Source organism: bacterium 336/3, from assembly GCA_001281695.1.
Classification (GTDB): Bacteria; Bacteroidota; Bacteroidia; order Cytophagales; family Thermonemataceae; genus Raineya.
The window spans coordinates 1,217,207-1,332,549 of record LJIE01000001.1 but is presented as its reverse complement, the minus strand read 5'-3'; the positions used below and the strand labels follow the sequence as shown (position 1 = coordinate 1,332,549).

Genomic DNA, 115,343 nt, shown 5'->3' with positions numbered 1-115,343 from the left:
TTACCATTGCCATAATTTTGGTAGAAGGTTTGAGCTGATTACGATAAAAATTCAGGTTGTGAACCAAAGCATCCAAATTGATTTCTAAAACAGTTCGATGAGCTTTGTATTCAAGTTTTTGTATAATTTTTTCAAACTGAAATTTTCTAGCTCCTTTTACAAGAACAACACAATTTTTTAATTGCTCAAAAAAACCTTTTTCTAAGAATTCTTCTGTATTTTTATAAAAAGCTTTTAGAGGAATATTTTTAAATGCATCTTTATGAGAAGATATTTTCTCTCCAATACCTATAAAAAAACCTATATTTTTGCCTAAAAGCAGATTAGCAACCTGTGCATAGAGCTTTTTACCACCCAAATCGCTTTCCAAAATATCTGAAAGAATAACCACTTTAGCCTGTTTTTGTTGCTGATTGGCTAAAAAGTCAAGTGCTATTTGCAAACCAGCCAAATCGTTGTTGTACGAATCATCAATTAAGTATGTTTGATGTAAGCCTTGTTTTAGCTCCAAACGCATCGAAATGGGTTTGAGTTGGGCTATTCGTTGCGTAATTTGAGGTACTGATACTTTGAATTGATGTTGCAAAAGTGCACAACAAACTGCCAAATTTTGTAAATAAGCTTCATCCTGAAATGTAAGTAAACTTGCATTTAATCTGATTTCAATATGATTCTCTCTTTTTAGAAAAGAAACAGCTTTTTTAGTATCTGAAAGCTTGTATGCCCATGTAATAATTTCTGTATCAGGGTTTTTCTTTTGAAATTTTTCTATAATTTTTGGATAAGTTATTCCTATACCTTCATACAAATAAAGAATAGGACAATTTTTAAATAATAGTAGTTTTTCTTCTAACTTTTCTTCTCGATTATCAAAACCCTCATCATGTGAGGTACCTAAATTTATAAAAACCCCTATTGTTGGCTGTATTATTTCCTGTAAATTTTTCATCTCGCCAACCTGCGAAATACCTGCTTCAAAAATAGCGAGTTCATGTTCTTTTCTCATTTGCCACACCGAAAGCGGAACACCAATTTGGGAGTTATAGCTTTTAGGACTTTTGACTATATTTAAATCATCATGTAAAAGTTGTGTGAGCCATTCTTTTACGATTGTTTTTCCATTACTGCCTGTAATAGCCATCACAGGCATATCAAATTGATTTCGATGGTAAGTTGCAATCTTTTGAAGTGCTTTGGTTGCGTTTTTAACAACTATATAATTGATAGCCTTCTGAAATGGCTCAACTGCTTTTTCATTTTCAACAATAAAATTTCTAACACCTTTTTCGTAAAGTTCTGCTATAAAGCCATGCCCATCATGGTTTTTGCCCTTGATGGCTATAAAAAGAGAAGTTTCAGGCAAAAAAAGCTTACGACTATCTACAACAAGTTGTTCTATTTCATTTTGTGAAGCAGTTTGCCACGAAGTAGAAGATAAAATGGTTTGTAAATCTGAGAATAGCATGGAGAAGAATAGTTTTGAAGCGTAGCAAAATTAAAAAACATACTCAATATACCATGAAAAAAGTCTAAAACTTTGTGCTTTTTATACACTTGCTTTTCGTTATATTTGAGTCAAATGTTTTACTCATGAAACTCATTCTTTATTTTAGTATAGTATTGGGCTTATTTGCCTGCCAAGAACTTTCTAAACCCAAACAAAAAATGATAACCGAAAAAGATATTCATTCCTTTGCCAATCCAGAAAAAACCTTGATGAATCACCTTAATTTAGATTTAAAAATTGATTTTGAGAAAAAAATTCTATCAGGTAAAGCAACTATTCATTTTGAACAACATCAAAATACCAATGAATTAGTTTTAGATACAGATAAATTAGTAATTAAACAAGTTTGGTTAGATGGAAATGAAGAAACGACATTTAAACTAGAAAAACCCGTTGTACATTTGGGGCAATCTTTACATATTAAAATAAAACCTACTACAAAATCCGTTGTTATAGAGTACGAAACTTCTCCTAATGCCCCTGCTCTGCAATGGTTAGACCCAGAACAAACAGCAGGTAAAAAATATCCCTTCCTTTTTAGTCAATCACAATGTATTTTGGCTCGTAGCTGGATACCTTGCCAAGATAGCCCAGGTATTCGTTTTTCATATAATGCTCGCATACAAGTACCCAGCGACAGTCTGATGGCTCTCATGTCAGCCAAGAATCCTACCAAGTTTTCACCAAATAATACTTATGAATTTGAGATGCAACAGAAAATACCTGCATATTTGGTGGCTTTGGCTGTTGGCAATGTAGAGTTTTCTGAAATAGATACCAGAACAGGCGTTTATGCCGAACCCTCGATGCTCGAAAAGTCCAAGAAAGAATTTGAAGAATTGGGCAAAATGGTGGATATAGCCGAAAAAATCTATGGCAAATACGAATGGGAACGTTACGATTTACTTGTATTACCTCCTAGCTTCCCGTTTGGAGGTATGGAAAACCCAAGACTTACATTTGCAACACCTACTATCATTGCTGGTGATAAATCCCTAACAAGTCTTGTAGCTCACGAATTGGCTCATTCTTGGTCTGGAAACTTAGTAACCAATGCCACATGGAACGATTTTTGGCTCAATGAAGGCTTTACAGTCTATTTTGAACGCCGAATTATGGAAGAATTGTATGGGAAAGATTATGCTGAAATGCTCGCATTGTTAGGTTATCAAGATTTATTGGCTGATGTTGAAGAAATTGGAGCCAATAGCAAAGATACCAAACTCCATTTGGATTTACGTCAACGCAACCCTGATGAAGGAGTAACAGAAATTGCTTATGAAAAAGGATATTTCTTTTTGAGAAGAATTGAGGAAGTAATTGGACGAGAAGCATTTGATAAGTTTGTGAAGAACTATTTTGCTACCTTTTCTTTTCAATCTATGGATACAGACAATTTTGTTAAATATTTTGAAAAAGAAGTTATTAAAGATAATGAATATGTAGCCAAACAAATCAGGATGCAAGATTGGATTTTTGAAGTAGGTATCCCAGATAATTGCCCTAAAGTCCGTTCAGTATTATTTGAGAAAGTAGATTCAGCTCTTGTAGATTGGAAAAAATATAAAAAACCTGACTCTTTAGAAACGAAGAATTGGAGTAGCCACGAATGGCTCCATTTCTTACGTCATTTACCCAAAGAAATGACCATTGAAGATATGAAAATTCTTGATAAAGCTTTTGGTTTTACTGAGTCTGGTAACTCGGAGCTACAGGCAGCATGGTATGTACATTGCATCCACAAACACTATGAACCTGCATACAAAGCATTAGAAAATTTTTTAATGAATGTAGGGAGAAGGAAGTTTTTGACTCCACTCTACACTGCTATGTCCAAATACCCTGATATGAAAAAAATAGCCATAGAGATTTATGGCAAAGCAAAAAAAGGTTATCACAGTCTTGCTGTCATGAAAACCAACGAGATATTAGGATTAAAATAAAGAAGAGGCTTTACATCCTCTTCTTTATCATGTATAATTTTTATACATTAATTTTAGGTATAAAAAAAGGAGCTTTTCAGCTCCTTTTAGTTATTTTTTCTTTGCTTTTCCTGCGTCTTTCTTAGCAGCAGGTTTTTTAGCAGCAGGCTTCTTAGTAGCAGCCTTATTTTTCATGTCTTGAACTTCTTTACGAATTTCTTGAGCAAGTACTTTTAAATCTTGCATGCCTTTGCGTACACGAGTACCAGCAGCTTGATTGTTTTTGTCATAGAATTTCTCGAAGTCTGCTTCAAGACCCATTACTAGATCTCTTACTTTTGCGAATTTAGACATAATGGTAATGAGGTTAAGTGAATAATGACGATTAACTTTTCAAAACTAATTATTTATTTGAAAATTCCTATAAAAAAAAACACTTTTTTTTCAAAAATTTTACACTTTAAAAATTAAAGTTTTAATAATCAACACTTTAATAATACTCTGAAATTTAAAAGTTTACGCATTTTTTCAAAAAAAAACTACTTTTATACCTTGTAAAAGATACTTTATAAATCAAAGCAAAGCTTATTGAATACAAAACTTTATTTCAAAAATAAAGGTGCTTTATAAAAAAACAGGTGCCACTTTTAAAAACAAAGTATCTTAATCTTTTTATATTCTATACTTTTTTAAAGAAATATGCCTTAAAAAAAAGTATAGGCATATAACTTTTTCGGCAGAGTTTTTGAATAAAATATCCTTAAAAAAGTGTAGCTTTACAACCTAAAAATCAGGCTATCCAAATTTCTCTTTGGGCACATTATTGTATTTGTATGAAAATTTTAGATTTATATATTTTTAAAAAATTTATCAAGGCATTTTTTTTTATTGTACTCATTTTCATTCTTATCATTTTGGTCATTGATATGGTTGAAAAGATTGATACGTTCAGAAAAATGAAACCTACATGGAAAGAAATCATCACTCAATTTTATTTTAATTATATTCCTTATCTCATCAATTTGGTGAGTCCTTTACTGGTGTTTATTGCTGCTGTATTTGTTACAGCTCAACTATCTGCTCGTACCGAAATTGTAGCAATGCTTAGTTCAGGTATTACTTTTATGCGTTTTTTACGCCCTTACCTGATTGGTTCTATTTTCCTAGGAATCATAACATTTTACTTAACAGGTTGGGTTATTCCTGATGCTAATAAAGTAAGGGTCAATTTTGATATTATGCACATCAAAGGACAAGAACATCGTTTACATAGAAATTTACACATAGGTATTTCTCCTAATGTATACGCATATATGCAAGATTATCAGAGTTATACTCGTGTGGGCTACCGTTTTACGATGGAAAGGTTTGAAAATAATAAATTGGTAGAAAAACTTGAAGCTCCCGCTATTTTTTGGGATAGTACAAGAAGGAAATGGAAAATGGATCAGTATGTACTTCGTAAAATAAAAGGTACACAAGAAGAGTTAATTTTTAAGAAAACAAGAACGGATACTTCTATCAATATCAAACCTGAAGATTTTGAAGATAAACACCAATTTCAAGAGAAGCTAACATTTCCAGAATTGGATAATTACATTGCTTTGTTACGCCAAAGAGGTGCCGAAGGCGTGAATATTTATATTACAGAAAAGTATGCTCGTTATACTTATCCATTTGCGATGATTATTCTTACATTTTTTGGTGTGATTGTTGCTTCAAAAAAGAACAGAAGAGGAATTGGAGGGCAAATTGCTTTGGGATTTGTTCTTGCTTTTGTATATTTGCTTTTTTACATTATCGCTACAAAAGCAATTGCCAATAGTGGCAAAATGCCTATTCTGATAGCTGTTTGGATGCCTAATGTGGTTTTCACACTCATTGGAATAGCTATGTACAGAATTATGGTATTACAAGATGATAAACTCAAGAGAATTATATTTTTTGAATTTTTAAAAGATTTTACACTTAGAAAAAAAACACCCAAGGCAGTGGCACATGCCTAAGACTATGCAAAAACCTACATTAAAAGATTTTTTCCTCTTACATTTTATAGTACTGATTTGGGGATTTACAGCAATACTTGGCGATAAAAGATTGATTTCTCTTAATCCTTTGGTTCTTGTTTTTTATAGAACTCTCATTACATCCATTGCACTAGGAGTTTGGTTTATTTGGATAAAAAAATCTTTTAAAGTTCCAACCAAAGATTTACTAAAAATACTTGGAACTGGAGGCATTATCGCCATACATTGGCTTTTATTTTTTGGAGCTTCAAGGGTTTCAAATATTTCTGTATGCTTAGTAGGTTTAGCGACCACTACACTTTGGACAAGTCTGCTTGAACCTTTGTTTTATAAAAGAAAATTTAGAACGTTCCAGATTGTCTTGGGACTTATCACATTTGCAGGTATTTTTCAGGTTTTTAGCTCTGAGTTTCATTATGCCAATGGTTTTTTGTTGGGTATGCTTTCAGCATTGGCAGGAGCATTATTTAGCGTTTTTAATTCTAAATTTGTAAAAAAATACGACCAATTCACCATTACTTTTTATGAAATGGTAGGTGCATTTACCTCAGTAGCTATCTTTTTAGGTTTTTATCAACTTGCAGCCCCAGAACCGTTTGACGTTGTACCTATGGGTATGGAGTGGCTTTGGATTAGTATCTTATCTTTGATTTGTACTGTTTATGCTTATCCAATGGGTGTGAAACTGATGAAGAAATTTTCTGTATTTGCTGTCAATCTTACAGTCAACTTAGAGCCTGTATATGGCATTTTACTTGCTTTTCTTATTTTTGGAGAAAAGGAACAAATGTCTCCTAATTTTTATATAGGTGCTGGTATTATTTTGCTGGCTGTATTTTCGTATCCTATACTCATTTCTCTTTCTGCAAGTAGAAAGAGAAAAATAGAGCCCAAAACTCAAGAAAAAGAATCTGAGCCTTTTATCAAGATTTCAGAGCCTACCATTGCAGAACAATAAAAATTTAATCTAAGTCACCAAACTCCAAATAAAGTGTTTGGTGGCTTAGGAATGCAATAGTTGCTAGATAATTTTTAACAGCTATTTTTCCTTCAGAATTAACCCAAGAAAATGGTTTTCGTTCATTTTTTTCTGTAAATCGAACGATTAGATATTTATCTTTTTTGAGCTGTTTTAACCATTTTTCATCTTTTATTTGAACTGCCAAGTTTTCATCAAAATCTGGTTTAGAAGCTATTTGATGTGCTAAAAATTGTTCTTTTTCATTGCCAAACAAAATATACATCAGTATATCAGGCTTTCGGGTATTTGTATCAAATTTTTGAAAATAAATCACCTTTGAAATAACTACCTCTACATTTTCTAAAAATTTCACGCCTCCCCTTTCAAAATGTCCTCTGTACAAATTTGCTTTAAATTTCTTGGTTTTGTGTACCATTGTAGGCAACACAAACACTTCAGGTTCTAAGGTATAAAGAACTTCTTGTGGATTATTTTTCTTTTCTGTAAGGTATTTGGCTTGAGTTTCTTTAGAAAATTGTAGTTCTAAAATAATCTGATAGTCATGTGGACTATGAAACATAGGCAAATGAGAAGCATAAATGGTTTCTGTTCCCATAAGTGTCATACCATGTACAGATGGCTTATCTGTTGAGTGATGATTTTGAGCTTTCAAAAACATTCCATAGAATAATATGAACAAACAAGATAATAAAACTTTAAACATAAAAATTTTAAGTTGATTGATTTTGTAATACATTAACTTGCTTTACAACTTCATAAACAGTATTATCCAAATTGTTGGAAGCTTCTTCTAATAATGTAAAAAGTTGTTGTTGATCTTCTGTTAAAGGTATATTTTGTTCTTTAATCAGGCTAACAGCCCCCATAATATTAACCAAATGCCTTCGTACATGATGCGATTGAGTGAAAGCAATATTCCCCAATGTCCTATTTTGTTCTGTAATTGTTTGTATTGCAGGGCGTATAACAAAAAATACCACTGCAAAAATGATTATTAGAGAAATTATAGCCAAAGCTATTTCTAAAAAAATCAATGTTTGTTGTTTTCTTTTGGATTCTTCCTCAAAAGCCCAAATAATTTTATCCATAGAATACATGAAAGCGTTATCCATTTCTCGTAGTACAGCTTTATTTTCAAATGTATCTTTAGGGATAGGTGAACGTTTTACAGCCCAGTAAATTTTGGTTTGAATAGGGTTGAGCTCTTCAAACATATTTTTTATACTCTGATTTTGAAGTTTTGGAACCCCCAATATAGAACATCCTTGTTGCAATCCAATATGAATATTATTCCACTCTTCTAAAAATGGCAATACTTCTTCATAATGCTTCTGCCAAGCTAATTTGACTATTTTCTGACTTAGCATTCGTTGCTTTCCTGCTAAACTGATAATACGTGATTCGTATGTTCGTTGCTGGAGTACATACTGTATAATAAGCTGATTAATAAGTGTAAGAACTACGACTAATGCTATAAATTGTATGTAAAGCCGTGTACCTACTTTTTTGAAAGTATTGAATGTCATAGTTTGATATGGGTATCATGTTCTTTTAAGTTTTTATAGTAATCAATATGAATAAAGTTTAAGCAATAAGCATTAAAATGTAGAAATTTTCTCATGAATATACTCTAATATTTCTGAATATTCTGAAGGGTGAAACCACTTTATTTCTGTATCTTTTTTGAACCATGTCATTTGGCGTTTGGCATAATGTCTAGAGTTTTGTTTTAGTAAACGGAGAGTTTCATTCCAATCTTGTTTATTTTCCATAAAATCAAAAATTTCTCGATATCCTACAGTTTGTAACGCATTATGATGTTTAAAATTATATACTGCCTTTGCTTCTTCCAAAAGTCCTGCCTCCAACATCAAATCCATTCTTTGATTGATTCTTTCATACAATTCTTCTCTGGGTCTTTCCAAACCTATCTTGATATTATGAAAATTTCTTTTTCCTTTTTTTCCTTTTCTAAAATTAGAAAAAGGTTGTCCTGTTGTGATACACATTTCCAAAGCTCGCATCAACCTTTGAGGGTTTTTGATATCTACCTCTAAAAAATATACTGGATCTAAACGTTTCACTTCTTCTTGAAGAAAATTCAAACCTTTTTCTTGATACTCTTCTTGAATTTGTTTTCTAAGCTCTAAGTCAATATCTGGCATATCATCTATTCCTTCCCAAAGAGCTTTACAGTATAACCCTGACCCACCTACCAAAATAGCTTTGTTATTTTTTCTGTAAATATTTTTGAGAGCATGTAGAGCATCTTTTTCAAAATCACCAATATTATAATTTTCTTTAATAGATAAATTATTGATTAAATAGTGTTTCACACCTTTCATCTCAAGTTTAGAAGGCTTTGCTGTTCCAATGCTCAACTCTTTAAAAAACTGTCGAGAATCAGCAGATATAATTTTCGTATCAAGTTCTTTAGCTAGGGTAATGGTAAGGTCTGTTTTGCCTACAGCTGTTGCTCCAACCACAGAAATTAAATATTTTTTTTTAGCTTTCATGTCGTTCTATTTCTTATTCATAAAGGTGTAAAATTACTCTAATTTTTTTTTGGTATCAAAGTAAGAAGTTTGTATTTTTGATTCAAACGCAATCGAGAAATGGTTACCCAAATTACTGACGGTGTAAAGGTAAGTGTTCAAACAGAATACCACCCCGACTACTCTAGCCCAAAGCAGTCGCACTATGCTTTTACTTATAAAGTTCGTATCGAAAATGGTAGTACTTACACTGTACAACTACTTTCGAGGCATTGGTTTATTTATGACTCATGTGGTATCATTACTGAAGTAAAAGGAGATGGTGTAATAGGAAAACAGCCTATTCTTGAACCTGGTGATATACATGAATATGTTTCAGGCTGTAATATTAAATCGGATATTGGAAAAATGAAAGGCACTTATACGATGGAGCGTGTGATGGATGGGAAAAAGTTTAGTGTAATTATTCCTGAATTCAAATTGATTGTTCCATATCGTTTAAATTAACTATTTTTCAATATTTTATATTTTCTTTTTTCTTCTCCTAAAATTTCTATTTCAATACATACACTTTCAGGTGGTAATAAATTACTGACTTTAGAAGCCCATTCTAAAAAACAATACGCTTTTTCATCATAAAAATATTCTTCATAACCTATATCGTAGGCTTCTTGCTCTGAACGCAATCTGTAGAAATCGAAATGATAGATACGTTGATGAGCATTGGTATGATATTCGTTGACAATGGAAAACGTAGGGCTTTGTACTTCATCTATCACTCCTAAAACTTTGCAAATCTGTTTGATAAGTGTTGTTTTACCTGCTCCCATCTGTCCTTCAAAAATCCAAACATTATAGCTTTTGCAAATTTCTACAATTTGAGAAGCCATTTGTGGTAATTCTTGAAGAGATTGGCAATATAATTCTTTCAATAACAGCATATTATAAAAAAACTTGTCTATATGGGCTAAAATTACTATTTTTGCATTTTCAAACAATAAAATAAGTATGAGAATTTTATTGATTCTGCTTTTTTGCTCTTGGGGATTTGCTTATGGACAAGCTAAATTTACCCAAAAAGGCATGGCTTCTTATTATGGTGGCAAATTTCATGGTAGAAAAACTGCCAGTGGCGAAACGTTTGATACTTATAAACTTACAGCAGCCCACAGAACTCTCAAATTTGGTACAAAAGTAAAGGTTACTAACCTGAAAAACAATAAATCTGTCATTGTTCGTATCAATGATAGAGGTCCTTTTGCCCATGCCCGCATCATAGATGTTTCACAAGCAGCAGCTCAAGAGCTTGGTATGATGCTCTCAGGAACAGCCAAAGTACAGATAGAAGTTGTTACAGATGAGGAAATTATAAAGCCTAATAACAATGAGCCTAAAAAGGATTCTGTTACTACTCAGAATAATACCAATACAAATGTTACTATCAAACCTGATGAACCAAAGAAAAATTCTACAGATACGTCCTTTGTAACAGGCAATACATATAGCATGTGGGGAACGAAAAGAACCCCTAAAGGCTATGGAATACAAGTAGGCTCTTATGGAGATATAGACAATGCAAAAGAATTATGCAAAACATTACAACAAGCTGGTATTCAAGAGTCTTATATACAAGTAGGTTGGAGCGAAAAACGTATTTATAGGGTGCTTGTGGGTTCTTATGAAGATGAACAAGCTGCTGAAAAACAACTACCAACTGTTAAAAAAGCTGGCTTTGATGGCTACATCAAAAAGCATTTTGATTGATTGAAATAATTTATTTTTGATGGAGAAGGGAAATAGAATATAAAAATTCATAGACTTTCTTTTTTGCCAAATTCTTAAAATTGTACAATTAAACTTATCATTTATTTTCTTAAGATTATGGATTTTCTACAATTCCCACACATTGTAAAACTATTTTTAGCAACTTTTTTGGCAATTTTATTCTTGCAGTCTGGCTTAGATAAAATTTTTGATTGGAAAGGCAATCTTTCATGGCTTGTAGGACATTTTTCTAAGACATTTTTAAACAAACAAGTGCCTTTGCTACTAGCTACCATCACACTTGTCGAGCTTTCGGCTGGAGCTTTATCAATAGCAGGTGTTTTTCAAATTATTTTTACTCTAAAAAGTTCATTGGCTTATTATGGGGCATTGGCTTCAGCATTAAGTTTGGTGATGTTATTTTTTGGACAACGTATTGCCAAAGACTATGCAGGGGCAGCCACATTAGTTCCTTACTTTATATTGTCCATTGTGGCAATGGTGATGTTGAAATAATTCTAAAGTACCATTACCTTGAAAACACCTTATCCAAGCGTTGCAGTTGTTATTTTAAATTATAATGGAAAGCATTGGTTAGAAAATTTTCTACCCTCAGTAGTAGCTCATAGCCCCAATGCTCAAATTGTAGTGGCTGATAATGCCTCTACAGATGATTCTATTATCTTTTTAGAAAGTAATTTTCCACAGGTACATCTTATTAATTTAGATAAAAATTATGGTTTTTGTTTGGGCTATAACAAAGCATTGGCTCAAATAGAGGCTAAATATTATATTTTACTCAATTCGGATGTAGAAGTAACACCCAATTGGGCAGATTCGTTGGTCTTGTTGATGGAAACAGATAGTAATCTTGTAATCTGCCAGCCAAAAATAAAGGCTTTTCATCAGAAAACACATTTTGAATATGCAGGAGCGGCAGGTGGCTTCATGGATAAATGGGGTTATGCTTTTTGTAGAGGTAGAATTTTTGATACTTTGGAAGAAGACAAAGGACAATACAACCAAAATATGCCTATCCATTGGGCAACGGGAGCTTGTATGTGTGTAAGAGCTGACTGGTGGCATAAATTGGTTGGTTTTGATGAAAACTTCTTTGCTCATTTTGAAGAAATTGATTTTGGATGGCGAGTTTTGAATGAAGGTGGTAAAATCATGTATTGTTCATCATCAGAAGTGTTTCATGTAGGTGGTGGTACACTTCATAAATCAAACCCTAGAAAGACTTTTTTGAATTACCGAAATAACTTGGCTACCCTTTATAAAAATGCTCCTCTCTTTACACTCATTTGGCTTATTCCTTTAAGACTTATTTTAGATGGGGCTTCGGGAGTATTATTCCTAAAAAAAGGAGAATTGAGTAATATTTGGGCAATAATTAAGGCTCATTTCAATTTTTATGGATGGGTTTTGAGTGGAAAACTCAAAAGAAGTAAAAAACCAAAAACACATTTTTTCAAAAAATCGGTAGTATGGCAATATTATGCCAAAGGGAAAAAGATTTTTAGTGAACTCGAAAAATAAAGATGATTTTTTGTTTTCAAGATGAATACATCTTACATTTGTCTATCCCTATTCTTACTCTATTATATGCATAAACAAGGAAAATTGCTTATCTTTTCTGCTCCTTCTGGCTCAGGAAAGACTACTATCGTAAAACACTTGGCTAGTACAATCCCTTCTTTAGGATACTCTATTTCTGCTTGTACACGCCCTCGTAGAGGAAGAACTGAAGAACATGGAAAGGATTATTATTTCATGGATAAGGAAGAGTTTGAACAAAAAATTAGAAATGAGGAATTTGTAGAATGGGAACAGGTCTATTCAGGGGCTTATTATGGAACACTCAAATCGGAAATACAACGCATTTGGGATTCAGGCAAGCATGTGATTTTTGATGTAGATGTAGTGGGTGGCTTGAGAATCAAAGAGTTTTATGGAGACAATGCTCTGGCTATTTTTGTAAAAGTAAGCTCAGTGGACGAATTGCGTAAAAGATTGCTCAAACGCCAGACAGAAACAGATGCAAGCATAGAAACAAGAATTGCCAAAGCTGAATATGAAATGTCTTTTGAAAACCGTTTTGATATTGTGCTATTAAACGAAGATTTAGAGGCTACTCTTGAGAAAGCAACCCAAATTGTCAAAGATTTTATTAACAAATAATGTTTTCTATACCATCATTAGAAACACTCATTGAAAAACTCGAAAACCCTCTTTTTGTAGAAAAGGGGGTTTCTTTGTATGTATTGCGTTTAGATAGAATAGATACACATATTTCTGGTAATAAATGGTTTAAACTCAAATACAATCTTTTAGATGCCAAAGAAAAAGGCTTTCAGAAAATTTTAACTTTTGGAGGAGCATTTTCAAATCATATAGTAGCTACTGCAAGTGCAGGAAAATTATTTGGTTTTGAAACAATTGGAATCATCAGAGGAGAAGAAATTCTGCCTTTAAATCCTCGATTACAATTTGCTCAAGATTCAGGCATGGCTTTGCATTATATTGATAGAGAGCAATATCGGGATAAAGAAAATCCTTTATTTATTGAAAGTCTTAAAGAAAAATTTGGTGATTTTTATCTAATTCCTGAAGGTGGTAGCAATGCCTTATCCATTCGTGGAACAGCAGAAATTTTGTCTTTTTTGCCTCAATATCCTATTCATTTTGATGCTGTTTGTACTTGTGTTGGAACAGCAGGAACACTTTCAGGTTTGGCTGTAAGCTTGTTTAATACTCAAACACAATTAGTGGGTATTGCAACCCTCAAAAATGCTTCTTTTTTATATGATGATGCTTATAAACTTTTAGAATCAGGACAATATATTCAATATCAAAATTTTGAAGTTTTATTGGATTATCATTTTGGAGGGTATGCCAAATCAAAGCCTGAATTGCTTCAATTTATAGAGAAATTTCAAGAGCAACACAACATACCCATTGAGCCTGTTTATACAGGAAAATTATTCTATGGAGTTTTTGATTCCATAAAAAAAGGCTTTTTCAAGCCTTCAAGTAATATTTTAGTTATTCATTGTGGAGGAATATTCTAAGGCATTAGCTCTTTTAGCTTGTCTTCTAAAGCCTTGCCTCTCAAGTTTTTAGCAATAATTTTACCTTGTTTGTCAAGCAAAAAGCTCATTGGAATAGCTGATACAGAATAGGTTTTAGCTGCAATACTCTGCCAGCCCTTCAAATCTGAAACATTAATCCATGTGAGTTTATCTTTTTCAATAGCTTTTAACCATGCTTGTTTGCTATCATCCAACGATACTCCATAAATTTCCAAACCCTTACTTTTATATTCGCCATACATGCGAACTACATTGGGGTTTTCGGCTCTACAAGGTCCACACCATGCAGCCCAAAAGTCAATAAGTACATATTTTCCTTTGAAAGAAGACAATTTAATATTTTTACCATCCACATCTGCCAAATCTATTTCTGGAGCTATTGCCCCCATAACTATTTGACTAAGAGATTTATATCTTTGATTTACAAACTCTGCAAAGGTTGTTTTAGGATGTTTTTTTTGCACTCTTTTATTGATTTCCTCCATCAAAGCCAAATCAGTGTTACCATCCCACTTTAAAGCTACATAATGCAAAGCAATGGAGCTTTCAAACTTGTCCAAAACCATCTGATTCAATTCTTTGTCTTTATCTTTCAAGGCTTTTTCATAGGTTTTTATCAACTCTGCTTCTTTAACTTCATCACCTTGTATTTTTATATAAGCCTCATTAATAGGATTTAAATATTTTTGTGTAAGGCTTACTTCAAAATCTGCATATTCTTTGATAAGCAGTGAGCCTTTGGATGTTCCTCCAATTTTTGTATTCTCTTCAGTTACCTCAATTTCCACACTTTCTTTATTTTCAAGAGCCATCACAATGCCTGCTCGTTTTATTCTAAACACATACAAACCGTGTTCAGGGAGTTTACAAAGTTTTTCAAATTGCCCATTGACTACAGCAAGTGTATCAACAGCAATCGAACTTCTACCATTAATGGAAGCTTTTTGCAATACCAACGACTTTTCATCAAAATCTTGTATTTTACCACTAATTTTGACCTGAATAGACTGAGCTGACAATTCTTGTGAAAAAAGTACACCAAGAATAAGTAATAATTTTCGCATATTTGCAGAGTTTTCTGAAATGACTCCAAAAGTTAAGCCAATTTTGGATATTAGAGAAACAATATTCTATTAAAAAATGTTCTGCTACTAAAAAACAGGTTTATGACAATTCAAGAAATACAAGATGAGATTATCAGCAACTTTGAATTATTTGATGACTGGGATGATAAATATGGGTATATCATAGAATTGGGTAAAAAACTCCCTATTTTAGCACCTGAATACAAAACAGAAGATAATTTGGTAAGGGGTTGCCAGTCGCAAGTTTGGTTACATGCTTACACTAAAGATGGTAAAATTTTTTTTGAGGGAGATAGTGATGCCATTATTGTAAAAGGACTTGTAAGTCTTCTCATTAAAGTGCTTTCTGAACATACTCCAGAAGAAATTTCTCAAGCAGATTTACATTTTCTTTCAAAAGTAGGTTTGCAACAACATTTATCTATGACAAGAGCCAATGGGCTTGCTTCTATGATTAAACAGATGAAAGCATATAGTTTAGCTTTCCAAAATGTTTAAAAGAAAAAGAGCTTGAAGTGATTTTTTCAAGCTCTTTTTTTGTGTTATCTTTCTTGTACTCGCCCTCCTATTTCAGTATTTATTTTTTTTCCGTTTTTGTGAGTTTCTTCAATAGATTCGATAATTAAATCTCTAAATTTTGCATTCAAAAAAGTCATGCTTTTTCTTTCTTTCAAGAAATTCAAATTATCACCTCCATTTGCCAAATAATCGGAAGTAGCTATATAATAAGTTTTTGTATCTTCAATGGGTTCATCATCTATCAAAACCTCTTTAATTTTTCCACCTTCAATAAATATTCTAGAATTAGAAATAGCCATATTTTTCACATTTGCCATGTGTTCAAACAATTTTCTAATCACTTTTCCATCTACCTCTAAAATAACCAGTTCATTTTCAAAAGGCATTAGTTCAAATATATCTCCTCTTTTGATAGCTCCAGCAGGAATACTTGAACGCAAACCACCAAAAGTAACAAAAGCAAAATCTACTTTTTTAGTAGCATTTTTACGAGCTTTTGCTATAATCATATCTACGACTAAATTTCCTAACAAAGTTTCATTGGCTCTTCTGTTAGTCGAAATTTCTTTTTCAGCATACCCAATTACTTGATTCATTTGGGCATCTAACTGCTTTTTATAAGGTTCTATGATTTGTGTTACTTCTTTGTCATCTGTCAGGTTTTCTTTCGTTTCAACAAAAGATACTTTTGAAGATTGTAATTGATATACAGAAGGTGTACATGCTACAACAAAAATAAGTAGTAAGCTAAAAAGGCTAATGAAATATTTCATGAATAGTAGTGTATTTGAATGAACAAGAAACAAGAAGGTTTAAAGTACTAATACTCTAAACCTTATAATATTATGGAAGACTATTTTTAAATTTCTGATATTCTGTTTTGCTATCAGGCTTATCTGTAGGGCAATTGATTGTTTTTGCTTTTGTGTTAATGGCTTCTACTCTGTTGCCAGGGTTGGGGTGTGTACTCATAAACTCTGGGGGTTGCTGTCCGCCAGATTGCCCAATTTTCACAAAGAAATCAGCAGCACCATTACAACGATATTGTGTACCAGCAAGATAATTTACTGAATAAGCATCCGCTTCATATTCATGATCTCTACTAAATTTCAAACCTATTAATCCATTAGCTACTTGTTTGAGTTGTTCACTTTTTGCTTTTCCCAAAGCAATTTCCACCATCAAAGCCACACCATATTGTTTTTCCATGGCTCTGGCAGAGTGTTGTCTGTCTGCATGAGCTATTTCATGCCCCATCACGCCTGCCAATTGGTCTTCGGTATCCAAGTATTTAATCAAACCTGTATAGACAAAAATATAGCCCCCAGGAGTACAAAATGCATTCAATGTTTTATCATCTTTGATGATGCGTACTTCCCAAGTAAACTGACTTTTCATCTCAACTTTTCCAGAATTCAAAATATTATTTGTAATTCTACGGATATGTTGATAGGCTTGGGGATATTGTTTTTCATCTAAAATTGGATATGTTTGGGGGTCAGCGAGGATTTGGTCTCGTACCTGTAAGCCTAAAGCTTTTTGTTGTTCAAGTCCAAATAATAAAGGTTTTTGGCAAGCATGCAAGCCTATGATAGATAATAACACGCCTGCAAAAAATAAATTTTTGATTTTCATAATAAAGGTTTAGGATAAAATAAAAGTTTCTAACAAAGCTAAGCATTTTGCCAGCAAAGTTAGAAACTTTTGATAAAAAAACTATTTTTCAGATTATAGTTTGGCTTTTGCCGCTTCAATCAGTTTAGGCAATATTTGGAAAGCATCTCCAACAATACCATAGTCAGCAGCTTGGAAGAAAGGAGCCTCAGGGTCAGAGTTGATTACTACAATACATTTAGAAGAGTTTACACCCGCCAAATGTTGAATAGCACCCGAAATACCAACAGCTATGTACAAATTAGGGCTTACTTTTACCCCTGTTTGTCCTACGTGCTCATGGTGAGGTCTCCAATGTAAGTCAGAGACAGGTTTAGAGCAACCTGTTGCTGCTCCAAGAGCTTTCGCTAAGTCTTCAATTACTCCCCAATTTTCAGGACCTTTCAAACCTCTACCACCAGAAACGACTAAGTTTGCTTCGGGTAATGATACTGTTCCTGTTGCTTTTTCAGTGCTTGTAATACTTACACCAAAATCTGCATCATTTAAACTTGCACTAAAGCTCTCTACTGAAGCTTTTGCATCTGAAGCTGTTGCAGTATAAATATTTTTCTTGATAGCCAAGATTTTCTTATCAGAAGTAATAACTGTATTAGCAAATGCTTTACCTGTATAAATGCTTCTTCTTACAACAAATCCATTGCTCAAATCGGGTAATGCAACCACATTAGAAGCTAAACCAGCTTTAAGTTTACCAGCAACACGAGCAGCTACTGTATCAGCTAAAGCAGATTTTGCAACAACTAAAACTTGTGCATTTTCTTTTTCAACAGCCTGAGCAATTACATTACCATAAGCCTGAATGACTCCTACATTTAAACGAGAGTCCGCTACATGAAGCACTTTAGTTGCTCCATATCCACCCAAGCTTTCCAAATCTTGAGCATCTCCAAGTACCAAAGCTGTTGCACTTGTGCCTAACATTTCGGCAACTTTTGCACCATAAGCTACTGCTTCAAGAGATGAAGATTTTGCTTTACCTTCTGCTGTTTCTACAAATATAAGTACTGACATAATGAGTTGAGTTATAAATAATAAATACAAGAATGATTGAATGTGTGAATAAGGAAATCAAATGGTAAATATTTTTTTCTCCTTTCTCTTTTTCTATTCTCTTGTCTAATGTATAAATAAATTAAAGAACTTTTGCCTCGTTTTTAAGCAAGTCAATAAGAGTTTCTGCTTGGTCAGCAGGAATCATTTTACAAGCACCTTTTGCTGGAGGAAGTTCAAACTTTACACTTTTGGTAAGTTCCTGAGGGTTTGCAGGTGTAATTACTTGCAAAGGCTTTGTACGAGCTGACATGATACCACGCATATTAGGGATTTTCCACTCTGCAATAGGCTCTTGGCAACCCAATACTAGTGGTAATTGAGCTTCTAAATATTCCTTTCCACCTTCTATTTCACGGGCCATTTTTGCTAAACTACCCTCTAAATCTAATTTCATAATAGGAGAAAGTGAAGGCATACCCAACATTTCACCTACAATACCATGAACTTGTCCACCATTGAAATCGATAGACTCTCTACCCATCAAAATCAGATCATAGTTGTTTTGCTTACAGATATGTGCAATTTGTTCTGCTACAAAATATGCATCTGTAGGTTCGGCATCTATACGAATAGCATCATCTGCTCCAAGTGCCAAAGCTTTACGAATAGTTGGCTCTGTTTCGGCTGTACCTACATTAAGTACAGTAAGTGTTGCTCCAAATTGTTCTTTAAGTTCTACGGCACGAGAGAGAGCGTAATCGTCATAAGGGCCAGCTATAAATTGAACTCCATTGGCATCCAATTGAGTATCACCATTAGTGAATTTGATTTTAGTTGTGGTGTCAGGGACGTGGGTAATACAAACTAAAATTTTCATTGTGTTTGAATTTATGTGAACGAAATTAATAAGTCGCAATTTAAGTATTTTGTTTTGGAATTTTAAAATTTTTCCAAAAAAAGTTATGCAAGCATACTATTTTTAAATTTTTTACATCCCAATTTTACAGAATTGATTTTGGTTTTATCTAATTTTTTCGATTTTTAATTTCTCATTTCATTTGTTTGCTTATATTTGCGGGTATTTTTGGAAACAAGGTTACTGGTAGCCTTGTTTTTGTATGTTATTCAATTCTTAAACCATTTAAACAAAATACAAAGCTTATGAATTTTCTACTCTATCTAGTCCCCATTTTGGGAGTTGTAGGACTACTTTTTACCTATATAAAGTCGGCTTGGGTAACCAAGCAAGACGCAGGTGATGAAAAAATGCGAGAAATCTCTGATAACATTGCCAATGGAGCGATGGCTTTTTTAAGGGCAGAATATAAAGTTCTCGGATATTTTGTAGTACTTACAAGTATCTTATTATTTTTATTGTCTCAGACCAATCATAAATCGCATTTCTTGATAGCTGTAGCATTTATTATTGGTGCAGTTTTCTCTGCTTTGGCTGGTTATATCGGAATGAAAATCGCAACCAAAGCAAACGTTCGTACTACACAAGCTGCTCGTACAAGTTTGGCTCAAGCTCTAAAAGTTTCTTTTACAGGTGGTTCTGTAATGGGTACTGGTGTGGCTGGTTTGGCTGTATTGGGTTTAGGTTCTTTGTTTATCATTTTCATGGCATTTTTTGTAAAAGATGGTAATGTAAATGGTGAGTCTATGGAATTAGCTTTAGAGGTACTGACTGGTTTCTCTTTGGGTGCTGAATCTATCGCATTGTTTGCTCGTGTAGGTGGTGGTATCTATACAAAAGCTGCTGACGTAGGTGCTGACTTAGTAGGTAAAGTTGAAGCTGGTATCCCCGAGGATGATCCTCGTAACCCTGCTACTATTGCTGATAACGTAGGTGATAACGTAGGTGATGTAGCTGGTATGGGTGCTGACTTGTTTGGTTCTTATGTGGCTACTATTTTAGCAACTATGGTCTTGGGTAGAGAAATTAAATCTGCTGACCAAGTTGGTGGTATTGCTCCTATTTTGCTTCCAATGCTCATTGCTGGTTTAGGAATTATTTTCTCAATTATTGGGATGTTGTTTGTACGTATCAGCAAAGAAGATGGAAATGTACAAGGTGCATTGAACTTAGGAAATTGGGTTTCTATTATCTTAACAGCTATTGCTTCTTATTTTATCATAACTTTCTTGATGCCTGATATGCTAACACTTCGTGGCGAGACATTTACAAAAATGGGAATTTTTTGGGCTGTGGTGATAGGTTTGTTAGTAGGAGCTTTAATGAGCTGGATTACAGAATATTATACTGCAATGGGTAAAAGACCTGTACTTTCTATCATCAAGAAATCGGGAACAGGACACGCAACCAACGTAATTGGTGGTTTGGCTATTGGTATGGAATCAACGATGCTTCCTATCCTCATTTTGGCTGCTGGTATTGTAGGTTCTTATCATTTTGCAGGTTTGTATGGTGTAGCGATTGCTGCTGCTGGTATGATGGCAACAACTGCTATGCAATTGGCTGTGGATGCTTTTGGTCCTATTGCTGATAACGCTGGTGGTATTGCTGAAATGGCTGGATTGGATGAGTCTGTTCGTAAGAAAACTGACGTTTTGGATGCTGTAGGTAATACAACTGCTGCTATTGGTAAAGGTTTTGCGATTGCTTCAGCTGCTCTTACTTCATTGGCTTTATTTGCTGCCTTCATGGGTACAGCAGGTATTGATGTTATTGATATTTCTAACTCCAAAGTGCTTGCAGGTTTATTTGTAGGTGGTATGATTCCTTTCATTTTCTCTTCATTAGCAATTAGTGCTGTAGGTAAAGCTGCTATGGATATGGTAAATGAAGTAAGAAGACAATTCAGAGAGATTAAAGGTATTATGGAAGGAACAGCAAGACCTGAATACGAAAAATGTGTGGCTATTTCTACAAAAGCTGCTATTCGTGAAATGGTATTGCCTGGTGCTATTGCCTTGATTGTTCCTGTGGTAGTTGGTTTTGCTGCTGGTCCTGAAGTATTGGGTGGTTTACTTGCAGGTGTAACTGTATCTGGTGTATTGATGGCTATGTTCCAGTCTAATGCTGGTGGTGCTTGGGATAATGCTAAGAAATCGTTTGAGAAAGGTGTGGTAATTGATGGACAAACTTATTACAAAAAATCTGAGCCTCATAAAGCATCAGTAACTGGTGATACAGTTGGTGACCCTTTCAAAGATACGTCTGGACCTTCTATGAATATCTTGATTAAATTGATGTCAATTGTGGCTCTTGTGATTGCTCCTTATATTTCAAAGCCTAAAACATTCATCAAAACTTCTCAAAATATCGAAACGAAAGAAATCAAAATGAATAACGCTACAAACCAAGTAGCTCAGAAATAAAAAAAAGGCTTCCAGATTTTGGAAGCCTTTTTTATTTAGTCTTTTTTTCTATCAAACACAAATAATAATACCAACCCAATAAAAGCTAAAAAAGCAGCAAGCCAATAGCTTAGATGTATTCTCTCTTTAACTCCTTGATAGATTTCACCAGCACAATAAGCTCCTAAACCAATTCCAACTTCGAGTGCTATATACATGGTTGCAATGGCTCGTCCTCTATAGTTTGGGTCTGATAAGTCCACTGTCCAAGCTGTCAGTGTAGGCGTATTGAATCCCCACGAAAAACCAAATAAAATAGCTGCAATGGTAAAACCCCAAATATCATTGGAAACAGCTATGGTTAACATAGAAAGTACAAGCATAATTACAGATACTTTCATCACGGGCATTCTACCTTTTTTATCTGAAACTTTTGAGAAAAATAGCCTTACTAACACAGATGCAATGGTATAAATTGTAAAAAACAGGCCTTTATTCTTGATACCCATCATTTTAGTTTGATCTGGTACTAGCGTCAATAATACCCCAGATGAAAAAGAAACGAGTAACATCATCCAAAATACTTTCATTACTCGTGGCTCAAATACATCTACCCACTTAATTTTAAATAGTTTGAAACTAAAAGGCTTCCTCTGTTCTTTGGGAAGTGTTTCTTTCATATTCAGAAGTATCAGAATAGAAAGCAAAGCCACTATGGAAGAAGAGTAAAATAGTACATAAATATCAAACCAGTCTGTAATTAAACTTCCAATACTTGGACCAATAGACATTCCTGTAGCTGTGAAAATCCCTAAAACGCCTTGAGCTTCTCCTCTCCTATTTTCGGGGATAATATCAGCCACATAAGCTGCTGTGGCTGTGGGTTTTGTACCTGTTGAAAATCCATGTAAAAATCGTAAAAACAAGAAAAAACCAATAGACCCCAAAAAAGGATATAGTCCACCACATATAAAGCATACCAGCGAACCAAAAATCATCACAGGCATTCTGCCAATTGTATCAGAGAGCTTACCAGAAAATGGACGTGAAGCCCCTGCTGCCAGTGTAAAAAGGAAAATAATATATCCAATATATTCTTTTCCACCCATCCCAGCCAGATAATCTGGTAATTCAGGGATAATCATTTGAAAGCTTGCTGAAAAAAGAAAGTTACTTAAACAAAGAAGCCAAAATTGGGTGGTATAGATAGAGTTAGATTTTTTTATTAGAAAAGGCATGAATAGTTATTATAAAATATTTGCAAAAGTAAGGGATTGTATACAAATAACAAGTATGTAACTAAAAACACATTTTTATCAAGATTATTTTGCAAATCAGAATACAGTTTTTACCTTTGCATATCCATGTATCATTTACTTGCCTGTACATAGTACATTCTTGTAATTGATTTATAGAGAAAGGGGGAGAGAAAAGGCTCTAAGAACCCTTAGCAACCTGCCAAGCAAGGTGCTAATTCCTTACCTAAATAGAGTTTTAGGAGATATAAATTATTTACGAACATGAATCTTTATTCTACCATTTTTTCTTTTCTACCATTTTTTTCTTTCAATTCAAAAGTTTCTACTTTTGAATCGTGTTGCTGTTGTTAATACAACGTAACATCCTCATATCGAATTATTTCTTTATTTTATCAACAGCTATATTCCTGAGGATTTCATAATTCATTCAGGCATAACAATTTACTAATTTCTATGGATCAAGATTTTCTAAATAATCTCATTGCCCAAAAAGGCTTAGAAGAAAGTTTACTATCCCTTTCTAAAAATATTTCAGAAAGAATAGTTTTTTCTACCAGTTTTAGTGTTGAAGACCAAATCATTACACATGCTATTCTCAGTCAGAATATCAAAAACATTGATATTTTCACTTTGGATACAGGACGTTTTTTTGCAGAAACGTATCAAGTTTGGGATAGAACTGTCAAAAAGTACAATTATAACATAAAGCCCTATTATCCAAATAATCAAAGTATTGAGCAATATGTTCAAACCAAAGGCATCAATGCATTTTATGAATCAGTAGATTTGCGTAAAGAATGTTGTTTTATCCGAAAAGTAGAACCTCTGAAAAGAGCATTACAGGGGGCAAAACTCTGGATTACAGGTATTAGGGCAGAGCATTCTACCAATAGAAGCCAAACTGATTTTATTGAATGGGATGAAGCAAATCAATTGCATAAATACAACCCTTTGTTGCATTGGAGTACACAAGAAGTAGAATCTTATGTTAAAAAGTACAATATTCCATACAATGTATTGCAAGACAAAGGCTTTGTAAGCATTGGTTGTCAGCCGTGTACAAGGGCTATTCAAGAGGGCGAAGATTTACGAGCTGGTCGTTGGTGGTGGGAAGATAACTCTAAAAAAGAATGTGGATTACATAGATAGATTAAAGATTTTAGACATCAGATATTAGCAAACATTTAGAATTTTACCATTATATGAATAATTATTTAGAACAATTAGAAGACGAAGCTATTTATATTTTGAGGGAAACTGCTGCTCAATTTGAACGCCCAGCTTTGCTTTTTTCAGGAGGAAAAGACTCTATTGTACTCATTCATTTGGCACTCAAGGCTTTTCGCCCTGCTAAATTCCCTTTTCCATTGGTTCATATTGATACTGGTCATAATTTCCCTGAAGCCCTTGCATTCAGAGATAAATTAGTTTCAGAAATTGATGAAAAACTCATAGTGGGTTATGTAGAGGACAGTATGAAAAAATACAGCTTAAAAGAAACTCAAGGTAGATTTCCTTCAAGAAATGCTTTACAAACCTATACTCTTTTAGACGTGATACAAGCCAACGAATTTGATGCTTGTATTGCTGGAGCAAGACGTGACGAGGAAAAAGCAAGAGCCAAAGAACGTATTTTTTCTGTTCGTGATGATTTTGGACAGTGGGAGCCTAAACTTCAACGCCCTGAACTCTGGAATATTTTGAATGGTAAAATTCATAAAGGACATAATGTGAGAGTTTTTCCTATCAGTAACTGGACAGAACTTGATGTTTGGAATTATATTAAAAAGCATAAAATAGAACTTCCCAACCTTTATTTCTCTCATGAAAGAGATTGTATTGTTCACCAAGATAAATTAGTTGCCATTTCAGATTTCATTCAACCTCTTCCTACTGATATAGTAGTGAAAGAAAAAGTTCGTTATAGAACTGTAGGTGACATGACTTGTACGGCTGCCGTACCCTCTACGGCTTTGACAATAGACGAAATTATAGCAGAAATTATAGAAACCAGCATCAGCGAAAGAGGTCAAACACGTCTTGATGATCAACTTTCTGAAGCTGCTATGGAAGACCGTAAAAAACAAGGATATTTCTAAGAGATTTTAGAAATAAGAAAAAACAAAACTTATCATTTACCATTAAAAATTTAGCATTAACCCATGAATACACTCAAATTTATAACAGCAGGGAATGTAGATGATGGAAAAAGCACACTCATTGGGCGTTTACTTTACGATTCAAATAGCATTCATACAGATCAACTAGGTATTTTACAAAAACAAACCAAGGCTTCTCAAAGTGGCGAAATAGATTTATCTTTAATTACAGATGGATTGAGAGCTGAAAGAGAACAAGGCATCACGATTGATGTAGCTTATAAATATTTTTCTACGGATAAACGTAAATTTATTATTGCTGATGCTCCAGGACATGAGCAGTACACTCGCAACATGATTACTGGTGCTTCCAATGCCGATTTAATTATTTTGCTTGTAGATGCTCGTAAAGGCATTACAGAACAAACCAAACGCCATGCAAGCATTGGCTCACTTATGGGTATCAGAAAAGCTGTAGTAGCCATCAATAAAATGGATTTGGTGAATTTTTCTGAAAATGTGTTTGAGGATATCAAGCAGGATTTTGAAGAAAAAAGAACAGAACTCAATTATGATGAAATCATTTACATTCCTGTAAGTGCTTTACAGGGTGATAATATCGTTGAAAAATCAGAAAATACACCTTGGTACACAGGAGAAGCAATATTACCTTATCTAGAAAAAGTAGAAATTTCAGCGAACACACAATCTTTAGCCAGATTTCAGGTACAATGGGTAATACGTCCCAAAGATGATGCCTACCATGACTACAGAGGCTATGCAGGATTGGTATTGAGTGGCTCTTATCAAGTAGGTGACAAAGTAAAAATACTACCCGCAGGCATTGAAAGTGAAATCATAAAAATAGAACGTCATCAAAAAGAAGTAGAAAAAGCTCAGGCAGGCGAGAATATTGTATTACATCTTAAAGATAATATTGATATCAGCAGAGGTGATAGTATTGTGAAAGTCTCTGAAGCTCCACAAGAAGCCAACCAGCTCAAAACATGGCTTTGCTGGTTTGATAACACACCTCTCAATCTGGCTAAAACCTATCTCTTACAACATCGTTTCAAAACTGTACGGGTAAAAATACAATCCATTGAGCAAAAATGGAATATCAATGAATGGCAATTTAGTTCTACTGACGAAGTACGCCTCAATGATATTACTCAGGTGAATATTAAAACTAATCAGAATTTATTTTTTGATGCATTCAAAGAAATTCCCCAAAACGGTAGTGCTATTTTAATTGATGAAACCACATTCAATACTGTAGGGGCTTGTATGTTTTTATGAGATACTGGTTATCCATATTGCTTTTAGGGTTGATAAATATTGCTGTTTTTAGTCAGAATACGAAACAAGTGACTCGCCAACAACTAATTTGGTATGGCTATTATAATACTCTTCAGTTTAATCAGAAGTATTTTTTAACTACCGAAATTCAGGAAAGGCATTTTATCAACCCTTTTGCTCAACATCAACTTGTTCTCAGAAATCATATTCATAGAAATGTGGGTTCTGGTTGGGATGTAGCTCTTGGGATGTGTTTATTTCTCCAAAGTCCACAAGACCCAACAGATGAAAGCAATTTGGTTGTTCCAGAGTTACGCCCACACATAGCCCTTGCAAATCAAACTAAGTTTAATCATTTTTCCATCAATCAAAGATATAGAGCAGAAGCACGTTTTTTTCATGAAGTAGAAAATAATGAATTAGTGAATGGTTATCAGTTTGGGAATTTTCGTTTTCGTTATCAGATAGGAGTAGAAATCCCCGTTTATAAAAAGTGGTTATCTATCAAATTAAGTGATGAAATCATGCTTAATGCAGGTCGAAACATCACATACAATATTTTTGACCAAAATAGAATTTATATAGCTTTCAATTACAATATTACCTCAAATCTACGATTAGAAACAGGCTATTTGAACTGGTATCAGCAAAGAGCCTCTGGCAATAGCTTTTATAATCGAGATATTTTAAGATTTACAATCTTTCATAAAATTAATCTTCAAAAATAATTTCTTATGAATACTTCACTATTACCCATTTACATACAGAATCAGAACTATCCAATTCTTATTGTTGGGGGTGGGAATAGTGCCTGTCAGAAAGTGATGAATCTCCTTGAATACAATGAATATACCAATATTCATATTGTTTCACCTACTCTATCTGATGAGTTGTTTGATTTAGTTGAAAAACATCCACATCTCACATGGGAAGAAAAACTTTTTGAGCCTCAGGATTTAGAAGAAGTATCTTTAGTTGTCATCGCCGTTAAAAATCTAGACCTCAATGAAAGTATCAAAGCTATAGCTAAAGAAAAAAGAATTTTGGTACATTCTATTCATTTTCAAGAGTTCTCAGATTTCTTTTTTGATGTAAGCATCAAAGAGAAAACTATTAATCATTCTTTTTCTGCAGTTCAAAATTCAAAAGTATGGGAAACAGAATTAGAAAAAGAAGATATTCAAACTCATCTATTAAAGGAAAAAATTACTCATCACAAACTCAAAATAAAAAATGATGGTGGAGCTAAATACAGAAAATTAGCATTCCAGCTTTCTTTGTTATTTTTAGCAACATTTTTGGGTTATGGATTTTCCACGATTATCTCTTTCGAGGAATTTAAAGGAATGCTTACACAAATGCCAAAAGAATTTTATGGAATGCTTTTGGTTGGTTTTTTGGCTCAATTGGTAGATGGAGCAGTTGGACTTGGTTATGGTGTTACTTGTGCAACCAGCATGATGCTTTTGGGTATTAAATCTACTGCTATTAGTGGTAGTATCCATACTGCCGAAATGTTCTCCAGTGGCATTACAGGCTACTCTCATTATAAATTTGGCAATGTAAACAAGCGATTACTTATTTGGCTTGCAGGTTTTGGAGTGATAGGAGCAGTTTGTGGAGCTTTGTTCCTAAGTTATTTAGGCAATCAGTTTGAAAATATAACGTATAGTATTTTAGCTGTGTATAGCATGATTTTAGGGGCAAGACTCATCATCATTGCCTTTCAGAAAAAAATTATCAAAAGGCGAGTTAAAAATATTGGTCTTTTAGGCTTTTTAGGTGGATTTTTAGATGCCTTCAGTGGTGGTGGCTGGGGACCCATTGTTACCTCTACCCTGCTTTCAAGAGGTAGAAAATCGAAATTTGTAGTAGGAACTGTAAGTTTATCAGAGTTTTTTGTAACCCTTTCTGCTTCTATTGTATTCTTTTCTGTTTTAGGGGTAAGCCATTGGTATATTGTCTTGGGGCTGATTGTAGGTGGAGCTATTGCAGCACCTTTGGCAGCAAGACTTGCAGGCAAATTACCTCAGAAAATAGCGTTATTGCTTGTAGCTACACTTGTAATTGTGTTCAGTGTCAGAATGCTTATGAAAGTTTTGTAAGACTGAAAATTATTGTTCTAAATCTCTTTTACAGATACCCAAGTGATGCTCTACATGATAAATCGTAAAATACAACATTTCTCTGATAGTTACTTTACCTAATAATGGATGTGGTAAAATAAATGTATCTAGTTCTTGTTCTGTGTAGTTTTTTATCTTCTGATTCAGTGTATCAACAGTTTTTGAAAGTTTTTTACACAAAAGTTCTTTTTGTTCTACTTTGATAATTGGAGGCACAAATCTGCCTGTTGCCCTTGCTCCATTTTGTAATTTATCTTGATATTTTTTTACGAGCTCATCATAACTTTTAGAAGGTCTGTTAGCTTTTCCAAAAAGCATTTTCAATACAAAATTAGGCAACGAAAAAGCTAAGTTTAAAGGGCTTACAGCTCTACAAATATGCTCTAATTGTTGCCCAGCAGACCATTTTTCTTCTTTTCTGAAAATAAAGCTATCATCAGATAAACCAGTAATATAATGGATAAAAATCTGATGTTTTTGTTCTAATTGGCTGATAATCTCTTGTTGGTTCATGGTAGTTTTATTAAAATATACAAAAGCCTTGCAGAATGATTCTACAAGGCTTTAAATTTCAAATTAATCTCTATCTTTAAGCCAATTTACAATCGTTGGGCTCAGTTCGTTTTGCGAACGTGCACCCACAAACACTCCTATATGCCCGCCAGGGAATTTATAAGTTTGTACATCTTTAGAGCCTATATGTTTTTCTAAAGGAATTGAACAAGGAGGAGGGACTAAATGATCTGCTTCTGCATAAATATTGAGAACTGGCATGGTTAGGTTTTTCAAATCTACTTTATGTTTTCCAACTACCAATTCCCCTTTGATAAGTTTGTTACCTTGATATAAATCTTTGATAAACTGCTTAAAACACTCACCAGCTTGATCAGGGCTATTAGCAACCCATTTCTCCATTCTCAAGAAATTCATGAGTTTCGCTTCATCATCCATCATATCCACTACAGAAGTATATTTTCTGAATTTACTCATGGGTTTAAGCATATCAAAACCAATGTTAAGCATTTCGCCAGGCATGATACCTCCATTGTTTTCAATCATTTTATCTACATCCATATAAGTTGACCACTGAAAAAGTAAGCCTTCTTTATTGGAAAAGTCTATTGGTGCAACCATCACCACCAAATTCTTAATTTTATCAGGATTAATAGATGAATAAATTGTGCTAAACGTTCCACCTTGACAAACACCTAATAAATTTACTTTGTCTATTTTGTGTTCTTTTCGGATATAATCTACACAGCCACCAATATAACCATTGATGTAATCATCCATAGAAGTATATCTATCTGCTCTTGTTACATAGCCCCAATCAATGATATAAACATCCAATCCCAAATCTAAAAATTTACGGATAACACTTCTATCAGGTTGCAAATCCATCATATCCTGCTTATTTACAAGAGCATACGAAATAAGCAAAGGTGTTTTAACAGTAGCTTTCGTTTTACGTTTGTAACGATATAAGTTGATTTTACCATCATTCCAAACCAAATCTTTGGGGGCTGTGGCAATATCTATTTCTTCTACATCATATAAAATTTGATAGCTTTGAGCCAATTTTTCTGTTCTTTCTTTATATTTTTCTGAAAGTGAAAGCAATTGTTCTGGTAACATGGTTTAGTCAGTTTAGTCAAAATACAAGAATTACTTTGTTTTTCCACGTTTGGTGGCAGTAGAAGTCGTTTCAGAGCTTTTTTGTTCTTCTGGACTATCTACTATTTTCTCAAGATTTCTGATTTTACCTCTCAATTCGTGAATAATTGCATTGAGTTCATCTATTTCGGAACGTGGAGCAATCGGAAGAGGCTCTAAAAGTATTTCAAGTTGTTTTTCAAAACGATTTTTAATAGATGTACTCACAGACATGGACTCTGCTTGTAACTTACTAAATTCTACACTTCTATAAAGTTCTATCATCATGGGTTCTGTGGTATCCATCCATGTATTGAAGAAATCTTCGTAAGTGATTATCTTGCTGGGGTCTTTGCTTACTTTTTCAAGTACGGTTTTCAATGTTTTTTCCATTGATTTTTGAGCTGCATTCTGAACAAGTTTTTGCATTTCATTTGATTTTACATAATAATGTGTATAATCATCTTGCATCTCAATACTCAACTCTAAGAGCTCTTTTTCTTTGCTATCTGGTAACATTTTCATAAAAGGAGCTACTCCTTTTTTCATTTTACCCAATGCCTGATACTGTGTTTCTTGCATTTGGCTAATCATTTCAGGAAATTTCTGAGATAATTTTTCCAAACCTCCACCAGTCTGCTGATTGATGCTATCTAACAATTTCTTGGTAAAACCTGAAACTTCTTCTAAAAAATTGGATGATTGTTTGGGTGTAATGCTTCCAAAAACATTACTGACAATTTCGTTATAATGATCTAAACTAAAATTATTCATAAATTCTTGAAAAGCAGTCTTTTTAGGCTTTTTACCCACATTGATTTGCTCCAAGATAGGTTGCCACAACTCATACATTTTCATGTAGTTTTGAGAAAAAGTCATGATATTGCTAAACGTTTCTGCTACATCATTTCTTTGTGGGGCTTGTCCTGCAAAGGGTTTTCCAAACTGATTGTTCCACGAACCATACATTTTGCTCCATTGCTCAAAAAGATTCGCTTCTTTGCGTTTGGGGGCAAGTTGCTCAAAAAGAGATTGTACGTTTTCCATCCACATTTTGCCCATTTCCATCTGCGACTGCAACATTTGTCCAAAAAACTCTGGCGTACCTGGTTCAACTTTTTTGGTCTGTTCGGGTTGTGTCCATTGCTTGAAAAAATCTTGATAAGCCTGCATGGGCGTTGTATTTTGCTCTTTGAGATCTTTTGTCCAATACTCAAAGAAGTTGTAAGGTTTGTTCATGGATACTAAAAGTTTTTCCGAAATATACAAAGTTATGTGGATAAGTACAGAAAATAATATGATTTTTTCGTGAATACATAATACTTTATTAAGATTACAAGCCCAATAAAATTTGGAAAAATTTCTATAAACTGTTTTTTGTATGGCTTATCAAATTTTTTTCTAAAAATTATTGTTACATAAGTACAATTTACCATTTTCCAAAACGTTTTAACTTTTTTAAAATACTGATAATGAAAACATTTATTGTAAGTATATTTTTCTCAATGATAGCTTTTGGTTTACAGGCACAAGATGTAGAGGTGATTAAAAAACCTCAAATGATGCAAATGCTCACACCACAAGATAACAGTATTTACGTAATTAATTTTTGGGCTACTTGGTGTGCTCCTTGTGTTAAAGAACTGCCTGCTTTTAAGCAATTTGCTGAAAATCATAAAGATGTAAAAGTTCTGATGATTAGTTTAGATTTTGCAGAAGACATTGAAAAAACAAAAAAACTGCTGAATAAAAAACAAATTGGTTTCAAAACTTATTTATTAGATGAAACCAAATACGATACTTGGATAAACGATGTAGAACCCTCGTGGCAAGGTGCTATCCCTGTAACTATTATTTTAAAAGGCAAAAAACGTATTTTCATCAATGAAGAAACTACTCTTGAAACCTTAGAAAGGAAAATCAAATCTATTCAATAAATTTCTTATCAAACTTAAACTCAAAAAAATATGAAAAAGCTATTTGCATCCATGAGTGTTTTGGCAATGGCATTACTTTTATTTGTAAATGCTACAAATAAAGGTGGTTACAAACCTGGTGACAAAGTCAAAGACTTTAATTTAAAGAATATTGATGGCAACATGGTTTCTTTAAAAAGTATGAAAGATGTAAAAGGTGCTATTGTGGTTTTTACTTGTAATCATTGCCCTTTCTCAAAAATGTATGAAGACAGAATCATTGCTTTAGACGCTCAATTCAAATCAAAAGGTTATCCAGTTGTAGCAATTAACCCCAATGATGTAAAAGCTGAACCAGACGATTCTTTTGAAAATATGATTGTAAGAGCCAAAGAAAAAGGTTTTACTTTCCCTTATTTGGTAGATGAAACACAAGAAGTTGCTACTACTTTTGGAGCAACCAATACTCCTCATACATTTGTTTTAGAGAAAGATAAAAAAGGAAACTTTGTAGTTCGTTACATTGGTTCTATTGATGATAGCCCTAAAGATGCCAGCAAAACAACTGTAAAATATGTGGAAGATGCTGTAAACAGCCTTTTAGGTGGCAAGAAAGTAGAAAAAAATCAGGCAAAAGCCATTGGTTGTACCATTAAATGGAAAAAAGCTTAATTCATTAACATCCTGAAACTTTTTAATCCCTAAATCTTGAAGGTTTAGGGATTTTTTTTAGCTTTAAAGCCACAGCAATCAAAACTTGGATTACATACGATGAAAATACTTTGGCTTACAGAAAATTACCCCCCCAACAGAGGTGGAATGGCTCAATCTTGTGATAGAATTGTTTTCAATTTACGAAAAACAGGTGTAGAGATAGATTTGATTCACTTTACCCAACATACACCCGAAATCAAGATAAATCAAACCCAACTAGGCAAAGATATTTTATTTCCTACTGATGAGGATCTAGCCCATACGTTTAACTATCTTTTTAATTTTTTAGAAAATTATATAGCCAAAGAAAAACATACACATTTAGCAGTTTTTGGTGGATACGCTACCATGTTTTTTGCTCCTTTTCTAAGTAAAATATTTAACTTAACACTGATAACCTTACTTCGTGGAAATGATTTTGATGCAGGCTTATTTTCTCCAAGACGCAAACAAATAGTGGAAGATTGTTTGCTTCAATCTTCTCTTATTTGTTCTGTCAGCAAGGATAAAATATTTAAAATAAACTATTTATACAAAACACTAAACACTGTTTATACTCCAAACGGTATTGATTTAGAGCATTGGCAAGTGCTTCCTTTAGATTTGCAACATGCTGAAAATTGGAGAAAAACACATATAGATTACTCACATAAGGTTATAGGCTTATTTGGACATTTGAAAGAAAAAAAAGGTGGTCTATTTTTCTTACAAGAAATTTTAAAAGCAGATATTACAAGTAAAATTCATTTACTGATTGTAGGTGAAATGCAATCTGAAATGAGAGATTTTTTAATTGCTGAACCTGAGTTGCGTTATACACATTATGAGTTCATTGATCGTTATGCTTTGCTTGGCTACTATCCTGCCTGTGATGCAGTAGCTATTCCTTCATTTTATGATGGTATGCCCAATGTACTTCTAGAATCTATGGCTTTGGGTATTCCTATTATTGGGTCAAACGTGGCAGGTATGGCAGATGTGTTATCTGATGAAACAGCCTTTCTATTTGAAGCAGGAAATGGAGAAAGCTGTCGGGAAGCTTTATACAAGTTTGTCAATACAGACGTGAAATCTTTAAAAAATATGGGGAATTTATGTTTACATTTGGTAAAAGAGCGTTATACACATATACATGAAACACAAAACTATAAGAAAGCCTTTGAAAGTATTTAAACCTTATAGGTTTGATATTTTTAATAGTTGATAATCAGCTTATACACTCACTATCACACTTAAAACCTATAAGGTTTTTATTATTAAGCACTTAATTTAAATATATGCAAACACATCTGGCAGAATGTACCACATCGTTGAAAAATTTGAAAGAAGAAGCTTCTTTAGCTTTTCAAAAACTTTCTGAAAAACAATTGAATTGGAAACCCGTACCCAAAGCGTGGTCAGTGGCAGAGTGCATGCACCATTTACTCATTGTATTTGATAAGTATGAGCATTCTGTAGAAAGTGGTTTGGCTAAAGCTGAAAAAATAACCAGTCCAAAAAGCTATAGAACCAGTTTTCTTGGGAAAATATTTTTAAATTTTGTAAAACCTAATTACAAAATTAAAACTCCTTCTCCTTCAGCTTTGCATCCAACTCAAAGCACTTATTCTAAAGATATTGTTTTTGAGTACATTACTTATTTAGAGCGTGTAATTTATTTTGCTCAAAAAGCACAAGATTTGTCTGTGGATATTAACAAAGTCAAAGTACCTTCTTCTGTGAGTAAACTTATTAAATTTAATTTGGGAGATTACTTTAAGATTGAGTTATGGCACAATTTAAGACATTTTAATCAAATGCTTCGAGTTTGTAACGAACCCGATTTCCCAAGAGGGTAAAAGTCTATTTCAATCTTTCTGAATATTCCAATCAGGGATATAAATTTCGTAGATTTCAGGGGTATTTTTATATCTTTCTTGGAAGGCTTTTAATTCTGCATCATTAGGGAACAAAATATGATATTTTTCGCCTGTTTTCGAGAAATACACTTTGCCTTTACTACTATCCATGCCTTCCCAATAAGGATATTTTGTTGCTTCCATGATGGTTTTGGCAACGTTTTTTGCTATTCCTTTCTTAAAAACTACTACCAAACTGGGTGTTTTTTCGAGTTTGGGCAATTGGCTGTCTGTTAAAAAATTATAATCTTTGGTGGTCTGTTCTTTGGCTTTTACAAGCCCTTTATCTCTATCTATACGAGCTGTAGGTTCAGAAATTGCTTTTTTTTCAATAAAACCAGATACTCCTACTCTTTTACCCAGAAATCTATAATCCCATTCTTTTAAACCATCTATATAAAATATTTCTCCTTTTTCTGTCATAATGCAAGCTATATCATCTTCTTTTCTCGAAACACCTACTATTTTACCAATATTAGCATTTTGGGCTATCCCTATTATTTCAGATTGAACCTTTATATTGGTTTTAGAAACATTTAATAAGTACTTTTTTCGCCCTCCTTCCGAACCTGCTTTGTATTCGCCTTTTTCATTTACAAGAGGCTCTTTTTGAGTTATTCTAACGATTTCAACACCTTCTAAAACAACCATTTTACCAACCAAGTCATCAGTCCATGTAGCCCAATTCCCTTTTCTGTCATCTATAAAATATGTTTTGCCTTCGTTTATCAACACAGCCCCTAACTTAGCATTTTGAGCTATCCCTTTGAATGTTTTAGGGGTTAGTAATTCTCTGATTTGTGTATAAACTTGCAGAGGTGTTGTTTCTACATTTTTGGGTGGATAGATTTGTTCCAATTGCCCTCCTATGCCTTCTAAGGTTACAACCTTCAAACCAAAATATTGAGCATTGGCATAATAATATTGCCAGTTACTTTCATTGTATGCTACATTTTTAAGCTCTATTTCTCGCCAAGGCTGATGTAAAGCAAACTGAATAAGAGGTGTAACTTCTTTTCCATTCTTTTTGATAAATTCCTCTTCTGTAGATTTTTGAATGACCTCTTTTGATGCATTGATTAAATTCAGATTTGTTTTCCAGACTTTGTATCTGGCTCGAATTGTAAATTTTTGAGGAAAAGATTTTTTATCATCTTCTGTTTGTACAATTTCCCAGTCTTTGGGTAATTTTTGCTCAATATCTGTAATAATCCAGTCTGTACGGATATCGGAAGGTGATATGCCATTTTCTCGCATACTTGGTACATTATCAACTCTTTCTTTATTATCTTTGAAGTATGCCATCATTACTCGATTCATTTCGGCATAAGCATAAGCATCTTCTTGGGTATCAAATATCTTTTCTACCCTTACAATTTCTCGATGATGGGTTGTTTTTCCTAATTTTACTGTAATTACCTGCCTTTGTACTTCTATTTCATTAGGTTCTTTACATGTATAAAGCAATGCATATTTCCAAACAGGTTCTCCGTTTTTATCAGGTCTTTTGGATTTGATAGCCACATTGATTTCGTAGATAAAACGGCAAGGCAATAATTCATCCATATTATTTTTGGTTTGGGCAAAGCTCATAGAGGTATGCAAGTAGAAAATCATTCCCAAAATAAACCTACCTATCCATTTTTGAAGTATCATAATTTTATGGTTTTTGAGCATTGAGCCATGTTTCAACGGCTTTTTTCTCTTCTGCATTCATTTGTAAGATTTTGCTTGCTACCATTACTGTAGGCGTAACACCCTCTTCTATCACTCCTGTTCCTTTATTTCTGCTTTCTGCATGAATAGCAGTATTTTGTAAGCCTTTTTTTAGTAATACTTGTATTTCTTTGTATTGAGCTTCTGTTATCTCCTTTTTGAAAGGCTTTCCACCATCATACATTCCCGAAGAACTCATTTCTTTGGTTACAGGCTTGTATTCTATGGTTTTATCTGAAATGAGCCATATATTTGCAGAGCCATCTGCATAGATGTAAGAATAATTTTTAGGTAGATTCTTAAATTTTGCAATTTCTACTAATTTACAGAATTTCTCTTCATATTTTTTCAAATCGTTAGCAGACTTTGTAAGAGGTGTTATTCCTTTTGGGTTGCTTACAAAAAAATAACTGTAATTTTTCTTGGAAAAAACGATTTTGGGCGTTCCATCTTGTTCCAAAGCCTCCAATTCATAACCATCTTCCAAAAGAACTTTATTATTTTCACTTAGTTTTTTAGCTGTTTGTTTCTTCCATTGCACATAATGATATGCCATTTCAAAAGTGTCTTCTGTGTAACAACTACTCATATTTTGCCCTTTACAAATACTACTGATACCTAATAATGCTAAAATAAAATATTTTTTCATAAAATTATTGGTTTTTGATTTGAATTTACCACAAAAATATAGCCAAAACTTATTAAGTTTTGGCTATCAGAAAACGTAGTGTATATTTAAGTTCTGTATATCACTTTCACAAATAAAATATTTATAAAAGCTTCTATTTTTTTGTACTTGGCTCAGGATTAATATTTTCATAATCCATAGAAAAAATCACACTTGTTATTTTCCATTGTTCATTAATTTTGACAAGCCCCCAGCTTTCTTTACCCCAATTTAGTTTTTGTTTGTTTCCCCAAAAACTATAATCAAAAGTTACAGAAGCAATTCTCCCATCTTCAATAATTTCTACATTATAGAATTTTTCTTCACAAGATGTAAAGCGAAGAATTCCACGAAAAAACTCTTTGTAAGTACTTATAAAATGAGTTGGAGTCTTACTATTCTGTTTTAGTATGGCTTGTTGTGTTTTTTCTTTAAAAATACCAACCCAAGTTACAGGTTCATTATAAAATAAAGAATAAAATTTAGTACTGTCTTTTTTTGTGAGACACTCCATAAAGATGTTTAATACATTTTGTATTTCCTGTTTATCATTTGTTGTTTGTTTTTGACCAAACAATGATTGAGAGAACAACAAAATTGCGAAAATGAAAGTAAATCGTATCATGTTTTTATATTTTTAAGTCTTTTTATGCTTGCTAAATATGGTGCTTTAGTTGGCTAACAGATACACATACTTTTTACCTTTGGAGGTAGTTGTTACCATCTTATCTTTTGTGATTTCTTCTATCATTTCATAATCTTCTTGCCCTGCTGTATTGGTTGTCAATTTTTTATTATTTTCTGAAAGTTTCCAAGAGCCTGTTTGAGCTGGACTACTAGGTATCGTTACAACAAGAGAACCATCAGCTTTGTATTCCAAATTCACTTGTGAAAAAACCTGTACAAGCATTGCTTTTTGTCCTTCTACTTGTTTTGCTTGTTCTGCATTTTGTTTTTTGAGTTCATTGATATAGTCTTCCACCATTAAATTTGCTGTTTGGGTATCAGGCTTCCATTTTTTTAGAAGTAACTGAGTAACATTATTGGTGGTTGTAGTTCTTGGGCTTCCTATCAGTATTTCTATTGTTTTTTTAGGATTGATAAGTCTTAAAGATGGATTTTCAGGAAGATTATCAGAACCTTTTTCAATCAAGTCTATCACTTCTTTAGGGCTTAGAGAAGGTTTTAAGGCTAATATTTTTGCTGCAAGATTTGCCACATTGGGCGAAGCCATAGATGTTCCTGAGAACTTTACTTTATCGCCACCAGGCACAAAACTTTCCACTTCAAAACCATTGGCATAGAATCTAACGCTTTTTCCTTCTGTAGTAAAAGATGTCTTTTTACCTTCATTATCCACAGCTCCTATGGTTATCAGGTTAGGAAGCCCTTGAAATGAAGCAGGAATGTATTCTTCAAAGCCTGCATCGTTGTTTTCGTTACCAGAGCCACAAATAAATAAGATTTCGGGAGCTGATTTAAATGCTTCGTACAAAGCTTTTTTCTCTATTTCAAACATTTCTCTTGCCATTTTCTTACGTTCTTCATCATTCTTTCCTACTCCATTCAAAGAAAGAATTCCTTCATAAGCAGATACTCCATATCTCCAACTCATATTCACCACTTTTACATTATTTTCTTTGAAGTATTTGATGACCTCTTTATACATATTTGCTTGAAATTTCGCATGAGCCAAGGTATGTGGAGGAGGCAAAGTTTTATAGTCCCAACCCATACGAGCAGTCAGCAAACGAGCAAAAGGATTGTCTTTGATGGTTATACCTGCCACATGCGTTCCATGTGCATAGTTTCCATAAAAACCCAATTCTTCTTGAAAATCTTTCACTTGATCAGGTTTTAAATTAGCCATGGTTTTACGAACTTCTGTTACCTCAGGACTTTCTATACCTGCTTGTAAGTCCATGAAGCCTTTTGTAAGCAGTTGTAAACGTTTAATATCTGTTTTGATTTTTCCTTGTGGGTTTTCAAGCAACAAACCATCATTTTTATATTCTATCAAGCTATATCCTACACCATTTTTACCTTTTTTATCTTGATAAACAACGTTTTTTGGAAAAATATTGACATCTACGCCACTATCCCAAACAGCTACTACTACCGATGTACCTTTTTCTGATGTGCTTAAAGTCACATCACGTTCTGACCAAATGTCTTTTTTAACTTCATTTACTTTATTCTTTTCATAAATTTCATTCAAAACCTTGAGCATTTCAGGAACAAGAGCAGCTCTTTCGTCCAAGACAAAACGAATTCCTGTAAAACTTGATACAACGCTTTCAGGTACTACATTTTTATTATTGTCTAAAAAAGGCTGAATTTGACTTTCTAAACTGGAAGTAATTAAATTTGGATTAAAAATACTCAAGCTTCCTCTTGCAGATTCCAACTCATTTTTGATTTCGTTGTAAGGCAAGTTTTTCCAAAGAGTTGCGTATTCTTTAGAAAACGTTTGTTTAAATGCTTCAGATTTTTTGTCTGAATTTTGTTTTAATGTTTTTGCATAAGCCTGTAAAAACAACCCTGTTGTCAGTTTTTCAGATTTCTTATCTTCCAAATCTTGTATTTTGGGTATAAAGGTAAGGGCTTTGTCATAATCTTTTTTGAAAACATAGCCCATCATAATGGTTTGATAGTATGCCTTCAATGTAGCTTTATCTGTAATTTCGTATTTTTCTAAATCTCCTTCAAGATTTTTGATAAAAGCATTGTTAAGTGTATTGAGTTGGGCTACATCATTGACAATTTCGGTTGCTTTGCCCTTAAGCGTTATTGATCGACGAGGCAGGTCATCTGCTTTTGTGATTTTTATTTTTTGAGCCATCAGCCACTGATTACCAACAAAAAACAAAATAAGGCTGGTTATTTTAAAAACTTTTTTCATATAATCTAGATGGTTAAAATTATGCAATCATGGTTAAAAATGTAGTATCTGCACCACTTTCAGTAGAAATAGAATGAAATAGATAGAAGAGCAGAAAATCGAATAAAATGGGTACTTCTCTTTGAGTTGTTATTTTTGTACTTATTTGATTATTTTGTGTATGCAATCCATAAGCAATAAGTTCTTGCTCACCTTCAAAAATGACATACTCAGCCAATGGGTTATTACGGATTTCTAAACGATACTTTCTGCCTTCATAATCAACTATCCAATCATTAGAATACCATTTTTCAACATCTACCTCCAAAACAACTCTTCCATTGTTATTTTCTATTTGGATTTTATTTTTCCAAAAACCTTTCCTCCTAATCACATATATTTCATTATTGATCACAGCATTGGCTATGTTTTGTAAGCCACTCCACTCAAGAGTCAATATCCCTTTTGTTAAGTCATTTACTCTAAAGACATATTCATTATTTTTTAATTTTTCCCATTTTTTTGAGAGTTCCATAATTTTAGCTGTTTTAAAGGTTAATATATTAATTTGAAAACATTCACCCCAATAGCATAACCATAGGTTTTATCTTTTTCTTTATATATTCTAATTTTGTTACAAGCCATTCCTAAATCTATCTTTTCCCAATTTTTGCCTCCATCTGTGGTTTTATAGCCACTTCTTACGGTTCCTACATAGCCTGTATTTTCATCTAAAAAGCCTATTCCAAATTCACGAGCTTTTGAGTCTTGACAAAGATTAATTTCTTTCCAAGTTTTTCCGCCATCTATGGTTTTTGCAATTCTTTGTTGTTTGACGGTTGTATCTGGATTATAGCTCTGAATAGTTACATAGCCTACTTTTTGGCTTGGAAACGATGCTTTCCAAGTTGTTTCGTAGGGTCTATCAGATTGGTAAACTTTTTTCCAAGTTTTACCTCCATCTTTGGTTTGCAAAATAAGAGCATTGGATTTAGCTATGTCGGCATCAGTAGTTGCACAAGCAAAGCCCTCTTTTTTATTAAACATTTTGATATCGAAAAGCATTTTGGCATTTGCATCTAAGCTTGAAGACTCAAAAGTTTCGCCATTATCATGCGAAACCATCATCATGGCAGGGCTACCTACACGCCCCACAGCATAGATATGGTATTTATAGTCTATTTTTCCATGATTGATATATTGCTCTTTTACAATATCAATAGCACACAAACCTTTTACATAAGCTCCTTTATAAACCACAGGCTCCCATGTTTTACCACCATCTTTCGTTTTGTAGAGGGGAATGGTGTCTGTTACATTCGGGAAATAGTCTGTACCTACTGTACCTGCAAAGCCTTTGAGACTATCCAAAAAAGCCACACAACGAAAGAATGTACCCTTTTTCTCAATTTGTTTCTCCCAATTTTTACCTCCATCACTGGTTTTATAAATTTTTCCATAACCATTGATATACCAGCCTTTGTTTTCATCAATAAAACAAATATCATCTTGCTTTCCTGCATAAGGTTCTGTTGTTAATTTTTGCCAAGTTTGAGCATTTGTAATGCTGATTAGCAACGAAAAAAGTACAATCAGTTTATTTTTCATAGGTTTTTGTTTTACATTTTTTAACGTTTTTATTTTCTGAGAAAACGCCCGTTGCAAGTAATAATCCAAATGAATTGAACATCAAAGCAAAAGGTACTAAGGATTTATCAAGAATCATGGCTGTAATACAAACTACCATTAAACCTATGCCTGCACCTACTTCTGCTGGGTGGGGTTTAGAAAATTTCCATTTCATAGTTATAGTGCGTTATAAATGCGTTTCTTTTTTTCTTCGTTCATTACAACCATTTTTTTAGTTGTTAATTCTACGATTTCACTAATACTTTCTTTACCTTGTATATCTTTCCTGATGATTTTCTTACCATCTTCACTGATTTTCCAAGTACCTGACTGAGGGTTGTTAGGAACATCGATGTAGAATGTATAATCTGCCTTGTATTCCAAAACTACATCTAGAAGCATTTGCTCAAGAAATTCTCTTTGAGAAGCTAATTGTTCAGCTTGTTGAGTATCTTGCTTCTTTACTTCGGCAATGATTTCATCCACCATTTCAGGCAAAACACTTTTATCTACTATCCATTTACCTACAATAGTCGGTTTATGGATTTTTTGAGTATTTTGGGCTTTGGCAATCATGGCTCCTACAAAAAAACCTATAATGAGTAGGATGAAGAAGAATAATATTTTTTTAAGTTTCATAAAACCTATATTTAGATATGGTTATTGTAGATTGTAGATAACTTTCCTTTTATCAGTATTAATCACCACTAATTTTGTTTTTGTACTTTCTACAACCTCATTAATAATTTCCTTTCCTGCATTGTCTGTGCGTATTATTTTTTTACCATCATCACTAATTTTCCATTTGCCAGTAGCTTGTGGTCTTCCAGGTATATCAATAGTGTATATATTATCTGCTTTATATTCTACTAAACTCTCACCTACTGTTTGCTCAACTAATTCTCTTTGTTGAGATAGTGCATCTGCTTGTGTAGCATCTTGTTTTCTTGTCTTTTCAATGATATCATCTACTAACCCAGCTATGCTACTTTTATCAATCTTCCATTTACCCACAATGTTAGCTTGTACATTCTTCTGGGCATTTTGTCCTTTAACAATTGGACTACCTACAAAAAATACTACGACAGTTAGTATTACAACGAATAAGTTTTTCTTGAGTTTCATAAGATTTCTGTTTAGATTCTGTTTCAAAATAACTGGATTCCATTCAGAATCTTTATGAATGAAGCCTTAAATGACTTTCAAGGAAAACTTAAAAAAAAGGTATCGTTTTTATAAAAATTCTTACAACATTCAATATAAATATATGATTATAAGCATTTTGGATGTTTTTCAAAACTTAATAAAAACTTAAAATTACTTATCAGAACCATAAGATATTAGGCTCTTTTACAAGCAATTTTTATCTTTACTTCATGAAAAAATCAGTTTACCATATCATTATTTATTTACTGGCTCTTCCTGCTGGTCTTATTTTTGGGTTACAAGTAGGAACTTTGGGGAAACAATATCAACGAGCAAAAGAGAACTTTGATCTTGATGTGAAAAAATCTGTTGGACAAGCCCAGCAAGTTTTTGCTCTATGGAATAGTCATACGTCTAATACAGAAAACAAAAAGAGTTTTAACGATTTGTATTTTAATACAGATAGTAGTTTTGTTTTCATGACTGCCCAAACAGTTCAAAACTATCCATTGTTAAATTTTAAGCCTGATACACTTTTGCCTAAAATTAGAAAAGAGCAATTTTTGCGTTTTAAACAAGAGTTAGAAACTACACGCCGAAAGGATAATAAGCGTTTGAAGGAGTTTTATTTGTTTAGAAGCATTCAGTATTGTTTGGATTGTGAGAAGCAAGATATAAGTATTGCAAAGGTTTTCCCCTTGGATTCATTATTGAAAGCTCATCTCAAAAAAAATAATATCAATACTGATGTAAAAATAGCTTTCTTTAATACTCAAAGCAAAAAATATTCTTTGTTAAAAAACATCTCTGATTCTCTTGCATTTAATGAGACCAAACATAAAATTCCATTCTCAGAAAAAGAGGAAATCAGAATTGTTTTTCCTCAAGAAAAACAATTTATCTTAAAATCTCTTGTACCAAACATCTTAGCAGCCCTTTTGCTCATTACGATTGCTTTGTTTTGTTTTATTTTAGGTTCAAAGATTTTGGTAAAACAACACAAACTATCCAATCTCAAGAATGATTTCATCAATAATGTAAGCCACGAACTCAAAACACCTATTGCCACCATTTCGTTTGCTCTTGCCAATATTGAACATGAACAGGTACTCAAAGACCCTGAAAAAATCAAACAGCTTGTTAAAGTAATTAAAGATGAAAACAAACGCCTAAACTCTCAGGTAGAAAAGATATTACAGGCTGCTATTTTGGATAATAAAAGTTTAGACCTCAAGAAAGAGGATATTCATTTACACAGCATCATTGAAAACCTTGTTGGTGCTTACGAAATGAAAGTAAAAAATGGAGGAAATATCACAAAAATACTCCATGCTACCCACGACCAAATTATAGGCGATAGCTTTCATATTTCCAACGTGATTTCCAATTTATTGGACAATGCTATCAAATATTCTAAAAATAATATAGATATTGCCGTTAGCACAGAAAACAAAAACAATCAAATCATCATAAAAATTTCTGATAAAGGTATTGGGATTAGTAAAGAAAATCAGGCAATGGTGTTTGATAAATTTTACAGAGTACCTCAAGGCAATACACATGATGTAAAAGGGTTTGGTTTGGGTTTGAGTTATGTGAAAGATGTTGTCGAAAAGCATCAGGGTAGTATTTCTTTGGAAAGCAAAATTGACAAAGGAAGTACATTTACGGTCATTTTTCCCTTGAAAGCATAAACATGAAAAAACGTATTTTACTTGTAGAAGATGATGCAAGTTTTGGCTTGATGCTCAAGTTTTTTTTAGAAATGAATAGTTTTGAGGTAGTTCTCTGTGAAAATGGGCATTTGGGCATAGAAGCCTTCCATGCTCAAGATTTTGATTTGTGTATTTTGGATGTGATGATGCCCCATACAGATGGTTTTACGGTTGCCGAAAATATTCATAAAAGCAAAAAAAATGTTCCTTTTGTATTCTTAACAGCTAAAGCTCTCAAAGAAGACCAAGTACAAGGCTATAAATTAGGGGCTGCCGACTATCTCATCAAACCTTTTGACCCTGAAATTTTACTATTAAAACTCAACGCTCTTTTGCAACTCAAAACAGATAAAACATCTGAACAAAAAATCTACCAAATAGGAAGTTTTAGTTTTGACTACGAAAAACGTATTTTAAACTTAAATCATCAGGAAGAAAAACTAAGCCCCAAAGAAGCCGATTTGCTCAAACTACTCTGTGATAAACAAGGAGAAATCTTGACACATGAAGAAGCTCTTATTAAAATTTGGAAAAATGATGACTACTTCACCAAACAAAGTATGAATGTTTTTATTACCAAACTCCGAAAATATTTAAGTTTGGACAAAAGCACTCTTATTGAAATTGAAAATATACATAGCAAAGGCTTTTTGTTAAAAATTGGATAAAATCAGATATTATTATGAAAAAACACAATATCTCAGAGGACATTATTTTAGGGAAAAATTTGAATGATAGTCTCAAAGAAATTTATAGCCAAGGACTACAACACAAAGCAAATCAAATGTACGATGAAGCCATAGCTTCTTTCAAAAATGTAATCGCTCAAGAACCAAACTTTATGTTTCCTTATTTTGTATTGGGACAATGTTATGTGGAGCTACAAGATTGGCAAAATGTAATTGAACCCTTTGAAAAAGTAAACGAGTTTGTAGATGATGAAGGAGATGCTCATTTTTTTGTTGGTTTGGCAAGTTTTCACTTAAGAACCTACCCTAAGGCTATTGAATCTATAAAAAAATCCATTGAAATTGGCTTAAAAGATAATCGTTTGGACACAGTTTACTATTATTTGGCTGTATCGGAGAAAATGAATGCTCTGACAAATCTACAACTTCCTTTACTTTCCAAATGGGATGGTGCTTTGCAAGCCATAGACAAAGCTATTGAAATCAGTTCCAACGCATTTTATTTCATAGAAAAAGGTAATATTTTAGTAGGTCTGAATGCTTATACAGATGCTTTAGCATTGTATAAAAACATTTATGAACAAGTACAACTCACACACGAATATGGCATTCATGCAGCTTTAGGAATGGCTACTTGTCATAGTGCATTACACTCCTATGAAGAGTGTTTGGAACTTTTACGCCAAATATTAACTGTTGTTCCTCAAATAAAGCCTCAAATGGCACAAGACAGTGGATTTAACAATTTAAGAACAAGCCCTTTCGCTCAAGAATTTGAGAATTTGTTGAAATAAACAGAATGTCATTGCGAGTGTAACGAAGCAATCTTATTATGATAGATTTAGATTACTTCGTCTCATTTCATTCGCCTCGTAATGACGTTTTTTTGTTTACTCCCCTAACATCATTTTTCTTATTTTGAAGTTTCTTAAAATAGAAAAAACTATTAGATTTGTTTGTAACTGATTACTTTAAATCATGGCAAAGCACGAACATTACGAAATTCTTAATCTTTTAGGATATGGTCTTTCTAAATTTGATGATAATTTTATTAAAGAATTTGGGTTTAAAACTAAAACTTCATTTTATGAATATTGTGTAAGTATTGGCATTGCTGAAACCGTTGGCACTATAAAAAATCGAATGGACTTGTTCGACCCTTTTTTTGATAATGATAGAAAAGGATGGTGGCAAAAAGGAGATGCTTATATTCATAGAAAATTACTAATTGATAGCTTATTTGGCAATGAAGATGTAAAAGGTTTTGCAAATATTGTAAAACTATACTTGCAAGATAATTATGGAATCAAAGATTTATTTGTGAAAGTAAAACCTATTACTAAAACAAGGTTTAGGAGTATGCAAGAAACAGGTTTAGAAGCAGAACTTTACTTTATGCATAATTTCAATCAGATTGAGCAGTTTAAAGGTGGAATTATTGAAGATGCAAGAATGTATGGAGATGGATACGATTTCCAATTAGATGTTATAAATCGTACTTTTTTAGTGGATATAAAAGGCATTAGAGCAAAAAAAGGGAAATTCAGAATGACTGAAAAAGAGTTTATAAAAGCTCAAGAGTTCCAAAATGATTATGTTGTAACAGTAGTTTTAAATCTTAATGATGCTCCTACTTTTGTAACAGTAGAGAATCCTGCCCAAAACTTAAAATTTAGAAAAGAAGATAGACCTGCAAAAAACATCATTGAATATCAACTAATAGATGATATATGTTAAGTTATGAACAAAAAGTAGCCTTTTTAGAAAACTATCTACTCACAAAAAATGATAGTTATAGTGATTCCATAAAAGAAGATATTTATTTCTATTTCTTTGAAAGAGAGGTATCACCTGACTTTTTAAATCAATTAAATTCTGAAAAAGAAATAGAGCAAAAAATTGATTTAGTTGTATCTAAAACAATTTTACACGAACATGAAGATGGTTTAGAAGATATAATTCAACATTATCTTTGATAGTGTTATGATTACCAAAATTATATAACTGACTACTAAATTTATGTAACCAGTTACTAAAAATAAATAACTGACTACCAAATTTATGTAACCAACTACTAAATCTATGTAGTCAGTTACTAAAATTATATAGCTGACTATTAAATTTATGTAGCCAGTTACTAAAAATATATAACTCGTTATTAAATTTATATAACTAACTACTAAAAATATATACCTGACTACCAAATTTGTATAACCAATGAAGTGAATTTGGTACATATTTTGATAAAAACATATATAATCAACTAAACCTCTATTATTATGGCTTATCAAAATATTTCACAAACGGTTTCAGGAGACGAAATCAAGAAAATTAAACAAGCTATTGAATCTATTTCAACAGCGTTACCCTTTTTAGTAGCACTTACCACAGACGAGAAAAAGTCTTTGGTTAAATTAGGCTCGAAAAGTGTAGATTTTGTAAAAGATTGTAACAATGTAGCTCAAAACTACCCCCAAATATTACCTTCGGGCTTTGATGCTGGTGAGCTTGCCAAAGATAGCAAACTGTTTGAACAACTTTCGGAGCTTCGTTTACTCCTCAATACACTCAATGAAAAACTCAACGACACGACTACTGCCGTAGGTAACGAAGCCATGAAAGCCTCTTTGACAGTTTATGAGTATGTAAAAACGGCTGCTAAGTCGCAGGCAGGGCTTAAAACCGTTTCCGAGCAACTTCAACAACGTTTTAAGGGGCAAGGCAAAACCAAAAAAACAACTTAATTACAAAAGGGGCTAAAAGCTCCTTTTTTTACTTCAATTTATCTTTGAGCATCTCTCTCAAAAATGCTATTTCTGTTTCCAATTTTTCTATCTGCTTTTGATAGAGTTCTCTTTCTTCTTTGCTTAAAGAGTATTGATTATTGATAGTAATATTTTCAGCATAATTACTATTATTACTATTAATTTCATTATCTGTATTATTATTGTCCCCTGAATGATTTACATTAAATCTTTTGTCATCAGTGAGGTAATGCAAAAAACTTACAATATCCATTTCGTAGGCTTCGGCAAGTTTATCTATTTGTTCTAAGTTTAGTTTGCCTTCGCCTGTTTCCAGACGGCTGTACGAGCTTTGTGATACCTGCAAGAAATCGGCTAATTGCTCTTGCGTATAGCCATATTTTTCTCTTAATTTTTTAAGTTTTTGAGCAGATTCGAGCATATTTGTAAGTTTTCTGTAAAATTATTCAAATTTGAATAAGCATCTAAGACTTTAGGTATTATTTTTGTCGAAAATCTAGCAAATACTTATTAAAAGCCTCAAACGTTGGAGGTACACCTTTATACTATAAAACTTAAACCTTAACTAATTTCAATGAAAACACATTTTTTAGCAACGCTGTTGCTAAGTGTATTGGTGTTTGGTTGCAAACCTCGAACCCAAGAACTCCGCCCACAAACAACTAACATCAATCCTGATGTGATAGAACAAGCCAAAACTTATTTTGAAAACGCCCAAAGCGTAGCCCTTACCAAAACAGTAGAGGTAAGTCTTGGAGCAAGAGACAACCGAATCAATTTGTGGGCTTATCCTGTCTTTAGAACCTTTCAACCTATTTGGAGTAAAACAGAGCAAGTAACACTCTTGAACGGAAATAAGGTGCTGATTACACCAATAAGCAGAAACATGAAAGTAGATTACAACAATTTGTACTACATTCGTAGATTAAGAATTGAGTTAAATACTCAAAACCAAGTAGTGAAAGCCAATATTGTAGAGCTTGTAACCCTCAAGCATACAGTAGCTTCTCAAAAGTACCAAATTATTGCCAATGTATTTGAAGAAATACAAACAAGAACAGACGCTAAAATTTTGGTATTTGATGCAGGATATACACCTCAAATTGAAAGTGGTTCTTGGAAAGGAGAAACAACTAACACCACAGCCAACCTAAGACCCACAAGTGGTAGCGATTCCCCTGGCTGTTATCAATTAGTTGCAGTAGTGAGTTGCTCTGATGTTCAGTATCTCCAAGAGCCTGCTCCTTGTAGTGCTGATATGCCTGGTGCATTTCAAGGTTTTGGAACTCCTATAAACAACTGCCCTAATGGTGGTGGTAGCCCTTGGACACCTCCCTCTGACCCTAATAACCCTCCTGGCAGTGGACAAACTGGTAATGGTGGTGGAGATAATGGACAAGACCAACCCTTAGACCCAAACTTTACGCCTGACCATATCGAAGACCCTGAAGGAATTTATAAAGAATATAAAACTTACATCTCTGCTGGTTTGACAGGAACAAAAGAATATATTAACACTTTTTCAACTTCTGAAAACCCTCAAGTTCAAGCTATGGTTTCATTTATGAGAAAAAAACTTGATGCTTATGAGCAGGCTGAAAAGGATATTAAACTTATAGAAAAATCTACTTATAAATATTTTTTTAAATCTATGCCTCCTGAAGTAGATGTAAATGGTAAATACATACCACAAGGAGAAACCTATTATGACATAGCAAATAATAAAATAGTGGTTGCTTTTCCTCAAAATGTTGGAATTACTGCTGCTGTTGTTTTAGGTTTAAAAGCTCATGAAATGAGACATGTAGGACAATTTGAAACTGGCAAATTATCCTACTCAAAAACACCTGATAGTGAAGGAAAAGGTAAAGGAGGCGTTTTATATGATTTACAAGATGAAGTAGACGCATATAAAATACAATATATACTGATGGTTAATTTTCATGATAACGGAAAAATTGACTTTTTAGGCAAGCCAGCACCTAATTTTGTAGTAAATAACACAACTGTATTGGCTTCTGGGATATATAACTCAATCCCAACAACTCAAATTACAATAAAAACCAAACCTGAGGGTACAACCCTGCAAAATGCAACTAATCCTACTGATATTTTTGTTAAACCTTAAACTATAAACTATTATGAAAAAGCTATTATTATTATTTGTGTATATTGTGTTTTTATCTATACATACACAAGCACAAAACTCTACTTTGTGGTATAAAATACAGGAAATAAGACAACAATATTTTCCTGAAACAATTAATGAAGGTTTACATTCTTCTGTTAAGTCTGGTCCTGGTCTGACAGGTACAAACCCTCATAAATCTTATGCAATGAGTTACTTCAAATCACCCGCAGTAATTATTGACAATGAATATGTAAGTTTTCCAGGCTCAACAAATTCAGAACAAGAGGCACTTTCTAAAATAAATAGTTATCAATTGACTCAAATTGCAGGTGTTAATTATATAACTACAGCGAATAATTTTGAGTTAACTACATTTTATGGAGCAAGTGGAGGTTATGGAGTAATTTTAATTTACACACATCAATTTGTAGCTTCTAATCCTTGGGCAAGAGATACTTTTAAAATCTCCTTTGAGGGGCAAATAGGTAATAAAGAAAAAAAAAGTAAGAAATAAGAATAAAGCCCTCATTTGCGAGGGCTTTTAAAGTTTAAAACTATGAAAGTATTTTTTTTGATTATTTGGATTGGTTTTGTAGGCTGTCAAATGAAAAACAGTCGCCCTCAATATTCAGATATGTTATTTTTAAAGTTTCGTTGTGAAGAAGATAAACAAGAAATTTTTAATGTTTCTGTTCGTGTACCATATAAAGAAGAAACAGAGAATAGAATAGGATATTTTTTTGATACAGACCAATGGCATTCAGATGTTGAGCTTTATGCCCCCAAAGCTCAATTTTTAACCATTGATTCATCATCAGTTTATTATCAAAGAGCCATAGACGCCGAAGCATTGAGAAAAACCTTATCCAAGCTTGCATATTATGACATAAGAAGATATTTAGATGGTTTTTTACATATTTTTATGATAGATTTAGAAGAATCTAAAGAAAAAAAAGAATATAAAATTGTGGGAGTTCTTCCTTATAGTTATTTTGACCATATAGATGTATGGCATTGTGGGAACAGTGGTGAAACGTATTATGGGAGTGCTTTTTAAACACTAATCTATGAAAAAGATATTATTTATTAGTGTGTATTTGTTGTTATGCAATTTAGCTTTAGCTCAAAATGTAACACCTTTATATTTAATTTATCAAGAAAATAATTCTAATCAATATAAAAATGTAAATGCTCACTGGAATTATGAAGATAAATCATTAGATGAAGATATATTTGGATTTATGAGAATTCCATGTGATAATGTACCTTTAACGGTTGCCACTATCAATAAACGCAACTACATAGAAATCAACCAGAGCCAATTGGCAAGTTATGGGGTTAAAACAGATGAGCAAGTATTGGAAATGCTTCGTCCTAAAAGTCATAGTGAGGAGATTAAGTTTTTTATGGATTTGGAGCGAGAACAAAAATTGTTTGTAGTAGAAATATTACCCAATAACAAGGCTCGTATTTATCAAGTACGTAATATTACAAGTCGTTAAAACAAACAAAAAAACCTCTATAATAGAGGGTTTTTGTTTAAAAGATTATGAAAAAGATATTATTATTATTAGTGGTTGTGTTTACTACAATCAATAGCCAAGCCCAAAATATAACCGTACCTGACCCCAATACGCCCAATACTTTATTTTTAAAGTTTGGACAGAGTCCAACTTTAAATGGAGAACATTCATTTACAGAATGTCAAGTATGGAAAGCTGATAGAAGTAATTTAGAATGGCAAGATTTGTATTTATTCACCTTTGATGTTAGCCTATATACACTAAATAAAGAATACTTTGGTTATACAGAACTTGCTCCTTATAATAGTGTAGCAATCACCAATGCTCAATTAAGGGATATTTTGAGTCCAAAAGACTTTTATGCAAGATGGCCTTACATAGATAGTTTCACTAAAATCTATATTATAGACTTAGATTCTCCAAACCCAAGACAAACAAGTAAGTATAAAATTATTGAGGTAAAACTTTATTATTGGTCTAAAAATAGATAAATCAAAAGCCCTCATAAAATGAGGGCTTTTTTTAAGAATCATATCGAACAACTTGTTCAACACCTTGTATGCCTTGCAATTGCTCAATGAGCATATTGAGGTGTTTTGTATCATGAACTAACACTGTACAATTTCCTTCAAATACATTTTCAATAGTATCAAAAGCCAATGAACGCATATTTACTTTGAGTTCATTAGAAATAATACGGGTTACATCATTGATAATCCCTACTCTATCAGTACCTGTAATGCGTAAGCCCACAATATAAGATTCCTCCATTTTTGAAGCCCATTGAGCCTTGAGGATTCTATGTCCATAATGCGACATGAGTTCTGTGGCATTGGGGCAATTGGTTCTATGTATTTTAATGCCTTCTGTAACTGTTACAAATCCAAAAACATCATCACCAGGGATAGGATTACAACAAGAAGCCAATTTATAGTCTATTTTATCCATATCCTCACCAATCAAGAGTACATCTTTATTTTCGGGGCTATGGATTTTTTGTACTACTTTTTCAAAACCTTTTACATCTTTGATATTTTCTCTGGAGCTACTTCTACGTTTTGCAACAATTTCTTTGTATTGTTTGAGTTCAGTAGGCTGTATATAACCTTTCCCAAAACGATAGAACATATCAGCCACCGATTTGTCATTAAAAAGGGCTCGAATATCATTATATACATTATCATTGACTTCTATACTGTATTGTTGCATTTTCTTATCAACAACTTCTTTTCCTTTTCTGATAAACTGCCTTTTTTCATCTCTTAAAGATTCTCTAATTTTGGCTTTGGCTTTGGAGGTAGCCACCAAACGAAGCCAATCTTCGCTAGGTGTTTGTTTAGAAGAGGTCAAGATTTCAATCTGGTCGCCATTTTGTAGTTTATAACTAATAGGGACGAGTTTGTTATTTACTTTTGCTCCAATACATTTTTGTCCTACTTCCGAATGAATCTCAAAAGCAAAGTCAAGAGCCGTAGAACCCAAAGGAAGTACTTTTAAATCTCCTTTAGGGGTAAAAATAAATACCTCATCATTAAATAAATTACTTCTGAATTCATCTAAAAACTCGATTGCTGAAGTATTATTATTTTCTAGCATATCCCGAACTTTGTTCATCCAAATTTCGAGTCCACTTTCGTGAGATGTACCTTTATTTGCTCCAGTTTCTTTGTATTTCCAATGAGCAGCATAGCCTTTTTCAGCAATATCATCCATTCTACGAGTACGTATTTGTACTTCTACCCACTGCCCTGTAGTACTCATGACGGTTGTATGCAACGATTCGTAGCCGTTTGCTCTTGAATTGCTAATCCAGTCTCTCAAACGTTCAGGGCTTGGACGATAATAATCTGTAATAATGGAATAAACCTTCCAACAAGCTGATTTTTCATCATCATATTTGATTTCATCCAAAATAATTCTGATAGCAAACAAATCATAGATTTTCTCAAAGGGGATTTGTTGCTTTTTCATTTTATTATAAATAGAATGAATAGATTTTGGTCTTCCTTTGATAACAAACTCAAACTTTTCTTGTGTAAGTGATTTTTCTATAGGAGAAATAAAATCTTTGATGAATTTATCTCTGGCAGCTTTTGTAGACTGAAGTTTTCTGGCTATTTCATCATAAACTTCTCTTTCTGTATATTTTAAATATAAATCCTCTAATTCTGATTTGATGGTATAAAGTCCTAAACGGTGAGCCAAAGGAGCATAAATATAGCTCGTTTCAGAGGAAATTTTGAGTTGTTTATTGCGAGGCATATCCTCCAACGTACGCATATTATGGAGTCTATCAGCTATCTTAATGAGTATCACTCGTACATCTTCGGAGAGTGTCAGTAAAACTTTTTTAAAGTTTTCTGCTTGCATAGAAGAGGTTTGGTCAGTAACACCTGCAATTTTAGTTAATCCGTCTATAATTTGAGCCACTTTATGCCCAAACTCTTTTTCGATATAACTTAACTCAATATGTGTATCTTCTACCACATCATGCAATAAGGCAGCAACAATGGAAGTCGTTCCCAAACCTATTTCTTCTACACAAATTTGAGCTACTGCCAACGGATGATAAATATAAGGTTCACCCGATTTTCTACGCATATCTTTATGAGCTTCTGCCGAAAGGCTGAATGCTTTTTTGATAAGTTTAGCATCATTATCTTTCAGAAAAGGCTTCGCCAAACGTAATAATTTACGGTATCTTTTTAAAATCTCTTGTTTTTCTAATTCTAATTCTTCAGGACTCAATTCTATCATAGATATTCATTTTTTCTATTCTTTTATATAAACCTCCTTTTAATGTAAAGAGTTTATTTTATAATTCCAAATAGACTATTTATTTAGTCCATAATTTTCTAATGGATACCAAATGACTAAAAAGTACCAATGGTACTACTAGTGTAGGCAACCAACTAATCGGAAAATATAAAATGGCTACATTGGGTTGCTCAAAAGCGAATTTTTGAAATGGTGAAGGAGCAGAAAGTATGGCATTAACTACTATGTTTATAAGTAAGCCTAAACAAATAATATTCCATACTAAGAGTATTTTATTTGATAATATCTTCTTTTTAAATACTAAATAAGCCATTATAGGAGCTGTAATCCCCGCCAAAATATCGAAGTTTCTGCCTTCAAAAGTCATGAGTTGGGGTATTTTTTTTTCTAAATATAACTGATACAAAGCTATTTCTACAGGTATTCGGATAATATGTAAGCGTGTTAGAAATTCTAAAGAAAGATTATCCATAAATTCTCTTCCTTTTTTACTAAAAAACAGATAGAAAATCAAAATAACAAGAGGAAATACTCCAAAAAGAATAATTCTTGGGGGAATAGTGTTTGTATTTGTATAATAAACACCTTGCAATGTCAATAAAGCCTGAATAGCAAGCCAAGTAATCGCAAATAATATAAAATTTCTCGCTTTTGATCTGTTTTCTATTGAAAAGAAGAAAAAAGTGATACAAGTAAATGTTGCTATAAAAAAAGTAATGTATATAGAGTTTGATACAGGAAGCATGGTATATAAGTTATAAAATCCCTTCTTTTTACAAAAAGGGATTTTATTTTTAAGTTTTAAATTTCATTAATCGTCTTTAGAATTATCCAATCTGAAAGAAACATTGCAAATAACCCCATAAGAAGTTATTTTACCATCTTTTACATGAGCTTTTTGATCTTTAATGTAAACAGAATCCACATTTCTGATAGTTTTAGAAACTTCTTCCACTGCATTTTTTACAGCATCTTCAAAACTTTTTGGAGATGTGGCAATGACTTCTATTACTTTTACAATTCCCATAAGCATTTAAGGTTTAGTACAAAATATACTTTAATAGTTTCAATTTAGAAATTTCCAAATAAAAACCAAATTTATTTCATAATAAATTTACTCAACAACTAACCTTAATGATGGCTGTTGGCTTAAGTTGGGGCTCACAGTTAAAATATACTCACCTCTTGGTAAATTTTTAAAATCTTCGAGGATTGTTTCTTTACCTACTTGTTTCAAACGAGTTTGAGCTATTAATTTCGATTTTGAGTCATATACCTTTACTTCTATATCTTTTCCTCTATAATTAGCCCCCCAAGCAATAGCAGGAATTGTTTCTTTGTTTTCAGGCTTATATGGGTTGGGGTATAGTTTAAATTCGTTAGGGTTTTGTCCTGTCATAATACCATCAGTAGTCGTTTCTTTTTTGGCAAGATAATCTGCCCTTACAAAGCTTACTATTCCATAACCATACGTATTATCTGGCTTTGTATATTGATTTCCAGATTTTCGGATGTATTCTACTACTTGTTTGGCTGTAAGTTGTGGATTTGCCTGCCAAAAACCTGCTACTAAACCTGCTGTAATAGGGCAAGAAAAAGACGTTCCACTTGAATATGAAACTTCGCTATCATCTCCCCCAACTGTAGCACTACTACCCATTGCAAGTACATCAGGCTTTACACGTCCATCAGCAGTATAGCCTCTAGAACTAAAATAAACGATACTACCTCTGCTATTTACTGCTCCAATACTTAAAATAGATGCTGCATCAGCAGGTGAAGAAATGATATTCCATGCAGAACCTCCTTCATTGCCTGCACTACTTACCACTACAATACCTTTTTGAGCTGCTATTTCAGCGGCACGAGTAGCAATACAAGTTTTTCCATCCATTTGCTCAGTTTTATAACTAGTGTTTTTATCATCAAAACTATTATATCCCAAAGAAGAACTAATCATATCTACACCCAAACTATCTGCCCTTTCAGCAGCAGCAAGCCAATTGTATTCTTCAATCATGTATTCAGTAGAAGCATCTTCAGTTCTAAACAAATAAAATTGAGCTTTGGGAGCTGTTCCTACAATTTTACCTTTTTCATAAGCTGCAATACATGAAAGCACCATTCTGCCATGATCATCATCTTCAAAAACAGACTTTTCGTTCATTACAAAATCGTAGGTATCTAAAATCTGACCATTTTCAAAAAGATGTTTGAAATAGGTTTGTTTATCGGCATTACTAAAGCCTGAATCAAAAACAGCCATCACCATTCCATCACCCCAAAAACCTTTTTTATGCATTTCATCAACACCTAACATTTGATTTTGAGTATAAGAATATCCATAATCATTTTTATCAAAGCCAAAACCTTTGGTAAAATCCGTTGTTTTTTTGCTTGATTTATAAGTTCTTTTACTCGCTTTTTGTGTTTCCGATTCTGTTATGGGTTTGCTTTTTACCATCTTTACTTCATCAGCCTTCACAAAATTCAGAGTTTTAATTTGTCCCAAAACTGTTTCATTACATAGAATTACAACTCCATTAAACCATTTGGTTATTTGGTGTATTTTAGCTCCTTGTGTTCTGATTTGGGTAACATAATTGGCACTTACAGGTAAGTCCTCCAAAGAAACCTCTATATTCTGTTTTTTTCGTCTATCCAAAGCTTTTTTACTCAAGAAATTTTGAGGTTCTGCAACAGAGTATGTAACTCCTTGCTTATCTTTAAATGGAATAAAATAATACATTTCTTGCGTTTGAGCTACTGTAGTAAAAGCTATTAGCATAAAGGCGACAAGAAACTGATATTTTGTACGTGTCAATTTTAAATGTGAAGTTTTCATATATTTTTCATTTTTGAATACAATATTACTCTTTACCATGTTCTATGATTGTGAATTTTTCTATTTTTCCCGATTCTATAATGCCCTTTCCCAAATTGGGTCCATCAGATTTGAACCGAACATTTATTCGTTGCATATAAGCCAAACCAACGCCCAAAGCATAAACTTCTTCTCTTTTTACTTGCGTTACAAGGCTGGAGTCGTTTCCCATCAGTATTTTAACTGTGTTGGGGAGAGTTATTTCTCCATACTTTCGAGTTCTTTTATTTTCTACCAATTTATACGTTTTTTCACCATAATTATTGTATGCATTGCCATTCCATGTTTGGTTATTGGTAGTAGGAAATATAAGTTTAATATATGGAGTATTGTTTTCGTATTTGATGGCTTGTGAGCCAGTTCGTATGGCAGACCAAACAGAATCAATTTGCCAAGATTGATTGATATTGGCTCGTTTATAGCGTTCTAAAACATATTGGCGTTGTCCAGAAAGATTTGTAAAAGTATCTACCACTACCTCTTTTATTTGATAAATATTGGTAGTAGAATCTAAAATAGTATAGTTTTTTTCTTCAATTTCCCAAGTAACAAATTTTCCTATTTCTAAAGGGAAATAATTATATCCCAATCTATCACCATCAGGTTCGATGGTTTTAGAACAATTTTGTAGTAAAAAGAAAAATCCTAACCCTACTAATATTTGTAATGAGTAATTAGCTAAAGACTTTATAAAAAAATTTCTATGAGTTAAAAAAGTCATCAATTTGTTTTTTCTTTTTATCCTTTTCATCACTAAAAAAGTCATCAAACTTCTTGTTTTTTTCTTGTTTCTGCTCAGGCTCTTCTGTCATAGATGCCAGTTTCTTTTCCAATTCGTCCAATTCGTCTTGCTCTTGTTTACTAAAAAAGTCATCTATATTATTTTTAGATTTATTCTCTTGAAAGAAACTATCAATATTGATGCAAAGTTGATTTTCTTTATCAAAAAACTCATCAATATTTTCTGTTTTCTTCACATCACTCTTGAAAAAATCTTCTGTATTTGTTTTTTTAGTTGATGAACTTGTAAAAAAATTATCAACATTTTCTTTTGGTTTTGGATTGGTGTTTGTATCAAAAAAACCTTCTAAAAGTTTATTTTTATCTTGTGTTTCACCTTTTTTCTCTTGAGGTTTTGTAAAATCTTTTCCAAATAAAAGTTCTATCTGTTTTTGTTTGTTCGCTTCTTGAATCTCTTTTTGTTTTTTTTCTTCTTCTGCTGCTTTGAGTTTGAGTTGCTCTATAGAGCTATCAGATGAGTTGAGAGCTTCAAATTCTTTGAGCAGAGGGTCTTCATTATCTTCTAAACCTGCTTCTATTTGTGTTTGAATTATATTTTCTTCAAACACATCTGTATGAATATTGAGGTCTTGTAATTTTTGAGCTAATTCTTTTTGTGTTTTGGCACTTGCATACTCTGCCATAAGTACAGCTCTTTTAGACTTGGTTTCATCTAATTGCATTTTCATCTTGGAAACTTGCTTTTCCAATTTGCGAATAGAGTTTTCCATTTCATGAGCAATCTGTTGATAATCTTTGGATTGCATCTCACAATCAGCCTTTTTAGCAAGCAGTTGCTTGGCTTCCATTTCTCTATTATTCTTGATTGCTTTCAGTGCTTCCTTGCCTAAATCGTGGGCCTCATATTGCAACTGAGCAGTTTTATCCTGCATATCTTTATAATTCCTTGCAAGTTGATTTAAGGAGGCTATTGATGAACGTATTGCTCCTTCCATTTCGATAATGGTGGTATCTATTACCTCTGCAGGGTCTTCCTCTTTTTTTGTTTTTTTAAACCAACGAAGCATGCCCATAGTGTTTAAATAGTTTTAGAGATCTTCTTAAAAAAATTATAATATATTTTATATTTAGTTCTTGTTTTAACTCAAAAAGTTAAGAATAATTCTTTATTTTTGCAAAAAATTATTAAAAATGAAAATAGAAAAAGATAAAGTTGTATACATTTCTTATACATTGTCTTCTGTAGACGATGGTCATCAGGTAGTTGGACAAGCTCCAGCAACAGAGCCTTTTGCATATATTCATGGACATGAATTTGCCCTGCCTGCCCTAGAAAAACATTTAGAAGGACTTTCTAAAGATGATTCTTTTGATTTTATTCTTACACCAGAAGAAGGTTTTGGTGAATATTATGAAGACAATATGGTTGGTTATCCTCTACAAGCTTTTAGAGACCAGAATTATCCAGAAGAGTTATTGAAAATTGGAGAAATTGTACCTTTACAGGATGAAGATGGTTATCCTTTAGATGGAGTAATTATTTCTATTGATGACGAGATGGTAACGATAGATTTCAATCATCCTTTTGCAGGTAGAAATCTACATTATCAAGGAAAAGTATTGGACGTCAGAAATGCTACCTCTGAAGAAATTCTTCAAGGTATTGTAAAAGGCATGTAAAAACAAAGACTGAGGTAAAAAAAATTATCTCAGTCTTTGTTTTTGAATACTATTTAGTAGCCGCCCATTTACGAATTTCTGTACGGAACCACTCATCAGCCTCTTCTGTCCATTTGAAATTGTTACGGATATACTCCATTGTATCTTTTTCAATATCAGTATAGGTGTCACCGTCTTTTACTTGTTCAAGCAATAATTTGGCATCATCTAAAGAAATTCTACCATCACCTCTACCTTTTACGGCTTCTTCAGCAGCTGCAAGTAATCCGTTATCATATTTTTTTCCATCAATTACACGATAATAAGACATAATTCTGAGGGTTTTAAGATTAAAAGAAATAATTTCCGTACTAAAAATAGTAAAATAAATATTTTTCTCAAATTTTTGTATAAAATATTTACAATTCATGGCAAACTTTGTCTTATTCGATAATCCAACAGATCGTAAAAACTTATTACCTCTTAGTTTTTTACGACCTCTATCATTGATGCGTGTGGGCATCCTAACTATCAAGGAAAAATGGGAAAAGCACCTGCAACAAGCATGTAGCTTCCAAACAGAACCTTATTTATCTGAAAAATATCTAACTAACATTGATGACAAAGAATCAACGTTTTATATCAACGGTTCAATTTGTCCCAATTATAAACTTTGCGAAACCATTTTGGCTCTTGAAGAAAAGCAAATGTTAATTAGTCAGAAAAATGAAATAATTGCCTACAAGATAGGGGCTGATAGAAAAACAGAACATCTAGAGCAATTTGTTTATGAAGAACCATTTGCCAAAATTTCTTATTCTTTTGATATTTTTGGTTATAATGGTGAGCAAATTCAAGAAGATTTTAAAATTATTACCAAAAATAGACAAAGTCAACCTATTACAGACCCACATACAATTGTTTATAAACCCGAAAATATATTTATAGAAGAAGGTGCAGACTTGAAAGCATGTGTACTCAATGCAGAAAAAGGAGTAATTTACATTGGAAAAAATGCTCAAATACAAGAAATGAGTGTAATACAAGGAAATTTTGCTCTTTGTGAGGGAGCAGTTGTCAATATTGGAGGTAAAATGAGAAGCGATACAACCATTGGTCCATATAGCAAAGTGGGTGGAGAAATTAGCAACTCTGTGATTTTTGGATATTCTAACAAAGCCCATGATGGCTTCTTAGGTAATTCTGTACTTGCAGAATGGTGTAATTTAGGTGCTGATACAAATACATCTAATCTCAAAAATAATTATAGTAAAGTAAAAATTTGGAACTACACACAAGAAGATTTTATTAACACAGATAAACAGTTTTGTGGACTTACAATGGGTGACTACTCCAAATCAGGTATCAATACCATGTTCAATACAGGTACAGTGGTCGGTATTAGTAGTAATATTTTTGGTGGCGATTTTCCACCCAAGTTTATTCCTTCATTTATGTGGGGTAGTAATCAAAATAATTTTGAGGTATTTGAGTTTGACAAAGCTCTTGAAGCAGCCGAACGCATGATGCAACGTAGAAATATTCCTCTTACAGAAATAGACAAAAAAATACTTTTAAATGTTTTTGAAAGACGATTCAAACTAAAATAAAAAAATATCATTTATCACTCATAATTTATCATTCACAATTTTTATGCTCACTTTAGACCAATACAATTTCGCAGGTAAAAAAGCTCTGATGAGAGTAGATTTTAATGTCCCTTTGGATAAAAACACTTTTGAAGTTACAGATTTTACACGCCTCAATGCTCATATTCGTAGTATTAAGAAAATTATAGGCGATGGAGGAAGCCTAATTTTAATGTCACATTTGGGAAGACCCAAAGGTGGCTATGAAGAAAAATATTCTTTAAAACATGTTATTCTCTCTCTTAAAAAACTTTTAGGACAAGATATTCTATTTGCTTCTGATTGTATTAGTGATGAGGCAGTAAACATGGCTAAGAATCTAAAAGCTGGTGAGATTCTTCTTTTAGAGAATCTCAGATTTTATGCAGAAGAAGAAAAAGGAGATGTAGATTTCGCTAAAAAACTTTCTTCTTTGGGAGATGTATATGTAAATGATGCTTTTGGAACAGCTCATAGAGCCCATGCTTCTACAGCTGTGATGGCTCAATTTTTTGACACTCGTGTATGTGGTTATGTAATGCAAGCCGAATTGGATAATGCTCAAAAAGTATTAGAAAAGGCTGAAAAACCGTTCACAGCCATTATGGGTGGTGCTAAAATTTCTGATAAAATTTTAATCATTGAAAAACTTTTAGATAAAGTTGATAATCTGATTATTGGAGGGGGGATGAGTTATACATTTTTCAAAGCGATGGGTGGTGAAATTGGTAGCTCACTTGTAGAAGAAGATAAATTAGATTTGGCGAAAAGTTTAATCGAAAAAGCTAAAAATAAAGGTGTAAATTTGCTATTGCCCGAAGATTCTATCATTGCAGATGCCTTTAACAATGATGCCAACAGAAAAGAAGCTGATAATAAACACATTCCTGCAGGTTGGATGGGTTTAGATATTGGTAAAAAAGCTGCCGAAAGTTTTTCAAAAGTAATAGAAAGTTCTAAAACTATACTTTGGAACGGTCCTATGGGCGTTTTTGAAATGCCAAATTTTGCTCAAGGAACTTCAGCCGTTGCAAAAGCCGTAGTAAGTGCTACTGAAAAAGGTGGATTTTCACTCATTGGTGGTGGAGATTCTGCCGCTGCTGTAAATCAGCTTGGTTTTGGTGATAAAGTTTCTTATGTTTCAACAGGTGGTGGTGCTTTACTCGAATACATGGAAGGAAAAGAATTGCCTGGAGTGAAAGCTTTGTCATAATTATTATTTTACATTCAAGGTATATTTTTTATTATCATAGATAATGTATCTTTTGAAACCTATAAGGTTTTGTTTTTTCCAGAATTAATTGATAAACAAGCTCAAACCTTATAGGTTTTCACAAACATTTTGTTTGAGTACAAATAGCTTTTACAGATGAATCTACTTTCTAAAGCTCAGGCAGAAGGCATTATACATATCAATACAACACAAAATACGGTTTACTATGCTCCTATGGATATATCTTTACCCTTCAATCCAGAGGAACAGGTACGTATGCAGATATATTTGGAAGTATTATATACATATCGCTATCCAGCCAAAAGAATTGTTTTTGAACACCCTGTAAAAATGGGTTCAAGCTATAAGAGAGTAGATATTTTAATTTTTGCTGACGATTTAAAGCAAAACCCATTTATCATTATAGAATGTAAAAAAGCTGGTGTGGGTGAAACTACCTTCGATGAAGCCATTGAACAAGCCTTTTCTTATGATAACCATTTATATGCTCAATATATTTGGATTACATCAGGAGCTAAAAATGCTTTTTTTAAATCAGAACATAGCAAATCGGGTAGAAAACGATACTCACTTTCAGATATTCCTAAATTTTCGTGGAAAGATAAAGTTTGGTATAAAGTATTAGAGAGTTTACAGATTGGCTGGGGATTTTTGAAAGATGTTTATGAAGAGTTTATTGCTCCAACTCTCAAAGCCAAATGGTTTGCTCGTTTGTTATTTTTTGGAGTAGTTTTTTTACTCTGCAATTACGGAGCAAGTTGGGCAAATGCCCAGTGGCTCACACCTTATGCCATCAAAAACAAATGGCTTTTAAAAATTAACTTTGAACATCTTTTTTGGATAAGTGGAAGCATGGCAACACTTATCGCTATTTGGATTTTACGGCATAGTGTCATTCCTGATGACCTCATAACAGCTTCTAAAAGTGTAGAAAAAGCTAAACAGCGTAATAATTGGGTTTTCATCGCTACACTATTGGTATTAATTCCTATATATTTTTCTTTAAAAATATTTTTTGATTATGATACCAAATACTGTTATAAATGTACTCCCTGTGCTTTAGAATGGCGTTGTTGGTGGTCTTTTGCTCATTTTAAAACATACTCAAAAGATGCTCGTTTTTGGGAATATTTAACTCCATCATTTGTAATTTTGGGCGTACAAACAATAGCCACCCTACTGGTAGGATGGCTACTAAAAGGTTATGCTGCTATTCGATAAGTTTTAGAGTAAATCCAAACCAATATCTTTACGATAATATTTCTCCTCAAAGTCAATGGTTTGGGCAGCCAAATTCGATTTTTGGAGTGCATCTTCTATACTTGTTCCGAAAGCTGTCAGAGCCATTACTCTACCTCCATTGGTTAAAATTTTGCCGTTCTCTTCTCGTGTGCCTGCATGAAAAGGAAGTACATTTTTGATTTCAGCCAAATTCTTCATTTCTTTCCCTGATTCGTATTTTTCAGGATACCCCCCTGAAACAAGCATGATGGTTGTGGCTGTTTGTAGATTAATTTTGAGCGTGATTTCGTTCAAACGACCTTCTGCAGTAGATGCAAAAAGTTCAACCAAATCATTTTCTATTCTTGGAATAACCACCTCAGTTTCAGGGTCTCCCATTCTACAATTATATTCTATCACATAAGGTTCTTGTCCTACTTTCATCAAACCTATGAAAATAAACCCTACATAATGAATATTTCTTTTTTGGAGTCCCTCAAGGGTAGGTTTGATAATTCTATCTTCTACTTTTTTCAAGAATTGACTATCCGCAAATGGCACTGGCGAAACAGCTCCCATTCCACCTGTATTTAGTCCTGTATCTTTTTCACCAATACGTTTATAATCTTTGGCTTCAGGAAGAATTTTATAATTTTTACCATCTGTTAGTACAAAAACCGAAAGCTCTATACCTTCTAAAAACTGCTCTACAACTACTTTGGAGCTTGCATTTCCAAATTTTTTATCTACAAGCATCTCTCTAAGGGTTATTTCTGCCTCTTTATAAGTCTGACAAATCACAACCCCTTTCCCTGCTGCCAAACCATCTGCTTTCAGAACAATGGGCAAAGCCTGATTAAAAACATATCGCAATGCTTGTTCCAGATTATCAGATGTAAATGTCTGATATGCAGCCGTTGGGATATTATTTTCAAACATAAAGAGTTTAGCAAAGTCCTTACTTCCCTCAAGCATAGCTCCATGTTTATCAGGACCAATCAAGCCAATATTTTTTAGTTGTTCATTTTCCTGAAAATAATCTCTAATACCTGCAACCAAAGGGTCTTCGTTACCCACCACCAACAAAGAGACTTTATTTTCAATACAAAATGAAGCTATTGTAGGAAAATCTAAGGGTGATATATTCACATTCTCAGCTACTTGTGCTGTTCCTGCGTTACCAGTCGCTACCCAAAGTTTTTCACAAAGTGAACTTTGAGCCATTTTCCAAGCCAATGTGTGTTCACGTCCACCCGAACCCAATAAAAGTATGCGATACATGAAAAATAATTATAAAAGATGATACATTTAGATTGATAGCACAAGAAGCAACCAAATCACTTGGTTGCTTCTTGATTTTAAGGTAATCTGTTGTTTTCGTCTGGAAAAACAAGCGTAGGTTTGAATGTTTTACCTTCTTCAAAGTCCATCAGAGCGTACGCAATAATGATAATGACATCGCCTACTTGTACTTTTCTTGCAGCAGGACCATTCAAGCAAATTACACCTGAGTTTCGTTCACCACGAATCACGTACGTTTCTAGTCGTTCACCATTGTTTACATTGACAATCTGTACTTTCTCTCCTTCTATCAAATTCGCTGCCTCCATCAATGCTTCATCAATTGTGATACTTCCTACATAATGTAATTCGGCTTGTGTTACTTTTACTCGATGTATTTTTGATTTAAAAATTTCAATCCACATGGTTTTATCAATTGGTAGGCAAAACTATCAAAAACATTTTTCAAAAACAACACATCAAGTACTTTGTGGCAATTTGCTTTTCAGAAAACGAAGAATTTTTATCAAAAAGGTAGGAATATTCACTTTTTGAGTTAATTCTTTTAATAGTTTTTTATCTATATTATCTAATAAACTTTCTTCTATTTCTTTTAAACACTTTTTAGCAGAATTTTTATTGCCAAAATAATAATACTCATCTGCTTTGTAAAGCAAATAGTAATGAATAGCCTTTTCTATCAGACTTTTATCTATTAATTTATAAAAATCTTGATTGATTTTTTCTTTGATTTCGGAAAGATTCTTTATAAATTCTTTTTGTTTATGGAGTCCTTTTACCTCAGCCAATTCATAAAACAAGCTATTGGTTTCTATTTGGAAGCCTTTTTGTTGAGAAACGGTTTTTGAGTCTCCATGAAGCCTGAAATTGACCAAAATATCTTCTATTTGTAAAATATTTTCTAAACCAAATAAAAGCAAATAACGAATCCACCACTCCTTATCCATTACATAATGAAATTTATCATTTACAAATCCCATTTTCTGAATAGCAGAAGTTCTAAAAAATGTTTCTGGTTGGTCTATACGAGCCCAACCAATCGTTTTAGCTAAATTATTTTTGTAAATATCTGTTCCTGATGAAAAATGAGAGGTCTGATTACCCTCATCATAAAATATTCTGCTTTTCCCACACACTACATGGACTTGTGGGTTTTGAAAAGATTTGCCAATAGTATTTAAAGTGTTTTTTTCATAGTAATCATCTGAATTTAACCAATTTACAATATCTCCAGTTGCTTTTTGTAAGCCTTTGTTTATGGCATCACTTTGTCCTTTATCTTTTTCACTGACCCAATAAGCTAAATATTTTTCATACTTTTTGATAATCTCAACAGAATTGTCCACGCTTCCTCCATCTATCACCATATATTCCAAATGAGGATAATTTTGGCTTAATACAGAATCTATGGTTTGCTCTAAAAAATGTCCTTGGTTATAACTGGGAGTAATAATGGTAATTTTTGGTAACATACTTATTTTTCAGCTTCTACAACAATTGTTTCAAAATTATTAATCTCATCTCCAACATATTGATGATGAATCTCCATATTTTTAAGATTTTCATCATCACTTTGCTCTGGCTGGTAGACTTTTATATTCTTAAAACCTGCATCTGTCAGTAAATCTGTTAAACAAGCCTTACTATAAATAAATCTATGATTGTAATTATAAGTTAAATAATTAATAAAATAAGCCCTATCTATACTAATATTGATATCTGTTGCCATAATAGGTTTCACAAGCTTTTGAAAGTATTTTTGAGTCGTTTCATCTTGTTTATCTACTTTTTCTATCAAATAATCCATACAAGGAGTTGCTACTCTTATTTTCCCTCCTGTTTTAAGGATTCTATAACATTCTTTGAGCATAAAGAAGCCATCTTGAAGAGGAATATGTTCTATCATGTGTTCAGAGAAAATGTAGTCAAAACTTTCATTTTCTAAAGAAAAAGGCTTGGTAGCATCCATATAAGCAATGCCTTCTTTAGCAGGCCAAATATCAACACTAAGCCATCCTTCCTGAACATGAATTTGAGCTCCAATATTGAGTTTCCGAGTTTCTTTATATTGATTGAGGTAATTAGGAATAATATTTTTTGTTTTTTTTCTAAAAAACAATTCATTTTTCTTTTCAGGAGTCATGCCCCAAAGTCCTCGAATTGCCCATATCAAATTGAATATTCTCTTGTTATTTTTGATTTTTTGTAGCATAAGCATTTTTATTGTTCTAACATAAAACAGATATTTTGTTCTAATAAACGAGCATTTATAGCAATATCTGCATCATAAGTTGCTATTTTCTGATTGGTTACAGTTCCGAATTGATAGTAATAGTCAATATTAAGTGTTGATGCCAATGAAAAATAGCACAAATTCGAGTTATCACCTTCTTTTCTCAACTCCATTACTTTACTTTTTTCAGACATAAAAAGCATATTTGTAAGAGCTGCTCCATGAATTGAAATTAAGTATTTTGTTGATTGCATCAGTTTTATTTGTTCTTCAAAACTATAATCTTCTAAATATACCACCTTGAAGTGATATTTTTCCAAGATAGGTTTTAATTTATCTTCATTGGATACATATCTCCTTTTAGCCTTTCCTCTGCTAATATAGATTCTTTCTTGAGCTGGTTGTTGGTTTGTAAAGTTATATTTTGTTTGATATAAACTTCTAATTTCTTGAACAATTATCTCATTATAATTCCCCGTCAGGGCTGTATAGGTAGGCACTATTAGATATTGCACATAAATATAACTATCAGATGGTATTTGATAGATTGCTTTAAAATTAAAAATACTCAATGACTTTTCTTGAAATGAATTTAGTTTATTAGGAAGCAACAATATATATTCATGTAGTCTGTCTGCTAAAGCCCCTATTCTTGTCATGGTATCAGCAAACCAGTGAAAATACCCATGAGACCAAGCGTCAAAAGCCAATAAATACTTCTCATTATTAGGAAGTTTGATTTTCTTACTTTTAAAAAAACAAGAAAGTTTGTATCTCCAATCAAAACCCTCAATAATATCCACTTCTTTTACATTTCTCCAACTATTATCCCAAATAACTCCTTGTGGTGTAATATACATATTTTTTAGTTCCAATACCTTACATTCATCAATTTCACGAACAATCTCTTTTTCAAAAGCTTGTAAGTCTTTTTGTTCCAAATTTTTTGGTAAAGCTCTTTGAACAATATGTTTAGGATAAAGGATTTTCATTATTTAATACTGAATTTAAAATATTTATAAATGTCAATCCAAAATCTTCAATATTCTTTTGATAATTATCACTAATGTTGACAGTAACATGATTATTTAAAAAATCTTCAATACATTTAGACAGTTGCAATGCATTTTGGGGAGGAAAAAATAAATATTTATTATTCCTTGCTTGCTCTCTATGCACTTCAATATCTGATAAAATCAATATTTGTTTCATAGCTTTTGCATCTTCTACCACTGTACTCCAACCTTCAAACAAAGAGGGCTGAACAACAGCTAAAGCATTTTTCATCAATTTAAGCTGTTCTAGTCTATCAATGAAACCTAAAAATAAAACATCCTCTACTAATCCATTATTTTGCACAAATTTCTTCAAATTTTGGGTATATTCTGGATACCTAAAATCATATTCTTTACCAGTAAAAACAATTTGAAAGGGCAATATTTTCTGGTTTTCTTTCATATGAAGTATAGAATTCAAAATAACTTGATGATTCTTATGAATCCAAAACTGATTAGGAGCTATAAAATATGGTTTGGTTATATCAAATTTCTCTAAAAGTGCCCCTGAATTTATGTTTATATATTCTGGATGAGAGACCGCAAAATTTAATATAAAAGTCTGATTTTTAGCTTTAGAATAGATTGTATTAAAATGTGCTTGAGCTACTTTACTACTAAAAATTATGGGTAGATTATATTTAATAATTCTTAAATGATGCTTTTTTCTTTTCTCTAACTCTTCTTTAGAAAAAAAATGACCTAGAAAGTATTCTTGAAAATCAGGAATCCAAGCAATTCTATAAGAAATGTTTCCTAGAGATTCTTGAAAGTCAAAAGGAAAGACAATATTAACAGTATGTTTTGGATGGCATTTGGTAATAATATTTTTATCAAAAACCAAACGACTTAATTTATTAACTATTTTTTCAAAAATATTGTATTGAAAAGAAAGTTTTTCAAATGAAGTATAGGGATATTGTAAGTTTTTTATAATCTTTACATCACTTTCTTTGTCACAAAATATAACCAAATGAGGTAGTTTTTCTTCTGGTAAAGTGCGAAGAGCCTGAATAAGGTTGAGAATGTAATAAGTGCCTCCTATCCAAGCCTCGTTATTAGAAAATATCAATCCTATTTTAATTCTTTGAGCCATTGAGCATACTGATTTAAACCTTTCTGCAAATCTATTGTTGACTGAAAACCCATTGATTGAATTTTAGATATGTCAGCACACCAATTATTAGGGTCTCCAACTTTTTGTTTACCTGAAAACACATATTTTTTATTAGGAGCATATATTTCAAAAAACAACTTTACAGCATCTTCTATTTTAGTTTCTTGCCCACTAGCAATATTAAAAATATCTCCTTCAAAAGAAGCATTTTGTATTAATAAATCTACTACATTAATTAAGTCTTTTATATGTATAAAATCTCTTGTTTCTTCACCCGTCCCAAAAAGCTCTATTTTTTCATTATGCTGTATTTTTTGATACAAATCCCAAAATAATTGCTTTTTTAAACCTTCTCCATAAGCTGAAAAAACCCTAAGACTACAAGTATGCAAACCAAAAAACTTATGATATTCTGTGAGTAAGTATTCGCTTTGCAATTTATGAAAGCCATAAGGAGAAAGTGGCTTTGTAGTAAAATCTTCTGATATAGGTAGTTTGAAAGGATTACCATATACAGCAGCACTTGAAAAGTTAATAAACTTACATGTAGGATTATATTTTCGAATGGCTACAAGAAGTTTATGAACATTGGAAACATTTAATTCGAAATCGACTTCAGGACTTTCAAATGAAAATGCTACATTTGCGGAGCCTGATGCATTAATGCACACGTCAAATTGTTGATTTTTAAATATGTATTCAAAATTTGAATTTTGTTTGCTTATGAGAAAATGATTTATTTTTTCATTTGAATCTGTTGTTACACCCCAAATTCTATACTGTTTATTAAGAAAGTAAGCTGTACAATGACTTCCTATAAATCCATTTGCTCCAATAACAAGGATTTTCATTTTACTTAATCTAGTTTTTTTATTATATATGCAGGGTTACCACCCATCATAACAAAGGAAGGAACATTCTTTGTTATAACTGTATTTGCTGCGATTATAGCTCCTTGTCCTATTCTAACTCCTTTCAGTATAGTTACATTAAAACTTATCCATACATTATCCTCTATAATAATTTCTTTTGTTACAATATTTCCTTTATATTGTTTATGATCATTTCTAACCAGTTGATGATAACTCTCAGCTCTTTCTATATAATCCAGCTCATGAGAATTTGTATCTATTATATTTACATTATGTGAAATTAATACATCATTACCTATTTGAACTTTTTCACCAGACCAAATCCTAGTACCCATACCTACATAACAATTATTTCCTATTGATATCTGCCCTCCATATTTAAAAACTAATAGTTCCCCATCTATTACAGTTTCATTTCCAATACTAATATATTCTTTTTGATTACTCATGTTATATATACGTGCATATTTATGAATGATAGCTTTATCTCCTACATAATAATCTTTTAATTTTTCCAAGTAATCTATTTCTAATAAATGTTGCAACTTATATGCTAATTTTCTCAAAATTAAAAAAAGTATTTTTTTCATAAATCTCGCAAATTTCTAAAAATATGAAATGGAGCATTTTCTGGTAATTTCATCATTAATACAAACTGAACATCCCCGTTTCTAAACGAATGGTAAACTAAATGGAATGGAAATGCATCAACAATGTCTTGCAAAATCATATCTCTTAAATGAAATGGGTTAAAATGTGTTGATTTTTTATCAGGGAAGCTAAAAATTATATTTTTTATATTACATCGTTTTACTAAGTTTTGAAGAATTTTGTCATTGTCAAAATGCTCTATGGTTTCTAAGCAAACTAAAGTATCAAAAGTATCATTTATATTATTGATATCTTCAGCTAAATATTTAATTTTAGGATGAGCATATTCTTGATTAGCCCACTTAATAGCTTCTTTATCTCTATCTACACCTATAACTTCATTGACTTCTGGATTTGCTCCTAATATAAAAGAACCATAACCAGATCCACAAGCAAAGTCTAAAACTTTACCATAACAAAACCTACGTATAGAAGCATATCGTCTTAAGTGTTCATGAAATCTTATTTCTCCTTCTATTTCTATAAACTCTTCTTTTGTTAAATATATTCTTTCTATTGTTTTTTTCTTTTTTGTTGCCATAATAGTTGTTTATTTATTTATGTAAGCTATTATTTTAGAACATATATCTTTCCAATTATGAAAATTTTCAATATTATATAAGTTATCTTTTGCTCTTCTAAAATATTCTTCTTCATCCATTTCTTGCATTTTTTTAATTTGTTGATAATTATAATCAATATCAGATATATGCATAGGAATAATAGATGAATAATTATATCCTGATTCTGGTGTACAAGCAATGCACATTCCAAAACAAATATTTTCTAATATAGTTGTTGCTTGTGCATCTCCAGAACTTAGGCTTAAAAAAAAATCATATTCATTTATTATACTTTGCATATATTCAGGGGTTAAGTCTGCATAATCTGCTATTTTTTTCCATCCATTTATAATACCACTTGAAATATATCCTCCTTGAAAGTCTGGATATACCTTGGCTATTAATTCTAATTGAATAGTATTTTTCCATGTTTGTGTATTACCAATATAAAGAAACTTTCGCTTTCCTGAAAGGTTTATTCTATCTTTTATATATGGATAATTCTTAGGGTCTATTCCCATATTTATTTGTAATGGCCTCTCATTTAGAAGTTTATTATAGGGTGAATTATCCCATGTATCAAACCAATATTCTCCACAAATGAAAATATTTTTTTTTGTATATTTTTCAAATAACTCTTTCAACCATAAACTTTCATTAGCGGGATGATTATATGGTAAAATTGCTATATTATCACATTCAGGATATGTTTCTAGTGTTCGCCATGATATACTTGATTTATTAATTTGCCAAATTGATTTCTTATTCCATAAATCAAAATCAGGTAATGGCTGAAAAAGTAATATATCATTTTTCTTTATGTTACAAACACCTTTTTCTTTCCAATCATATAACTTTATTTTATATATTTTACTTAGTTCTTTTATTAAATGAAATGTAATTGAGAATGGTGCAGCATTTGGTTTAGGCCAGCTGATATTTTTTCCTTTTCTATAAGATGGCCACATTATATTATATTTAGTTGTTATTTTATCTTGTCTATAATAAAATGGGTTTATTGACTCTGGTACTGCATATATAAAATGTAAAGTTTTATCCATAAATTCATTTATTTTTATATTTCTTTATGCTTAGATATATAAACTTAGGTATAATTTTTTTTAAAACATCTTTTATCTGAACTGTTAATGTTTTTTTTAAGCTATATTTTACTATTGCTTTAAATGTTATAGAATCCATTTTACTATTAACTTTTATTTGATTTGGATGTTCAATTTTATCTAAGTCAAATTTAAAGAATTGCATATTAAAAAATGGATGATGTTTCACAGTGTTTTCGGTATGAGTTCCTACATAGCCTATATTTTTAACTAAATTTTTACATGAAATTATAGATAAAGTATCATTAATCAATAAAGTATATAGCCATTGTATATCCCATGTATCTATATTTTTATTTTGTACTTCTGTAAGCATAGTTATAATCCATTTTTTTAACTTTTGATTTGGTATTTTTAATTTTAATTTTGCTTCAAAAAACTTTATGTCAATCTCAGTAATATTAAAATTATATTTATTCCAAACTCTTCTCCAAGTAGCCCATCCCCAAATAGTTCCCAAATTTGAAAAGTAATAACTATTTTTATTTTTATATTTTGTAAATAAATGATTTGTTCCACACACACTTGCTATTTGTTGTTCCATCTTATATTTTTCAAGCATTTCTTGGCAAAAGAAGAAAAAACTTTTTTCAGGTAAACAGTCATCTTCTAAAATAATCCCCTGTTCTACATGCTCAAAAAACCAAGTAATACCTTCACTCACAGCTTTACCACAACCTAAATTATTTTTTCTAAACAAGGTTTTTACTTCACAATCCCAATCAATATTATCAATTATAAACTTTCTTACTTCTTCCACTTTCTCTTGTTCTCCTATTTTATCTATTCTTGCTCCATCAGCAGCTATAAATAGTTGTATAGGCTTTGCTTCTTGAATTTTTGCAAAAACTTGTTTGGTAGTTTCCAAACGATTAAAAACTAAAAATAAAACAGGGGTATTTAACATAATTTTTTTACTCCTAAATTCATACAAAAGTAAATATATTTTACAAATATTCTTGTATTTCTCTAACTATATTCGCTACAGACTCTTCTCCAAAAGCCTTAAATATTTGTGTTTTATAAGATTTAATATTTTTAAATATTCTTTCTTGATAAACAATATTATTGATAAGTTTAGTCAATTCTATTTGAGCATCTTCTAAACTTTTAACTTCTATCCCTGCTTCTTCAGTATGAATATCAGGATTATAATGAGGAACAGATGTCAAATTAAATATAATAGGTATTGTTTCTCTTCCAATACTTTCTAAAATAGTTGCAGAATTTATGGCTACTGAAATTTTTGATTTACAAAGTACTTCATTTAAACTTTCTTGTGGTGTTGAAACCATAACATTAGGATATTTTTTGATAGCATTTACCTCTTCTTTAGAAATTGGATGAACAGGATGTGGTCTGACAACTACAGCATAATCAGGAAATTCTGAAGCTGTAAAAAAAATAAATTGCCACATTTTATTCCAAATTTCTTCATTGATAAATGCAGATTCAACTATTCTTGCTTGGAGTAAGAATACTATTTTATTTTCTTTTAAACAGTTTTGATTATTTTGTAAAATATGATTTCCAACACTTTTAAATTGAGTTTTAGGACTATAAGGTTGCTGGTATTGTGCCAAAGCATTGCCCCACACAAGCATTTTATCAAAACTCAAATTTTTACTACTAGGTGATGCTATAAAATCCCAACCTTGTTGAATACATACCGTTTTTATTCCATATTTTTTTGCCACTTGGCTTGCTATTTCATCATTTGCAGAAAACCCTTCAACAAGTAACAAGCATTTTGGCTTGTGGTATTGAAATACAACATCCAGTAAATCAACTTGATTGATTAAATTATTAAAAAGTTTTTTCAATAATTTTTTCTCAAATATAATAGGATAAGCTTGTTTAGCAAACGGCTCTAAGTTTACATGAGGTTGATTTGTTTCTTGAGCAGCTTGTTCTGTATCTAAATATCCATAATGTAAATACGAATAGCTTGAAAAATTCTTGAGTATGGGATTTAGGAAATATACAAATCTATTTTCGTGTGTATAAACTAATATATCTTTTTTAATTTTTTCTTCTTTGAGAACATTAATAGAATCCTTTATCTTTTTATAAGGGCGTAAAAAAAACTCTCTGAAATTTACAGAATATGTATTATCAATATCTTCTTTATGAATTTCGTTTTCTCCTAAAAATGTAGCAACAGACTTGAATATTGTTTCTTGAGGTATATCCGTTTGTTTATATTGTTTGAAATAAAATTTATGAAATTCCAGCCTAAAGCACTCATAAAATATGGTTCTAGCTATTGCATATTTGATATTTACCTTTTTATATATAAAAATAGATGGGTAGACTTTTTCATAAAAATCTAATACCTGATTTACAGCTTCATCTAATTTACTAAAATAAGTGTAATTGGCTTTTGGTAATTTTTCAGAATCTTCATACATACTTAATAACCACCTATTTGCTTGTAAATATCCAACATACTTTTTTGTTCTCCTAATGAACAAAAATCTGTATAGTTATTCTCTAAGAAATTTTTTGTTTGTAAATAAACTCCATGTTTAAACTGTTCATCTAAACTATAATCTATTTCTTCAACAAGCTCAATAGCTACAGAACCTATTTTTTGTATTTGTAGTTTTTCTAAAGGTCTAAAAACAAGTCGATGTTTAATGGTATTGATTTCTAATCCCCAACGTCCAGGAGCCTGCCAGTTCGCTTGATAAGAAAATAAAGCTCCTTTTTCTGTTTCACCAGCTCCTGCAAAAATAGCTGATTTAGTATGCCATGCTAAGTTGCCTTTCCCTTTTACAAAAGTATTGATTTGAGATGGCTTTCCACCTAAGAAAAATGCTAAATCTATCACATGCGTAGAATTTCCCATAAACCAATTTTGTAACTCAGTAGAATGTTTGGGTAAATTTTGTATACTATGTGACCATTCTGTAAACTCAAAATTGAAAGACATCACTCCTCCATCTTCTTCGATGATTTTCTTTGCCTTTAATGTAGAAGCATAAAATCTACGATTGTATGCTAAAAATATTTCTGTTTGATGGATATGAGCAGCATTCCAGATTTGAGCAAATTCTTCTACTTCTCCAAAACCAGGTTTTTCTAAAAGTATTTTTTTCACTCCAGCCTCCATTAATTGTAGAGTGGTTTCTGCTAAGGTTTCTATACTAACTCCAACAATAGCACATTTTGGAATTTGGGTATTTTCTGATAGATATTTTTGTAAGCCACCAACAATAGGCTTTACACCTATCATTTCTTCAAATTTTTTTGCATTCTCTTCCCCTCTTCCAACAGCTATATATTTATAGTTCAATGCATTAAGAACTTTAGCATACTCGATACCCATATACCCAGTACCCACTAAAAGAATATGTTCCATGATAATATTAAGTAATAGGAAATAGTTTTTGATGTGTTTTGCTTAAAGAAAGCCATTCAAACATGAGTTTATGAGTCTCATAGCTTTCTTCCAGTAAAGGTAATAAAGATTTACCATCTTTTATTAAGGTTTCCACCCACAATTTTGTCAAATCACCCAAGAATGGAGATTCAAAGTTCTCTGTTTCAAGAGGTTGGTAATCTGCGAAATATCGATTAATAGGCATTTGACTATCAACTTTACGTAGTTGATAATTCAATTTACCTTCTACTTCATTGAATTGTATTCTTCCATGCGGGGCTACAATTTCCCAACTACCAAAAACTGTACTTTCCGAACTCATAGAAATTTGTAAACGACCTTTATAAATGTCATCTCTAAAAAACTTAATAGTTGCCCATCCTCCAAAATCACCAAAATCAGCCCCCCTACCACTTGGAATAACTGTTTCTTCTATTTCACCTGCTATCAATTCTGTTTTATTTGCATCAAGCAAAAACATGCATAAATCTAAATAATGAATGCCATTAGCTCCAATACCTAATGTACCTGTATTAACAGAAATATTCGCAAACCCTTTTAATTGAGGCATTTGCTGTAAATCTTGTTGTATTTTCCTAAACATCTCATACATTCGCATATTTAAGTTTACGAAAATTGGAGTCTTTTGATTTTTAGAAAAATGGATAACTTCTTCTACCTCTTCTAAACTTTGCCCCAAAGGTTTTTCTATAAGGATATATTTACAATTAGTTTTGAGAATATGTTCAAGCCTTTCTATTCTATTTTGAGCTGTAGAAGCATCTATCACAATATCAGCTTGAATAGGCGTACCTATAAAATTCTCTAAAGTAATAAAAGATAATATTTTAGTAGTTTGTGAGTTTAATGTATTTTTAGCATTTGCTAATGCTTCTTCTTTTATGTCCACCAGTACAAGTTCTGCAATTGCTGGTACTTGTAATAAGCCTTGTGCATGGCGTATGCCCATTCTACCAGCTCCTATAACTATTACTTTCATGCTTTCTTTATACAATTTGTTGTTGAAATAAATTTAGTATTCTTTCTCCCGATTTACCATCTATATGTCCAAAGTAGTTTTTCTTTTGGCTATAAACTTTTATTTTTTGAAAAACATAATCTAACTCATTAATAATTTTTTCTAACTCTTTGTGAAAATTTTGTCTCTCTTTAACTGTAATAACAGCATCTATCCCAATATAATCTGTATAGTTCCACTGAAAAACATCAAAATTCAAGACTATTTTTTCACACGCTAATGCCATTCGAATTGTAGCTGAAACATTTGCCACAAATATATCACAAATAGGCACTATTTCTTCTATAGCTCCTTTAAAAATCTTTATATTTTCTCTTTCGATATATTTCAGATTTTCATAACTGCTTCTTGGATGTAAACTCACAACTACATGATATTTATCTTGATTTCCAAGTAAATTTATCCAATCTTCTATCATTTCGTTATAATTTTGATAGTTAGGATTTGGATGAAAATCTGGAGGTAGAGCACAAAGTATCAAAGGTTTTTGATCTTCGAAATTTAAACTTTCTGAGAGTTCACAAAGTATTTTTTCTTTATGAAGTAGCTTTTCATGAAAAATATCTTGATATAAAGCACCTAATACTTCCATTTTTTTTGAGTCTAAGCCTTCTTGAATGTAGTAATCTTTCAAATACTGGCTATCAAAAATCATTTTATCAATTTGTAAGCCATTATATACCCAAGGTTTTTTAGGGGCAAGTCCCAGCCACTCTAGAGCTAATATTTCCTCTAAATGGAAATATAGAATATTCTTTTCTTTATAACGAAGTTTCCATTTAGGGTATAAAAAAGCTATTAGTTTCTTATAAAAGCCTTTGATCTCGTACTTTGCAAGCCTTCTAAAAATTGCTTCTGCAAATTCTATGTAATTTGCGACAGTAAAAGGTATAAGAAAAGTTTTGATATTTAAGCCTTTAGCTATTTTTAAGATGTTGGGTGTTTGATAGGTTGGAGAAGTCTCTGATAGAATAATTCCTTTAATAACTTGCTCAATAATTATTTTTTGAATTGATAGATTATTGTTTTTTTTCTCAATGATATTATTTCGTAGATGTCCAAAAAACTCTGTATATTTTTTTCTTAATAACCTGCATAATAGAAAATTAAGTCCTTTTAAAAATATCAGAAAAATATTAAATGAGTATGTTTTGCCTGTTTTTTGAGCTTTTTCTGTTGTAAATTCTATATATGAGAACTCTAATGTATCACAAATCTTTTTAGCTTCATAAAGCTCGTGATAGGTGGAATCAAGAAAAAATACAGGATTGAATTGAGAATTTTTCTTTAAGAAATGAGCCAAAGGAAAAAGAGACTTGAATTGTGTTTGAATATTCACAACAAAAAGTAAGTTTTTAGCTTCAGTCATATTTAGTTTCGTAATTTTTCTATAATGGAATTATAAATAATTGAATGTGTTTTTGGAGTAATGTGATGCCCATCTTCTTTGAGTACATAATCATCTATTGAATCATGACTATTTTTGATAATATCATGGATATCAACAAAATGCACATTACTTTTCTCTTGTGAAAGATTTTTTAAAGAACTTATTATATCATTATATTGGTTTATACTTTTTGTTAATCCCGGTGAATGTTTCTCTGTTGACTCATTAGTGGGGGCAATATTGATAATAAAAATATTTTTAAACTGATTGATTGCATCTTTGAACCATATTTGATAAGTTTCTTCAAAAATATTGGGTTCTGTTACCCTCCAAACAAAATTATTTCTTTGAAGTAAGGCTCTATTATTTTTTATTAGCTTAATTAAAATCTTCTGTAATTTACCCTTTAAGCGAGAAATATAATTACGAACAGCAGGAGGAATAGGTCGAGGAGCACAATCACAAATGCCACAATGAATAATTAATATATCCCCTTTCTCTCCAAAATATGCTTTATCTTCAACATACCATTTATATAGGTAAGTTACTGTCGAGTTAATACGGGTTCGGTCAAGGAGTTCGAGTTCTGCATCTTTTTTTCTGAAAAAATTCTCAAGTAAAGTTACATAACGTTCAGCATTAGTTACATGCCCTATACGGGGCAATCCAAGAGAATCTCCATAAATACGAACTTTTATCATAAGTTATGATATTTTCTGAATATTCCAGTCAAAATTATACCGAATCATGGCTTCAGGCCACTCTCTAAACCAGTTACCTCTTACTCCTTCTGAATTCATATCATCTGTAATTTGGAAAGATAGTACATCTGGAATTGTTACAAAATAATCTTTATTAGTAGGGCATGTACAAATTAGGGCTTCTAGAAAATATGTCCCCTCATTTAATAAGTTTTTAGGGATGATACACACTTCTCTAAATGTTCCTTCTTCTTGTGGTATTTCTGTGTAAGGAGAATATTTATTGTCAATAGCTACAAAAACTCTTATTCCTTCTTGATTTCGTAAATAAAAATGAACTTGATAACAATAACTTGTTTTTAATATTTTATAAACAATTTCAATGTATATATTTTCTTTTACATCATAATTTACAGAAATATTGCCATCAGTATTTTTTAGTACAACATGTTGTACCTCAAGCATATCATTGATTGATGGTTTTTTAGTATTGTCCCAAGTACGTTCACCTAATTGTTTTTGTCCCCAAGCAAGATAAGTATCAACCGTTTTATTGATACTATCTTCCATAAATACTTTTCCATTTTGCAAGTATATTCCTCTAGAACATAAGCTTTTAAGCATACTCATGTTATGGCTTACAAAAAGTACGGTTCGTCCTTTTTGGCTAACATCCTGCATCTTACCCAAACATTTTTTCTGAAAATCTGCATCACCTACAGCAAGTACTTCGTCTACAATGAGGATTTCAGGCTCCAAATGAGCTGCAACAGCAAAAGCCAAACGCACATACATTCCTGATGAATAGCGTTTTACTGGTGTATCGATATATTTACCTATTCCTGAGAAATCAACAATTTCGTCAAATTTAGAGCGAATATCATTTTTTGTCATTCCTAGAATTGCTCCATTCAGGAATATATTCTCTCTACCTGTTAGTTCTGGGTGAAAACCTGTACCAACTTCCAGTAAGGAGGCTATTCTACCTTTAACCTTAATACTACCTTTTGTTGGAGTTGTAACTTTTGATAAAATTTTGAGTAGTGTAGATTTTCCAGCCCCATTCTTTCCAATAATACCTACAACTTCGCCTGTTTTTATCTCAAAGTTAATATCTTGTAAAGCCCAAACATAATCTCCTTTTATATTTTCTCTGTCGTTGGTTTCTCCAACCTTTAAAGTAGGATCATCTTTTCCTCTTAATTTAGCCATCCATCGCCCTACATCTTCTCGTAAAGATCCTACTCCTACAACTCCAAGACGGTATTGCTTCCAAAGATTTTCTACTTTTAATACTATATCAGACACCTTTCTATAAGTTTATTTAATCTTCTAAACCTCCACCCCAAATATTATGACGAAGTTGCCATTCACCTTTATCGTTTTTTGCCCATAAGTGAGGTGAACGAAACTTATCACTCAATTCATTTTTGAAATATTCTGGATTAATGTCCAGATACTCCATAATTTCATCAAAATATTTATCAGGAAACTCTCCATCAAAACGTTTAACAAGAGCAACTCCTTCTTCACGAGTAAGATGTTTATTTCTTATTTCTTGTGAAGCATCATAAGTAGCTCTTCCTATTCCAAACTTAATAAATGTGGTATAGTAATGTAAATCATCTATCTTATCATCAATACTGTTATATTTACTATATGTACCTTGTGTACGGAAAGGACGAGCTTTAAAACCCGTATTTTCTACTGCATAATAATATACTTCTTGGGGTGTCCAACGTAAATAATAGCCTAGGTAATGCACCTGAATATCTTTCCCTCCCATTTCTTGTGTAGAAGCAGGTAAAAATGACATCAAATCTGAAAGACGAACATCATGTTTTTCCTGTAATTCTTTAATGCTTACTCCTCCTAAAAATATCTCATCAAGGTGATTAAATGTAAAATATGATTTGTCTCTGAGTGAAGAAGTGTTATCTGCAATAGGATTTCCATACTCAGCTTCATTTTCTCCATAGAAAATCAAAGGTATATCATACTTTAAAGCAATTTTTACAGCCAAATTCTTTTGTCCTAGAATAAAAGTCTGGAATGGATGAAATATGTTTTCAATAGAAAGTTTAGTGAGTAATTTCATTACTTTACCATTTCTATTGAAACTAATGTTATCAAAACCTCCTACATCTAACCAGTTTTTGAAGTTTTTATATCCATAATCTGTATAAAGAATTGGAGGCCAAGTAACTGTAAGAGGATTCATCCCATATTTGTATTTCAAAACATGAGCCTGAAAAGCACTGTCTTTGCCACCACTCCCAGGAACTATACAATCATAACCACCATCTGTTCTGCGATATTTATCCAAAAGTTTTAGAAGTTCTTCTTCTCTTTTTGCCCAATCTATTTTGTGTTTTTGCTCATTGGTTCTACAAGCATCACAAACTCCTTCTTCATCAAAAACTAATGTCGTTTTTTTAGAATCTTTTGTATGCTTAAACTCAACAGCAGAAGTAGGACGCTGATTAGACATCACACATTTTTTACAAAACTTTACTTCTTTAGGCAAGCCATAATATGCTTCCAGCTCTTCTTTATTAGTTTTCATTTTGATTATTTAAGTTCTTTCGACCAATTTTTATATACTTTCAGTCCCAAATCGGCACTTTTTTCTGGATGAAACTGCGTCGCAAATATATTATTTTTCTGAATAGAGGAACAATATTTTTTTCCTTCATAGGTTGTTTCTGAAATCATATCTTTTTGAGTAGATGGCTCTACATAAAAAGAATGAACAAAATACATAAAGGAGTTTTCAGCAATGTCTGCAAGTGGAGTTTGTTGCCAATTTGCATGCAAAGGTCTTTGAATTGTATTCCAACCTATCTGAGGTATTTTTACACTTTTATCAGGGCTTTGGAATTTTTTTACGATGCCTTCCACCAAACCCAAGCCCTTTGTAACTCCAAATTCTTCACTTTCTTCAAATAGTAATTGAAGTCCCAAGCATACTCCTAAAAAGGGTTTTCCAGAGCTTACAAAATCTTTAATTGGGCTTACCAAATCAAGTTTTTGTAAATTACTCATAGATTCTCCAAATGCTCCTACACCAGGCAGAATAATCCCATCTGCTGCCATGAGCTTATCTTTATCGGAGGTAATTTCTGCATTAATGCCAATTTTTAAACATGCATTTAATACACTAAACAAGTTACCTGCCTGATAATCAACAATTACTACTTTACTCATAACTTTATATTCTACAAGGAACACCTTGATTTACTAAATATTTTTTTATTTCTGGAAGAGCTAAAGGCTGTATTTTTGTAAACGAACGCCCACTTTTTAAGAAACTTGTATTTCCTTCTTTTTCTGTATCTATTTCTTGTTCATGTTTTTGGATAAAATCATAATGCAAAACTGAAGCTACAGCAATAGCATCAGCTTTACTATTTTTGACTACATTCTCAAAATCTTCTAATTTTCCAGCTCCTCCATGAGCAATTACTGGAATAGATACTTTTTCTGCTATTTGTTGTACCAATTCAAAATCAAAACCAGAACCTGTACCTTCCTTATCAACAGATGTTATAACCAATTCTCCTGCACCCAAGCTTTCTGCTTCCATTGCCCATTCTAGTGCATTTTTTCCTGTGTATTCTCTACCATTATCTGTATAGCAAAGATATTCACCATTGGATTGCTTAATAGCCTCAATAGCTACCACAATAGTAGATGCTCCAAATTTCAGGGATGCATCTTTAATAATTTTAGGATTAGCAATTGCAGCTGTATTTAAGGATACCTTATCAGCACCTGCTTTAAGTACATTCCGAATATCTTCAATAGTTCTTAAGCCTCCTCCAACTGTAAGAGGAATAAATATTTCTTTTGCTGTTCGAGAAATGATATCTTGTAAGCTATTGCGTTCATATAAACTAGCTACTACATCCATATACATGAGTTCATCCGCCCCTTGTTCATAGTAGTACCTTGCAAAGGTTTCTGGATTTCCAAGAACTCTAAGCCCCTCCAGATGTATTCCTTTTACAAGATGTTGCCCTTTTATATCTAATCTTGGTATAATTCTAATATTTTTTGCCACTAATGATAAAAATTTCTAACGGTTTGTACTACTTTTTCTAACTCTTGATCTGTAATATTCGTTGAGCAGGGCAAACTTACGCTTTTTTCGTAAATCTTGAAAGCATTATCTTCTTTACTAACATATATATCACCTTTAAACATTTCGAGCATATTCATAGGTCGCCAAAAAGGGCGAACTTGTATTTTCTTTTCTATCAGATATGGCATTAAATCTTTTTGCTTCTCAATACAAACAGTAAATAGCCAATAATTAGGTTTGCTATTTTCCGTATCTTTTTGAAAAGAAATAGGTAAGCCTTTTAAATTTTCTGTATAATATTGATAGATTTCTTTTTTTCTTTTGAGGAAATTAGGCATTTGCTCCAATTGAGCTACCCCCATTGCAGCCAAAATATTGACTAAGCGATAGTTATAACCTACCTCATCATGAATATATTCAAAATTATCTGATTTAGCTTGGGTCGTTAAGTGTTTGGCTTTTTTAGCAGTTTTTTCATCATTGGTTACTATCATTCCACCGCCACCAGTTGTCATAATTTTATTTCCATTGAAACTAAAACACCCCATTTCTCCAAATGTTCCTGCATGCTGATTTTGATAAAAAGAACCCAGAGCTTCTGTGGAGTCTTCTACAATAGAGAGACGGTATTTTTGAGCCAATTGCATAATTTTATCCATTTCACACATATTTCCAAGTACGTGTACAGGCATGAGGGCTTTAATTCTTCTTTTATTTTCTTTTAAATAACAAGCATTATTCTCTTGATAGGTATTGTTTTTAAAAAATTCTTCCAATAAATCAACATCCATTTGCCAAGTGTCAGGTAAAACATCTACTAAAATGGGTGATGCATAACAATATTTAATAGCATTGATGCTGGCAATAAAAGTAATATTAGGGACTATAACATAATCATTTTGATTAACTCCAGCAATTTGTAATGCCATGTGAAGAGCTGCTGTACCATTTACTACTGAAACTGCATATTTTGCTCCAACATAATCAGCAAAGTCTTTTTCAAATTTATCTACAAAACTCCCAACAGAAGAAACCCAATTTGTATCCAAACATTCTTTTACATACTTCCATTCATTACCTGAAAGGTTAGGAACAGAAAGAGGTATCAAATTTTCCATAGTTACACATTATAAATTTCATGTTTGTATTTCTTTAGATTTTCCTCTTGTTTAAACCATTCTATGGTAGTTTTCAAACCCTCATCTAAAGTATAATTCATTTGCCAGTCTGTCAAGTGTTTAAGTTTTTCGTTAGAACCAAACAAACGATAGACTTCACTATTGGAAGGACGTACTCGTTGATTGTCTGTAATGATTTTAGCATTAGGATTAATCATATCAATTAACTTCTGAGCCAAATCACCGACCGAAATTTCTGATTGAGTAGCTATATTAATCTCCTCACCAATGGTATTCTCAAATCTTGAGATGGTTTCAAATCCTTGAACTGTATCCTTTACAAAGAGTAAATCTCTGGTTGGTATAATATCCCCTAATTTAATTTCTGTTTCTCCATTTAAAAGTTGAGTAATAATTGTTGGAATGACAGCTCTTGCAGATTGTCGAGGTCCATAAGTATTAAATGGTCTAACAATTGTAACAGGCATGTTAAAAGAACGATAAAAAGACTCTGCAAGCCTATCTGCCCCAATTTTAGTTGCACTATAAGGAGATTGTCCTTGAAAAGGATGCTTTTCATCAATAGGTACATACTGAGCCGTTCCATAAACTTCTGATGTAGATGTTACCAATACTCTCTTTGTATTGAGTTGTTTGGCTGCTTGTAATATATTGAGTGTTCCTCGAATATTGGTATCTATGTAGCTATCAGGTGAATGGTAGCTATAAGGAATAGCTATAAGGGCTGCTAAGTGAAAGACTGTGTCTATTCCTTCCATAGCAGTTCTTACTCCATTGGGGTCACATACATTTCCAGAAAATATCTCTATTTGCTTTAATTTTTCTTTGGGTAGTGTCTCTAACCAACCATAAGAATTAAATGAATTATACAAAACAAATGCCCTTACATCATATCCTTTCTCTAATAAATATTCTACCAAATGACTTCCGATAAAACCATCAGCACCTGTAATTAAAATCTTTTTATTCATAAAAATTGTTTTTTCATTTTTTGTACAAGTCGTTTATATTTCATTTCCGTTGGCAATGCAATAGATAATGCCACAAGATTTGAGACTATAATACTCATACAAAACATTACATATGGATTATAAGATTTAGTAAAAACTAGTAAAAACTCTATAATACTATAGTGAGTAAGATATAAAATAAATGAATAAGAAGCTAAAAATTTTATAATTCTTTTGTATTTTAATAGTAGTGGAACTTGTATAAAAAAAGTATATCTTAAAATAAAAAAAATAACCGCTCCAATACAAAATGCAAAAGATATATCATAGGCATTTTTAGTAATATAAATACGATAACTACCCAGTAAAATAAAAATAAAACAGAATAAAATATCTTTATTATTTTTATTATTTTTATGGTGGTTTTGTAAAAGATAAAACACACAAACTCCTATCAGCCATGTAATAGTCAGTCCATTTCCCCAAAATAAATGGTAATATGGTACTAATCCTAAAATTATAGTTATAGCAAGAAAAAAGAGTACATTTTTTCTATAACTTAATAAAAGCCAACCAAATATCATATATAGCCACCACTCAATTGCTAATGTCCATAAAGGTCTTCCTGAACCAAAAGATATAATATCAAAAAAATAAGGGTAATCTTGTAGCATGAATAGATTACCAATAAATGTTTTTATGTTAAAAGACATAATATAGTTATAGTCTTTAGATAGAAGAGTATAATCTAATAATACTATAAATATCAAAGATGGTATTAATCCAGAATAAATTCTACCAAATCTTTCTATAAAATATTCTTTAAATGAATAGCTTTCTTGTCTACTCTCTACTTTTAATATAGAAGAATATGTAATAAGAAATCCTGAAATAACAAAAAATATCATTACACCTATATTTTGTATATAAGGCATAAATGGTGGCTGTAATTTAGGAAATATATTAAAGAAACTAATTCCATGGCCTATAACAACCATTTGAGCGGCTATAAAACGTATTGAATCTAAAAAAGTGGAGCCAGTATCTGAAATTTTAAATATCTTAGTCTGCATAAACAATTTTATATAATAGACCATCCTCCATCAATGACAAGATTATGCCCTGTAATATAAGATGCCTTATCAGATAATAAGAATGAAGCCGTAGGGGATATATCAATGGGTTTAGCCATTCGTTTTAATGGTATTTTTTCTATATAACGGTTTACAAATATTTCGTTCTGATTATCCCAAATCCCTCCTGGTGATATTGAATTAACTCTAATATTATATTTTCCATAGTAAGATGCTAAATAACGAGTTAAATTAGTAATTCCTCCTTTTATTGCAGCATATCCTGCTGGCATAGTCATGTTAGTGCCTTGGTATACACTGAAATCTGGTCCTAAAAAACCATAAATAGACCCCATATTAATTACAGCTCCATTGTTTTGTTTTTTCATCACTTCCAAGATAACTTGACAACATATGAAATAACCATTAAGATGCATATCTATATTTTTTTGCCAAGATTCAACAGGTATATCTTCAAATTTTACGCCCCAGTCACTTGTTCTTGGATAGGCATTATTAATCCAACCATCTATTTTACCATATTGATTGATAATTTCATTCACAGTACCTTCAACACTTTTTTTATCACTTATATCGCAAATAAAATCTGTTTGTTGCTTATAATAAATATCTATATTAATTGCTATCCCCCCCTCTTGTCTAATATCTTTTATAAATTCTTGCCCTAAAAGACCATTGCCTCCTGTTACAACTATTATTTTGTTTTCTAACATTTTCATAAACAAATTTTTAAAACATCTAAAGCATTATCAATTGTATTAAGTGTTTGTTTATTTTCTTTAATACAACTCCAAAAGTAATTCATTTGGTGCAAATATGTATCCGAAATTCTTTCATTACTACTAAATAATAGCTCATCATTTAGTTTAACATTATTATGAAGTAGATCAATAATTAAAGTCCTATCAGAGCAAACTATTTCACATGTTCTTTTGGTATCTTGTCTATAGTAATTTAAGATTACACTTGCTGTAAAATTTTCGTATTCTAAAACGTAATTAGCATAATCAACAGCATTGATACCCAAAGATGACTTCTTTCTTAGAAACTTATCTACTTTTAGAGGAAGTCCAAAAAACCAATAAATATAATCTAGTTCATGAATTAAATCCAAATGTACACCACCTCCCATATCTTCATTAGCACTGTAGTTTTGTTTAAAATCAATATGAGGTCGCCAATTAGGCAGATAAGAACCACAATATGAATTTACTTCATTGATAATAAATTGATTATTTTTCAGATAATCGAATACAAATTGTAAACATTGATGAAATCTGAGATTACAAGCTACATAATTAATAATATTTTTGCTATTTATACTTTCACGTATTTCTTGAGCGACAATTATACTTTCGGCTAAAGGTTTTTCTATAAATATAGGTGTATTTACAGAAGTAACTAAATCAATAGCATCTTTATGCTTGTATGTGGGATTAGAGATGATAATGAAGTCAGGCTTTTCATTTAATTCTTTAATATCTAAAATATTTGAAACTCCAACATATTCTGTTTCTACTTTTCCACTACGAAGGGCAAAAACAGAAGCATTAGGGTTTATTTTTCGCACAGCATCTATGTGTTTGTGTGCTATAGAACCAAGCCCAACTATTAATACATTCATTTGAGCTTAAATTGCAAAGTTTAGTTTATTATTTTCTATGAGAAAACTCATGTATTCAAAATCCTCAATAGTATCTAAATCAAAACATTGATGTTTCATTAAATAAATCAAAGATTTATCTGTAATAGCAGATTTATATTTGTTTATAAAAAAATCTTGCTTATAAAAATAGAAAGAGGCATTCATTTCATAAACTATTGGGCTGGACTGCCGAGTATATATATTTTGAGAAGGAACACTAACTAAATGATAATACCCATTTTCTTTTTTTTCAACCATATTGAAATAAGGACTTTTATGAGCATTACTTACTGAAAATATATTGACTGCTTTATCATCATTAAGAATCAAACCAAAAGCTTCTTTTAAATCTTCTAAAGTTCTCAGGGGAGATGAAACATCTAAATCTAAAGTATAATCATATTTTTTATTATTAACGTTTTCATGATATTCCAATAGATGTTCTATGGTTTCTATTTTGCTAGCAGAGTCAGTAGCCAAATATTCTGGACGTAGGTATTCCGTTTTTAATCCAAAATGGTCAGCAGTTTTCTTGATTTCAATATCATCTGTTGAGAGTGCTACATCCAAATGAAAACCCTGTTGGTTAATATATTTAGCAAAGTTGTAGGCAGTATTGATAGAATAAGCTATTAATGGTTTATTTGCTATTTTTTTTATATTTTTATGAGGAATACCTTTTGAACCTCCTCTAGCACAAATAGTTACAAGTATATTCATTATTAAAACTTTATATGATTAACATCTTCTTGAGCTTTGATATAATCTTCGGGTTTACCTATATCTAACCAATAACCCAGAATTGAGTAATAACTAATTTTTTTACCAAGTTTTATTAATTCTTGGACCAAATCCGGAGCATCAAAAAATGAGTTTTGAGGTATCAAATTCAGATATTTTCTTTGAATTAAATATAAACCTGCATTTGCTTGATAAATATACGAAGGTTTTTCCTTAATATCCAATACTTCATGATTCTCTGTTTCTAAAATTGCATAAGGTATGCTTACCTTATATGGGATAGTTGCAATACACATACTAGCCTCACTTTCTATAAAAGTTTTATAGAAATCCTCAAAATCTATATTTGTGAGTAAATCCGAATTCATTAGTAAAACCACATCATGCTTAAAATCATTTATTAAAGAAATAGATCCCGCTGTTCCTAAAGGTTTTTCTTCTTTAATATATTGAATATTTAAATTTTTATTTGAACCATTCCCCAAATATTCCATAATTTGCTCTGCTAAGTATCGAACTGAAATCCATATATTTTCTACTCCAAAGTGCTCTAATCTATCTAAGTTATATTCAATAATAGGTTTCTGTCCCACTTTCAAGAGTGGCTTAGGAATAGTCTCTGTAAGAGGTTTAAGTCTTTCTCCTTTACCTCCAGCCATTAATACTGCATCTATAGGCAGAATGGACTGATTTTCAGAAATATCTAATATCTTTAATATCCGTTTATTTTCATCTAAAATTGGTATAAAATTTATTTCTAACTTTCTGAAGTATTGAACTTTATCTAAACTCAAATTTAATTTTTCTAAAAATCTGAACTGAGTAAACATAATTTCCATAACAGAGCTATTCAGATTTTTACCATTCAGTAAACCTCGTCTTATATCTCCATCTGTAATAGTTCCTATCATTTGTTCATTTTCATTAATAACAAATAGTGTTAAATCATCTTTGCTATTGAAAGAATTTAGTTTTTCTAAAGCTTGTTTAATTGAAAATGTATTATTTATAATATGTTTATTAAAATTTTTCATAAAAATCTCAATGGATTACCCACTACTTTACTATGATTTGGAATATCTTTTAAAACCACACTCCCAGCCCCTACAATGACATCATCACCAATTTTAACACCTTGTTTTACAACACTATTTGCTCCTATAAAACTTCTAAAGCCTATTTCCACATTTCCACAAAGAGTCGCTGAGGGTGCAATATGGCAAAAATTTTTAAGAATACACTCATGTTCTATTACTGAATTTGTATTACAAATAACCCCTTCTCCTATACGAGTTTGAGCATTGATAGTTACATTTGCTGCAACTAATATACCTTGACCCATTTGAACTGTTTTAGATATTATTGATTTTGTATGAATAGCTTGAGCAAATTTTTCTTTAAAACTTAATTTTTCATAAACTTTTTCTCTAATGTAGTTATCTCCAATGGCTATGAAATAATCGTAATTTTTTAACAAAATCTCTATATTGTTTTGATTTTCAATACCTAAGTATTTCAAGGAGTAAGGATTTTGTAATTTTTCTTCTGTATCAAAATAGCCTATAACTTTTTTGCCCATAGACTCAAAAGTTTCTACCACCACATATGCATGTCCAGAATAGCCTATGATAATAATATTATTCATTTTTTAAAATTTTTATAATTTTCTCACTTGCTTTTCCATCACCATAAATATTTTGTTTGGTTAGAAGTTCCATATTTTGGATTTCATCCACTTTTCTTAAAATTTCTTCTTTTTGGATTGCACAATGCCATACATTCTTTCCTGCATCTCTCCCTTTTTGCCTATCACCTATATTAATCACGTATTTTCCAAAAGAGGCAGCTTCAATAATGCCACTGGAAGTATTTCCTAACAGAAAACTACAATGTTGTATGGCAGAAAAATATCCCAAAGTTCCAAAAGATTCTACTACAAATATATTATTATTTCCTTTTGCAAAATTCTGTAAATGTTCACGAATCATATAACCCATTGTGTCAGCATTAGGCATGGTAATAATAATTTGGTATTTTTCTTTTAGAATTTTTAATGCCTCAATAATTTCCTGAATATATGCTTCATTTCGCTTAAAAGACACTGTTTCTGGGTGAAAAGTAAATAATATTGTAGGCTTTTCTATATCAATTTGATATTTTTGAAAAAATTCTTGTTTTGATAACCGTTTTAAAGTCAATAAATTGTCTAAACTCAATGCTCCTACATTATAAACTTTCTCATTTGTACCAAGCATTTCTATTACTTTATCAGCATGACCTTGCGTTGATACAAAATGATATTGTGCTAATTGCGTTAAACTATGCCTAAATTTATTATCTATTGCTCCAAGTGTTGTTTCTCCACCATGTATATGAGCTATTGGAATGTTAAAAGGTACTGATGCAAGTACAGCAGCCAACATTTCATATCTATCTCCCAAACAAAATATCAAATCTGTATTTTTCTGTTTTTTTCTCCAAATACTACTAAATTTTGTAATAGTTACACCCAAAGCAGTAGAAACAGCTTCAGCACTGTCTCCTAAAATTAAACTTTCTACACACTCTTCTATTTCAAAACCGTCTTTTTCAATTTCAGAGAGGGTATAGCCATGTATGGGTGAAAGATGCGTTCCAAAGGCAATCATAGAAAGTTGAAAAAAATCATCTTCTTTCAATTTTTGCAACAATGGTCTGTATATGCCATAATCTGCTCTGGAGCTTGTCAATACACATACTTTCATACAATATCTGTCCATTGAAGTTGATAATCTTCTTCTTGAGTTTTTATAAGTGTTCTACCAATCAGTTGTTCCAAAAGCATGGGTGAAATTCCATTGGCAGGTCGTTTCATGATAAAATCTTGTTCTGTTAAGATATGTCCTGCTGGTAAATTTTTCGCTAAATGAATACTTTTACGAGCAATTTCAATATTTTTACGTTCTGAATCAGATGGTTTTTTAATTCCATTACCAAGAGCCTGTTCAATATTTCTGATGGAGGTTACCATTTGTTTAAGTTCATCAGGCTCTAATGATGCCTTGTGATCTGGTCCATCAGCATTTTTATCCAATGTAAAATGTTTTTCTATGACTGTTGCTCCCAATGCCACAGCAGCAATGGCGATTTCAATACCCATCGTATGGTCAGAATAGCCTATTTTTACTCCAAAAGCCTGCTGAATAGATTGCATTGCCCTTAAATTTACATCTTGCATGGGTGTTGGATACTCTGTGTTGCAATGCAATACTGTTATGTCAGAAAGTTGTATTCCATATTTTGTCAGTACATTCAAGGCTTGTTCTATTTCCCCCAAATTCGCCATTCCAGTGGAAAGTATTACATCTTTTCCAAAAGAAGCTATTTTTTTGAGATAAGGTAGATTTGTAATTTCTCCTGAAGGGATTTTAAACAAGGGAATATTGATGTCTTGCAAGAAATCAAGGCTTTCTAAATCGAAGCCTGTGGAAAGAAATTGAATATTTTGCTTTTGACAATATGTAATAAGTTTATCATGTGATTCTTTACTCAATTCTAATTTTTTTAACATTTGTAATTGAGTATTTTCTTGCGAATCTGATGTATTTACAATCTGATAATCAGCTTTTTTTGCACTTTTACTTACCAATTTATCAGCCTGAAAAGTCTGAAATTTGACAATATCAGCCCCTGCCTGAGCAGCCACTTCTATTAGTTTTTGAGCTATTTGGATGTCTCCATTATGATTGACACCAGCCTCAGCTATAATACGTACTGCCATAGTTTTAGAGTAGTTTTTTTAAATCATCCACAGTAAGTATCCAATTACTTTTATCTGAACTATAACTAAAGTTTTCAGATACTTTTTCTCCTTTATAATGTTTTAGGTATAAATCTTGCGTTTTTTCGTTGCCTATGATATACAAATTAGACGTTTCGGTTGTATAAAGAGCATCTGTTTGTGATATAATTTCTTCATGAATTTTCTCACCTGCCCTAATACCAATATAATCTATCTGACAATTAGAGCAAACAGCTTCCGCTAAATCTAATATTTTAAAAACAGGTAGTTTAGGTACTAAAATTTCTCCACCAACTGCATTCAAAATTGCATATTCAACCAATTTGCTTGCTTCATCTGCTGTAATACTGAAACGAGTCATTTCGGGATGTGTAATTGGTATTTTCTTATCTTTTGCTTTTTGTAAAAAAAATGGCACTACTGAACCTACAGAGCCAAATACATTGGCATAACGAACTACTGTAAATTGAGTTTTTGAGTTATTTGCATGAATAAATAGCTTGTCTGCACACAATTTGCTTGCTCCATAAATACTACTTGGTGATGATGCCTTGTCTGTTGAAATAGCTATTACCTTCTCTACACCTCGTTCTTGAGAAGCTCTGATTACATTATCACTCCCCAAAATATTGGTTTTAATACATTCTACTGGGTTCGCTTCTGCGATATGGATATGTTTAAGAGCAGCAGCATGGATAACATAATCTATATTTTGTAGACAAAAAAACAATCTATCATAATCTCTTATATCCCCCAATACAAACTCTAATGAAGTATGATTTTTAAACTCATGTTTCATTTCATATTGTTTGTGTTCATCTCTTGAAAACACTATTATTTTTTTTATTTGGGGATATTTTTCTAACAAATACCCAATAAAATGTTTACCAAAAGACCCCGTACCACCCGTTACTAAAATAGATTTGCCTTCTAACATAGCTTACCACAAAATTAAAATAAACCTTCAAGAAAGCAGTGTATCCTGAAGGTTTACAATATGTTCATTGTTAATTTATTAAACCAACATTCTCATAGGCTCTTCAACATTTGCCTTAAGTGTTTTTAGAAACTCCGCTCCAGTAGCCCCATCTACAACTCTATGGTCGCAGGTAAGGGTTACTTTCATAATATTGGCTACTTTCATTTCACCTTTCTCTACAATCACAGTTTCTTTGATACCACCCACAGCCAAAATACACGCATCTGGAGGGTTGATAATTGCTGTAAATTCATCAATACCAAACATACCTAAATTACTAATTGTAAAGGTACTTCCTTCCCAATCTTTTGGTTGTAATTTTTTATCCTTTGCTTTTTGACTAAAATCTTTCACTTCACCTGCTATTTGAGAAAGTGATTTCATATCAGTATTGCGAACAACAGGAACAAGAAGTCCCTCATCCACAGCCATTGCTACACCAATATTAACATGATGATTTACTCGAATCTTATCTCCAAGCCACGATGAGTTAATTTTTGGATGTTGCTTCAAAGCCATTGCAGCAGCCTTGATGACAATATCATTAAATGAAATTTTCACAGGAGAAAGCTCATTCATGCGAGTGCGAGCCTGTATGGCTTTATCCATCTGAATTTCAATAGTTAAATAAAATTCAGGAGCTGTAAATTTACTTTCAGAAAGTCTTCGAGCAATAGTCTTACGCATCTGAGAAAGAGGTATTTCCTCATAACTCTCAAATCCATTATTGGTGGTTGTTGTAGATTTTGATTCTACTTTTGTTTCTGATTTAACTTCCGATTTTGTTTGCTGAGGTTGTGTAGAAGGTTTGAAATTTTCTACATCAGTTTTTGTAATTCTGCCACCATCTCCTGTACCCTGAATTTGGCTCAAATCGTAACCCAAATCTTGAGCTATTTTTTTAGCCAAAGGCGAAGCCTTCACACGACCATTAGAATCTGTATTTACAACAGATACCGTAGTTTGATTATGAGGACTATTTTGCGAAACTGTTTGGTTAGAACTCGCTGGAGTAGCTTTTACACTTGTTCCTCCATTCAATAATGCTTGCCAATCCGCACCTGCTTCACCAATAATATAAAGTACATCATCTACAGCTACTTTTCCACCTGCCTCTACCCCCAAATATAAAATTGTTCCTTTTTCGTAAGCTTCTAACTCCATGACTGCTTTGTCAGTTTCTATTTCTGCAAGCAATTCACCAGCCTTGATGCTGTCACCAACTTTTTTATGCCACGCAACAATTACACCATCTGTCATGGTATCACTCATTTTTGGCATTCTTTCTACTTTCGCCTTGATGTTTGAAGTATCTACTGTTTGTGCAGAAGCTGTTGAAACAGGCTCAGAAACAATTGGTTGAGCAACAGGCTCTGTTTTTACTTCAACTTTAGTACTACCACCACCCAAAAGACTCTGATAATCTTCACCAGATTTACCAACAATATACAAAATGCCATCAATAGGAGCAGATTTTCCTGCATCTACCCCAATGTATAAAATTGTTCCTCCCTCATAGGCTTCTAAGTCCATAGTAGCTTTGTCAGTTTCTACTTCTGCCACTATATCACCAGATTTAATTGTATCTCCTACTTTTTTGTGCCAAACAGCTATGACACCTTCAGTCATAGTATCACTCATTTTTGGCATTAAAACAACTTGAGCCATATTTGTATTTATTTTTTAGAGTCAGTAGTTAATGAAGCGAAGGCAAGATAAAACATATTTTTTCAGATTGCAATGAGTTTTATACAATTTTAGCTTTTGAATGTTATATTTTGTTTATTCATAAAGACTTTAATTTACTCTTGTATTTTATGATATAGGTAACAAAAAAAGTTTCTAAATATAGGCAATCTTATAAGATTTCTTAATTTTGCTTTCCAATTTTCAATCCTTTTATGAAAAAAGAACAATTCTTATTTTGGCGTAATCAACCTCAATCTATATTTTTATCAATATTTTTATTTATGGCTCTTGGAGCTATCATTTGGATGCTTGTAACAAGGCATTTTGGGCTTTCATGGGTTTATCAATGGGATTCGCAACCCAGTAGTAATTTCCAAAATATATTACTTGATGGTTTTGAAAATGGAATTTTACCTTTTACACTCCAAACACCTGTTTATTTTGTACAATACGAATATTTAGCCAAAGATTTACATATACCTCTTTGGGTATCAAAAGTGTGGACTATTGGTATTTTTGTAGCCTTTAGTGTGTTTATTACCTGTATCAGCTATTTCAAAAGAATTTATTTTCTATTGAGTTCTACCATTGCCATTATTTTTATTATTTCTTTACGCATAGATTTGGTAGGAATTGGAGGCGTTTATTCCAAATGGTTATTTGGAGGAACGCTTATTCTTTTGTATGTAGGTTTGGCATATTATTTCCATACCTTTGGAAAAGACCTTGCTTTTTGGAAAAAATTAGTTTCTAATTTAATTGTTTCTGTAATTCTTTTGATACTTATATTTTTCTTGAGTAAAGAGAAATTTCCAACCGTTTATTTGGCTGGTTATGGCATCCTGATACCATTTTTAATTACCCTCACTACTATTTTTTTAGTTGCTTCAGAAATTCCTTTCTTTCTTGCTTCTCTGACCACCTCTCAAAAACTTACAGGAAAGCCTAATTTTTTAAATTTTCATGTTGTAATACTCTTTTATGTAGGAAATTTAGTCTTACTGTATTTAAAAAACACAAAAATCCTCACGCTTGATATTTTCTATATAGATGATTTCTATTTGCTTGCAACATCCTTAATCTTAGGCATTTGGGGTACTCGCCACAATCCATTATTTCAAAGTATTGTACCAAATGCTATGCAAACATGGGTATTTGCATCTATGATGATTGTTACAGCTACTACAATTGCTTATTTTAATTCTGTTATGAATGATGCAGGTATTGCAGCACTCGAAGATTTCATTGTTTATTCACACATTGGTTTTGGAGTAGTTTTTTGGGCATATACAGTATTCAATTTGCGTAATACAACTCAATCTGAGAGTGATCAAAAAACATTTGCTACTCTTTTTTATGAATCTCAGGAAAACAAAACTATCCCACTTTATATTGCTCGTGGATTAGGTTTTTTGATTATGGGCGTATTTATTTTCAAAGAAAACTCTTTTCCTCTTAAACAAAGTTTCTCAGCTTATTACACTGGTTTAGGAGATGTATATCTCATGCATTACAACGAAATGAATCATCAGATTGCAGATGCTTATTACAGCGAAGCTCTTACAAATGACGAAATCAATCACCGTTTGTGGTATTCTAGAGCCAGCCTTATTGGGCTAAAGCCTAAACCTAAACCTGAAGAAATAGCAGATAGAATCAATAAACTGCAAAAAGCTACTCTTCGAGATGGTGTTCCACAAGATTATGCCTTGATTGCTCAGGAATTTGCAAAATCAGGGCAAGGTTTGCTTGCTAATATGGAGTTTAAAGAGGGTTTTGAGAAATTCCCTAAAAGTGCTCCTTTAGCCAATAACATTGCTCTTTTATATGCTCAAAATAAAATTTTAGATTCAGCACTATACTATCTAAAAAAATCTGAAAAATATACTGATAATCCTAAAGAGATAGAAACAAATTTATTAAGTATTCTCATTCAGAAACCTATTATTGCTGCTGATTCTCTTGAAAGTTTTTTACACAAAGACGGAGATGTTGCCTATGAAGCAAATCGTTTGGCTTTGTTAAGTGTGTATCGAAAAACTATAAAAGATCCTTTCAAGCTTAATTTTGCGAGAAATTCTATAGCAGATACTTCTCAGTTAAATATTTTACAAGCTTCTTATCTCCACAATTATCTTGTTGCCTCTCAAGATAAAGATACAATGGCTTTTCATATTACTAAAAAACTATCTAATACATCAACAAATAGTATTTTTGTAGATTTCTTAAAAATAGCTCAACAAATATATTTTTTTAAACAACAAAATCAACAAGCAAGTATAGAAAATAGTCGTTATTTATCTTATCTATCACCTGCTCGTTATCAGATGCAGTTTGGACAGAATTTATTGTATTTGGGAGAGCCTGCTCAAGCAATTGAGCAATTTACAAATCTTAGTAATATTTTGAGCTACAATTCAATTCCTGATATTTTTTATCATAGAGCTGCTGCTCTTTCAGAAGCAGGTAATTTGATAGATGCTGAGAAAATTTGGGAGCAAGTTGCTTTGGATTCAAGCAATTTAAAGAGAAGATATTATGCTCAAAAAATGCTTACTATTTTAAAAGCTGAAACTAAAAATTGGAAAGATTATGATGATACAACTCGTTTTGGTATTTTGTATTACAAACGCCCAGAAATAGATATTCAAAAAAATATAGCTTCTGCTATCCAAAATCCTGATTTAAAAATAAAAGCATACGCTTGTGTGATAGAAGCACTATTAGAAGAAAATAAAGTTCAAGAAGCTGATGAGTTTTTCCAAAAACTAGACAAAAATGTACAAGTAACTCTTTCAGCTCAATCAGAGTTAAATAAAATATACTTAGCATTGTGTTATAAAAAGCAAGATTTCAGTACATTGGTAAGTATTATCGAAAAAATCCCTTTAATTGCAAGATATGAACATTATAGAAATTTTTATAAGGCTATTTTAATAGAGTCAAAAGATATTAAACAAGCAGAAAATTTATATACCAAGGCATTACAAGGAAATCCGTTCGATTTATTATTTTATCCTGATTTTATTCGTTTTTACAATGAAAAAAAGAAAAATAAAGAAGCAGGTTATAATTTGGCAGTTCAAGCGATTAGATTTCAAGAAAATAATCCTTTGGCGTGGAAAATATATATTCTTCAATCTTTAGAACTCAATTATATAGGTTTTGCAGAAGAAGGTTTAGAAAAGCTCAGAGAGCTATCTTTAGAAGATTATGAGAAGTACAAAACAATTTATGAGAAACAAAAAGCGTTGTTATACGGAGATACTTCTGAATAATTTTATTCATATTGACTATTAAGATTTTATATGGAAAAGAAAGTCATCATAGAAACACATCATTTGGCAAGACGTTATGAAATGGGTAGCGAAGTCATTCATGCCCTTAAAGATATTAGCATTACCATCCATAAAGGTGAATATGTGGCTTTTATGGGACCTTCTGGCTCTGGAAAATCGACCTTGATGAATATTGTAGGTTGTTTAGATACTCCCACAGAAGGTACTTATGTACTCAATGGCAATCAGGTAAGTGATATGACAGACAATGAGCTTGCTGAAATTAGAAATAAGGAAATTGGTTTCGTTTTTCAGACTTTTAACTTACTTCCTCGTTCTACTTCTTTGGATAATGTAGCTCTTCCTCTTGTATATGCAGGCTATTCTAAATCTGCTCGTGTAGAAAAAGCCATGGAAGCCTTAAAAAATGTAGGATTGGATAATAGAGCCAAGCATAAGCCTAATGAGCTTTCGGGTGGACAAAGACAACGTGTTGCGATTGCAAGGGCTCTTGTCAATGATCCCAGTATTATTTTGGCAGATGAGCCTACAGGTAACTTAGATACTAAGACTTCTTATGAAATTATGGCATTGTTTGATGCACTTCATAAAAAGGGAAATACCATTATTATGGTAACTCACGAAGAAGACATTGCAAAATATGCACATCGTATTGTACGCCTGAGAGATGGTTTGATTGAGTCTGATGAAATCAATCACAATGTTTATCAAGCACCTATTTCCAACCCATCTTAAATATTTTTAAGTTTTTTTGGAAAATTGAGTAATTTATTTTTTATTTTCGGTAGAATTTAGATTATTTTTGCCTCTACTTAAAATTTCTGAAAGATATGCAACAAGGTATCAAACATTATTACGAAATAATAGAAAATTGTATCAAAGATATGGGAGAAGACCCTATTTCTTGCCGTGGAGAACTGGATGGTCAGTGGAACTTAAAAAGAGGCTCTGCAAGTGTTTGGGTTGATGTTTGGGAGATGGAAAGTAATAAACAAATTTACTTCCAATTACTTTCACCTGTGGTAGGTGTACCTCCTGCAAATCGTGAAGGCTTTTTCCAAGAACTTCTTCAAATTAACCATACTCTTTATGGTGTAGCCTTCACTGTTAAAGATAATTATGCTTATATCAAAATGATTCGTGAAGCACAAGGTTTAGATAAAACTGAAGCTGCTGCTATGCTTGATAGAATTGGTTATTATGCAGATTTGTATGATGACAAACTAAGAGACAAATATTTTGGTAAATAATCATAAACAAAAAGAGAAGTTTAAAACTTCTCTTTTTTATTTTAAAGACTTTCTGCTACTACTTCTCTTACCTCTGGTATCATCTTTTTGAGTAAATTTTCAATACCAGCCTTCAGCGTAACTGTAGATGAAGGGCAACCACTACAAGAGCCTTGTAGTGTAACAATTACTTTACCTGTTTCTTCCTGAAAATCGTGGAAATTGATAGCTCCACCATCACTTTCTACAGCAGGACGAATATACTCTTCTAAAATGCCTTTGATTTTCTTTACAATTTCACTATCATTTTCATTGATAGCCAGATGATTATTTTCTTGTAAAAACTCTTTACTAAAAATAGGTTTGTCATGCTCCAAATACTCTTGAATAAATAATTTTATATCACGAGCAATATCTTCCCATTCAAAGCCCTCTTTCTTAGTAACTGTTAGAAAGTTATTCATAATAAATACTCTTTCTACAAATTCAAATTTTTCAAAAAGAGCCCATGCTATAGGTGATTTTTCGGCAGTTTGTTTATCTGGAAAATCAAAATTACCACCCTCTGGAGCAAGCATATAATTGATGACAAATTTTAGCGAGCTTGGGTTAGGATTGGCTTCTGTATAAACATTGATGTATTTTTTGGGCTTTAAGACTTCTTCCATTGTTTTATTTTTAAATATATTTTGCTCGTTTTTTAGTATTTTAACAACATTCTATTCTAATTTGTTCAAATGATAGATATTTTTAGTATTTTTCATCTTTATATTTCATTCATTTTATATTTCTGAATTTATACAATACCCCTCATAATCAACGTTATAAAGTTATGACATTATGTATCTTATTAAGTTCTATTCAATGAAGATATTTTTACTACTTTTTCTTTTTTCACCTTTTTCATTACTATCTCAAAACAGAAGGGAGATTGATAGCCTTGATAAGCTTTTCAAAACTGCTCAACATGATACTATCAAGATATTGGCTATCAGTGAAAAAGCTTTCTTATATAGAGTGGTAAATCCTGATACATCTATGATTCTTGCTCAAGAAGCTTTTGATAAAAGCGAGCAAATAGGTTTTGAAAAAGGGAAAGCAATGGCTTTCAATAGTATGGCAGCAGTAGCTCATAAATTAGGAAAGTACTTAGAAGCCCTTGACATTGCACACAAAGCCATTGTTATTTTTGAAAATATTAAAGATAACCAAAATATAGCTCGTTCTTATAATATTATTGGTGATGTGTACAGAACACAACGAAATTATCTCAAAGCATTAGAATATTTTAAAAAGAGTTTAAAAATTGGAGAACAAAACCAAGACAAACGTAGCATTGCAAGAGCTTGGAACAATATAGGTTTCATGCATATTGACTTAGGCGATTACTCCTCAGCTCTTGAAGCTCTTGAGAAAAGTTTGGCTGTCAATAAACAACTTAACAACAAACTATTGATTTCCTATAATCTCAACAATATTGGAGATGTTTACCTCAAAAAACAAAAGTATAAAGAAGCTCTTGATTATTATGAACAAAGCCTTACCATGAAGCAATCTTTAGGTGATAAATGGGCTATGACTTATACTTACAATGGAATGTCCCAAGTTTATCAAAAACAAAAAGATTTTGATAAAAGCATTTCTTGTGGGCTAAAAGGTTTAGAAATAGCAAAAGAAATTAAGGCTTTATCAGAAATTAAAATGTTACACGAATCCTTATATCATATTTATAAAGACAAAGGAGATTATACCAATGCTCTCAAACATCACGAATATTATAAACAAAGTAATGATAGCCTTTTTAGTGTAGAAAAAGCCAAATCTACAGCATATTTAGAAAACAAAGTTGAGTTAGAGAAGAAAGAAAAAGAGATGACTCTTCTTGCTAAAAATAATGAACTGAACAAACTCAATGCATCCAAAAGAATGAGAGAGTTAGTTTTAATAGTTATTATTTTAATTCTTATAATTATCTTTTTTGTTGTACGACCAGCCATTTTGACAATATTGGCTCAGAATAAAATGCTTAAAAATATAGCTTTCACCCAATCGCATCATGTAAGAAGACATTTGGTAAATATTATGGGGGCATTGAATCTTCTAAAAGAAGAAAAAATACCCCTCGATGAAAGCCAAAAGCAACTTTTTAATTATTTGGAAGATTCATCAGAAAATTTAGATAATACCATCCATAAAATAGTAACAGACGTCAATGAGTTAGAAAAAAATAATTCTAAAAGTTTTATTGAACGTTTATCAAATCTTTTCAAAAGAAAGTAGGATATTTCATTCATTATCAACAACATTTCTGACAATCTTCATTAGTTTTTCAATGGTCAATGGTTTTGATACATAATTTACTACTAAAGGATGTTTCTCTGCTCTGTATTTGTCACTTTCATTGGAAGAAGATGATAAAATTACAATTTTAGTATTTATATCTAAATTTTCATATTTTTCTAAAAACTGCCATCCGTCTATTTCAGGCATATTAATATCAAGAAGAATGATTTCCGGTTTTACACTATCTTTGTTTGTTAAATATTCTAACGCCTCCAAAGGATTTACAAAACATAGCGTTCTTGTATTAGGAACAACACTCTTAATAATCAATTGACAAACCATGTTATTGATGACATCATCATCAATAATCATATACATTTTATCATCATGTGTAGGCATAAACTAATTTATTTTAGTGGTTAATACTTCTTAGGAAATATTTGAGTTTAAGCCTATGTACGCTATTCAACAAAAAAATGTCCGCTAGTGTACACTTTATATTTTTTAAAATCTAGAAAAGTGGTTTTAATACGTTTAAAACAAGTTTGAAAGTTTTGGCACAAGATATGCAAATTATATAACAGAATATATCTAAAACTTTTACAGCTATGAAACGTCTCAATTCAATTCAGAATCAAAACTTAAGTTTCTTTAAGTTCTTTATGATTAGTTTAGCCGTTGTGGTATTGATTAAAATTGGAGCAAACCTTTTCGGCGAAAAAAATATTGAAATATCAAAAAGTACACCTACCCCCTCTCAGAGTGCTCAAACTATTTTAAAGGGGTAGGTTGCTTACTTCAACAAAATTTGTGTTGCTGTAAATCCTAAGTACTTTTCTAATATTTTTCTATATTCAGGTTTGGTTGTAAAACCTGTTGACTCATTTAAAAACTCATTCCATACTACTATCCAATCACTGCCTTTTGGCATAATAAATCCATAAGGGTTTGTATTGTTTTCTCCAGCTGCATGTCTTTTAATAGGTTGTCCTGTCTGAAGAGCATCTGCATAGTATAAAAAGTCATTTTTTGTAAAAGATTTGGGGTCTTTTAATGTTTTAGCAAGTAAATCATCTGCACTATTTACATAAACAATTTCCAAATTTGGATAATATTGGTTTTTAATCTCCATGATTTCAGCTTCTTGTGTAGAATTACGCAGAGCGTAAGCTTTCATTCCAGCAAAAGTATTACTGATATTACCTAATGTTCCTAAGTCAGGAACCGAACTATTAGTAATAAGAATAGAACGGTTTTTAATATATGGGGGCGTAAATGTCATTTCTTTTTTACGCTCTTCAGTAATTGTAAAAGGTCCCAAAGCAAAAACTCCACCTTTAGAAGCTTTGATATTTTTTAAGAATAAATTAAAGTCATTAGCAGGTTTTTGAATATTAACTTTAACTTTAATTCCTTTTGTTTTTTGAACATAGTTGGCAAACTCTCTAAGTATATCAATACAAATCCCCTCTAGTTTCCCTTCTGCATTCTTATATACAAATCGAGGCGTTTCAAAATAAGTAATGATAATTGTTGCCTCTTTATTTTTTTGAGCATTTGCCCAACTATCGCCCTGCAATTGAGCTGATAGAGGTGATAACACTCCCAAAAGAAATAATATAGATAATAATATTTTTCTCATAGATTTTTTTAGGGACAATTTACAAAAAAAATCAAAAAACTCAACTAAATCCAAACAAAATACGTTTTGATTTATTATAACATTAGCTATTTTTTTTATAGCTTTATTTACTTAATTTTGCAAAAAATAAACCCTTTTATAGATTATGAAAAAAATCATGATTGCGGCAAGTTTAGTAATATCTATGTTTGCTTGCCAAAAAAATGCAGAAGAAGATAAGAAACAAGAAACTGCTAACAACGCAGAAAACCCAGGAACTACGGTTTCAACAACCAACAATAACTCACAAGCTCCTAAGGCTGTTATTAAATTTGAAAATCCTGTATTTGATTTTGGTGAAGTAGCTGAAGGTGATAAAGTAAAGCATGTGTATAAATTCACCAATGAAGGTAAAAATCCTTTAATTATTGAGGAAGCAAAACCTTCTTGTGGTTGTACTGTTCCTACTTTCCCTAAAGAGCCTATCGCTCCTGGTGCAACAGCAGAAATTGTAGCGGAGTTTGATAGTAATGGTAAACCTGGTGACCAAAATAAAACCATCACCATTACAGCTAATACAGAGCCTACTACAACACAACTTACTTTAAAGGGCAAAGTTAAAGCTAAAAACCCTCAAATGCAGGATATTAGCAAATTTAAAGGACCTATTAAACAATAATTTTTCAATCCTATTTTATGTTTCAAACTGTTTTATTACAAACACAAACCACAGGAGCACAAGGTAATAGCTCTATGATGAGTCTCATCTTCATGGTAGGTATTTTTGTGGTTTTCTATTTTTTCATGATTCGCCCCCAACAACGTCGCCAGAAAGAACAAGTAAAATACAGGGATTCTGTAAAAAAAGGTGATCGTATTGTTACAATTGGTGGTTTACATGGTAAGATTGTAGAACTAAATAATGATACCATGACATTGGAAGTAGATAAAGGAGTGAAATTAACTTTTGAAAAATCTTCAATTTCAGTAGAAGGTACAAAACGTTATAGTGCAGATAACCAGAAATCTACAACCAAAATTGCAGAAACTGTAGATTTAAGTGAAGTAAAGTAATTTTCTAATAAAATATAAAGCCTCATTCAGTTTTGAATGAGGCTTTTCTTATTTTAATGCATTTTGAAAATATTCAAGTGTTTTTTTGAGTCCTTCGGAACGAGTAAAACGAGGCTCCCAATTTAAAATTTCTTTGGCTCTTGTAATATCTGGTTTTCTTTGTTTAGGGTCATCTTTGGGTAAAGCCTCAAACACAATTTTAGAATTTGTATTGGTGAGTTTTTGTATTTCCTCTGCAAACTCTAAAAGTGTAATTTCTTCAGGATTACCTACATTGACAGGGAAAGCATAATCACTTAATAACAAACGATAAATTCCTTCTACCAAATCATCTACATAACAAAAAGAACGAGTTTGTGAACCATCTCCAAAAACGGTGATATCCTCTCCTTTTAAGGCTTGGCTCATAAATGCTGGTAAAGCTCTACCATCATCCAAACGCATACGAGGTCCAAATGTATTGAAGATACGAACAATACGAGTTTCTAAACCATGATAAGTGTGATAAGCCATCGTAATAGCTTCTTGGAATCTTTTGGCTTCATCATATACACCTCTTGGACCAATAGGATTTACATTGCCCCAATAGTCTTCATTTTGAGGGTGTACTAGAGGATCACCATACACTTCTGAAGTAGATGCAACTAAAATTCTTGCTTTTTTGGTTTTAGCCAAACCTAATAAGTTATGCGTTCCCAAAGACCCTACTTTGAGTGTTTGAATAGGAATTTTTAGATAATCTATAGGACTTGCTGGCGATGCAAAATGGAGGATGTAGTCTATATTACCTGGTACATGCACAAATTTTGAAACATCATGGTGATAAAACTCAAACTCCTTGAGTTTAAACAGATGTTCTATATTGGCTAAATTTCCTGTAATGAGGTTATCCATACCTACCACCTGATAACCTTCTGTAATAAATCTATCACATAAATGTGAACCTAAAAAGCCTGCTGCTCCTGTAATAAGAACTCTTTTCATGATGTTTTTTTCGCAAATTTTCTAAAAATAATAATAGTAAGCAAAAAAGTGATTGAATAAAATAGTTTTTCACGAAAAAAATAATATATTTGTCATGTTTACAAATATTAAAACAGAGGATATTTATGAATCTTTTCGAAAACCTTACAGGACTTTTACAAGGTGATACCGTAAAAAATATGGCAAAACAATTTGGTGTGGATGAAAATACCGTACAACAAGTTGTAGCAATGGGTTTACCTATGATTTTAGGCGGTCTGAATAAAAATGCTTCCAATGAACAAGGTGCTCAGTCTTTGGATAATGCTTTACAAAAACATGATGGTGGTCTTTTAGGAAACTTAACTTCTATGCTCACCTCAAACTCAAGTAGTTTATTACAAGATGGCATGGGTATTTTAAAGCACGTATTAGGAAATACTCAACAACCTGCTCAAAATCAAATTAGTAAATCTGTAGGTTTAGATGCAGGAGTAGTAGGTAATATTTTAGCTTTGGCAGCTCCTGTTGTCATGAGCTTTTTAGGACAGCAGAAAAAAGAGCAAGGTTTAGATGTAAAAGGTGTTGTAAATATTGTAAATACTACTACACAACAAGCTCCTCAACAAGAAATGGGCTTAATTCAAAAATTTTTAGATAGAGATGGTGATGGTAGCATTTTAGATGATGTTATGGATATTGGTTCTAAGTTTTTGGGTAGTTTCTTTTCAAACAAAAACCCACAAAAATAATTTTTAAATATTCTAAATGATTATATTGCTGGCAGTTTTTACTGCCAGTTTTTATTTTGTATGGTTCGCACATTATTATATTTCGTTTTTGCATTGTCTTTGGCTTCATGTAGAGTATATAATCAGAATATTATGTTCAAAGCTAATGGCGACATGATTTATGATAAAGTTTTATTCGCTAAAATGAATGCTGAAAGTAATTATCTGATAAAGCCTTATGATAGGTTGCAATTTCGTATTTATGCCAATAAAGGTGAAATAATTAAGACTATTGGAGCAATAGATAATGTAAACCCTGCTGAACCAGGAACAAATCAAGGTGCCAACTCTGCTATTACACAACAACAAGGAACAGGAAGCAATACAAATAACAATTCAAGTGTAAACTTTTCTGCTTATACCATACAAACAGATGGGCATGTTTATTTACCCATGATTGGTGATGTCAAACTTGAGGGCTTAACAGCACATCAAGCAGATAGTGTTCTTTCTATCAAGTATGGTGAATTTTATAAAGGTTCTTTTGTAAGAACACAATTCATGAACAAAAGGGTAATTGTTTTTAAAGGAGCAACAGGGCAAGTAGTACCTCTTATCAATGAAAATACTACCTTACTTGAAGTACTAGCTCAAACAGGAGGTATGCCTAATGACACTAGAGCAAAAAATATTCGTTTAATTCGAGGTGATTTACAAAACCCCAATGTACTCGTAGTAGATTTATCTACTGTAGAAGGTATGAAAAGAGTTAATTTACAAATTCAACCTGATGATATTGTTTATGTAGAGCCTGTAAGAAAAACATTTGTAGAAAGTGTATCAGATGTCGCTCCTATTATCAGTATTCTTACAAGTACAACAACTTTTATCTTGACTATATTTTTATTATCTAGATAATCTTATCTAGAAAGACTGCTTAGATAGTCTTGTAAGATGATTACAGCACTAACTTTATCTATATTACCCGATTTATTATTTCTATCTTTCTTTTTAGAACCACTCATAATCATAGCTTCCAAAGCAATTTTGGATGTAAAACGTTCATCCATAAGATTAACAGGCATTTCAGGAAACTTCTTTTTAAGTGCTTTTACAAAGGTTTCTACAAGTTGAGTGTTATTAGTATCTTCTCCATCCAAATTTTTAGGCATTCCTACCACAAAAGATTCTACTTCTTCCTTCTGCATATATTTTTCTAAAAATGCTAATACATCTTTAGAATGTACTGTTTCTAAAGCAGTTGCTATAATTTTCAGGTTATCTGTCACAGCTAAACCAACTCTTTTTGAACCATAATCTATTGCTATTATTCTTGGCATAAACTTCTTTTTGGTAAATATCCATAAAAAAAGAGGTATTTTTTAGAAATACCTCTTTTTATTCAAGAACTAAATAAAATTAGTTGATAACCAAACGCTTAATAGCTGTTCCTTTATCTGTTTGAATTTTCAAAATATACATACCTTTAGACATTCCTTCTATATTATACTCTATTTGTCCATTTTCGATTGCTTTTTCTGCAACTACTTGTCCTAAACTATTGTATAGTTGAGTTTGTGCTTTTTGTGTCTGAATATTTTTCAAATCTATTGTAAAGCCTTTTTGTGCTGGGTTAGGGTATAACTGAACCTCTCTTGAAAACTCATCTTCAAATGCTGTAGTTTCAGTGGTACGATACTCAATCGTTCTTCCGTTAGATGTTGCAGTTAGAGAACCTCTTGTACCTCTAATTTGGTAGATATATTTGATTCCATTTTCTAAGTTAGAGCCTGCATCTGTATAAGTTGTAGTATTAGCAGCCAATGTAGCTATATCTACAGCAGAAGCAAGAGCATCAGTAGATTTTCTTCTTGTTACTACAAAGTTGGTTTCGTCAGTTGAGTTATCATTCCATCTTAAATCAACTTGTCCTGTTACAAAGAAATTAGGTGATGTACCTTGCTGATTTACAACAATTAAACCACTTGGGCCTGTAAAAGGCTTTTCTCTTACAACAATCAACATTTCAGAAACATCTGTCTTTGCTCCATTAGTAACTGATAATTTTACTTTATAAGTACCAATAGTATTAAACGTAATTACAGGAGGGTTTGCTGTACCTGCTGAAGTAGCTGTATAAGTCGCTTGGGAAACACCTCCTAATGGAGTTGTTGCTGAATCAAAATTCCAAGACCATGATGTAATAGCTGGCTCAGTTCCTGTAATACCTGATTTATTAGTAAAAGTGACTTGAACACCTTGCTCACCAGAGGTTACATTAGCTCCAAACAAAGAGAACAATGTATTGCCTAACAATTCTTTTCTTCTGGGGGAGTTTAGTAATACTGTACGAACTCTATCCATTTGTTGTTTAGAAAACATATTCATACACTGATCAGAAGTATAATCCATATAGTTTTCAATTTGGTCTGGTACACTAGTCTGATTACCATACATGGGTTCAGCTGTTGAACCACATTTATCTGCACTAAGAGATGAAGAACAAGCCGCAGGATTGTTGGCACCTGTTGTAAAAGGTGTATCAGAGCAATAGTCATTAAAGTTAGCATTACTACAACCAGCTTCACTATCACCCCAAATATGTCTTAAACCTAACCAATGTCCTATTTCATGGGTTAAAGTTCTTCCTTTATCACAATTGTTACAAATAAGGTTTGCTGCAGAGACAAAAGGTGTTGAGAGAGGTGCTCCAGAAGCATCATAGTTTGTACCAAAAGCTCTCCAGTTAATTACAACACCATCCGTTGTAGCACCACCACTGCTGGGCATGCCAGGTAAGGTAGAACCCGTAGGGAATTGAGCATAACCAAATAAGCCTGTATCATTTGAACCACTAAATCTTACAGCCCAAATATTACAGTATTTGGTTGCATCCCAAATGGTATTAGGCTTAAGTATATCATCGCATTCAGTTGTACTCCAAGCAGTTCTACCACCACCCCAAGTAGCAGTTTGTCCATTGATACGTTCTATACCTGGGGTTGCCAGAGTATTACCAAGAGGATCTGTAGTAGCTGCATAAAACTCTAAATCAGGAAAAGCTCCTGCCAATGCAGTAAAGATAGCCCTTGTTTGACTTGCGTCAGGGTTTGTTCTTTGAAAATCCTCATTTAAAACTCTAATTTGCGAAATAGCCTGAGCATCAGACATATTAGGGCTGTTGTTTCCTAAAACATCTGATGTAGCATGAATAATGTGGATAATTACAGGTATTCTGAAAGGTCCACCACCTGTTCTGCTATTTGTATTTGATAATCTTTTAGATAAAAATTCTTGTTTGAGCATCCTTTGGCTCATCCATTTTTCAAAGTCTTGAATAGTACCTAATTCAGGATACTTTGCACGCATTTGTTGTTCATGTATGTGGGAAGCACATTTTTCTTGTGCCCAAGCCATACAACCCATAAAAAGAAGGAATAAAACAGATATGGTTTTCTTCATGATTTCGTGTAGTTTATAATTGTTGCAAATTTATTTATTTTTAATTCTATTCACAAGAATTTTATAAACTTTTCATTTCGTTTAATAAAATTTTATTTGGTTTTTAATACAAAAAAGGGGTATTTATGATAAATACCCCTTTTTTGTATATTAGTTTTATTTTATTCTATTAATTGATAACCAAACGCTTAATAGCTGTTCCTTTATCTGTTTGAATTTTTAAAATATACATACCTTTTGCCATTCCGTCTACATTATACTCTACTTGTCCATTTTCGATTGCTTTTTCTGCAACTACTTGTCCTAAGCTATTGTATAATTGAGTTTGTGCTTTTTGAGTTTGAATATTTTTCAAATCTATTGTAAAGCCTTTTTGTGCTGGGTTAGGGTATAATTTTACCTCCCTTGAGAATTCATCTTCAAATGCAGTTGTCAATTCTACTTTGATACTACCTGTTACAGAACCTAGTTCAGCACCTTTTTTAGCTGAAACTCTATAATTGTAGGTAAGTCCTGATTCTACTGGATTGCTTGAACCAAACACATCAGAATAAGTAGTTGTATTTGCAGGAAGTGTTGCTATTACTGCATAAGCTGAAATAGGGTCTGTATTTTTCTTTCTTTCTACAATGTAATTATCTTCACTACTTGAGTTATCATTCCATTGTAAATTAGCTCTATCAGTAACCTTTGTACTTGAACCAGTTCCTTCTTTATTAGTAAACTGCAAATTAGTTGGAGCTTTCAAGCCTGAAATAATATTAACTGTTACAAAACCACTTGTTGTTCCATTAGAAATTGTTAGTCTTACTTTGTAAGTACCTACTTTGCTAAATGTTACATTACCTGGGTTTTGAGAGGTGGATGTAGAAGGACTTGCACCTCCTAAACCATCTACATCAAAATTCCATTGCCAAGAAGTAATTGTATTGGGTGTTTCATTGCTTCCCATTCTACCAATACCAGCAAAAGCTACTATATCTCCCTCTATAATAGAGGTTTTACTTGGAGTAATAAAAGGATAAGCACCAGTAAGAATTGGAGCTGCTACTGTTGCTACTGCTGCTGTTAGTGTACTTCTACGTGGGCTATTATCCATAACGGTATTCATTCTAGTTACTTGTTCAAGGGAGAACATACCCATACAACCATCTGAAGAATAATCCATATAGTTTTCTCTTTGATCAGGAGTATCCGTATTACCATAAGCAGCTTCTAAATTTGAACAAGAGTTAGGGCGTGTTGGGCATCCTGATGTTGGGTTATTAGCTCCGCTATGTTCTGGTGTATCAGCACAATAATCATCGTTGTTAGGACCACTGCATCCACTTTGGTCACCCCAAATATGTCTTAAACCTAACCAGTGTCCAATTTCATGTGTAGCAGTACGTCCTTTATCACAGTTAGCACAAATTAAATTACTTGATGATACATAAGGTGTTGATAAAGGTGCACCTGCTGCATCATAGTTAGAACCTGTTGCTCTCCAGTTAATTACAACACCATCTGTTGAAGCTGTTCCTCCACTGGGTACACCTGATAAAGTAGAAGCCTCTGGAAATTGTGCATAACCAAATAAACCTGTATCATTTGAACCACTGAACCTAACAACCCAAAAATTAAAATACTTAGTAGGATCCCAGATGGTATTAGGTTTTAGTATATTGTCGCATTCTGCTGTACTCCAAGCAGTTCTACCACCACCCCAAGAAGCAGCTTGCCCATTGATACGGTCAACTCCAGGTTCAGGAATAACATTTCCATTTGGATCTTTGGTTGCTAACTCAAATGTTATATCCATAGAACCAGCTTTAGGCTGGAATGTAGATAGAACATTTGTAGTAAAGTCTGCATTTGTTTTTTGGAAATCTTCATTAAGTACTCTTACTTGAGAAGTCGCTTGTCCATAAGGAATGTTAACACTATTATTTTGGGGAATAGTACTAGCATTATCATAAATGACATGAATAATCACAGCAACTTTATAAGGTCCAGTTCTTGCATTAGGATTACCTCTTTGTTCAGCTATTTTTTGAGCCATCCAAGCTTCAAAATTTTGAACAGTTCCTAATTGAGGATATTTAGCTCTTAGCTCTTGCTCATAAGTATGAGAAGCACACTTTTCTTGTGCCCAAACAAAATGAGCCGTCAGAAAAAGGAATAAAACAGATAGGGTTTTCTTCATAATTTTTTTCTTTAAAAGAATTCTGAAATTAATACAAATTTAGTTTTTTTTTATAAAAAACCAATATGTTTATGATTTTTTCAAGGAAAGTATAGTAGTTTATTTTGCTTTTGAAAAAATAAAGCAAATATTTGTATGCTTGTTCTTTTTTTGATGACTCAAAATGTTTTATTCTTTATGTATCTTTTTATTCACCAATATCCCATAGAAATCACCTCTTTTATTGATTCTTCAAGGAAATTCAATTTATTTATAGATTTAAAAGAAATTTCTTTCAGCCCTGCTTTATTCAAAGGTTTATCAGGGGATATATTGTTGCATGGAGTGGAAATGGATAGTTTTTCAAAAATTTTATTATGGTTAGATAAAAATGAAAACCCTTCTATTCATAAAATCACAATTTGGGTAGAATATGAAAAAGATTTTAAGAAAGCTTTAGAGAAAAACTTTGATGTGATTAGAGCAGCTGGTGGAGTAATTATCAATGAAGATACATGCCTCATGATTTTTAGAAGAGGAAAATGGGATTTACCAAAAGGCAAAATTGATGACGGTGAGAATTCTGAAATGGCAGCTATTAGAGAAGTAAAAGAAGAGTGTAATGTAGATGCTATCATACAAGCTAAGCTATGTACTACTTGGCATCATTACTGGGCAATGGGTAAAATTATCTTTAAGAAAACAAAGTGGTACTTGATGACCACTCAATCTCCTGAAACTATTTTACCTCAACACGAAGAAGACATTGAGGAAATTGTTTGGATGACAAAAGAAGAAGTTAATCAAGCTCTTCACAACAGTTTTACTTCTATTGCTTATGTAATTGATAATTTTTATGCTTTAGAAGCACACAAATAAGCGTTGTATAAATCGAAATAACGATGCTCTAATACTTCATCAAATACATAACTAAATGAAAGCGATTTAGGTTTTTTACCAAAATCTACTTGGCTTATATACTTGTAAAGCAAATTAAATATTCCAGAATCTTTACTTATCTCACCATAAAGCTTTACCAAACAAGCTTCTATATCTAATTTAAGTTCATCTATTGCAAAAAGTACATAATAGACAAAATCTTGAGGACTATGATAATAATAACGATTGTTGAGAAGTAGATTACCCTCTTTTAAAATAACCATATTCATATATCTGTTTTCAATACAGATATAAATTTCAGACTCTGATGTTGATTCACTCAAAGCTCCCGCCAAAAATGTGTCTGCTTGATGCATGATTTTCACTTCTTTATTGGGATATGCTTTCTGTACCCAATCCATATATTCATTTTCTACATAAAATATACTTTGGGTTTGACTTTGACTATGATAAAAGTTTTTGACAGAAGTATTCTCTATTTGATTTGAATAGAAACTTAAATAAGAAGCAGATTTTGAAGGTTCAAAAAACTCATCTGGAACTGTTACATAGCCTCCTGTACGTGCTACTAGTACAACTTCTTTCCAATAACCAGCTTTCAAGACTAAATGATTGTCATAGATTGATGTAAGTTGAGTAATTGTTTCAGCTCGACTTCCAACACCTGAGAATCTATAATCTTCTAAAAGCATACATTTTTTTTGTGCTTCATCTACAACAATAGCACGCAAATTTTTATCTTCAATAGATAAGAACAATCCATATTGTGATAGATTATTGATATCTAAAGAACTATCATTTATTCGATGGGTTATTCTTATTTTCTTATTAAGCTCGTCCATTTTTTCTCTAAGCATGAAATCAACTCCGCAATAATACTAAAAAAACTGAAAGAAAGAATACATGCAAAAAAATATTTCATAATTTATTTAAGGATAAAGCCTTCAAGAGATATCTAGAAGGCTTTATTTTTATTCACCAATCATTACAAATGCTCCCCAAAAATATGGGTGTTTGTATTTTTGGAGCAATTTATTTTGAGCATTTCTAAAGGCTTGAGTTTTGTTATTGGTTTTCATCCATTCTTCATAGAAAAACTGCATAAGTTCTTGGGTTGCCGTATCATCTACTTTCCACAAACTCATTACAAGAGCTTGTGTACCAGCAATTTTAAATGCTCTTTGCAAACCATAAACACCTTCTCCAGCTTGTACTTTTCCAAGACCTGTTTCGCAGGCAGAAAGTATGACTAAAGCAGTATTATCTAATTTTAAGTTCATTACTTCATAAGCTGTCAAAATACCATCTTCCTGATCCTGACTTTTCTTTTCACTACGGAAATAGTCTGTTACACCTGCCAAAATCAAGCCCGAACGAAGCATAGGGTCATCTCTTTCTTCTTCACTTGCTGAAAAATTCATTGATTTATCATGATCTTCTTCGTGATGTGAGGGAATGAAAAAACCATGTGTTGCAATATGAAGTAACCTGATTTGTGAGGTTTCATTCTTTACATTCAGTTCAGTAGCATCTTTATCCGTTATTTTCTTTATTTGTAAAGATTTATTAGACTTCAAATAAGTTTCTATACTTTCTACTTCTTTTTGTGTAGCAGGTAAACTCGCAAATGTAGTATTCCTTAACCAAAAGCCATCTTGATTATCCAAATCTACCACATTTTTGCTATCTACTATACCATTTATCTGATAACTTGGATTACCAACCAACAAAGCTTTTCCTGAAAGAGCCCCAGTAGTTTTTGCTTGTAATAAATCTTTGGCACTTGTGAGTATGGTAATATCTTGTTTTTCTAAAAGATATTGTTGTGTCTCTGCATCGAAAAGAGTTGCTGGATTGATTTGAGTAAATACTCCATCTGCCGAAAAATATACCTTTTTCATGTCTTGAGCAAAAGGCTCAAAAGACTTCCAATATTTGATGTAGCTTTCTTTATCTTCTTTACGAAATTTGATGGTATTTTTATAGAAAACCAAAGCCTCTTCAAGTTCTGCCCCATTGTTCAAAATAAAGACTTCAGGAGCTTGTGTATTTGACTTTTTCAAAACAAATACCACATACAATACATTTTTATCACTTTGTATATGAGTAATTTCAAACAAAACTTCTTGATCTTTTAATTTACCTTGTATTTCTTTCCATGTATTGAGTTGTGTGTTAAACGCCTCACTAAACGCTTTTGATTTGCTAGAAAGCTCCTTCTCTAAAACTTTTGCTTTAGCATCTAAACTATCAATATTGACATTACGGCGTTTAAGTTCGGCTGTGCCTACATTGTAGAGTTTAGCTATCATTTCTCTGATTTTGAGCCACTCTTCGTACTGAGCAATCAGTTTTTTATCAGAACTTTGTAAAATTTCTTTACGAGCCTTGCCTGTGGAGTTTAAAACAATCCCTTTGGTTGCTACCAATAACTGAAATGCCTCTTGAGCTAGTTTATCGCTATCAGGGCTTTTTCTAAGTACCGAATTGGCAGCAAAAAGAATAAAATTATCTAAGAAAGGCTTATTGGTTGCAAAGAACTGTCTTTTTTCGTTTTCGCTTAATGTACTAAAATTCTTTTGAATTTGGTCCAATGTATTGGTTGACAATTGTCTAAATAATACATTTGCTTGCTGATATTTTTGTTGTGTTTCATAAAACATCGCAAGGTTATTGAGAGCTGAAATAGACTTTGGATGTTTCTCTCCTAATGTTGTTTTTAAAATAT

108 protein-coding genes, 10 pseudogenes and 1 other annotated feature (2 of these 119 running past the window's edge) are annotated in these 115,343 nt (G+C 32.2%); of the genes and pseudogenes, 45 read left to right on the top strand and 73 right to left on the bottom strand.

The window, feature by feature from the left end; genetic code table 11:
- Window positions 1–1,465 carry the 5' portion of an alanine racemase gene (locus AD998_06275; protein KOY85808.1) on the bottom strand. Its footprint begins 1,001 nt before the window's first position, so 1,465 of the gene's 2,466 nt are visible here — the first part of the coding sequence; it begins with the start codon at window positions 1,463–1,465; its stop codon lies off the left edge, out of view.
- Window positions 1,466–1,590: 125 nt separating this feature from the next.
- On the opposite strand from AD998_06275, the gene AD998_06270 reads away from it, so the two are divergent.
- Window positions 1,591–3,450 (top strand): aminopeptidase, encoded by a 1,860-nt coding sequence (locus tag AD998_06270; protein ID KOY85807.1) that lies wholly within the window; start codon window positions 1,591–1,593, stop codon window positions 3,448–3,450.
- Between the two features lie 165 nt (window positions 3,451–3,615).
- On the opposite strand, the pseudogene AD998_06265 reads toward AD998_06270, so the two are convergent.
- A pseudogene (locus tag AD998_06265) lies at window positions 3,616–3,783 on the bottom strand (histone H1).
- A 479-nt stretch (window positions 3,784–4,262) separates the two neighbouring features.
- Here AD998_06265 and AD998_06260 point away from each other — a divergent pair.
- Window positions 4,263–5,327, top strand: a pseudogene (locus AD998_06260) (permease).
- Window positions 5,328–5,439: 112 nt separating this feature from the next.
- Window positions 5,440–6,414: a hypothetical protein gene (locus tag AD998_06255; protein KOY88082.1), complete on the top strand. Its 975-nt coding sequence runs from the start codon at window positions 5,440–5,442 to the stop codon at window positions 6,412–6,414.
- Window positions 6,415–6,610: 196 nt separating this feature from the next.
- Here AD998_06255 and AD998_06250 read toward each other — a convergent pair.
- The 3 genes and pseudogenes from AD998_06250 to AD998_06240 form a co-directional block, all read right to left on the bottom strand.
- A pseudogene (locus tag AD998_06250) lies at window positions 6,611–7,141 on the bottom strand (hypothetical protein).
- Between the two features lie 7 nt (window positions 7,142–7,148).
- Window positions 7,149–7,964 carry a hypothetical protein gene (locus tag AD998_06245; GenBank protein KOY85806.1) on the bottom strand — a complete coding sequence of 272 codons (816 nt, stop codon included), beginning with the start codon at window positions 7,962–7,964 and terminating at the stop codon, window positions 7,149–7,151.
- A 72-nt stretch (window positions 7,965–8,036) separates the two neighbouring features.
- Complete coding sequence (locus tag AD998_06240; GenBank protein KOY85805.1) at window positions 8,037–8,954, bottom strand: tRNA dimethylallyltransferase; 918 nt, start codon at window positions 8,952–8,954, stop codon at window positions 8,037–8,039.
- Window positions 8,955–9,053: 99 nt separating this feature from the next.
- On the opposite strand from AD998_06240, the gene AD998_06235 reads away from it, so the two are divergent.
- A complete protein-coding gene (locus AD998_06235; protein KOY85804.1) occupies window positions 9,054–9,440 on the top strand; it encodes a cobalt transporter in 387 nt (128 codons plus the stop codon).
- Here the strand turns inward: AD998_06235 and AD998_06230 are convergent.
- Window positions 9,437–9,874 (bottom strand): tRNA threonylcarbamoyladenosine biosynthesis protein TsaE, encoded by a 438-nt coding sequence (locus tag AD998_06230; GenBank protein ID KOY88081.1) that lies wholly within the window; start codon window positions 9,872–9,874, stop codon window positions 9,437–9,439. The genes AD998_06235 and AD998_06230 overlap by 4 nt on opposite strands.
- A 67-nt stretch (window positions 9,875–9,941) precedes the next feature.
- On the opposite strand from AD998_06230, the gene AD998_06225 reads away from it, so the two are divergent.
- The 5 genes from AD998_06225 (at window position 9,942) to AD998_06205 (ending at window position 13,771) form a co-directional block, all read left to right on the top strand.
- Window positions 9,942–10,697, top strand: coding sequence for a hypothetical protein (locus AD998_06225; protein KOY88080.1), 756 nt, complete (start codon window positions 9,942–9,944; stop codon window positions 10,695–10,697).
- 117 nt (window positions 10,698–10,814) lie between these two features.
- Window positions 10,815–11,213 carry a DoxX family protein gene (locus AD998_06220; GenBank protein KOY85803.1) on the top strand — a complete coding sequence of 133 codons (399 nt, stop codon included), beginning with the start codon at window positions 10,815–10,817 and terminating at the stop codon, window positions 11,211–11,213.
- A gap of 18 nt (window positions 11,214–11,231) precedes the next feature.
- Entirely contained in the window at window positions 11,232–12,239 is a 1,008-nt protein-coding gene (locus tag AD998_06215; GenBank protein KOY85802.1) for a glycosyl transferase family 2, read from the top strand.
- A 66-nt stretch (window positions 12,240–12,305) separates the two neighbouring features.
- A complete protein-coding gene (locus tag AD998_06210) occupies window positions 12,306–12,881 on the top strand; it encodes a guanylate kinase (protein ID KOY85801.1) in 576 nt (191 codons plus the stop codon).
- Window positions 12,881–13,771: a hypothetical protein gene (locus AD998_06205; protein ID KOY85800.1), complete on the top strand. Its 891-nt coding sequence runs from the start codon at window positions 12,881–12,883 to the stop codon at window positions 13,769–13,771. The genes AD998_06210 and AD998_06205 overlap by 1 nt, the downstream gene beginning before the upstream one ends.
- Here the strand turns inward: AD998_06205 and AD998_06200 are convergent.
- Window positions 13,768–14,424, bottom strand: a pseudogene (locus AD998_06200) (hypothetical protein). The gene AD998_06205 and the pseudogene AD998_06200 overlap by 4 nt on opposite strands.
- A gap of 534 nt (window positions 14,425–14,958) precedes the next feature.
- On the opposite strand from AD998_06200, the gene AD998_06195 reads away from it, so the two are divergent.
- On the top strand, window positions 14,959–15,375 hold the full coding sequence (locus AD998_06195) for a Fe-S metabolism protein SufE (GenBank protein KOY85799.1): 417 nt from the start codon (window positions 14,959–14,961) through the stop codon (window positions 15,373–15,375).
- Between the two features lie 44 nt (window positions 15,376–15,419).
- Here the strand turns inward: AD998_06195 and AD998_06190 are convergent, their stop codons facing one another.
- The 4 genes from AD998_06190 to AD998_06175 all read right to left on the bottom strand — a co-directional run bounded on the left by AD998_06190 (window position 15,420) and on the right by AD998_06175 (window position 18,943).
- Window positions 15,420–16,157, bottom strand: coding sequence for a hypothetical protein (locus AD998_06190; protein ID KOY88079.1), 738 nt, complete (start codon window positions 16,155–16,157; stop codon window positions 15,420–15,422).
- A gap of 82 nt (window positions 16,158–16,239) precedes the next feature.
- Window positions 16,240–17,031: a hypothetical protein gene (locus AD998_06185; protein ID KOY85798.1), complete on the bottom strand. Its 792-nt coding sequence runs from the start codon at window positions 17,029–17,031 to the stop codon at window positions 16,240–16,242.
- A gap of 93 nt (window positions 17,032–17,124) precedes the next feature.
- Window positions 17,125–18,084, bottom strand: a complete 960-nt coding sequence (locus AD998_06180) for an electron transfer flavoprotein subunit alpha (protein KOY85797.1) — start codon at window positions 18,082–18,084, stop codon at window positions 17,125–17,127.
- Between the two features lie 121 nt (window positions 18,085–18,205).
- Window positions 18,206–18,943 (bottom strand): electron transfer flavoprotein subunit alpha, encoded by a 738-nt coding sequence (locus AD998_06175; GenBank protein ID KOY85796.1) that lies wholly within the window; start codon window positions 18,941–18,943, stop codon window positions 18,206–18,208.
- A 284-nt stretch (window positions 18,944–19,227) separates the two neighbouring features.
- Here AD998_06175 and AD998_06170 point away from each other — a divergent pair, with 284 nt between their 5' ends.
- Entirely contained in the window at window positions 19,228–21,408 is a 2,181-nt protein-coding gene (locus tag AD998_06170) for an inorganic pyrophosphatase (GenBank protein ID KOY85795.1), read from the top strand.
- A 35-nt stretch (window positions 21,409–21,443) separates the two neighbouring features.
- On the opposite strand, the gene AD998_06165 is transcribed toward AD998_06170, so the two are convergent.
- Window positions 21,444–22,625: an MFS transporter gene (locus AD998_06165; protein ID KOY85794.1), complete on the bottom strand. Its 1,182-nt coding sequence runs from the start codon at window positions 22,623–22,625 to the stop codon at window positions 21,444–21,446.
- Between the two features lie 168 nt (window positions 22,626–22,793).
- Window positions 22,794–22,897 (top strand) — a binding site (SAM riboswitch).
- Between the two features lie 202 nt (window positions 22,898–23,099).
- Between AD998_06165 and AD998_06160 the strand changes: the two genes are divergently transcribed.
- The 5 genes and pseudogenes from AD998_06160 (at window position 23,100) to AD998_06140 (ending at window position 28,149) form a co-directional block, all read left to right on the top strand.
- Window positions 23,100–23,795 carry a phosphoadenosine phosphosulfate reductase gene (locus tag AD998_06160; GenBank protein KOY85793.1) on the top strand — a complete coding sequence of 232 codons (696 nt, stop codon included), beginning with the start codon at window positions 23,100–23,102 and terminating at the stop codon, window positions 23,793–23,795.
- 53 nt (window positions 23,796–23,848) lie between these two features.
- Window positions 23,849–24,745, top strand: a complete 897-nt coding sequence (locus AD998_06155) for a sulfate adenylyltransferase (GenBank protein ID KOY85792.1) — start codon at window positions 23,849–23,851, stop codon at window positions 24,743–24,745.
- Window positions 24,746–24,808: 63 nt separating this feature from the next.
- The gene (locus AD998_06150) at window positions 24,809–26,044 is read left to right on the top strand and encodes a sulfate adenylyltransferase (protein ID KOY85791.1); all 1,236 of its coding nucleotides are present in this window, start codon (window positions 24,809–24,811) and stop codon (window positions 26,042–26,044) included.
- 449 nt (window positions 26,045–26,493) lie between these two features.
- Window positions 26,494–26,772 (top strand): annotated as a pseudogene (locus tag AD998_06145) (hypothetical protein).
- A gap of 6 nt (window positions 26,773–26,778) precedes the next feature.
- On the top strand, window positions 26,779–28,149 hold the full coding sequence (locus AD998_06140) for a hypothetical protein (GenBank protein KOY85790.1): 1,371 nt from the start codon (window positions 26,779–26,781) through the stop codon (window positions 28,147–28,149).
- 9 nt (window positions 28,150–28,158) lie between these two features.
- Here AD998_06140 and AD998_06135 read toward each other — a convergent pair whose 3' ends face one another.
- From AD998_06135 to AD998_06125, 3 genes are all read right to left on the bottom strand, one after another.
- Window positions 28,159–28,683: a hypothetical protein gene (locus AD998_06135; protein KOY85789.1), complete on the bottom strand. Its 525-nt coding sequence runs from the start codon at window positions 28,681–28,683 to the stop codon at window positions 28,159–28,161.
- Window positions 28,684–28,746: 63 nt separating this feature from the next.
- Window positions 28,747–29,805 (bottom strand): poly-beta-hydroxybutyrate polymerase, encoded by a 1,059-nt coding sequence (locus AD998_06130; protein ID KOY85788.1) that lies wholly within the window; start codon window positions 29,803–29,805, stop codon window positions 28,747–28,749.
- Window positions 29,806–29,835: 30 nt separating this feature from the next.
- Complete coding sequence (locus AD998_06125) at window positions 29,836–31,062, bottom strand: hypothetical protein (GenBank protein ID KOY85787.1); 1,227 nt, start codon at window positions 31,060–31,062, stop codon at window positions 29,836–29,838.
- Between the two features lie 317 nt (window positions 31,063–31,379).
- On the opposite strand from AD998_06125, the pseudogene AD998_06120 reads away from it, so the two are divergent.
- The 4 genes and pseudogenes from AD998_06120 (at window position 31,380) to AD998_06105 (ending at window position 34,291) form a co-directional block, all read left to right on the top strand.
- A pseudogene (locus AD998_06120) lies at window positions 31,380–31,760 on the top strand (hypothetical protein).
- Between the two features lie 30 nt (window positions 31,761–31,790).
- On the top strand, window positions 31,791–32,411 hold the full coding sequence (locus tag AD998_06115) for a redoxin (protein ID KOY85786.1): 621 nt from the start codon (window positions 31,791–31,793) through the stop codon (window positions 32,409–32,411).
- Window positions 32,412–32,510: 99 nt separating this feature from the next.
- A pseudogene (locus AD998_06110) lies at window positions 32,511–33,503 on the top strand (hypothetical protein).
- Window positions 33,504–33,730: 227 nt separating this feature from the next.
- Entirely contained in the window at window positions 33,731–34,291 is a 561-nt protein-coding gene (locus tag AD998_06105) for a hypothetical protein (protein KOY85785.1), read from the top strand.
- A gap of 9 nt (window positions 34,292–34,300) precedes the next feature.
- Here the strand turns inward: AD998_06105 and AD998_06100 are convergent, their stop codons facing one another.
- From AD998_06100 to AD998_06060, 9 genes are all read right to left on the bottom strand, one after another.
- Window positions 34,301–36,028 (bottom strand): hypothetical protein, encoded by a 1,728-nt coding sequence (locus AD998_06100; GenBank protein ID KOY85784.1) that lies wholly within the window; start codon window positions 36,026–36,028, stop codon window positions 34,301–34,303.
- Window positions 36,012–36,716: a hypothetical protein gene (locus tag AD998_06095; protein KOY85783.1), complete on the bottom strand. Its 705-nt coding sequence runs from the start codon at window positions 36,714–36,716 to the stop codon at window positions 36,012–36,014. Before AD998_06095 ends, AD998_06100 begins: the two co-directional genes overlap by 17 nt.
- A gap of 133 nt (window positions 36,717–36,849) precedes the next feature.
- A complete protein-coding gene (locus tag AD998_06090; protein ID KOY85782.1) occupies window positions 36,850–37,359 on the bottom strand; it encodes a hypothetical protein in 510 nt (169 codons plus the stop codon).
- Window positions 37,360–37,404: 45 nt separating this feature from the next.
- The gene (locus AD998_06085; protein KOY85781.1) at window positions 37,405–39,636 is read right to left on the bottom strand and encodes a hypothetical protein; all 2,232 of its coding nucleotides are present in this window, start codon (window positions 39,634–39,636) and stop codon (window positions 37,405–37,407) included.
- A 19-nt stretch (window positions 39,637–39,655) separates the two neighbouring features.
- The gene (locus tag AD998_06080) at window positions 39,656–40,150 is read right to left on the bottom strand and encodes a hypothetical protein (GenBank protein KOY85780.1); all 495 of its coding nucleotides are present in this window, start codon (window positions 40,148–40,150) and stop codon (window positions 39,656–39,658) included.
- A gap of 20 nt (window positions 40,151–40,170) precedes the next feature.
- Window positions 40,171–41,223 (bottom strand): hypothetical protein, encoded by a 1,053-nt coding sequence (locus AD998_06075; protein ID KOY85779.1) that lies wholly within the window; start codon window positions 41,221–41,223, stop codon window positions 40,171–40,173.
- On the bottom strand, window positions 41,213–41,419 hold the full coding sequence (locus tag AD998_06070) for a hypothetical protein (protein KOY85778.1): 207 nt from the start codon (window positions 41,417–41,419) through the stop codon (window positions 41,213–41,215). The genes AD998_06075 and AD998_06070 overlap by 11 nt, the downstream gene beginning before the upstream one ends.
- Window positions 41,420–41,421: 2 nt before the next feature.
- Window positions 41,422–41,883 carry a hypothetical protein gene (locus tag AD998_06065; protein ID KOY85777.1) on the bottom strand — a complete coding sequence of 154 codons (462 nt, stop codon included), beginning with the start codon at window positions 41,881–41,883 and terminating at the stop codon, window positions 41,422–41,424.
- 21 nt (window positions 41,884–41,904) lie between these two features.
- Window positions 41,905–42,369, bottom strand: coding sequence for a hypothetical protein (locus tag AD998_06060; protein KOY85776.1), 465 nt, complete (start codon window positions 42,367–42,369; stop codon window positions 41,905–41,907).
- 887 nt (window positions 42,370–43,256) lie between these two features.
- On the opposite strand from AD998_06060, the pseudogene AD998_06055 reads away from it, so the two are divergent.
- From AD998_06055 to AD998_06030, 6 genes and pseudogenes are all read left to right on the top strand, one after another.
- Window positions 43,257–44,084, top strand: a pseudogene (locus tag AD998_06055) (hypothetical protein).
- 2 nt (window positions 44,085–44,086) lie between these two features.
- Window positions 44,087–44,773: a hypothetical protein gene (locus AD998_06050; GenBank protein KOY85775.1), complete on the top strand. Its 687-nt coding sequence runs from the start codon at window positions 44,087–44,089 to the stop codon at window positions 44,771–44,773.
- A 14-nt stretch (window positions 44,774–44,787) separates the two neighbouring features.
- Window positions 44,788–45,588, top strand: a complete 801-nt coding sequence (locus tag AD998_06045) for a hypothetical protein (GenBank protein KOY85774.1) — start codon at window positions 44,788–44,790, stop codon at window positions 45,586–45,588.
- Window positions 45,589–45,772: 184 nt separating this feature from the next.
- Window positions 45,773–46,531 carry a phenylalanyl-tRNA synthetase subunit alpha gene (locus tag AD998_06040; GenBank protein KOY85773.1) on the top strand — a complete coding sequence of 253 codons (759 nt, stop codon included), beginning with the start codon at window positions 45,773–45,775 and terminating at the stop codon, window positions 46,529–46,531.
- The gene (locus AD998_06035; GenBank protein ID KOY85772.1) at window positions 46,525–46,770 is read left to right on the top strand and encodes a hypothetical protein; all 246 of its coding nucleotides are present in this window, start codon (window positions 46,525–46,527) and stop codon (window positions 46,768–46,770) included. Before AD998_06040 ends, AD998_06035 begins: the two co-directional genes overlap by 7 nt.
- 303 nt (window positions 46,771–47,073) lie before the next feature.
- Window positions 47,074–47,538 (top strand): hypothetical protein, encoded by a 465-nt coding sequence (locus AD998_06030; GenBank protein KOY85771.1) that lies wholly within the window; start codon window positions 47,074–47,076, stop codon window positions 47,536–47,538.
- Between the two features lie 28 nt (window positions 47,539–47,566).
- Here the strand turns inward: AD998_06030 and AD998_06025 are convergent, their stop codons facing one another.
- Window positions 47,567–47,980, bottom strand: coding sequence for a hypothetical protein (locus AD998_06025; protein KOY85770.1), 414 nt, complete (start codon window positions 47,978–47,980; stop codon window positions 47,567–47,569).
- Between the two features lie 153 nt (window positions 47,981–48,133).
- On the opposite strand from AD998_06025, the gene AD998_06020 reads away from it, so the two are divergent.
- From AD998_06020 to AD998_06000, 5 genes are read left to right on the top strand one after another with little or no spacing between them, the layout of a single operon-like run.
- Window positions 48,134–49,687: a hypothetical protein gene (locus AD998_06020; GenBank protein KOY85769.1), complete on the top strand. Its 1,554-nt coding sequence runs from the start codon at window positions 48,134–48,136 to the stop codon at window positions 49,685–49,687.
- Window positions 49,688–49,700: 13 nt separating this feature from the next.
- Window positions 49,701–50,204, top strand: coding sequence for a hypothetical protein (locus AD998_06015; GenBank protein KOY85768.1), 504 nt, complete (start codon window positions 49,701–49,703; stop codon window positions 50,202–50,204).
- Window positions 50,205–50,246: 42 nt separating this feature from the next.
- Window positions 50,247–50,747, top strand: a complete 501-nt coding sequence (locus tag AD998_06010) for a hypothetical protein (protein ID KOY85767.1) — start codon at window positions 50,247–50,249, stop codon at window positions 50,745–50,747.
- 10 nt (window positions 50,748–50,757) lie between these two features.
- Window positions 50,758–51,192, top strand: a complete 435-nt coding sequence (locus tag AD998_06005; protein KOY85766.1) for a hypothetical protein — start codon at window positions 50,758–50,760, stop codon at window positions 51,190–51,192.
- A 47-nt stretch (window positions 51,193–51,239) separates the two neighbouring features.
- Window positions 51,240–51,704, top strand: coding sequence for a hypothetical protein (locus AD998_06000; GenBank protein KOY85765.1), 465 nt, complete (start codon window positions 51,240–51,242; stop codon window positions 51,702–51,704).
- Window positions 51,705–51,735: 31 nt separating this feature from the next.
- On the opposite strand, the gene AD998_05995 is transcribed toward AD998_06000, so the two are convergent.
- From AD998_05995 to AD998_05970, 6 genes are all read right to left on the bottom strand, one after another.
- A complete protein-coding gene (locus AD998_05995) occupies window positions 51,736–53,970 on the bottom strand; it encodes an MFS transporter (GenBank protein ID KOY85764.1) in 2,235 nt (744 codons plus the stop codon).
- A gap of 79 nt (window positions 53,971–54,049) precedes the next feature.
- Complete coding sequence (locus AD998_05990; GenBank protein KOY85763.1) at window positions 54,050–54,736, bottom strand: hypothetical protein; 687 nt, start codon at window positions 54,734–54,736, stop codon at window positions 54,050–54,052.
- A 66-nt stretch (window positions 54,737–54,802) separates the two neighbouring features.
- Window positions 54,803–55,018, bottom strand: coding sequence for a dodecin (locus AD998_05985; GenBank protein KOY88078.1), 216 nt, complete (start codon window positions 55,016–55,018; stop codon window positions 54,803–54,805).
- Window positions 55,019–55,105: 87 nt separating this feature from the next.
- The gene (locus tag AD998_05980; GenBank protein ID KOY88077.1) at window positions 55,106–56,836 is read right to left on the bottom strand and encodes a hypothetical protein; all 1,731 of its coding nucleotides are present in this window, start codon (window positions 56,834–56,836) and stop codon (window positions 55,106–55,108) included.
- A gap of 25 nt (window positions 56,837–56,861) precedes the next feature.
- On the bottom strand, window positions 56,862–57,626 hold the full coding sequence (locus tag AD998_05975; GenBank protein ID KOY85762.1) for a hypothetical protein: 765 nt from the start codon (window positions 57,624–57,626) through the stop codon (window positions 56,862–56,864).
- Window positions 57,577–58,689: a hypothetical protein gene (locus AD998_05970; protein ID KOY85761.1), complete on the bottom strand. Its 1,113-nt coding sequence runs from the start codon at window positions 58,687–58,689 to the stop codon at window positions 57,577–57,579. Before AD998_05970 ends, AD998_05975 begins: the two co-directional genes overlap by 50 nt.
- A gap of 118 nt (window positions 58,690–58,807) precedes the next feature.
- On the opposite strand from AD998_05970, the gene AD998_05965 reads away from it, so the two are divergent.
- The gene (locus AD998_05965) at window positions 58,808–59,296 is read left to right on the top strand and encodes a hypothetical protein (GenBank protein KOY85760.1); all 489 of its coding nucleotides are present in this window, start codon (window positions 58,808–58,810) and stop codon (window positions 59,294–59,296) included.
- A 49-nt stretch (window positions 59,297–59,345) separates the two neighbouring features.
- On the opposite strand, the gene AD998_05960 is transcribed toward AD998_05965, so the two are convergent.
- Window positions 59,346–59,705 carry a hypothetical protein gene (locus AD998_05960; protein ID KOY85759.1) on the bottom strand — a complete coding sequence of 120 codons (360 nt, stop codon included), beginning with the start codon at window positions 59,703–59,705 and terminating at the stop codon, window positions 59,346–59,348.
- Here AD998_05960 and AD998_05955 point away from each other — a divergent pair.
- The 3 genes from AD998_05955 (at window position 59,704) to AD998_05945 (ending at window position 63,358) form a co-directional block, all read left to right on the top strand.
- Window positions 59,704–60,885 (top strand): glucose-1-phosphate thymidylyltransferase, encoded by a 1,182-nt coding sequence (locus AD998_05955; protein ID KOY85758.1) that lies wholly within the window; start codon window positions 59,704–59,706, stop codon window positions 60,883–60,885. The two genes, AD998_05960 and AD998_05955, sit on opposite strands and share 2 nt — an antisense overlap.
- Window positions 60,886–60,928: 43 nt before the next feature.
- Window positions 60,929–62,116 (top strand): phosphoglycerate kinase, encoded by a 1,188-nt coding sequence (gene pgk / locus AD998_05950; protein ID KOY85757.1) that lies wholly within the window; start codon window positions 60,929–60,931, stop codon window positions 62,114–62,116.
- 156 nt (window positions 62,117–62,272) lie between these two features.
- Entirely contained in the window at window positions 62,273–63,358 is a 1,086-nt protein-coding gene (locus AD998_05945) for a hypothetical protein (protein KOY85756.1), read from the top strand.
- Between the two features lie 3 nt (window positions 63,359–63,361).
- On the opposite strand, the gene AD998_05940 is transcribed toward AD998_05945, so the two are convergent.
- The 32 genes and pseudogenes from AD998_05940 to AD998_05785 form a co-directional block, all read right to left on the bottom strand.
- The gene (locus AD998_05940) at window positions 63,362–64,639 is read right to left on the bottom strand and encodes a phosphoribosylamine--glycine ligase (protein ID KOY85755.1); all 1,278 of its coding nucleotides are present in this window, start codon (window positions 64,637–64,639) and stop codon (window positions 63,362–63,364) included.
- Between the two features lie 77 nt (window positions 64,640–64,716).
- Window positions 64,717–65,064 carry a hypothetical protein gene (locus tag AD998_05935; protein KOY85754.1) on the bottom strand — a complete coding sequence of 116 codons (348 nt, stop codon included), beginning with the start codon at window positions 65,062–65,064 and terminating at the stop codon, window positions 64,717–64,719.
- Window positions 65,065–65,496: 432 nt separating this feature from the next.
- Window positions 65,497–66,132 (bottom strand): annotated as a pseudogene (locus AD998_05930) (hypothetical protein).
- A 2-nt stretch (window positions 66,133–66,134) separates the two neighbouring features.
- Window positions 66,135–66,878: a hypothetical protein gene (locus tag AD998_05925; GenBank protein ID KOY85753.1), complete on the bottom strand. Its 744-nt coding sequence runs from the start codon at window positions 66,876–66,878 to the stop codon at window positions 66,135–66,137.
- A 2-nt stretch (window positions 66,879–66,880) separates the two neighbouring features.
- The gene (locus AD998_05920) at window positions 66,881–67,885 is read right to left on the bottom strand and encodes a hypothetical protein (protein ID KOY85752.1); all 1,005 of its coding nucleotides are present in this window, start codon (window positions 67,883–67,885) and stop codon (window positions 66,881–66,883) included.
- The gene (locus AD998_05915; protein KOY85751.1) at window positions 67,866–69,044 is read right to left on the bottom strand and encodes a hypothetical protein; all 1,179 of its coding nucleotides are present in this window, start codon (window positions 69,042–69,044) and stop codon (window positions 67,866–67,868) included. The genes AD998_05920 and AD998_05915 overlap by 20 nt, the downstream gene beginning before the upstream one ends.
- Window positions 69,023–69,916, bottom strand: a complete 894-nt coding sequence (locus AD998_05910; GenBank protein KOY85750.1) for a hypothetical protein — start codon at window positions 69,914–69,916, stop codon at window positions 69,023–69,025. Before AD998_05910 ends, AD998_05915 begins: the two co-directional genes overlap by 22 nt.
- A gap of 5 nt (window positions 69,917–69,921) precedes the next feature.
- The gene (locus tag AD998_05905; GenBank protein ID KOY88076.1) at window positions 69,922–70,482 is read right to left on the bottom strand and encodes a hypothetical protein; all 561 of its coding nucleotides are present in this window, start codon (window positions 70,480–70,482) and stop codon (window positions 69,922–69,924) included.
- Between the two features lie 263 nt (window positions 70,483–70,745).
- Window positions 70,746–71,096: pseudogene (locus AD998_05900) on the bottom strand (hypothetical protein).
- A gap of 42 nt (window positions 71,097–71,138) precedes the next feature.
- Window positions 71,139–72,212, bottom strand: coding sequence for a hypothetical protein (locus AD998_05895; protein KOY85749.1), 1,074 nt, complete (start codon window positions 72,210–72,212; stop codon window positions 71,139–71,141).
- A gap of 4 nt (window positions 72,213–72,216) precedes the next feature.
- Window positions 72,217–73,179, bottom strand: coding sequence for a hypothetical protein (locus AD998_05890; GenBank protein KOY85748.1), 963 nt, complete (start codon window positions 73,177–73,179; stop codon window positions 72,217–72,219).
- Window positions 73,180–73,219: 40 nt separating this feature from the next.
- Window positions 73,220–74,683 carry a hypothetical protein gene (locus AD998_05885; GenBank protein ID KOY85747.1) on the bottom strand — a complete coding sequence of 488 codons (1,464 nt, stop codon included), beginning with the start codon at window positions 74,681–74,683 and terminating at the stop codon, window positions 73,220–73,222.
- A 2-nt stretch (window positions 74,684–74,685) separates the two neighbouring features.
- Window positions 74,686–75,636: a myo-inositol 2-dehydrogenase gene (locus tag AD998_05880; GenBank protein KOY85746.1), complete on the bottom strand. Its 951-nt coding sequence runs from the start codon at window positions 75,634–75,636 to the stop codon at window positions 74,686–74,688.
- A 7-nt stretch (window positions 75,637–75,643) separates the two neighbouring features.
- Window positions 75,644–76,672 carry a hypothetical protein gene (locus AD998_05875; GenBank protein KOY85745.1) on the bottom strand — a complete coding sequence of 343 codons (1,029 nt, stop codon included), beginning with the start codon at window positions 76,670–76,672 and terminating at the stop codon, window positions 75,644–75,646.
- Window positions 76,665–78,065, bottom strand: a complete 1,401-nt coding sequence (locus tag AD998_05870; GenBank protein KOY85744.1) for a hypothetical protein — start codon at window positions 78,063–78,065, stop codon at window positions 76,665–76,667. The genes AD998_05875 and AD998_05870 overlap by 8 nt, the downstream gene beginning before the upstream one ends.
- A gap of 2 nt (window positions 78,066–78,067) precedes the next feature.
- A complete protein-coding gene (locus AD998_05865) occupies window positions 78,068–78,787 on the bottom strand; it encodes a hypothetical protein (protein KOY85743.1) in 720 nt (239 codons plus the stop codon).
- Between the two features lie 3 nt (window positions 78,788–78,790).
- Window positions 78,791–80,095 (bottom strand): hypothetical protein, encoded by a 1,305-nt coding sequence (locus AD998_05860; protein KOY85742.1) that lies wholly within the window; start codon window positions 80,093–80,095, stop codon window positions 78,791–78,793.
- 16 nt (window positions 80,096–80,111) lie between these two features.
- The gene (locus tag AD998_05855) at window positions 80,112–81,353 is read right to left on the bottom strand and encodes an LPS biosynthesis protein (protein KOY85741.1); all 1,242 of its coding nucleotides are present in this window, start codon (window positions 81,351–81,353) and stop codon (window positions 80,112–80,114) included.
- Between the two features lie 5 nt (window positions 81,354–81,358).
- Complete coding sequence (locus tag AD998_05850; protein ID KOY88075.1) at window positions 81,359–81,994, bottom strand: hypothetical protein; 636 nt, start codon at window positions 81,992–81,994, stop codon at window positions 81,359–81,361.
- 4 nt (window positions 81,995–81,998) lie between these two features.
- Window positions 81,999–82,850 carry a hypothetical protein gene (locus AD998_05845; protein ID KOY85740.1) on the bottom strand — a complete coding sequence of 284 codons (852 nt, stop codon included), beginning with the start codon at window positions 82,848–82,850 and terminating at the stop codon, window positions 81,999–82,001.
- Window positions 82,850–83,989 carry a hypothetical protein gene (locus AD998_05840; GenBank protein KOY85739.1) on the bottom strand — a complete coding sequence of 380 codons (1,140 nt, stop codon included), beginning with the start codon at window positions 83,987–83,989 and terminating at the stop codon, window positions 82,850–82,852. The genes AD998_05845 and AD998_05840 overlap by 1 nt, the downstream gene beginning before the upstream one ends.
- Before the next feature lie 2 nt (window positions 83,990–83,991).
- Window positions 83,992–84,981, bottom strand: coding sequence for an NAD-dependent dehydratase (locus AD998_05835; protein ID KOY85738.1), 990 nt, complete (start codon window positions 84,979–84,981; stop codon window positions 83,992–83,994).
- A complete protein-coding gene (locus AD998_05830; GenBank protein ID KOY85737.1) occupies window positions 84,978–86,033 on the bottom strand; it encodes a hypothetical protein in 1,056 nt (351 codons plus the stop codon). Before AD998_05830 ends, AD998_05835 begins: the two co-directional genes overlap by 4 nt.
- Window positions 86,034–86,041: 8 nt before the next feature.
- Complete coding sequence (locus AD998_05825; protein KOY85736.1) at window positions 86,042–86,773, bottom strand: short-chain dehydrogenase; 732 nt, start codon at window positions 86,771–86,773, stop codon at window positions 86,042–86,044.
- Window positions 86,770–87,678, bottom strand: a complete 909-nt coding sequence (locus AD998_05820; GenBank protein KOY85735.1) for an oxidoreductase — start codon at window positions 87,676–87,678, stop codon at window positions 86,770–86,772. The genes AD998_05825 and AD998_05820 overlap by 4 nt, the downstream gene beginning before the upstream one ends.
- A 6-nt stretch (window positions 87,679–87,684) precedes the next feature.
- Window positions 87,685–88,419 carry a cytidyltransferase gene (locus AD998_05815; protein KOY85734.1) on the bottom strand — a complete coding sequence of 245 codons (735 nt, stop codon included), beginning with the start codon at window positions 88,417–88,419 and terminating at the stop codon, window positions 87,685–87,687.
- A gap of 2 nt (window positions 88,420–88,421) precedes the next feature.
- Entirely contained in the window at window positions 88,422–89,474 is a 1,053-nt protein-coding gene (locus tag AD998_05810; GenBank protein KOY85733.1) for a nucleotidyltransferase, read from the bottom strand.
- Window positions 89,471–90,085: a hypothetical protein gene (locus tag AD998_05805; protein ID KOY85732.1), complete on the bottom strand. Its 615-nt coding sequence runs from the start codon at window positions 90,083–90,085 to the stop codon at window positions 89,471–89,473. The genes AD998_05810 and AD998_05805 overlap by 4 nt, the downstream gene beginning before the upstream one ends.
- Window positions 90,078–91,184, bottom strand: a complete 1,107-nt coding sequence (locus AD998_05800) for a UDP-N-acetylglucosamine 2-epimerase (protein ID KOY88074.1) — start codon at window positions 91,182–91,184, stop codon at window positions 90,078–90,080. The genes AD998_05805 and AD998_05800 overlap by 8 nt, the downstream gene beginning before the upstream one ends.
- Entirely contained in the window at window positions 91,181–92,200 is a 1,020-nt protein-coding gene (locus AD998_05795; GenBank protein ID KOY85731.1) for a pseudaminic acid synthase, read from the bottom strand. Before AD998_05795 ends, AD998_05800 begins: the two co-directional genes overlap by 4 nt.
- A 4-nt stretch (window positions 92,201–92,204) precedes the next feature.
- Entirely contained in the window at window positions 92,205–93,158 is a 954-nt protein-coding gene (locus AD998_05790; protein ID KOY85730.1) for a hypothetical protein, read from the bottom strand.
- 78 nt (window positions 93,159–93,236) lie between these two features.
- Window positions 93,237–94,868, bottom strand: coding sequence for a pyruvate dehydrogenase (locus AD998_05785; GenBank protein KOY85729.1), 1,632 nt, complete (start codon window positions 94,866–94,868; stop codon window positions 93,237–93,239).
- A gap of 233 nt (window positions 94,869–95,101) precedes the next feature.
- On the opposite strand from AD998_05785, the gene AD998_05780 reads away from it, so the two are divergent.
- From AD998_05780 to AD998_05770, 3 genes are all read left to right on the top strand, one after another.
- The gene (locus AD998_05780) at window positions 95,102–98,167 is read left to right on the top strand and encodes a hypothetical protein (protein ID KOY85728.1); all 3,066 of its coding nucleotides are present in this window, start codon (window positions 95,102–95,104) and stop codon (window positions 98,165–98,167) included.
- Window positions 98,168–98,197: 30 nt separating this feature from the next.
- Window positions 98,198–98,923 (top strand): macrolide ABC transporter ATP-binding protein, encoded by a 726-nt coding sequence (locus AD998_05775; GenBank protein KOY85727.1) that lies wholly within the window; start codon window positions 98,198–98,200, stop codon window positions 98,921–98,923.
- A gap of 95 nt (window positions 98,924–99,018) precedes the next feature.
- A complete protein-coding gene (locus AD998_05770) occupies window positions 99,019–99,438 on the top strand; it encodes a hypothetical protein (protein KOY85726.1) in 420 nt (139 codons plus the stop codon).
- Between the two features lie 41 nt (window positions 99,439–99,479).
- Here AD998_05770 and AD998_05765 read toward each other — a convergent pair whose 3' ends face one another.
- Window positions 99,480–100,085: a thioredoxin gene (locus AD998_05765; GenBank protein ID KOY85725.1), complete on the bottom strand. Its 606-nt coding sequence runs from the start codon at window positions 100,083–100,085 to the stop codon at window positions 99,480–99,482.
- A gap of 172 nt (window positions 100,086–100,257) precedes the next feature.
- On the opposite strand from AD998_05765, the gene AD998_05760 reads away from it, so the two are divergent.
- Window positions 100,258–101,697, top strand: coding sequence for a hypothetical protein (locus AD998_05760; GenBank protein ID KOY85724.1), 1,440 nt, complete (start codon window positions 100,258–100,260; stop codon window positions 101,695–101,697).
- A 6-nt stretch (window positions 101,698–101,703) separates the two neighbouring features.
- Here AD998_05760 and AD998_05755 read toward each other — a convergent pair whose 3' ends face one another.
- Window positions 101,704–102,099: a hypothetical protein gene (locus tag AD998_05755; GenBank protein ID KOY85723.1), complete on the bottom strand. Its 396-nt coding sequence runs from the start codon at window positions 102,097–102,099 to the stop codon at window positions 101,704–101,706.
- A gap of 209 nt (window positions 102,100–102,308) precedes the next feature.
- Here AD998_05755 and AD998_05750 point away from each other — a divergent pair, with 209 nt between their 5' ends.
- The gene (locus AD998_05750) at window positions 102,309–102,488 is read left to right on the top strand and encodes a hypothetical protein (GenBank protein KOY85722.1); all 180 of its coding nucleotides are present in this window, start codon (window positions 102,309–102,311) and stop codon (window positions 102,486–102,488) included.
- A gap of 5 nt (window positions 102,489–102,493) precedes the next feature.
- Here the strand turns inward: AD998_05750 and AD998_05745 are convergent, their stop codons facing one another.
- Window positions 102,494–103,342, bottom strand: coding sequence for a hypothetical protein (locus tag AD998_05745; GenBank protein ID KOY85721.1), 849 nt, complete (start codon window positions 103,340–103,342; stop codon window positions 102,494–102,496).
- Between the two features lie 145 nt (window positions 103,343–103,487).
- On the opposite strand from AD998_05745, the gene AD998_05740 reads away from it, so the two are divergent.
- The gene (locus AD998_05740; GenBank protein KOY85720.1) at window positions 103,488–104,000 is read left to right on the top strand and encodes a hypothetical protein; all 513 of its coding nucleotides are present in this window, start codon (window positions 103,488–103,490) and stop codon (window positions 103,998–104,000) included.
- A gap of 17 nt (window positions 104,001–104,017) precedes the next feature.
- Window positions 104,018–104,395 carry a hypothetical protein gene (locus AD998_05735; protein ID KOY85719.1) on the top strand — a complete coding sequence of 126 codons (378 nt, stop codon included), beginning with the start codon at window positions 104,018–104,020 and terminating at the stop codon, window positions 104,393–104,395.
- A gap of 48 nt (window positions 104,396–104,443) precedes the next feature.
- Here AD998_05735 and AD998_05730 read toward each other — a convergent pair whose 3' ends face one another.
- Window positions 104,444–105,379, bottom strand: a complete 936-nt coding sequence (locus AD998_05730; protein ID KOY85718.1) for an NAD-dependent dehydratase — start codon at window positions 105,377–105,379, stop codon at window positions 104,444–104,446.
- A gap of 125 nt (window positions 105,380–105,504) precedes the next feature.
- Here AD998_05730 and AD998_05725 point away from each other — a divergent pair, with 125 nt between their 5' ends.
- Both AD998_05725 and AD998_05720 read left to right on the top strand, forming a co-directional pair.
- Window positions 105,505–106,110: a hypothetical protein gene (locus tag AD998_05725; GenBank protein KOY85717.1), complete on the top strand. Its 606-nt coding sequence runs from the start codon at window positions 105,505–105,507 to the stop codon at window positions 106,108–106,110.
- Window positions 106,111–106,170: 60 nt separating this feature from the next.
- A complete protein-coding gene (locus AD998_05720; GenBank protein ID KOY85716.1) occupies window positions 106,171–107,007 on the top strand; it encodes a hypothetical protein in 837 nt (278 codons plus the stop codon).
- 2 nt (window positions 107,008–107,009) lie between these two features.
- Here the strand turns inward: AD998_05720 and AD998_05715 are convergent, their stop codons facing one another.
- The 3 genes from AD998_05715 to AD998_05705 all read right to left on the bottom strand — a co-directional run bounded on the left by AD998_05715 (window position 107,010) and on the right by AD998_05705 (window position 111,736).
- Entirely contained in the window at window positions 107,010–107,429 is a 420-nt protein-coding gene (locus AD998_05715) for a Holliday junction resolvase (GenBank protein KOY85715.1), read from the bottom strand.
- A gap of 79 nt (window positions 107,430–107,508) precedes the next feature.
- Window positions 107,509–109,515: a hypothetical protein gene (locus AD998_05710; GenBank protein KOY85714.1), complete on the bottom strand. Its 2,007-nt coding sequence runs from the start codon at window positions 109,513–109,515 to the stop codon at window positions 107,509–107,511.
- A 205-nt stretch (window positions 109,516–109,720) separates the two neighbouring features.
- Window positions 109,721–111,736 (bottom strand): hypothetical protein, encoded by a 2,016-nt coding sequence (locus AD998_05705; GenBank protein ID KOY85713.1) that lies wholly within the window; start codon window positions 111,734–111,736, stop codon window positions 109,721–109,723.
- Between the two features lie 177 nt (window positions 111,737–111,913).
- Here AD998_05705 and AD998_05700 point away from each other — a divergent pair, with 177 nt between their 5' ends.
- A complete protein-coding gene (locus tag AD998_05700; protein ID KOY88073.1) occupies window positions 111,914–112,594 on the top strand; it encodes a hypothetical protein in 681 nt (226 codons plus the stop codon).
- On the opposite strand, the gene AD998_05695 is transcribed toward AD998_05700, so the two are convergent.
- Both AD998_05695 and AD998_05690 read right to left on the bottom strand, forming a co-directional pair.
- Window positions 112,570–113,457, bottom strand: a complete 888-nt coding sequence (locus AD998_05695; protein ID KOY85712.1) for a hypothetical protein — start codon at window positions 113,455–113,457, stop codon at window positions 112,570–112,572. The genes AD998_05700 and AD998_05695 overlap by 25 nt on opposite strands.
- Before the next feature lie 129 nt (window positions 113,458–113,586).
- A protein-coding gene (locus tag AD998_05690) for a hypothetical protein (GenBank protein KOY85711.1) crosses the window boundary here: on the bottom strand, window positions 113,587–115,343 show its end. Its footprint extends 2,431 nt past the window's final position; the window shows 1,757 of its 4,188 coding nt (coding positions 2,432–4,188); the start codon falls outside the window, past its right edge; it ends in the stop codon at window positions 113,587–113,589.

Excerpts from the sequence above, each read along its gene's own strand:
- AD998_06270 (KOY85807.1), top strand. The coding sequence starts at position 1,591 with ATGAAACTCATTCTTTATTTTAGTATAGTATTGGGCTTATTTGCCTGC.
- AD998_06255 (KOY88082.1), top strand. The coding sequence starts at position 5,440 with ATGCAAAAACCTACATTAAAAGATTTTTTCCTCTTACATTTTATAGTA.
- AD998_06245 (KOY85806.1), bottom strand. The coding sequence starts at position 7,964 with ATGACATTCAATACTTTCAAAAAAGTAGGTACACGGCTTTACATACAA.
- AD998_06240 (KOY85805.1), bottom strand. The coding sequence starts at position 8,954 with ATGAAAGCTAAAAAAAAATATTTAATTTCTGTGGTTGGAGCAACAGCT.
- AD998_06235 (KOY85804.1), top strand. The coding sequence starts at position 9,054 with ATGGTTACCCAAATTACTGACGGTGTAAAGGTAAGTGTTCAAACAGAA.
- AD998_06230 (KOY88081.1), bottom strand. The coding sequence starts at position 9,874 with ATGCTGTTATTGAAAGAATTATATTGCCAATCTCTTCAAGAATTACCA.
- AD998_06225 (KOY88080.1), top strand. The coding sequence starts at position 9,942 with ATGAGAATTTTATTGATTCTGCTTTTTTGCTCTTGGGGATTTGCTTAT.
- AD998_06220 (KOY85803.1), top strand. The coding sequence starts at position 10,815 with ATGGATTTTCTACAATTCCCACACATTGTAAAACTATTTTTAGCAACT.
- AD998_06210 (KOY85801.1), top strand. The coding sequence starts at position 12,306 with ATGCATAAACAAGGAAAATTGCTTATCTTTTCTGCTCCTTCTGGCTCA.
- AD998_06205 (KOY85800.1), top strand. The coding sequence starts at position 12,881 with ATGTTTTCTATACCATCATTAGAAACACTCATTGAAAAACTCGAAAAC.
- AD998_06195 (KOY85799.1), top strand. The coding sequence starts at position 14,959 with ATGACAATTCAAGAAATACAAGATGAGATTATCAGCAACTTTGAATTA.
- AD998_06185 (KOY85798.1), bottom strand. The coding sequence starts at position 17,031 with ATGAAAATCAAAAATTTATTTTTTGCAGGCGTGTTATTATCTATCATA.
- AD998_06180 (KOY85797.1), bottom strand. The coding sequence starts at position 18,084 with ATGTCAGTACTTATATTTGTAGAAACAGCAGAAGGTAAAGCAAAATCT.
- AD998_06175 (KOY85796.1), bottom strand. The coding sequence starts at position 18,943 with ATGAAAATTTTAGTTTGTATTACCCACGTCCCTGACACCACAACTAAA.
- AD998_06170 (KOY85795.1), top strand. The coding sequence starts at position 19,228 with ATGAATTTTCTACTCTATCTAGTCCCCATTTTGGGAGTTGTAGGACTA.
- AD998_06165 (KOY85794.1), bottom strand. The coding sequence starts at position 22,625 with ATGCCTTTTCTAATAAAAAAATCTAACTCTATCTATACCACCCAATTT.
- AD998_06160 (KOY85793.1), top strand. The coding sequence starts at position 23,100 with ATGGATCAAGATTTTCTAAATAATCTCATTGCCCAAAAAGGCTTAGAA.
- AD998_06155 (KOY85792.1), top strand. The coding sequence starts at position 23,849 with ATGAATAATTATTTAGAACAATTAGAAGACGAAGCTATTTATATTTTG.
- AD998_06150 (KOY85791.1), top strand. The coding sequence starts at position 24,809 with ATGAATACACTCAAATTTATAACAGCAGGGAATGTAGATGATGGAAAA.
- AD998_06140 (KOY85790.1), top strand. The coding sequence starts at position 26,779 with ATGAATACTTCACTATTACCCATTTACATACAGAATCAGAACTATCCA.
- AD998_06135 (KOY85789.1), bottom strand. The coding sequence starts at position 28,683 with ATGAACCAACAAGAGATTATCAGCCAATTAGAACAAAAACATCAGATT.
- AD998_06130 (KOY85788.1), bottom strand. The coding sequence starts at position 29,805 with ATGTTACCAGAACAATTGCTTTCACTTTCAGAAAAATATAAAGAAAGA.
- AD998_06125 (KOY85787.1), bottom strand. The coding sequence starts at position 31,062 with ATGAACAAACCTTACAACTTCTTTGAGTATTGGACAAAAGATCTCAAA.
- AD998_06115 (KOY85786.1), top strand. The coding sequence starts at position 31,791 with ATGAAAAAGCTATTTGCATCCATGAGTGTTTTGGCAATGGCATTACTT.
- AD998_06105 (KOY85785.1), top strand. The coding sequence starts at position 33,731 with ATGCAAACACATCTGGCAGAATGTACCACATCGTTGAAAAATTTGAAA.
- AD998_06100 (KOY85784.1), bottom strand. The coding sequence starts at position 36,028 with ATGCTCAAAAACCATAAAATTATGATACTTCAAAAATGGATAGGTAGG.
- AD998_06095 (KOY85783.1), bottom strand. The coding sequence starts at position 36,716 with ATGAAAAAATATTTTATTTTAGCATTATTAGGTATCAGTAGTATTTGT.
- AD998_06090 (KOY85782.1), bottom strand. The coding sequence starts at position 37,359 with ATGATACGATTTACTTTCATTTTCGCAATTTTGTTGTTCTCTCAATCA.
- AD998_06085 (KOY85781.1), bottom strand. The coding sequence starts at position 39,636 with ATGAAAAAAGTTTTTAAAATAACCAGCCTTATTTTGTTTTTTGTTGGT.
- AD998_06080 (KOY85780.1), bottom strand. The coding sequence starts at position 40,150 with ATGGAACTCTCAAAAAAATGGGAAAAATTAAAAAATAATGAATATGTC.
- AD998_06075 (KOY85779.1), bottom strand. The coding sequence starts at position 41,223 with ATGAAAAATAAACTGATTGTACTTTTTTCGTTGCTAATCAGCATTACA.
- AD998_06070 (KOY85778.1), bottom strand. The coding sequence starts at position 41,419 with ATGAAATGGAAATTTTCTAAACCCCACCCAGCAGAAGTAGGTGCAGGC.
- AD998_06065 (KOY85777.1), bottom strand. The coding sequence starts at position 41,883 with ATGAAACTTAAAAAAATATTATTCTTCTTCATCCTACTCATTATAGGT.
- AD998_06060 (KOY85776.1), bottom strand. The coding sequence starts at position 42,369 with ATGAAACTCAAGAAAAACTTATTCGTTGTAATACTAACTGTCGTAGTA.
- AD998_06050 (KOY85775.1), top strand. The coding sequence starts at position 44,087 with ATGAAAAAACGTATTTTACTTGTAGAAGATGATGCAAGTTTTGGCTTG.
- AD998_06045 (KOY85774.1), top strand. The coding sequence starts at position 44,788 with ATGAAAAAACACAATATCTCAGAGGACATTATTTTAGGGAAAAATTTG.
- AD998_06040 (KOY85773.1), top strand. The coding sequence starts at position 45,773 with ATGGCAAAGCACGAACATTACGAAATTCTTAATCTTTTAGGATATGGT.
- AD998_06035 (KOY85772.1), top strand. The coding sequence starts at position 46,525 with ATGTTAAGTTATGAACAAAAAGTAGCCTTTTTAGAAAACTATCTACTC.
- AD998_06030 (KOY85771.1), top strand. The coding sequence starts at position 47,074 with ATGGCTTATCAAAATATTTCACAAACGGTTTCAGGAGACGAAATCAAG.
- AD998_06025 (KOY85770.1), bottom strand. The coding sequence starts at position 47,980 with ATGCTCGAATCTGCTCAAAAACTTAAAAAATTAAGAGAAAAATATGGC.
- AD998_06020 (KOY85769.1), top strand. The coding sequence starts at position 48,134 with ATGAAAACACATTTTTTAGCAACGCTGTTGCTAAGTGTATTGGTGTTT.
- AD998_06015 (KOY85768.1), top strand. The coding sequence starts at position 49,701 with ATGAAAAAGCTATTATTATTATTTGTGTATATTGTGTTTTTATCTATA.
- AD998_06010 (KOY85767.1), top strand. The coding sequence starts at position 50,247 with ATGAAAGTATTTTTTTTGATTATTTGGATTGGTTTTGTAGGCTGTCAA.
- AD998_06005 (KOY85766.1), top strand. The coding sequence starts at position 50,758 with ATGAAAAAGATATTATTTATTAGTGTGTATTTGTTGTTATGCAATTTA.
- AD998_06000 (KOY85765.1), top strand. The coding sequence starts at position 51,240 with ATGAAAAAGATATTATTATTATTAGTGGTTGTGTTTACTACAATCAAT.
- AD998_05995 (KOY85764.1), bottom strand. The coding sequence starts at position 53,970 with ATGATAGAATTGAGTCCTGAAGAATTAGAATTAGAAAAACAAGAGATT.
- AD998_05990 (KOY85763.1), bottom strand. The coding sequence starts at position 54,736 with ATGCTTCCTGTATCAAACTCTATATACATTACTTTTTTTATAGCAACA.
- AD998_05985 (KOY88078.1), bottom strand. The coding sequence starts at position 55,018 with ATGGGAATTGTAAAAGTAATAGAAGTCATTGCCACATCTCCAAAAAGT.
- AD998_05980 (KOY88077.1), bottom strand. The coding sequence starts at position 56,836 with ATGAAAACTTCACATTTAAAATTGACACGTACAAAATATCAGTTTCTT.
- AD998_05975 (KOY85762.1), bottom strand. The coding sequence starts at position 57,626 with ATGAAAAGGATAAAAAGAAAAAACAAATTGATGACTTTTTTAACTCAT.
- AD998_05970 (KOY85761.1), bottom strand. The coding sequence starts at position 58,689 with ATGGGCATGCTTCGTTGGTTTAAAAAAACAAAAAAAGAGGAAGACCCT.
- AD998_05965 (KOY85760.1), top strand. The coding sequence starts at position 58,808 with ATGAAAATAGAAAAAGATAAAGTTGTATACATTTCTTATACATTGTCT.
- AD998_05955 (KOY85758.1), top strand. The coding sequence starts at position 59,704 with ATGGCAAACTTTGTCTTATTCGATAATCCAACAGATCGTAAAAACTTA.
- AD998_05960 (KOY85759.1), bottom strand. The coding sequence starts at position 59,705 with ATGAATTGTAAATATTTTATACAAAAATTTGAGAAAAATATTTATTTT.
- pgk (KOY85757.1), top strand. The coding sequence starts at position 60,929 with ATGCTCACTTTAGACCAATACAATTTCGCAGGTAAAAAAGCTCTGATG.
- AD998_05945 (KOY85756.1), top strand. The coding sequence starts at position 62,273 with ATGAATCTACTTTCTAAAGCTCAGGCAGAAGGCATTATACATATCAAT.
- AD998_05940 (KOY85755.1), bottom strand. The coding sequence starts at position 64,639 with ATGTATCGCATACTTTTATTGGGTTCGGGTGGACGTGAACACACATTG.
- AD998_05935 (KOY85754.1), bottom strand. The coding sequence starts at position 65,064 with ATGTGGATTGAAATTTTTAAATCAAAAATACATCGAGTAAAAGTAACA.
- AD998_05925 (KOY85753.1), bottom strand. The coding sequence starts at position 66,878 with ATGCTTATGCTACAAAAAATCAAAAATAACAAGAGAATATTCAATTTG.
- AD998_05920 (KOY85752.1), bottom strand. The coding sequence starts at position 67,885 with ATGAAAATCCTTTATCCTAAACATATTGTTCAAAGAGCTTTACCAAAA.
- AD998_05915 (KOY85751.1), bottom strand. The coding sequence starts at position 69,044 with ATGGCTCAAAGAATTAAAATAGGATTGATATTTTCTAATAACGAGGCT.
- AD998_05910 (KOY85750.1), bottom strand. The coding sequence starts at position 69,916 with ATGAAAATCCTTGTTATTGGAGCAAATGGATTTATAGGAAGTCATTGT.
- AD998_05895 (KOY85749.1), bottom strand. The coding sequence starts at position 72,212 with ATGGATAAAACTTTACATTTTATATATGCAGTACCAGAGTCAATAAAC.
- AD998_05890 (KOY85748.1), bottom strand. The coding sequence starts at position 73,179 with ATGTTAAATACCCCTGTTTTATTTTTAGTTTTTAATCGTTTGGAAACT.
- AD998_05885 (KOY85747.1), bottom strand. The coding sequence starts at position 74,683 with ATGTATGAAGATTCTGAAAAATTACCAAAAGCCAATTACACTTATTTT.
- AD998_05880 (KOY85746.1), bottom strand. The coding sequence starts at position 75,636 with ATGGAACATATTCTTTTAGTGGGTACTGGGTATATGGGTATCGAGTAT.
- AD998_05870 (KOY85744.1), bottom strand. The coding sequence starts at position 78,065 with ATGACTGAAGCTAAAAACTTACTTTTTGTTGTGAATATTCAAACACAA.
- AD998_05865 (KOY85743.1), bottom strand. The coding sequence starts at position 78,787 with ATGATAAAAGTTCGTATTTATGGAGATTCTCTTGGATTGCCCCGTATA.
- AD998_05855 (KOY85741.1), bottom strand. The coding sequence starts at position 81,353 with ATGAAAACTAATAAAGAAGAGCTGGAAGCATATTATGGCTTGCCTAAA.
- AD998_05850 (KOY88075.1), bottom strand. The coding sequence starts at position 81,994 with ATGAGTAAAGTAGTAATTGTTGATTATCAGGCAGGTAACTTGTTTAGT.
- AD998_05840 (KOY85739.1), bottom strand. The coding sequence starts at position 83,989 with ATGGAAAATTTGATACCTCTTTCTGTTCCTAACCTTTCAGGTAATGAA.
- AD998_05835 (KOY85738.1), bottom strand. The coding sequence starts at position 84,981 with ATGAATAAAAAGATTTTAATTACAGGTGCTGATGGTTTTATCGGAAGT.
- AD998_05830 (KOY85737.1), bottom strand. The coding sequence starts at position 86,033 with ATGCAGACTAAGATATTTAAAATTTCAGATACTGGCTCCACTTTTTTA.
- AD998_05825 (KOY85736.1), bottom strand. The coding sequence starts at position 86,773 with ATGAAAATGTTAGAAAACAAAATAATAGTTGTAACAGGAGGCAATGGT.
- AD998_05820 (KOY85735.1), bottom strand. The coding sequence starts at position 87,678 with ATGAATGTATTAATAGTTGGGCTTGGTTCTATAGCACACAAACACATA.
- AD998_05815 (KOY85734.1), bottom strand. The coding sequence starts at position 88,419 with ATGAATATACTTGTAACTATTTGTGCTAGAGGAGGTTCAAAAGGTATT.
- AD998_05810 (KOY85733.1), bottom strand. The coding sequence starts at position 89,474 with ATGAAAAATTTTAATAAACATATTATAAATAATACATTTTCAATTAAA.
- AD998_05805 (KOY85732.1), bottom strand. The coding sequence starts at position 90,085 with ATGAATAATATTATTATCATAGGCTATTCTGGACATGCATATGTGGTG.
- AD998_05800 (KOY88074.1), bottom strand. The coding sequence starts at position 91,184 with ATGAAAGTATGTGTATTGACAAGCTCCAGAGCAGATTATGGCATATAC.
- AD998_05795 (KOY85731.1), bottom strand. The coding sequence starts at position 92,200 with ATGGCAGTACGTATTATAGCTGAGGCTGGTGTCAATCATAATGGAGAC.
- AD998_05790 (KOY85730.1), bottom strand. The coding sequence starts at position 93,158 with ATGTTAGAAGGCAAATCTATTTTAGTAACGGGTGGTACGGGGTCTTTT.
- AD998_05785 (KOY85729.1), bottom strand. The coding sequence starts at position 94,868 with ATGGCTCAAGTTGTTTTAATGCCAAAAATGAGTGATACTATGACTGAA.
- AD998_05780 (KOY85728.1), top strand. The coding sequence starts at position 95,102 with ATGAAAAAAGAACAATTCTTATTTTGGCGTAATCAACCTCAATCTATA.
- AD998_05775 (KOY85727.1), top strand. The coding sequence starts at position 98,198 with ATGGAAAAGAAAGTCATCATAGAAACACATCATTTGGCAAGACGTTAT.
- AD998_05770 (KOY85726.1), top strand. The coding sequence starts at position 99,019 with ATGCAACAAGGTATCAAACATTATTACGAAATAATAGAAAATTGTATC.
- AD998_05765 (KOY85725.1), bottom strand. The coding sequence starts at position 100,085 with ATGGAAGAAGTCTTAAAGCCCAAAAAATACATCAATGTTTATACAGAA.
- AD998_05760 (KOY85724.1), top strand. The coding sequence starts at position 100,258 with ATGTATCTTATTAAGTTCTATTCAATGAAGATATTTTTACTACTTTTT.
- AD998_05755 (KOY85723.1), bottom strand. The coding sequence starts at position 102,099 with ATGCCTACACATGATGATAAAATGTATATGATTATTGATGATGATGTC.
- AD998_05750 (KOY85722.1), top strand. The coding sequence starts at position 102,309 with ATGAAACGTCTCAATTCAATTCAGAATCAAAACTTAAGTTTCTTTAAG.
- AD998_05745 (KOY85721.1), bottom strand. The coding sequence starts at position 103,342 with ATGAGAAAAATATTATTATCTATATTATTTCTTTTGGGAGTGTTATCA.
- AD998_05740 (KOY85720.1), top strand. The coding sequence starts at position 103,488 with ATGAAAAAAATCATGATTGCGGCAAGTTTAGTAATATCTATGTTTGCT.
- AD998_05735 (KOY85719.1), top strand. The coding sequence starts at position 104,018 with ATGTTTCAAACTGTTTTATTACAAACACAAACCACAGGAGCACAAGGT.
- AD998_05730 (KOY85718.1), bottom strand. The coding sequence starts at position 105,379 with ATGAAAAGAGTTCTTATTACAGGAGCAGCAGGCTTTTTAGGTTCACAT.
- AD998_05725 (KOY85717.1), top strand. The coding sequence starts at position 105,505 with ATGAATCTTTTCGAAAACCTTACAGGACTTTTACAAGGTGATACCGTA.
- AD998_05720 (KOY85716.1), top strand. The coding sequence starts at position 106,171 with ATGGTTCGCACATTATTATATTTCGTTTTTGCATTGTCTTTGGCTTCA.
- AD998_05715 (KOY85715.1), bottom strand. The coding sequence starts at position 107,429 with ATGCCAAGAATAATAGCAATAGATTATGGTTCAAAAAGAGTTGGTTTA.
- AD998_05710 (KOY85714.1), bottom strand. The coding sequence starts at position 109,515 with ATGGGTTGTATGGCTTGGGCACAAGAAAAATGTGCTTCCCACATACAT.
- AD998_05705 (KOY85713.1), bottom strand. The coding sequence starts at position 111,736 with ATGAAGAAAACCCTATCTGTTTTATTCCTTTTTCTGACGGCTCATTTT.
- AD998_05700 (KOY88073.1), top strand. The coding sequence starts at position 111,914 with ATGTATCTTTTTATTCACCAATATCCCATAGAAATCACCTCTTTTATT.
- AD998_05695 (KOY85712.1), bottom strand. The coding sequence starts at position 113,457 with ATGGACGAGCTTAATAAGAAAATAAGAATAACCCATCGAATAAATGAT.